The sequence below is a fragment of the Primorskyibacter flagellatus genome (assembly GCF_048268605.1).
GTDB lineage: Bacteria > Pseudomonadota > Alphaproteobacteria > Rhodobacterales > Rhodobacteraceae > Primorskyibacter > Primorskyibacter flagellatus.
In genome coordinates this window covers 57,672-172,190 of record NZ_JBLWVF010000007.1, presented here as the reverse complement: position 1 = coordinate 172,190, position 114,519 = coordinate 57,672, and the positions used below count along the sequence as shown (strand labels likewise).

At 61.7% G+C, this 114,519-nt stretch carries 103 protein-coding genes, 2 tRNA genes, 1 other RNA gene and 1 pseudogene (1 of these 107 cut by a window edge); 59 read left to right on the top strand and 48 right to left on the bottom strand.

Annotated features, from left to right (window positions below):
* Positions 1–489 precede the first annotated feature (489 nt).
* The 8 genes from nagA to ACN0WV_RS10395 form a co-directional block, all read right to left on the bottom strand.
* Positions 490–1,662, bottom strand: coding sequence for an N-acetylglucosamine-6-phosphate deacetylase (gene nagA / locus ACN0WV_RS10430; RefSeq protein WP_417605565.1), 1,173 nt, complete (start codon positions 1,660–1,662; stop codon positions 490–492).
* Positions 1,649–2,431, bottom strand: coding sequence for a glucosamine-6-phosphate deaminase (gene nagB / locus ACN0WV_RS10425; protein ID WP_417605563.1), 783 nt, complete (start codon positions 2,429–2,431; stop codon positions 1,649–1,651). The genes nagA and nagB overlap by 14 nt, the downstream gene beginning before the upstream one ends.
* Positions 2,428–3,336 carry an ROK family protein gene (locus ACN0WV_RS10420; protein WP_417605561.1) on the bottom strand — a complete coding sequence of 303 codons (909 nt, stop codon included), beginning with the start codon at positions 3,334–3,336 and terminating at the stop codon, positions 2,428–2,430. The genes nagB and ACN0WV_RS10420 overlap by 4 nt, the downstream gene beginning before the upstream one ends.
* Positions 3,336–4,031 carry an N-acetylmannosamine-6-phosphate 2-epimerase gene (locus ACN0WV_RS10415; protein WP_417605559.1) on the bottom strand — a complete coding sequence of 232 codons (696 nt, stop codon included), beginning with the start codon at positions 4,029–4,031 and terminating at the stop codon, positions 3,336–3,338. Before ACN0WV_RS10415 ends, ACN0WV_RS10420 begins: the two co-directional genes overlap by 1 nt.
* A 5-nt stretch (positions 4,032–4,036) precedes the next feature.
* Positions 4,037–5,311 (bottom strand): TRAP transporter large permease, encoded by a 1,275-nt coding sequence (locus tag ACN0WV_RS10410; RefSeq protein WP_417605557.1) that lies wholly within the window; start codon positions 5,309–5,311, stop codon positions 4,037–4,039.
* Positions 5,308–5,787 (bottom strand): TRAP transporter small permease, encoded by a 480-nt coding sequence (locus tag ACN0WV_RS10405; protein WP_417605555.1) that lies wholly within the window; start codon positions 5,785–5,787, stop codon positions 5,308–5,310. The genes ACN0WV_RS10410 and ACN0WV_RS10405 overlap by 4 nt, the downstream gene beginning before the upstream one ends.
* Positions 5,788–5,849: 62 nt before the next feature.
* Entirely contained in the window at positions 5,850–6,812 is a 963-nt protein-coding gene (locus ACN0WV_RS10400; protein ID WP_417605553.1) for a DctP family TRAP transporter solute-binding subunit, read from the bottom strand.
* A gap of 47 nt (positions 6,813–6,859) precedes the next feature.
* Positions 6,860–7,603 carry an FCD domain-containing protein gene (locus ACN0WV_RS10395; protein WP_417605551.1) on the bottom strand — a complete coding sequence of 248 codons (744 nt, stop codon included), beginning with the start codon at positions 7,601–7,603 and terminating at the stop codon, positions 6,860–6,862.
* A gap of 162 nt (positions 7,604–7,765) precedes the next feature.
* Here ACN0WV_RS10395 and ACN0WV_RS10390 point away from each other — a divergent pair, with 162 nt between their 5' ends.
* The 5 genes from ACN0WV_RS10390 (at position 7,766) to ACN0WV_RS10370 (ending at position 13,285) form a co-directional block, all read left to right on the top strand.
* Positions 7,766–8,668: a dihydrodipicolinate synthase family protein gene (locus tag ACN0WV_RS10390; protein WP_417605549.1), complete on the top strand. Its 903-nt coding sequence runs from the start codon at positions 7,766–7,768 to the stop codon at positions 8,666–8,668.
* 70 nt (positions 8,669–8,738) lie between these two features.
* Positions 8,739–9,902, top strand: coding sequence for an N-acetylneuraminate epimerase (locus tag ACN0WV_RS10385; protein ID WP_417605548.1), 1,164 nt, complete (start codon positions 8,739–8,741; stop codon positions 9,900–9,902).
* 536 nt (positions 9,903–10,438) lie between these two features.
* Complete coding sequence (locus ACN0WV_RS10380; RefSeq protein ID WP_417605546.1) at positions 10,439–11,389, top strand: MBL fold metallo-hydrolase; 951 nt, start codon at positions 10,439–10,441, stop codon at positions 11,387–11,389.
* A 91-nt stretch (positions 11,390–11,480) separates the two neighbouring features.
* Positions 11,481–13,100 (top strand): FAD-dependent oxidoreductase, encoded by a 1,620-nt coding sequence (locus ACN0WV_RS10375; RefSeq protein ID WP_417605544.1) that lies wholly within the window; start codon positions 11,481–11,483, stop codon positions 13,098–13,100.
* The gene (locus ACN0WV_RS10370; protein ID WP_116598727.1) at positions 13,097–13,285 is read left to right on the top strand and encodes a DUF2783 domain-containing protein; all 189 of its coding nucleotides are present in this window, start codon (positions 13,097–13,099) and stop codon (positions 13,283–13,285) included. Before ACN0WV_RS10375 ends, ACN0WV_RS10370 begins: the two co-directional genes overlap by 4 nt.
* 216 nt (positions 13,286–13,501) lie before the next feature.
* Here ACN0WV_RS10370 and ACN0WV_RS10365 read toward each other — a convergent pair.
* A tRNA-His gene (locus ACN0WV_RS10365) sits at positions 13,502–13,578 on the bottom strand.
* A gap of 325 nt (positions 13,579–13,903) precedes the next feature.
* Between ACN0WV_RS10365 and ACN0WV_RS10360 the strand changes: the two genes are divergently transcribed.
* Entirely contained in the window at positions 13,904–14,095 is a 192-nt protein-coding gene (locus ACN0WV_RS10360) for a DUF6324 family protein (protein ID WP_084353763.1), read from the top strand.
* Between the two features lie 31 nt (positions 14,096–14,126).
* On the opposite strand, the gene ACN0WV_RS10355 is transcribed toward ACN0WV_RS10360, so the two are convergent.
* Positions 14,127–14,570, bottom strand: a complete 444-nt coding sequence (locus ACN0WV_RS10355; RefSeq protein ID WP_417605542.1) for an MmcB family DNA repair protein — start codon at positions 14,568–14,570, stop codon at positions 14,127–14,129.
* A gap of 151 nt (positions 14,571–14,721) precedes the next feature.
* On the opposite strand from ACN0WV_RS10355, the gene ssrS reads away from it, so the two are divergent.
* Positions 14,722–14,878, top strand: a non-coding RNA gene (gene ssrS, locus ACN0WV_RS19510) — 6S RNA.
* 47 nt (positions 14,879–14,925) lie between these two features.
* Here the strand turns inward: ssrS and ACN0WV_RS10350 are convergent.
* Positions 14,926–15,231: a hypothetical protein gene (locus tag ACN0WV_RS10350; protein ID WP_084353765.1), complete on the bottom strand. Its 306-nt coding sequence runs from the start codon at positions 15,229–15,231 to the stop codon at positions 14,926–14,928.
* A 149-nt stretch (positions 15,232–15,380) separates the two neighbouring features.
* Here ACN0WV_RS10350 and ACN0WV_RS10345 point away from each other — a divergent pair, with 149 nt between their 5' ends.
* From ACN0WV_RS10345 to ACN0WV_RS10335, 3 genes are all read left to right on the top strand, one after another.
* Positions 15,381–16,685 (top strand): hypothetical protein, encoded by a 1,305-nt coding sequence (locus ACN0WV_RS10345; RefSeq protein ID WP_417605540.1) that lies wholly within the window; start codon positions 15,381–15,383, stop codon positions 16,683–16,685.
* Positions 16,685–17,449, top strand: coding sequence for a COG3904 family protein (locus ACN0WV_RS10340; protein ID WP_417605538.1), 765 nt, complete (start codon positions 16,685–16,687; stop codon positions 17,447–17,449). Before ACN0WV_RS10345 ends, ACN0WV_RS10340 begins: the two co-directional genes overlap by 1 nt.
* 156 nt (positions 17,450–17,605) lie before the next feature.
* Positions 17,606–18,610: a formylglycine-generating enzyme family protein gene (locus ACN0WV_RS10335; RefSeq protein ID WP_417605536.1), complete on the top strand. Its 1,005-nt coding sequence runs from the start codon at positions 17,606–17,608 to the stop codon at positions 18,608–18,610.
* 119 nt (positions 18,611–18,729) lie between these two features.
* Here ACN0WV_RS10335 and ACN0WV_RS10330 read toward each other — a convergent pair whose 3' ends face one another.
* Entirely contained in the window at positions 18,730–19,188 is a 459-nt protein-coding gene (locus ACN0WV_RS10330) for an Lrp/AsnC family transcriptional regulator (protein ID WP_438942717.1), read from the bottom strand.
* Between the two features lie 351 nt (positions 19,189–19,539).
* Between ACN0WV_RS10330 and cobA the strand changes: the two are divergent.
* The 6 genes and pseudogenes from cobA to ACN0WV_RS10300 all read left to right on the top strand — a co-directional run.
* A pseudogene (cobA, locus tag ACN0WV_RS10325) lies at positions 19,540–20,298 on the top strand (uroporphyrinogen-III C-methyltransferase); the annotation flags it as partial.
* A gap of 1 nt (position 20,299) precedes the next feature.
* Complete coding sequence (locus tag ACN0WV_RS10320; RefSeq protein WP_084353770.1) at positions 20,300–20,599, top strand: DUF2849 domain-containing protein; 300 nt, start codon at positions 20,300–20,302, stop codon at positions 20,597–20,599.
* A 79-nt stretch (positions 20,600–20,678) separates the two neighbouring features.
* Positions 20,679–22,352, top strand: a complete 1,674-nt coding sequence (locus ACN0WV_RS10315; protein WP_417605534.1) for a nitrite/sulfite reductase — start codon at positions 20,679–20,681, stop codon at positions 22,350–22,352.
* The gene (locus ACN0WV_RS10310; RefSeq protein WP_417605532.1) at positions 22,342–23,124 is read left to right on the top strand and encodes a phosphoadenylyl-sulfate reductase; all 783 of its coding nucleotides are present in this window, start codon (positions 22,342–22,344) and stop codon (positions 23,122–23,124) included. Before ACN0WV_RS10315 ends, ACN0WV_RS10310 begins: the two co-directional genes overlap by 11 nt.
* Positions 23,121–23,528: a DUF934 domain-containing protein gene (locus ACN0WV_RS10305; RefSeq protein WP_084353773.1), complete on the top strand. Its 408-nt coding sequence runs from the start codon at positions 23,121–23,123 to the stop codon at positions 23,526–23,528. Before ACN0WV_RS10310 ends, ACN0WV_RS10305 begins: the two co-directional genes overlap by 4 nt.
* 116 nt (positions 23,529–23,644) lie before the next feature.
* Complete coding sequence (locus ACN0WV_RS10300; RefSeq protein ID WP_417605531.1) at positions 23,645–24,496, top strand: ferredoxin--NADP reductase; 852 nt, start codon at positions 23,645–23,647, stop codon at positions 24,494–24,496.
* A 221-nt stretch (positions 24,497–24,717) separates the two neighbouring features.
* Here the strand turns inward: ACN0WV_RS10300 and ACN0WV_RS10295 are convergent, their stop codons facing one another.
* Positions 24,718–25,599 carry a hypothetical protein gene (locus tag ACN0WV_RS10295; RefSeq protein ID WP_417605529.1) on the bottom strand — a complete coding sequence of 294 codons (882 nt, stop codon included), beginning with the start codon at positions 25,597–25,599 and terminating at the stop codon, positions 24,718–24,720.
* Positions 25,600–25,849: 250 nt separating this feature from the next.
* On the opposite strand from ACN0WV_RS10295, the gene infC reads away from it, so the two are divergent.
* Entirely contained in the window at positions 25,850–26,344 is a 495-nt protein-coding gene (gene infC, locus ACN0WV_RS10290) for a translation initiation factor IF-3 (protein ID WP_235866644.1), read from the top strand.
* Between the two features lie 106 nt (positions 26,345–26,450).
* On the opposite strand, the gene ACN0WV_RS10285 is transcribed toward infC, so the two are convergent.
* From ACN0WV_RS10285 to ACN0WV_RS10265, 5 genes are all read right to left on the bottom strand, one after another.
* A complete protein-coding gene (locus tag ACN0WV_RS10285; protein ID WP_417605528.1) occupies positions 26,451–27,440 on the bottom strand; it encodes a molybdopterin-binding protein in 990 nt (329 codons plus the stop codon).
* Positions 27,437–28,408 carry an XdhC family protein gene (locus tag ACN0WV_RS10280; protein ID WP_417605526.1) on the bottom strand — a complete coding sequence of 324 codons (972 nt, stop codon included), beginning with the start codon at positions 28,406–28,408 and terminating at the stop codon, positions 27,437–27,439. Before ACN0WV_RS10280 ends, ACN0WV_RS10285 begins: the two co-directional genes overlap by 4 nt.
* Before the next feature lie 149 nt (positions 28,409–28,557).
* The gene (locus ACN0WV_RS10275; protein WP_417605525.1) at positions 28,558–30,654 is read right to left on the bottom strand and encodes an OmpA family protein; all 2,097 of its coding nucleotides are present in this window, start codon (positions 30,652–30,654) and stop codon (positions 28,558–28,560) included.
* 106 nt (positions 30,655–30,760) lie between these two features.
* Positions 30,761–32,020, bottom strand: coding sequence for a vWA domain-containing protein (locus tag ACN0WV_RS10270; protein WP_417605523.1), 1,260 nt, complete (start codon positions 32,018–32,020; stop codon positions 30,761–30,763).
* A gap of 105 nt (positions 32,021–32,125) precedes the next feature.
* Positions 32,126–33,034: an AAA family ATPase gene (locus tag ACN0WV_RS10265; RefSeq protein WP_417605521.1), complete on the bottom strand. Its 909-nt coding sequence runs from the start codon at positions 33,032–33,034 to the stop codon at positions 32,126–32,128.
* Positions 33,035–33,264: 230 nt separating this feature from the next.
* Between ACN0WV_RS10265 and ACN0WV_RS10260 the strand changes: the two genes are divergently transcribed.
* From ACN0WV_RS10260 to ACN0WV_RS10225, 8 genes are all read left to right on the top strand, one after another.
* Entirely contained in the window at positions 33,265–34,296 is a 1,032-nt protein-coding gene (locus ACN0WV_RS10260) for a glycosyltransferase family 2 protein (protein ID WP_417605519.1), read from the top strand.
* The gene (locus ACN0WV_RS10255; RefSeq protein WP_417605517.1) at positions 34,293–34,931 is read left to right on the top strand and encodes a sulfotransferase family protein; all 639 of its coding nucleotides are present in this window, start codon (positions 34,293–34,295) and stop codon (positions 34,929–34,931) included. The genes ACN0WV_RS10260 and ACN0WV_RS10255 overlap by 4 nt, the downstream gene beginning before the upstream one ends.
* Positions 34,931–37,291 carry a glycosyltransferase family 2 protein gene (locus tag ACN0WV_RS10250; RefSeq protein WP_417605515.1) on the top strand — a complete coding sequence of 787 codons (2,361 nt, stop codon included), beginning with the start codon at positions 34,931–34,933 and terminating at the stop codon, positions 37,289–37,291. The genes ACN0WV_RS10255 and ACN0WV_RS10250 overlap by 1 nt, the downstream gene beginning before the upstream one ends.
* Before the next feature lies 1 nt (position 37,292).
* Complete coding sequence (locus tag ACN0WV_RS10245; RefSeq protein ID WP_417605514.1) at positions 37,293–37,988, top strand: FkbM family methyltransferase; 696 nt, start codon at positions 37,293–37,295, stop codon at positions 37,986–37,988.
* Between the two features lie 52 nt (positions 37,989–38,040).
* On the top strand, positions 38,041–39,102 hold the full coding sequence (locus tag ACN0WV_RS10240; protein WP_417605512.1) for a glycosyltransferase family 2 protein: 1,062 nt from the start codon (positions 38,041–38,043) through the stop codon (positions 39,100–39,102).
* Between the two features lie 131 nt (positions 39,103–39,233).
* Complete coding sequence (gene pyrC, locus ACN0WV_RS10235) at positions 39,234–40,274, top strand: dihydroorotase (RefSeq protein WP_417605511.1); 1,041 nt, start codon at positions 39,234–39,236, stop codon at positions 40,272–40,274.
* A gap of 26 nt (positions 40,275–40,300) precedes the next feature.
* Complete coding sequence (locus ACN0WV_RS10230; protein WP_417605509.1) at positions 40,301–40,987, top strand: orotate phosphoribosyltransferase; 687 nt, start codon at positions 40,301–40,303, stop codon at positions 40,985–40,987.
* Between the two features lie 205 nt (positions 40,988–41,192).
* Positions 41,193–42,689 carry a replicative DNA helicase gene (locus tag ACN0WV_RS10225; RefSeq protein ID WP_417605507.1) on the top strand — a complete coding sequence of 499 codons (1,497 nt, stop codon included), beginning with the start codon at positions 41,193–41,195 and terminating at the stop codon, positions 42,687–42,689.
* A 224-nt stretch (positions 42,690–42,913) separates the two neighbouring features.
* Here the strand turns inward: ACN0WV_RS10225 and ACN0WV_RS10220 are convergent.
* Positions 42,914–42,989 (bottom strand) — tRNA-Val (locus ACN0WV_RS10220).
* A gap of 126 nt (positions 42,990–43,115) precedes the next feature.
* On the opposite strand from ACN0WV_RS10220, the gene ACN0WV_RS10215 reads away from it, so the two are divergent.
* Entirely contained in the window at positions 43,116–44,294 is a 1,179-nt protein-coding gene (locus ACN0WV_RS10215; RefSeq protein WP_417605505.1) for a cytochrome P450, read from the top strand.
* A gap of 17 nt (positions 44,295–44,311) precedes the next feature.
* Here ACN0WV_RS10215 and ACN0WV_RS10210 read toward each other — a convergent pair whose 3' ends face one another.
* The 8 genes from ACN0WV_RS10210 to ACN0WV_RS10175 all read right to left on the bottom strand — a co-directional run bounded on the left by ACN0WV_RS10210 (position 44,312) and on the right by ACN0WV_RS10175 (position 54,442).
* A complete protein-coding gene (locus ACN0WV_RS10210; protein ID WP_417605503.1) occupies positions 44,312–45,283 on the bottom strand; it encodes an ABC transporter ATP-binding protein in 972 nt (323 codons plus the stop codon).
* Entirely contained in the window at positions 45,280–46,260 is a 981-nt protein-coding gene (locus tag ACN0WV_RS10205; RefSeq protein ID WP_417605501.1) for an ABC transporter ATP-binding protein, read from the bottom strand. Before ACN0WV_RS10205 ends, ACN0WV_RS10210 begins: the two co-directional genes overlap by 4 nt.
* A gap of 4 nt (positions 46,261–46,264) precedes the next feature.
* A complete protein-coding gene (locus ACN0WV_RS10200; RefSeq protein ID WP_084353793.1) occupies positions 46,265–47,167 on the bottom strand; it encodes an ABC transporter permease subunit in 903 nt (300 codons plus the stop codon).
* Entirely contained in the window at positions 47,164–48,174 is a 1,011-nt protein-coding gene (locus ACN0WV_RS10195; RefSeq protein ID WP_084353794.1) for an ABC transporter permease subunit, read from the bottom strand. The genes ACN0WV_RS10200 and ACN0WV_RS10195 overlap by 4 nt, the downstream gene beginning before the upstream one ends.
* Positions 48,174–49,265 carry a M24 family metallopeptidase gene (locus tag ACN0WV_RS10190; protein WP_417605499.1) on the bottom strand — a complete coding sequence of 364 codons (1,092 nt, stop codon included), beginning with the start codon at positions 49,263–49,265 and terminating at the stop codon, positions 48,174–48,176. Before ACN0WV_RS10190 ends, ACN0WV_RS10195 begins: the two co-directional genes overlap by 1 nt.
* Before the next feature lie 67 nt (positions 49,266–49,332).
* On the bottom strand, positions 49,333–50,928 hold the full coding sequence (locus ACN0WV_RS10185) for an ABC transporter substrate-binding protein (protein WP_084353796.1): 1,596 nt from the start codon (positions 50,926–50,928) through the stop codon (positions 49,333–49,335).
* A 388-nt stretch (positions 50,929–51,316) separates the two neighbouring features.
* On the bottom strand, positions 51,317–52,249 hold the full coding sequence (locus tag ACN0WV_RS10180) for an aminotransferase class IV (protein ID WP_417605496.1): 933 nt from the start codon (positions 52,247–52,249) through the stop codon (positions 51,317–51,319).
* Positions 52,250–52,516: 267 nt separating this feature from the next.
* On the bottom strand, positions 52,517–54,442 hold the full coding sequence (locus ACN0WV_RS10175; RefSeq protein ID WP_417605495.1) for a phosphotransferase: 1,926 nt from the start codon (positions 54,440–54,442) through the stop codon (positions 52,517–52,519).
* 197 nt (positions 54,443–54,639) lie between these two features.
* Here ACN0WV_RS10175 and ACN0WV_RS10170 point away from each other — a divergent pair, with 197 nt between their 5' ends.
* Positions 54,640–55,221 (top strand): VOC family protein, encoded by a 582-nt coding sequence (locus ACN0WV_RS10170; RefSeq protein WP_084353799.1) that lies wholly within the window; start codon positions 54,640–54,642, stop codon positions 55,219–55,221.
* A gap of 371 nt (positions 55,222–55,592) precedes the next feature.
* Positions 55,593–56,198: a VPLPA-CTERM sorting domain-containing protein gene (locus tag ACN0WV_RS10165; protein ID WP_084353800.1), complete on the top strand. Its 606-nt coding sequence runs from the start codon at positions 55,593–55,595 to the stop codon at positions 56,196–56,198.
* Positions 56,199–56,505: 307 nt separating this feature from the next.
* Here the strand turns inward: ACN0WV_RS10165 and ACN0WV_RS10160 are convergent, their stop codons facing one another.
* The 3 genes from ACN0WV_RS10160 to ACN0WV_RS10150 form a co-directional block, all read right to left on the bottom strand.
* Positions 56,506–60,798 carry a translocation/assembly module TamB domain-containing protein gene (locus ACN0WV_RS10160; RefSeq protein ID WP_417605493.1) on the bottom strand — a complete coding sequence of 1,431 codons (4,293 nt, stop codon included), beginning with the start codon at positions 60,796–60,798 and terminating at the stop codon, positions 56,506–56,508.
* Positions 60,795–62,594 (bottom strand): autotransporter assembly complex protein TamA, encoded by a 1,800-nt coding sequence (locus tag ACN0WV_RS10155; RefSeq protein ID WP_417605491.1) that lies wholly within the window; start codon positions 62,592–62,594, stop codon positions 60,795–60,797. The genes ACN0WV_RS10160 and ACN0WV_RS10155 overlap by 4 nt, the downstream gene beginning before the upstream one ends.
* 393 nt (positions 62,595–62,987) lie before the next feature.
* Positions 62,988–63,416 carry an FKBP-type peptidyl-prolyl cis-trans isomerase gene (locus ACN0WV_RS10150; protein ID WP_417605490.1) on the bottom strand — a complete coding sequence of 143 codons (429 nt, stop codon included), beginning with the start codon at positions 63,414–63,416 and terminating at the stop codon, positions 62,988–62,990.
* A 200-nt stretch (positions 63,417–63,616) separates the two neighbouring features.
* Between ACN0WV_RS10150 and ACN0WV_RS10145 the strand changes: the two genes are divergently transcribed.
* From ACN0WV_RS10145 to ACN0WV_RS10100, 10 genes are all read left to right on the top strand, one after another.
* Entirely contained in the window at positions 63,617–64,300 is a 684-nt protein-coding gene (locus ACN0WV_RS10145; RefSeq protein ID WP_417605488.1) for a haloacid dehalogenase type II, read from the top strand.
* The gene (locus ACN0WV_RS10140; protein WP_417605487.1) at positions 64,300–65,121 is read left to right on the top strand and encodes an alpha/beta fold hydrolase; all 822 of its coding nucleotides are present in this window, start codon (positions 64,300–64,302) and stop codon (positions 65,119–65,121) included. The genes ACN0WV_RS10145 and ACN0WV_RS10140 overlap by 1 nt, the downstream gene beginning before the upstream one ends.
* The gene (locus tag ACN0WV_RS10135) at positions 65,100–66,095 is read left to right on the top strand and encodes a threonine ammonia-lyase (RefSeq protein WP_417605485.1); all 996 of its coding nucleotides are present in this window, start codon (positions 65,100–65,102) and stop codon (positions 66,093–66,095) included. The genes ACN0WV_RS10140 and ACN0WV_RS10135 overlap by 22 nt, the downstream gene beginning before the upstream one ends.
* A gap of 59 nt (positions 66,096–66,154) precedes the next feature.
* Positions 66,155–66,943, top strand: coding sequence for a 3-oxoadipate enol-lactonase (gene pcaD / locus ACN0WV_RS10130; protein WP_417605483.1), 789 nt, complete (start codon positions 66,155–66,157; stop codon positions 66,941–66,943).
* Positions 66,936–67,652, top strand: a complete 717-nt coding sequence (locus tag ACN0WV_RS10125; protein WP_417605481.1) for an alpha/beta fold hydrolase — start codon at positions 66,936–66,938, stop codon at positions 67,650–67,652. Before pcaD ends, ACN0WV_RS10125 begins: the two co-directional genes overlap by 8 nt.
* Positions 67,649–68,989: a lyase family protein gene (locus tag ACN0WV_RS10120; RefSeq protein ID WP_417605480.1), complete on the top strand. Its 1,341-nt coding sequence runs from the start codon at positions 67,649–67,651 to the stop codon at positions 68,987–68,989. Before ACN0WV_RS10125 ends, ACN0WV_RS10120 begins: the two co-directional genes overlap by 4 nt.
* A gap of 161 nt (positions 68,990–69,150) precedes the next feature.
* Positions 69,151–70,239, top strand: a complete 1,089-nt coding sequence (locus tag ACN0WV_RS10115; protein WP_417605478.1) for a zinc-binding dehydrogenase — start codon at positions 69,151–69,153, stop codon at positions 70,237–70,239.
* A gap of 93 nt (positions 70,240–70,332) precedes the next feature.
* On the top strand, positions 70,333–71,565 hold the full coding sequence (locus ACN0WV_RS10110; RefSeq protein WP_417605477.1) for a mandelate racemase/muconate lactonizing enzyme family protein: 1,233 nt from the start codon (positions 70,333–70,335) through the stop codon (positions 71,563–71,565).
* 108 nt (positions 71,566–71,673) lie between these two features.
* The gene (locus ACN0WV_RS10105) at positions 71,674–71,958 is read left to right on the top strand and encodes an ArsR/SmtB family transcription factor (RefSeq protein ID WP_084353811.1); all 285 of its coding nucleotides are present in this window, start codon (positions 71,674–71,676) and stop codon (positions 71,956–71,958) included.
* Positions 71,959–72,003: 45 nt separating this feature from the next.
* Complete coding sequence (locus ACN0WV_RS10100) at positions 72,004–73,437, top strand: amidase (RefSeq protein WP_417605476.1); 1,434 nt, start codon at positions 72,004–72,006, stop codon at positions 73,435–73,437.
* A 117-nt stretch (positions 73,438–73,554) separates the two neighbouring features.
* Here ACN0WV_RS10100 and ACN0WV_RS10095 read toward each other — a convergent pair whose 3' ends face one another.
* From ACN0WV_RS10095 to ACN0WV_RS10080, 4 genes are all read right to left on the bottom strand, one after another.
* Entirely contained in the window at positions 73,555–75,453 is a 1,899-nt protein-coding gene (locus ACN0WV_RS10095) for an acyl-CoA synthetase (protein WP_417605474.1), read from the bottom strand.
* Positions 75,454–75,676: 223 nt separating this feature from the next.
* Entirely contained in the window at positions 75,677–77,476 is a 1,800-nt protein-coding gene (locus tag ACN0WV_RS10090; RefSeq protein WP_417605473.1) for an ABC transporter transmembrane domain-containing protein, read from the bottom strand.
* 128 nt (positions 77,477–77,604) lie between these two features.
* Positions 77,605–77,841, bottom strand: coding sequence for a DUF2842 domain-containing protein (locus tag ACN0WV_RS10085; RefSeq protein ID WP_417605472.1), 237 nt, complete (start codon positions 77,839–77,841; stop codon positions 77,605–77,607).
* On the bottom strand, positions 77,841–79,154 hold the full coding sequence (locus ACN0WV_RS10080) for an adenylosuccinate synthase (protein WP_417605471.1): 1,314 nt from the start codon (positions 79,152–79,154) through the stop codon (positions 77,841–77,843). Before ACN0WV_RS10080 ends, ACN0WV_RS10085 begins: the two co-directional genes overlap by 1 nt.
* Before the next feature lie 15 nt (positions 79,155–79,169).
* Here ACN0WV_RS10080 and ACN0WV_RS10075 point away from each other — a divergent pair, with 15 nt between their 5' ends.
* The 15 genes from ACN0WV_RS10075 to ACN0WV_RS10005 all read left to right on the top strand — a co-directional run bounded on the left by ACN0WV_RS10075 (position 79,170) and on the right by ACN0WV_RS10005 (position 94,364).
* The gene (locus ACN0WV_RS10075) at positions 79,170–79,688 is read left to right on the top strand and encodes a DUF6524 family protein (protein ID WP_417605470.1); all 519 of its coding nucleotides are present in this window, start codon (positions 79,170–79,172) and stop codon (positions 79,686–79,688) included.
* Between the two features lie 135 nt (positions 79,689–79,823).
* Positions 79,824–80,198, top strand: coding sequence for a preprotein translocase subunit SecG (secG, locus tag ACN0WV_RS10070; protein WP_084353817.1), 375 nt, complete (start codon positions 79,824–79,826; stop codon positions 80,196–80,198).
* A gap of 159 nt (positions 80,199–80,357) precedes the next feature.
* Positions 80,358–82,001, top strand: coding sequence for a CTP synthase (locus ACN0WV_RS10065; protein WP_417605468.1), 1,644 nt, complete (start codon positions 80,358–80,360; stop codon positions 81,999–82,001).
* 11 nt (positions 82,002–82,012) lie between these two features.
* Complete coding sequence (locus ACN0WV_RS10060) at positions 82,013–82,804, top strand: hypothetical protein (protein ID WP_417605466.1); 792 nt, start codon at positions 82,013–82,015, stop codon at positions 82,802–82,804.
* Positions 82,805–83,152: 348 nt separating this feature from the next.
* A complete protein-coding gene (rlmJ, locus tag ACN0WV_RS10055) occupies positions 83,153–83,929 on the top strand; it encodes a 23S rRNA (adenine(2030)-N(6))-methyltransferase RlmJ (protein ID WP_417605465.1) in 777 nt (258 codons plus the stop codon).
* A 109-nt stretch (positions 83,930–84,038) separates the two neighbouring features.
* Complete coding sequence (locus ACN0WV_RS10050) at positions 84,039–84,476, top strand: tellurite resistance TerB family protein (RefSeq protein ID WP_417605464.1); 438 nt, start codon at positions 84,039–84,041, stop codon at positions 84,474–84,476.
* A gap of 260 nt (positions 84,477–84,736) precedes the next feature.
* On the top strand, positions 84,737–85,513 hold the full coding sequence (locus ACN0WV_RS10045; protein ID WP_084354808.1) for an ABC transporter ATP-binding protein: 777 nt from the start codon (positions 84,737–84,739) through the stop codon (positions 85,511–85,513).
* Between the two features lie 21 nt (positions 85,514–85,534).
* A complete protein-coding gene (locus tag ACN0WV_RS10040; RefSeq protein WP_084354805.1) occupies positions 85,535–86,266 on the top strand; it encodes a transporter substrate-binding domain-containing protein in 732 nt (243 codons plus the stop codon).
* Positions 86,267–86,335: 69 nt separating this feature from the next.
* Positions 86,336–87,220: an ABC transporter permease gene (locus tag ACN0WV_RS10035; RefSeq protein ID WP_084354802.1), complete on the top strand. Its 885-nt coding sequence runs from the start codon at positions 86,336–86,338 to the stop codon at positions 87,218–87,220.
* 97 nt (positions 87,221–87,317) lie between these two features.
* Positions 87,318–88,124, top strand: a complete 807-nt coding sequence (locus ACN0WV_RS10030) for an ABC transporter permease (protein ID WP_417605462.1) — start codon at positions 87,318–87,320, stop codon at positions 88,122–88,124.
* A gap of 95 nt (positions 88,125–88,219) precedes the next feature.
* On the top strand, positions 88,220–89,554 hold the full coding sequence (locus ACN0WV_RS10025; RefSeq protein ID WP_417605596.1) for a glutamine synthetase family protein: 1,335 nt from the start codon (positions 88,220–88,222) through the stop codon (positions 89,552–89,554).
* 75 nt (positions 89,555–89,629) lie between these two features.
* Complete coding sequence (locus tag ACN0WV_RS10020) at positions 89,630–90,313, top strand: type 1 glutamine amidotransferase (protein ID WP_417605461.1); 684 nt, start codon at positions 89,630–89,632, stop codon at positions 90,311–90,313.
* Positions 90,310–91,677, top strand: a complete 1,368-nt coding sequence (locus ACN0WV_RS10015) for a glutamine synthetase family protein (RefSeq protein ID WP_417605459.1) — start codon at positions 90,310–90,312, stop codon at positions 91,675–91,677. Before ACN0WV_RS10020 ends, ACN0WV_RS10015 begins: the two co-directional genes overlap by 4 nt.
* A gap of 75 nt (positions 91,678–91,752) precedes the next feature.
* The gene (locus ACN0WV_RS10010) at positions 91,753–93,057 is read left to right on the top strand and encodes an NAD(P)/FAD-dependent oxidoreductase (RefSeq protein ID WP_417605458.1); all 1,305 of its coding nucleotides are present in this window, start codon (positions 91,753–91,755) and stop codon (positions 93,055–93,057) included.
* A 113-nt stretch (positions 93,058–93,170) separates the two neighbouring features.
* Positions 93,171–94,364 (top strand): DegT/DnrJ/EryC1/StrS family aminotransferase, encoded by a 1,194-nt coding sequence (locus ACN0WV_RS10005; protein ID WP_417605456.1) that lies wholly within the window; start codon positions 93,171–93,173, stop codon positions 94,362–94,364.
* A gap of 73 nt (positions 94,365–94,437) precedes the next feature.
* On the opposite strand, the gene phaR is transcribed toward ACN0WV_RS10005, so the two are convergent.
* From phaR to ACN0WV_RS09990, 3 genes are all read right to left on the bottom strand, one after another.
* The gene (phaR, locus tag ACN0WV_RS10000) at positions 94,438–94,992 is read right to left on the bottom strand and encodes a polyhydroxyalkanoate synthesis repressor PhaR (protein ID WP_084354781.1); all 555 of its coding nucleotides are present in this window, start codon (positions 94,990–94,992) and stop codon (positions 94,438–94,440) included.
* A gap of 132 nt (positions 94,993–95,124) precedes the next feature.
* Positions 95,125–95,580 carry a phasin, PhaP gene (locus ACN0WV_RS09995; protein WP_417605594.1) on the bottom strand — a complete coding sequence of 152 codons (456 nt, stop codon included), beginning with the start codon at positions 95,578–95,580 and terminating at the stop codon, positions 95,125–95,127.
* A gap of 132 nt (positions 95,581–95,712) precedes the next feature.
* Positions 95,713–97,506 (bottom strand): PHA/PHB synthase family protein, encoded by a 1,794-nt coding sequence (locus ACN0WV_RS09990; RefSeq protein WP_417605454.1) that lies wholly within the window; start codon positions 97,504–97,506, stop codon positions 95,713–95,715.
* Between the two features lie 117 nt (positions 97,507–97,623).
* Between ACN0WV_RS09990 and phaZ the strand changes: the two genes are divergently transcribed.
* Positions 97,624–98,910, top strand: coding sequence for a polyhydroxyalkanoate depolymerase (gene phaZ / locus ACN0WV_RS09985; RefSeq protein WP_084354819.1), 1,287 nt, complete (start codon positions 97,624–97,626; stop codon positions 98,908–98,910).
* 118 nt (positions 98,911–99,028) lie between these two features.
* Here the strand turns inward: phaZ and ACN0WV_RS09980 are convergent, their stop codons facing one another.
* The 3 genes from ACN0WV_RS09980 to ACN0WV_RS09970 all read right to left on the bottom strand — a co-directional run bounded on the left by ACN0WV_RS09980 (position 99,029) and on the right by ACN0WV_RS09970 (position 102,211).
* Positions 99,029–100,003 (bottom strand): Gfo/Idh/MocA family protein, encoded by a 975-nt coding sequence (locus tag ACN0WV_RS09980; protein ID WP_417605452.1) that lies wholly within the window; start codon positions 100,001–100,003, stop codon positions 99,029–99,031.
* A 117-nt stretch (positions 100,004–100,120) separates the two neighbouring features.
* The gene (gene rpoH, locus ACN0WV_RS09975; protein WP_417605450.1) at positions 100,121–101,017 is read right to left on the bottom strand and encodes an RNA polymerase sigma factor RpoH; all 897 of its coding nucleotides are present in this window, start codon (positions 101,015–101,017) and stop codon (positions 100,121–100,123) included.
* Between the two features lie 168 nt (positions 101,018–101,185).
* Positions 101,186–102,211, bottom strand: coding sequence for an RluA family pseudouridine synthase (locus ACN0WV_RS09970; protein WP_417605448.1), 1,026 nt, complete (start codon positions 102,209–102,211; stop codon positions 101,186–101,188).
* Here ACN0WV_RS09970 and ACN0WV_RS09965 point away from each other — a divergent pair.
* Positions 102,210–102,524 carry a DUF6476 family protein gene (locus ACN0WV_RS09965; RefSeq protein ID WP_084354763.1) on the top strand — a complete coding sequence of 105 codons (315 nt, stop codon included), beginning with the start codon at positions 102,210–102,212 and terminating at the stop codon, positions 102,522–102,524. The two genes, ACN0WV_RS09970 and ACN0WV_RS09965, sit on opposite strands and share 2 nt — an antisense overlap.
* A gap of 8 nt (positions 102,525–102,532) precedes the next feature.
* On the opposite strand, the gene ACN0WV_RS09960 is transcribed toward ACN0WV_RS09965, so the two are convergent.
* Positions 102,533–103,189 carry a sulfotransferase family 2 domain-containing protein gene (locus tag ACN0WV_RS09960; protein WP_417605446.1) on the bottom strand — a complete coding sequence of 219 codons (657 nt, stop codon included), beginning with the start codon at positions 103,187–103,189 and terminating at the stop codon, positions 102,533–102,535.
* A gap of 105 nt (positions 103,190–103,294) precedes the next feature.
* On the opposite strand from ACN0WV_RS09960, the gene ACN0WV_RS09955 reads away from it, so the two are divergent.
* Together ACN0WV_RS09955 and ACN0WV_RS09950 are read left to right on the top strand one after the other, a co-directional pair.
* Positions 103,295–104,920: an AMP-binding protein gene (locus tag ACN0WV_RS09955; protein WP_417605444.1), complete on the top strand. Its 1,626-nt coding sequence runs from the start codon at positions 103,295–103,297 to the stop codon at positions 104,918–104,920.
* Positions 104,921–105,007: 87 nt separating this feature from the next.
* A complete protein-coding gene (locus ACN0WV_RS09950) occupies positions 105,008–106,027 on the top strand; it encodes a M48 family metalloprotease (protein WP_417605442.1) in 1,020 nt (339 codons plus the stop codon).
* Between the two features lie 51 nt (positions 106,028–106,078).
* Here ACN0WV_RS09950 and ACN0WV_RS09945 read toward each other — a convergent pair whose 3' ends face one another.
* The 6 genes from ACN0WV_RS09945 to ACN0WV_RS09920 form a co-directional block, all read right to left on the bottom strand.
* On the bottom strand, positions 106,079–106,732 hold the full coding sequence (locus tag ACN0WV_RS09945; protein ID WP_417605440.1) for an SPOR domain-containing protein: 654 nt from the start codon (positions 106,730–106,732) through the stop codon (positions 106,079–106,081).
* Positions 106,733–106,800: 68 nt separating this feature from the next.
* Positions 106,801–107,433 carry a uracil phosphoribosyltransferase gene (gene upp / locus ACN0WV_RS09940; RefSeq protein WP_084354751.1) on the bottom strand — a complete coding sequence of 211 codons (633 nt, stop codon included), beginning with the start codon at positions 107,431–107,433 and terminating at the stop codon, positions 106,801–106,803.
* The gene (locus ACN0WV_RS09935; RefSeq protein WP_417605438.1) at positions 107,430–108,416 is read right to left on the bottom strand and encodes an adenosine deaminase; all 987 of its coding nucleotides are present in this window, start codon (positions 108,414–108,416) and stop codon (positions 107,430–107,432) included. Before ACN0WV_RS09935 ends, upp begins: the two co-directional genes overlap by 4 nt.
* Positions 108,413–109,621, bottom strand: coding sequence for a phosphopentomutase (locus ACN0WV_RS09930; protein ID WP_417605437.1), 1,209 nt, complete (start codon positions 109,619–109,621; stop codon positions 108,413–108,415). Before ACN0WV_RS09930 ends, ACN0WV_RS09935 begins: the two co-directional genes overlap by 4 nt.
* On the bottom strand, positions 109,618–110,925 hold the full coding sequence (locus ACN0WV_RS09925) for a thymidine phosphorylase (protein ID WP_417605435.1): 1,308 nt from the start codon (positions 110,923–110,925) through the stop codon (positions 109,618–109,620). Before ACN0WV_RS09925 ends, ACN0WV_RS09930 begins: the two co-directional genes overlap by 4 nt.
* A gap of 2 nt (positions 110,926–110,927) precedes the next feature.
* Positions 110,928–111,335, bottom strand: coding sequence for a cytidine deaminase (locus ACN0WV_RS09920; protein WP_417605434.1), 408 nt, complete (start codon positions 111,333–111,335; stop codon positions 110,928–110,930).
* Positions 111,336–111,528: 193 nt separating this feature from the next.
* Between ACN0WV_RS09920 and ACN0WV_RS09915 the strand changes: the two genes are divergently transcribed.
* Entirely contained in the window at positions 111,529–113,808 is a 2,280-nt protein-coding gene (locus tag ACN0WV_RS09915; protein ID WP_417605433.1) for an NADP-dependent malic enzyme, read from the top strand.
* Between the two features lie 192 nt (positions 113,809–114,000).
* Here ACN0WV_RS09915 and ACN0WV_RS09910 read toward each other — a convergent pair whose 3' ends face one another.
* Entirely contained in the window at positions 114,001–114,144 is a 144-nt protein-coding gene (locus ACN0WV_RS09910) for a hypothetical protein (RefSeq protein ID WP_417605432.1), read from the bottom strand.
* 157 nt (positions 114,145–114,301) lie between these two features.
* On the opposite strand from ACN0WV_RS09910, the gene prpE reads away from it, so the two are divergent.
* Positions 114,302–114,519: the start of a propionate-CoA ligase PrpE gene (gene prpE, locus ACN0WV_RS09905; protein WP_084354733.1), read on the top strand. The gene runs 1,672 nt beyond the window's last position; only the first 218 of its 1,890 coding nucleotides appear in the window; its start codon is at positions 114,302–114,304; its stop codon lies beyond the right edge, outside the window.

The window sequence follows — 114,519 nt, the reverse complement described above, 5'->3', positions numbered from 1 at the left end:
GATTGATAGTGCCTGCTTCAGGCCACGACCTCCAACCGCCGTCCCGTTTGATCCGAGGTTCGACACCAGAGGGCACCGGTTCATGTAGCCTGTATCATGCGCTTAATTCCGGCTAGCGATAGAGCGCACCGACACCGGTGCATTTCCATGCAGGTCGCGACACGCAGACGTCCGGCTGTGAAGCTTTTTGCTGAAAGCAGACGGTTCATCATTCCGCGGTGCGCTGACGGAGCTTCTATGTGCGGTTGGTCAATCCACCGCATCAGCGTCAAGTCATGTCCACGGAGCGGGCACGGTCTGCAAGACAGATTATCGCGGTCAATACCAAGCAGATCAGCTTGCCCCGGGGACGCTCTGCCGATGATTGCACCATGCCATTGACGCGCCTCCGGAAACAAACCTGTTTTGCCGGGCGCGCCGCCCAAAAGATCGCGTTCCGGCACCGGTTTGTCAATCCGCGCGCATAGACATTTGGCGTCAACCTCGGGATCAGCCGTTGTCGAAATCCAGCAACAGACCATCGGTCATACCCGCGGCCACGTCCAAGCTTTGTGTCAGGCAGGTGAGTGTCGCACGCGCGCCCGGTTGCACTGTCCCGATCTCCCCGGCCCTGCCCAATGCGCGGGCTGGGTTGGCTGTCGCCATCCTCAAAGCATCGAGCAGGCTAAGCCCCGCGTGATCCATCATGTTCCGCACGCTGTCGATCATGCTGACATGCGCGCCGGCCAAACGGCCGGTTTTGTTTGTCAATCGCGTGCCGCGCAATTCGATTTCTTCGCCGTGAAGTTCGAACCCGGTCAACTGGCCGGCCAGGGTCAACATCGCGTCGGTCACCAGGCACAGCCGGTCCGGCATCAACCGCGCTGCGGTCGCGACGTTGCGCCAGTCGACATGATGCCCATCCGCGATGATCCCGGCAAACAAACCTTGCGAGGCCAGCGTGGCCCCCACCACCCCCGGTTCGCGCCCGGTCATCTGCGACATTGCGTTGAACAGATGCGTGACGCCGACAAGTCCTTGGGCCTCGGCCTGCGCGATCTGGTCGGCACTGGCCTCGCTATGCCCGGCAAAGACGCGGATACCGGCTGCGGTCAGGCGCGACAAGGCGCCCGAGGGCAGGTTTTCGGGCGCAACGGTCAACAGCAGCGTGCCGTTTTGCGCGGCGGTCAGCCGGTCAAGATCCTCGGCATCCATGGCGCGGATCGCGCGCGGATCGTGGATACCGGGGCGCGCATGTGACAGGAACGGACCTTCAAGATGCAGCCCGATTATGCCGGGCACGCCCTGGGCGATGGCCTCCTGCACGGCGCTGATCGCGCGGGCATAATCGCGCCCCGCTGCGGTTATAAACGTGGGCAGGATATAGGCGGTGCCGCCCTGCCGTGCCCCGGCCGCGATCCGCCGTAGAGCCTCGGGGCTTGGGTCAAAGTTGAACTGCGTGTCCCCTGCCCCGTTGATCTGAAGGTCGATGAAGCCGGGTGCGACCAGATCGAACTCGACGGCGGTCCGGTCCTGCGCATCGCGTGCGGTCGCGGCCCGGACAGCGGTGATCCGCCCGTTGGCCATCTCGATGATCTGGTCGGGGCGCAGATCGGCGCAGATCCCGTCATAAAGCTGATGCGCGAAGACGCGTTGCGGATGTTCCGGCTCAGTCGAAGGCACTGTCGCGTCCTCCCGGATGCACATTTTCATAATAATCCGTGAAGGTCAGCGCCCCTGCCGCCGCTTTGTCGAGTATGACCGTCGCGGAGGCGTGAAGCTGCAACGCCGAGGCCGGGCAAGCGGCGCTCAGCGGCCCCTCGACCATGCGCATGACGGCGTCGGCCTTGGCATCTCCGGTGGCGAGCAGCACACAGGCCCTGGAGGCGAGGATGGTGGCGACGCCCATGGTTATGGCGTAGCGCGGCGTGTCTTCGAAGGATGCAAAATAGCGCTGGTTGGCGCGACGGGTGCTTGTCGTCAGGGTCTTGACCCGCGTGCGCGATCCAAGGCTGGCGGTCGGCTCGTTAAAGCCGATATGTCCGTTTTGCCCGATCCCCAGAAGTTGCAGATCAATGCCGCCCGCAGCCGCGATCAACGCCTCGTATTCAAGCGAGGCCGCCTGCGGATCGGGGGCATCGCCTTTCGGCAGATGGGCGCGCGCCGGGTCGATATCGACATGGCGGAAGAACGCCTCCTGCATATAGCTGTGATAAGAGCAGGGATGATCCGGTGCCAGACCGATATATTCGTCGAGGTTGAAGCTGGTCGTTTTTGTAAACGAAAGCCCGTCCTCGCGGTGGCGCTGCGCAAGCGCCTCGTAGAGCGGCAGCATGGTGCCGCCGGTTGCCAGCCCCAGAACGGCATCGGGTGTCGCGGTCACGGTGCGTGCCACAATATCTGCGGCACGCTGCATGGCCGCCTGTTCGTCGGGAAGGATCAGGACCTTCATGGGTTTTCCTTTCTCAGATGTGCCGCCAACGCGCCGATCAGCGGCGCGTCATGGCCAAGCGTTGCGGGCACAAGGCGCGGGCGGAACAGCGCAGGTTCTTCGGCCAGCGCGGCACGGGCGCGGTCGATATATCCCGGTGCCAGCCCGATGCTGCCGCCCATCGACACGGTGTCGAGTCCCAGAATGGCTGTAAGATCGCCGATCAGGGTCGCCACGGCGCTGGCCGAGGTTGCGATGATCCGGTCGGCCCAGTCCTGCCCGTTGGCCGCGGCGGCAAACACCGCGCGCGCGTCCCTATCGGCGTGACCGGCAGCCGCAGCGGCAGCGGCGATACCGCGCCCGCCCGCGATGCTTTCAACGGTTGCCATGCGACCGCTGCCGCAGGGCCCGCTGGCGTGACGGCTGGAGACAAAGCCGACATGCCCGGCCAACCCGTTCTCACTGGCAATCAGACGGTTCGCGATGACCAGCCCGCCGCCGACACCGGTGGACACGGTGAGATAGGCAAAGCTGTCGCTGCTGCTTCCCGCGCCGAACAGGCCTTCGGCCAGGGCGGCGGCGGCGGCGTCGTTCAGGCATGTCGCTGCCCCCAGATCACGCACCAGCGTCTGTTCCAGCCCAAAGCCGAGGATGGCAGGCAGCGTGCCGCGATTGACGGCGTGCCACGCCCCCGCCCTGTCGACCCGCCCGGCAACGGCGACGCCCAGAGGCGCGCCGCTTGCGTGGCCAAGCCTGTCCAGCAGGGTCCGGATCGCCGCGATCTGCGCATCGGGATCGGCGGCGGCATCGGTCGGCGCGATCAGGCGTTCGGCCACGACGCCTTGCTCGATCCGCGCGGCGGCGATCTTTGTGCCGCCCAGATCGGCGGCAAATCCTGTCAGGGTGTTGCGCGGCATGTTCTGCATTACTGCGTCTCGACAGTCCGTGCGACAGCCTGTGCAACCGCATCATGGAACCAGCCGGTGACATGTTCCAGCCGCGTCAGGGCCGTGCCGACCGTGACCGCATCCGCCCCCGCAGCCATCGCGCTGCCCGCAAGCTCGGGCGTGTTGACCCGGCCCTCGGCCATGACGAAAGCGCCCAGATCGTGAAAGGCGCGGATCAGGTCATAGTCCACGCCCTCGCTTCGGCCAGCGGTCTGCTCGGTGTAGCCCGACAGTGTGGTGCCGAGGATCGCGGCACCTTCCTTCAGCGCCCGCTTGCCATCTTCAAGGTTGGAGCAATCGGCCATCGCCAGCTTTCCCGCCGCATGGATCGCGGCAAGGATCGCAGCCGTCGTTTCCGGGCGGGGCCGGTCGGTGGCGTCATAGGCGATGATGTCGGCCCCGGCCTCTGCCAGCGCTTGCACATCGGCTAAATAAGGCGTGATCCGCACCGGGCTGTCGTCAAGGTCGCGCTTGAGGATCCCGATGACCGGCACCGACACGCGCGGGCGCACCGCAGCAAGGTTTTCCGCGCCCTCGATCCGCAGACCGGCCGCGCCCCCCGCCACGGCCGCGGCGGCCATCGCGGCGACAATCTCGGGGTGATCCAGCGGCCCGTCATCGACCGGCTGACAGGACACGACAAGACCGCCGCGCAAGGTTTCAAGTACAGTCATGTTCATCAGTCCATCAGGCTCGGAAGGCCGGTTGACAGGATCGGGAAGGCGCAGACCAGGATCAGCACCACGAAGGGCGGGATCAGCCAGGGCAGGATCGCCTTTGCCAACCGCTGATAGGGAATGCCCCCGACCTGGGCCACCACGAACAGCGCCATACCCATCGGCGGCGTCAGGATCGAGATCATCAGGTTCAGCACGGTGATGATGCCGAAATGCACAGGATCGATGCCAAAGCCCATGGCAACCGGCACCAGAATGGGCACGACCACCAGCAGGATCACCAGCGCCTCGATGAAACAGCCCAGAAAGAAGATCATCAGGTTGACCGCGATCAGGAAGGTGACCGGACTGTCTGCAATGGACAGAAAGAAGGTGGCGATCTGCTGCGGCGCCTGCTCGCGTGCCATGATGAAGCTGAGCAATCCGACACCCGCCACGATCGTCGCAATCGAGGCCGACGTGACCGTGGTGTCGTAGATCGAGTCCCACAGCTTGCGGAAGGTCAGTTCGCGGTAAAAAATCAGGTCGATCATGACCGCGTAAAGCACGGTGATCGCCGCCGCTTCGGTCGGCGAGAACAGCCCCGAGAAGATGCCACCGACGATGACCACCGGGGTCATCAGCGCAGGCAGCGATTTCACGAACAGCGTGCCGATTTGCCCCGCAGAGCTGCGCGGATCGCGCGGGTAGTCGCGCTTGCGGGCGATGAACCAGACCATGACCATCAGCGCCACGGCGCACATGACCCCCGGAACGATGCCGCCCAGAAACAGCTTGCCGATAGAGACGTTGGCGATGACGCCGTACAAAACCATGGTGATAGACGGCGGCACCAGCGGGCCGATCATCGACGAGGCGGCGGTCACGGCACCGGCAAAGTCATCGTCATAGCCCGCGTCGCGCATCGCCTCGATCTCCATCTTGCCCAGACCGCCGGCGTCAGCCAAGGCCGAGCCAGACATGCCGGAGAAGAACAGCGACGCCAAAACGTTGACATGCCCCAGCCCCCCGGTGACATGGCCGACAAGGCTGCGCGCGAAACCAAACAGGTGATTGGTGATCCCGGCAGAGTTCAGCACACCCGCCGCCAGAATGAACAGCGGCACGGCAAGCAGCGGAAAGCTGTTGAGCCCATCCGTCATCCGCTGCATGGCAAAGCTGATGCCCATGCCGGTGTAATAGAAATATCCCATCGACACGAAGATCATGGCGATCCCGATGGGCACACCGATCAGCACGAAGATCAGCCAAAGAATACCGACGGTGGCAAGGATCATAGCGTGGGCTCCCGCGTGACAGAAACATCGCGGCGGCCCAGCAGGCGGCGCACGATCCGGTGGAATATCAGGATGGCGGCGACAAGGCCGGAAGCGTAAAGCACCGCGTCGGTTGTCGGCAGGGTGACGGTGACGTTGTCCCAGGTCCGCAGAACGGTCTTGTAGCCGATCCAGGTCAGATGCCCGACAATACCCAGATAAACGAGGTCGATCACGGTATAGAGAATGCGGCGCGCACCGGCGGGCAGCAGTTCCGCCAGAAAGGCCATCTTGAGCTGACCGTCCTGACGCTCGACCTCGGCAATGCCGATGAAGGCCATCCAGACCCAAAGCCATCGCGCGGCCTCCTCCGTCCAGACCGGGCCGCGAAACAGCGGCGTGCGGCCAAAGACCTGGATCAGCACGACACCGATCAGAACGATGAAGATCACCGATGCGACGATGCCCTCGATGCTGTATTTGCGCGGATATTTCAACGGCCTAGCCCCCTCCGGACAGATGATTTCTGCGGGCGCCGCAACGCCCGCAGAAAGATTGCTTATTCGCCGCGTACGCGGGCGATGGCACCTTCACCGAACTGCTCTTCGAGCGTGTCGTAGTAGGGCTGCATCGCATTGCGGAACGGAGCCAGATCGGGGCGGGTGATGGTCAAGCCGCGCTCTTCAAAGGTGGCGATCAAGTCTTCCTCGGCCTGCTGTGTCAGGCTGTTGTTCAACTCGCCACCGGCCGCAACGGCTTCGGTGATCCAGCCCTTTTCGTCATCGCTCAGACTGTCCCACAGATCATCGGAGATCTGCACCGCCGCCGAGGCGACGAAGTGGTTGGTCATCGCGACATGGCTTTGAACCTCGTAGAATTTCATCGCCTCGATTGTGGGCAGCGGGTTCTCTTCGGCATCGACCTGATTGGTCTGAAGCGCCAGGTAAACCTCGGCGAACGCGACCGGAGCAGGCGTTGCGCCGACATTTTCCGCGTAGGCGATCAGGAAGGGCACGTTGGGCGTGCGCAGACGCAGACCCGCCATATCGTCGATGGATTCGATGGCGCGGTTCGATGTGGTCTGGCGGGTGCCGTAATACCAGACATCCAGAAGATGGACGCCCTTTTCCTCGAACTTCGCCGACATTTCCTGACCCCAGTCACCGGCGATGATGTCTTTGAGATGGGCAAAATCGTCGGCAACATAAGGCGCGCCGATCAGGTTCAGCTCGGGGATGATATAGCTCATGTCGGGATAGCCGGTGATGACCATATCCAGCTCGCCCGCCTGAAGCTGCGCGACCATCGCCTTGAAGTCGCCAAGCGTCGAGGACGGGAACAGGTTCACGGTCAGCTCACCGCCCGAGACTTCCTCCAGATTGGACGCGAATTCCTGCGCCCCCTTGTAGACGTTCGAGGCTTCGTTGTCTTGCAGACCAAAGGTCAGCTCACGTTCAGCCATGGCCGGAGCGGCCAGCGCCAGGGTCGCCGCACAGGCGAGAAGAGTGGTCTTGAGTTTCATCATATCCTCCTTGATGTTCGATGAATGGCGAACAGGTCCGCCGGTTGTCAGTGTGTGGTGCGTCCGCCGGCTTCCGGCGACAGCTGCGGTGCCTTGAGGCGCGCCCGATAGGACCGGGTCAGATGTCGATCCATCACATCGGTCGCGGTGACGACATCGCCATCCAGAACCGCCTGATAGATCTCGCGATGTTCGTCATAGGCAATCCGATCATAGCGCAATGGATTAGGCGTCGGCGGGCGATGCGCGATCATCGTGCTGACGAACATGTCGTGCAGCGTCAGGATCACCGGGTTGCCGACAACCGAGACAAGGGCACGATGGAACGCGATGTCGGTCGGTGCAAAATCGGCCGTGCCGACAGCTTCGAAGTTCTTCTCAAGCGCGGCCTGCAACTTGGCCAGCTGGATATTATCGGCGCGCTTTGCAGCCTCGCGTGCGGCACCGGTTTCGATGAACTGGCGCATCTGCTCAAGATGCGCGCCGCTTTCGGCATCGCCCAGCACCTCACGGATCAGATCGCCGGTTCCCCGCAGCACCGTCGCGATGGAGGGAAGTGTCGCGCGGGGCCGCTTGCCCGCCCCGGCGGTGAGATAGCCGCGCATCTGCATCTGGGCCAGCGCCTCGCGCACCGTGGGCCGCGAGGCAGAGAACCGCTCGCACAGGTCGCGCTCTGTCGGCAGAGGTGCCTCGGGCGCGAACACCCCGCCCCGGATCTCGCCGATCAGCGTATCGGCGATCAGGTCCGGCGTGCGTCGGGGCGCATGGATATCATCAGCATCAGTGTCCACTGGTCTCTCCTCTTGCTTCATCTGGTATTACCAGAATATTATCTTGTCAAACTAAAATTCATTCGTATATTGCCAGAAATGAATTAACGCCGTGATTTTGTCAGTCCAGCCGGGTCCCGGCTTGTCACAATGGCGCGGCATGACAAAAGGTAGACCCCAACGATGACCGAACGACTGACTGGCATGTATGCCGCGCTGATGACTGGCCTTGCCGATGACGGGGCCTTCGACGAGACGCGCCAGCGCGGCCTGACCGACTATGTCCTCAGGCAGGGGCTGGCCGGACTATATGTCGGTGGCAGCAGCGGCGAATCGGGCCTTCTGGGGGTTGATGAACTGGCCGAGCAGCAGGGGGTCGTCGCCGATTGCGCCAAGGAGAGCGGCGCAAAACTGATCGCCCATGTCGGCATGCCCAACCTGCGCGATTCTGTCCGTCTGGCAAAGCGCGCCTCGGATCTGGGGTATCATGCACTGTCGGCCCTGCCGCCGCATTCCTACCCGTTCAGCGATGCCGAGATCGAAGGTTATTACACGGATCTGGCCGCCGCCACCGACCTGCCGCTGATTGTCTACGAGGTGCCGGTGCGCACCGGCCGCCCGATCGCGCTGGACTCGCTGGAGCGTATCCTCGACCTGCCCAACGTCGCCGGGATCAAGTTCACCTCCACCGATCTGTTCAAGTTCTCGATGCTGCGCCGCCGTCGCCCCGACAGCAGCTATTTCTTCGGCTTCGACGAGATTTACATGACCGGCGGCGTGCTGGGCGCGGATGGCGGCATCGGAACGACCTACAACATCCTCGGCAAGCTATATGTCGCGCTGGATGCAGCGCTGCGCGATGGCGACCTGCCCCGCGCACAGCAATTGCAGGACGCGTCCCAGATCTTTGTCGAGGCGCTTCTGGATACTGGCGTTCTGCCGGGCATGAAGGCCGCCTTCCGCGTCCTTGGCATTGATTGTGGCCAGACGCGCGCGCCCATGTCCCTGCGCATGTCCGAAGACAAAGCCGAAGCGCATATGCGCGCTGTTCTTGAGCGCCCCGAAATCAAGCCCTGGCTGGTTTGAAGGCGTCCCTGCCCGAACAAAAAAACCGCCCGCGGGCGCCGGGAACATCACAACAGGAGGAAACTATACAATGACACTACGTACCCAAATTCTTGGTGGAGCAGGCGCGCTTGCCCTTCTCGCCGCGACGGCCGGAACTGCACTGGCCGAGGATTGGCCTGATCTGCCCGTCGGCGTGAAGAACGGAATCGCCGAACGCATTGGCGACCAACTGATCGTCGGTCTGGGCAGTGCCGGCACGCAGGTTTTTGCGCTGGACCTGAATGACACCGCCGCCGGCTGGCAAGCACTTGCCGAATTCGACGGCCCTGCCCCATCGCAACCCGCGACAGCGGTATCGAACGGTGCGCTTTATGTCTTCAGCGGATCCGGCAACGCAACGGCCGATGCGGCATCCCCGATCATCTTCGAAACGGTCACCCGTTATGATCCCGAAGCCGACAGCTGGGAAACGCTCGACACCACCACGCCGGTCGGCCTGCTGGGTGCCAGTGCGGTCACGCTGTCGGATGGTCGCATCGCCATTCTCGGCGGTTACAACAAAGAGCTTTTCGACAAGTATCTTTCCGAGGTTCTGGCCATCGACAAGGAAACCGACCCCGACGCCTGGAATGAGGTGGTCGATTCCTACATGGGGATGGAGCCGAAGGACTACCGCTGGAACGACATGGTCTTGACTTATGACACCGCCGCAAACGCGTGGGGCGATCTAGGTGCCAATCCCGAACTGCCGAATACCGGCTCTGCCGTGGTTGGAACCGCGCCCGGAACCTTCCTGATCGTCAACGGCGAGATCAAGCCGGGGCTGCGCACTGATGCGGTCAAATCCGTCACCTTTGGTGTGGATGCGGCAGAATGGTCGGAAGTGGCCCCGGTTCCGGCACCCGATGGCAGCGATGTGCAGGAAGGCCTTGCCGGAGCCTACAGCGCTCTGACCGACAATGGCGTTCTGGTTGCCGGCGGTGCCAACTTCCTTGGCGCGCAGGCCGCAGCCGAAGCCGGTAACTGGTATGCCCACAATGGGCTTGATAAACACTGGGCCGCCGAGGTTTTCGCGCTGCAAGACGACGCGTGGACTCAGGTCGGTGAATTGCCTGAAGGGCTGGCCTATGGCGGGTCTTTCCCGGTCGATGGCGGGCTTCTTGTTGTTGGCGGCGAAGACAGTGAAAGAGCGGCACGCACCGACGTCTTCCTGGTTCAGTGGGATGGCGAAGAGCTTGCGATTGTAGACTGACACCAATCGGCAGTCGGCGCAGCCACCCGCGCCGACTGCCAAATCGTCGCATCAAAATGATGATGCTTAGCGGATCTTTGCGCGAAGGAACGCTTTGCCAAAGTCAGAAGTCGCGTTTCAGGATGGTCGTTGGACATGACATCTGGTCCGCACCGTCTCGCCTGTCGGGCCTTGGCGTGACAAAGGCGGGGACGGTTGCATTGTTCCGGCGACTGCACGTCAAGAGCGCTGTCGCCCAAGGTTCAAACGGCCAGAGCAAAGATCGCGTGACTAAACTCGCAATATTGACCGAGCTTTGGTCACTCACCAAGTCCATGCCGCGCAAGCAGACCGCTGGCGCGAGATCCCGACTGCCTTGCGCTGGCCGATCCTCGCCAATAGCATGGCATCGCCGGGGTCGGCGCGCAATGCCGCAGCGACCAACGCAACACGAACCGTTTGCTAAGCACCTGATCCGCCTGACGCTTCGGGCGGGACTATAACATTTGGCATGTCCGACGAATTCCTGCGTTCCGACGTGCAAGAGAGGATCACTGATGGCCAAGGCATTCGCGTCCCAGGGCGACATGGGCGAAAAGAAGATCAGCTTCACCGAGGTAGGCGACGGGTTGTGGGCCTTCACCGCAGAGGGCGATCCCAATAGCGGCGTCATCATCGGCGATGACAGCGTGATGATCGTCGAGGCCCAGGCAACGCCGCGCCTGGCGAATATGGTCATTGGGAAAGTGCGCGAGGTCACCGACAAGCCGATCAGCCATGTCGTGATGACCCATTATCACGCGGTGCGCGTACTGGGCGCGTCAGCTTATGGTGCCGATCAGGTCATCATGGGCGAGCAGGCCCGCGCCATGGTCGTCGAACGCGGACAGGAAGACTGGGACAGTGAATTCCAGCGTTTCCCGCGCCTTTTCGAAGGACATGAGAGCATTCCCGGTCTGACCTGGCCCACCACCACGTTCAACGATGCCATGACCGTCTACCTTGGCAACCGCCGGGTTGATCTGACGCATCTGGGCCGCGCGCATACGGCGGGGGACATCGTTGTGCATGTGCCGGATCAGAACGTCATGTTTACCGGCGACATCGTGGAATATCACAGCGCCTGCTATTGCGGCGACGGGCATTTCGGCGACTGGGGCGATACGCTCGACAATATCGCGTCATTCGATCTGGACGCCATTGCGCCGGGGCGCGGTGATGCCCTGCTGGGCCGCGACATGGTCAATGCCGCGTTGGAAAACACCCGTGATTTTGTCGAAAGCACCTATATCCCTGCCGCCCGCGTCGCCGCGCGGGGTGGCAGCCTGAAAGAGGCATGGAACGCCGTGCGCGCCGAATGCGACCCGAAATTCGCCGATTACGCGATCTATGAACATTGTCTGCCCTTCAACGTCGCCCGCGCCTATGACGAGGCACGCGGCATCGACACCCCCCGCATCTGGACGGCGCAGCGAGACATCGAGATGTGGGAGGCTTTGCAAGGCTGACCTTGTCGGCACGGCCCGATTTGGGCCGGCCCAAAGCACGGGAGACTTCATTCTTGGGCCTCCCACCTTCCGAAGAAACGGGAGCAACGCGATGACCAAGATCTGCGATACGGCGCTTTACCCTTACGCGCGCAGCGCCGACCAGAACGCGGCAACGCCTTTGCGTCATTCGGTCATCATCATCGGTGCGGGGCCAGTCGGGCTTGCCACCGCGATTGATCTCGCGCAACAGGGCGTGCCGGTTGTCGTGCTGGACGACAATGACCGGGTCAGTTCCGGCTCGCGCGCCATATGCTTTGCCAAACGCCCCTTGGAAATCCTTGATCGGTTGGGCTGCGGCCAGCCCATGGTCGACAAGGGTGTGATCTGGAGCAAGGGCAAGGTGTTTTTCGGCGATCGGCGCATCTATGACTTCAACCTGCTGCCCGAGGATGGTCACAAGCGCCCGGCATTCATCAACCTTCAACAATACTATTTCGAGCTTCACCTGCTGGAACGCGTCCGTGCGCTTCAGGCCGAAGGCAAGCAGATCGAGCTGCGCGGCAAGAACCGCGTCACCGCCATCGACCCCCAGCCCGACCATGTCACTCTTGAGGTGGACACCCCCGAAGGCCCCTACAATGTCGAGGCCGATTGGCTGATCGCCTGCGATGGCGCAGGCTCGCCCAGCCGGACAATGCTGGGGCTGGATTTCGTCGGCCGCGTGTTCGAGGATAATTTCCTGATTGCCGACGTGGTCATGCAGGCGGATTTCCCGACCGAGCGTTGGTTCTGGTTTGACCCCCATTTCAACAAGGGGCAGTCGGCGCTGCTGCACAAACAACCCGATGGTGTCTGGCGAATTGACCTGCAATTGGGCTGGGGTATCGACAAGGCCGAGGAAAAGAAGCCCAAGAACGTCATCCCCCGACTGAAAGCGATGCTGGGCGAGGACACGCAGTTCGAACTGGAATGGGTCAGCATCTACACCTTCCAATGCCGCAGGATGGAACGGTTCCGGCATGGCCGCGTGCTGTTTGCCGGAGATTCCGCCCATCAGGTCAGCCCGTTCGGCGCGCGCGGCGCGAATTCAGGCGTGCAGGACGCCGACAACCTCGCGTGGAAACTGGCACTGGTGATTGACGGCAAAGCACCCGAAAGCCTGATGGACAGCTATGACATGGAACGCTTGCATGGCGCGGACGAGAACATCCTGAACTCGACCCGTTCGACCGATTTCATCACGCCCAAATCGGAGATCAGCCGTATTTTCCGCGACGCCGTGCTGGATCTTAGCGAGAATTACGCATTTGCCCGCCCCATGGTGAATTCCGGCCGCCTGTCCGTGCCTTGCACCTATGATGGCTCTCCGTTGAATTCGCCCGACGCATTGAACGGGCCAGAGCGTACCCGCCCCGGATCGCCCTGCCCCGATGCGCCGCTCGGCGATGGGTTTCTTTTGTCCCGGCTGGGCGGCGCGTTTGTCCTGTTGACGATAAATACAGACGCCCCCGAAGTTTTGGATATTGACGGTTTGCCCCTCACGCGCGTCGCAATCTCAACCGGGGACGACCCAACGGAACACATCAAAACCCGCTATCTGGGTGAAAGCGAAACTGCGGTCTACCTGATCCGACCGGATCAGCATGTCGCGGCGCGCTACCCCGGCTATGATGCGGAGCAGATCACCGCAGCCATGCGCCGCGCCACCGGAATGGAGAGCCAGCAATGAGCGCCTTGATCCTGAAACCGAATATCGACAGCCCGGATGATGTCTATGCCGACCTTCTGGCCGCGCATGACGGGCTGACCAAGGCCCAAAGCGATGCGCTCAACGCGCGTCTGATCCTGATCCTTGCAAACCATATCGGGGACCGCGACGTGCTGCGACAGGCGCTTGCCGCCGCCGTAAAATAGCTGATTGCGATTGCCAGGCGCAGCCAGTGTTTTTAGCGTTTGGCCATTTGAACAGCGGAGACGCGAACGGATCGTCTGCACATGTTCGTGTTTTTGCCTCGCGCGGAACAGGAGTCTTCAAGTGGGCTGGCGCGGGCAAAGGATCTGGCAATCAACAGTCGACGGCCCCTCGCCGTGGCCCAAGCGTACAAATCGTAGTATCGTAGCGAAGGTTGTTGGTACCGCCTCCCCGGCTTGAACGGGGGACCTCTGGATCCACAATCCAGCGCTCTAACCAACTGAGCTAAGGCGGCACTGGCGGGCGGAATAGCGCCAAGCGGATGTGATTGCAAGCCCTTTAGGTCAGGAATTCGTACGCTCGCAGATCAATCCAGACCCACGATACGACAACGCCGGCATCAAAGATATGCCGGGCTTGCGACCGCGCCTTGTGCCGCCCGTTGACACCGCAAAATATGCAGACCATGCGGCGGTTGCCTTGCGTTCAACGCGCCATCCGATATGGCGCTGGGGCAGATTGCGATATTGTGCTTCTCCCAGATCCACGATGCGCAACGAGTCCGGCTTGCAAATCAACGGGCAAAGCGCTAGCTCCGCGCCATCACTGGGAGAAAACCGATGGGCATCAACACCGAAAAAGACATCGAGGCGAACCTTCAGATCGGTCCGACGGATCAGGGCATGGTGCGTCTGTTCATCTACGCGGGCGACAAGGAAATCCCGATGGATTTCGACCCCGAAGAAGCCGAAGAAATCGCCGAGGAAATCCGCGCCGCTGCACAAGCCGCAAAGCGCATCGGCAAGCGCTGAGCGTCAGACGCGGACGGCCTGACCGGCCCCCCTATCCCCAGATCGCGGCATCCGGATCGCGAAGCCCTTGCAGACGCCTTGCCGCATGTTGTGCGATCTTGCGGGTCAGCACCGTTCGGCGCGCACCTGCCAGCCTGTCTTCCGGGGCCATACGCAGAATCTCTGCATCATAGGCATCGGCGATAATCAGTCCGGTTTCCTCAGGCAGCAGGTCTGTCGGAAAATCCTGATCGACCGCCCAGAAGAACCTGTCGCACCATTGCAGATAGCCCTGCCACTTGGCATCGCACATGAAATCCGCCCGGCTGGACTTGCACTCGATCACCCAAAGCTCGCCCCTTGGTCCAAGAGCGGCCACATCGACGCGCAGGCCGCGATCGGGCACAAACTCCTCGACCGAGACAAATCCAAGCGCAAGCAGGTGCCGCGCCACGCCACGCGCCAAAAGCTGTCCGGGTTGCAGATCATCTTTCATCGCCAAACTGTGAACAAAAGATGAACGAAATTCAAGCCTTTTGAGCAATTTTCACTGACGACAGCCCTCGCGCCGACAGAACGCGACAGCGGCACGATATTTCGTGACACCCCTTGTCGGAACAGTGCGGGCGTATTACCTCTGCGATTGGCGGGTACTGCCCTTCTCGTAATACGGTTGCATTCCAGTGGCCTTAAGCAATTCCGAGGGAGCTGGCTCTGTCCGGACCCTGGTTCGGTTACCTGGCGCCCACCTGTATAAACAGGTCCTCCGGAATGAGATAACCATACGGAAGGTGCGGTCCCGCCACTTTGCGCCCTCGATACGTCGGGGCGCAATCTCCTGAAAATGGCTGTTAAAGCAGACGCTTGCGGGGTTCCACCCGGACAGGTACCGTTGCGTATTCACGCATACCGCGACCACCGTTGGGGCCTTCGTCGTCTTCTTGCATCCGCATGATCGCGATGCCGAACTGGACGCCCGCAAAAACGATGCCGTTGAACACCCACAGCATCACGACCGCAAGCAGACCCATATCGCTATGCGCCACCAGATAGCCCAGATTTGCCACGTCAAACCACAACAGTCCGGCCACGAACGCTGCGGAAATACCGAAACCGATGGCGACCTGAGTGATATACAGTCGGATGAGCGCTGGCATGATCTGAAACTCCTGTTCACATATCTTTAAGATAGGCTTCTGTGGCGCACAAGCAAGGTGCCGCCTATGGTACTGCGCGAAACTTGGCCCATATTGCATCAACGCACGGGCTGGTGCCGACTGCGCCACGATCAAAGGAAATGCGAGAGATGACAGACGACACCACGGCACAGACCCAGCGAATGCGGGACGCGCGCGAGATCGAGGGCCATCTGAGCTGGCTCGACACGATCACCGGCACGTCGCTGGGGGTACTGGCAACGGCGTCGGGCATCTACACCTATCTCGGTGTCTCCTCGCTGCTGGACAATACCGGCGCGCTTAGCTTCTTTGCCGCAGCGGCCTATTCGATTGCGGTATCGGTCGGAATTTTCGTCTTCTGGTCCTACCTGATGCGGCTTTTGCCCGCGATGCAAACGGCGGCCAGCCGGATCGGGCTGGTGCTGTGCATGTTGCTGGGCTCCGGCGCGATCGTGGCCATGTCCAGCTGGCTGAACGCCGCCGCCCTGGCCGGGTCCGCCGCCGTGGAACAGCATCTGGCGCGCACCGTTCAGGATTATCAGGGCGCTCTGGAGCAATCCCATTCCGTGGCCGTGGCCGCGCAGGGGCTGGAACGTGACGTGGCCCGCGTGCGCACCACGCTGGATGACCTGTCCCAGCAAGAGGCAGAGGGCAACCTGTCGGGTCTTGCCGGGCGCGGTGCGGTGTTTCGCATTCTGCGCCAGAAATCGGCGGAACTGGCCGGGTTGGAAACCCAGATCGCCAGCCAGTCCGGCCTTGTCGCTTCGGCCTTTTCCGAGGGCAACGCGATCCTGAAACGGATGCGCGAGTTGACGGTAGAGACCGGCCCGGTCGAGGCGCGATCGGTCATCTTCTCGGAAGAGGCCGTGCGGCTGGCGGGCATCATCACCACTCTGCGGCAGCTCTCGGTGGCCCCCTTGGTGGAACGCGCCGCCGCGGATCTGGCCGCGGCCGTCGTCTTGCCGGAACTGGACGGGCGCAGCGCCGATGCGCGCAACAATCAGCAGGCCACCATAACCTCTGTCATGGATGTGCTGGGCCAGCGCGCCCAGACGCTGCAACAGGCCGCGCGCGAGGTCATGGACCTGCCAGCGCCCGAGGAAACCGCCTATACGCCGATCTCCGCCGCTGACGCGGTGATCCGCTATGCGGGCGATTTTGTGCCCTCCTGGGCCGGCGCCATCGCGATTGATCTGCTGCCCGCCGTGCTGGTCCTGATCATCGCCGTGGCACAGGGTGCCATCCGGACAGGGCGCAGGAACGTGCCCGTCGAGGACCGCATGACCCTGTCGGAACTGCGGGCCGCCGTCATCGCGCTGCGCGATGTCGAGACCGTCGCGGGCCCGCCCCCCTCTGCCACACCGACACCCACCAATGACGACCGCAAAGGCCCGCATGCGGTGCCGCTTGACCCTGAAAGGTCGCGGTCGTGATGTCGGCCCGGTTTTCGGCCCCCTCCGCGAAAGGCGCGTTGAAACTGATTCTGGCGCTTCAGGTCGGCATCGCGGTGCTGCTGATCGCAGGCGATATGGGCGCGGCTCTGCCAAACCTGTTCAACCCGTCGCAGCAGCCGGAATTTGACACGCCCGTGGCCCCCGGCGACCAGACCCGCAAATTCAACCCGTCACCGCGCCTGACCCAGCCGGGAACGCTGCCTTACGGCATTCCGTCCGACATGCCCTCGCGCCTGCTGTTCGAACCGACGGATATAGACGGCACGCCCGGCCTTGTTGTGACCGGCACGGTCCTTGCAGGCGATGCCGCGCGATTTTCCGACGCACTCAAGGCAAACCCCGACATAGAGCGTATCGCGCTGCATTCACCGGGCGGCTCCGTGGACGACGCGCTCCAGATCGGCAGAGCGATCCGCGAGGCCGGTCTGGACACCTCCATGGCAGGGCGCACCGTCTGCCTGTCCGCCTGCCCCTATATCCTGATGGGGGGCGTCACCCGGACGGTGGCGGCAGAGGCCTCAGTCGGCGTGCATCAACACTATTTCGGCGAGAACACCATTCTGCCGGCCTTTCTCGCTGTCGAATCGATCCAGCGCGGTCAGGGCGAAGTCATGGCCTTTCTGCAAGAAATGAACATCGAACTCAGCGTCATGCAGCCTGCCTTGTTGACCCCCCCGGACGAAATTTACGTTTTTGTGCCTGATGAACTGCAAGACTATCGTATTGTGACGCAAGCCGACTGACGGGGATTTCCATTCCCTCGGCCCGAAAACCCTCCACGCATCGCGATTCATCCTTCGGTCAGATTTATCCCCGATACGGACAAATCTGACAGGGTTTTTGCAAAGCGTTACAGGCCGTTTCACCGACGACGACTTTCCGAACCCCAAGAGGCCTACTTGACTGAAAATCGCGTCAACGCACCAACCAAGAACGCTTGCCAAGCCGAGCAAGGCGACACCTGTTGCACCCCAAGCGCCGCAAACCTCGCGCAACGCGACTGGATGACCCATGCGAACGCGGTTCCTGTCGCGCCGGCCGCCGTGCAGGACGAATTGCGGGCGCGCCTGATTGAGATCCCCGGCGGCTTCTTCGAAATGGGTGCCCGCAAGAGCACATATCCGGCCGATCTTGACGCGCCGCGCCGCAAGGTCCGTGTCTCGCCTTTCCGGATCTCGGCCACCACCGTGACGAATGCCGACTATGCGCGCTTTGTCGAAGCGACGGGCTATCGCACCGTCGCCGAGATCTGGGGCTGGAGTTTTGTGTTTCATTTGTTGCTGGACGACCCGGCGCGCTGGCCCAACGCGCCGCCCGGCCTGCCGTGGTGGCGGCAAGTGGAAGGGGCTTCCTGGGCGGCACCGACGGGTCCGGGGTCGTCCTGGGAGGACAAGCCAAATCATCCCGCCGTCCACATCGCGTGGTATGACGCGGCCGCCTATTGCCGGTGGGCTGGCTTGCGGCTGCCGCAAGAGGCGGAATGGGAACGTGCCGCACGCGGCGGACTGGAGCGGATGAAATTCCCCTGGGGCAATGCGATGATGCCCGAAGGTCAGCATGCCGTGAATATCTGGCAGGGCGTGTTTCCACACACAAACACCGCCGAAGACGGTTATCTGGGCACCGCCCCCGTCGATGCTTTCGCGCCAAATGGTTACGGGCTTTATAATTGTTCAGGGAATGTCTGGGAATGGGTGCAGGACTGGTTCGGCGACACCCGTCCTATTGGCCCCGCCCGTGACCCGCGCGGCCCCGGCTCAGGCACCGGTCGGGTGCAGCGCGGCGGCTCTTACCTCTGCCACGACAGCTATTGCGACCGTTACCACGCCCATTCACGCACCCGCAACGACCCGGACAGTTCGACCGGCAATTGCGGATTCCGCGTTGCCGCGTCGCATCGGTAAGACTGTCGGACCGCGGCACTTGATCCCCTGCCCCGCATCGATCGATGCGTTTGAAATGGCCCGTCACGCCACCACAATCTGAAAAAGAGCGCGCGGAAGCGCCCAATTCGGTCAAGCCATCACAGTGGCAACGCGGTGGTGGATTTGATTTCCTCCATCGACAGCAAGGCCGTGACGTTATGCACGCGCACTTCCGAGATCAGCGCCTGATAAAAGCTGTCATAGGCGCGGGCGTTCTTGACCCGGACTTTCAGGATATAGTCGATATCCCCCGCCAGACGATGCGCCTCCTGCACTTCGGGCCGTTCTTTCAATGCCTTGAGGAAGGCTTGCTGCCAGGCCGCCTCGTGTTCGCTGGTGCGGATCAGGACAAAGAAACACGCTTCGAATCCCAATGCTTCGGCATCCAGCACGACGGTCTGTTTGCCGATCACGCCAGCTTCGCGCATTTTGCGGATTCGGTTCCATACCGGCGTCTTGGAAGACCCCACTTCCTTCGCGATATCGTCCAGCGACTGGCTGGCATCCCTCTGCAATGCCCTGAGGATGTTCCGGTCTGTTTCGTCCATGCGCGCCATGATTTCACCTTTCGGCTATAAATCGGGAAAAATTCTCTCCCCGCCCCTCAAGTTAGAACAACTCGTCCTTATTGGGCCAGGTGTCTAGGCAAAATCGGGAAAATTTTCCTATATAGGGGGCAAGAAACGTACCCGAACGAGGACTGCGCCATGATGCATCTTTCGACTATTCCAAACCGCGCAAGCCTTCCGCTGGTGCAGCGCGCCTTGTCGCGCCTCGCCACTGCCCTGCGAAAGGTGGCGGACACGCTCGCGGCAGAAAGTGCTCAGTCGGCGCGCATTGAATCTAAAGACCGCCTTGGGACCTCGCAAGCTGAAGGCTCTGTAACTGACCTGACAGCCATCCTCGATACGCGCCTCGGTCATGTGGCCTTTGTGGGGGCCGGCCCCGGCGATCCCGACCTGCTGACGCTCGAGGCCCGCCGCGCGCTGGATGAGGCAGAGGTCGTGATCCACGACCGCCTGATCAGCCCGGCGATCCTTGCGCTTGTGAATCCCTCCGCGCGGCTGGTCGATGCGGGCAAGGAAGGCTTTGGCCCGTCGATGACACAGGAAGACATCAATGCGCTGATCGTTGCGCATAGCCGGACGGGTGCGCGCGTCGTGCGCCTGAAATCCGGCGATGCCACGGTGTTCGGGCGTCTTGACGAAGAGATCGACGCTTGCGATGCCGCAGATGTCAGCTGGCACATCGTGCCCGGTATCACTGCGGCCTCTGCTGCTGTGGCCTCTATCGGGCAAAGTCTGACAAAGCGCGGCCGCAACAGCTCCGTCCGTTTTCTGACCGGCCATGACACAAAGGGCTTTGCCGATCACGACTGGCGGGCACTGGCACAGCCGGGCGAGGTTGCCGCCATCTATATGGGCAAGAAATCGGCCCGTTTCATCCAGGGTCGTCTGATCATGCACGGCGCGGATCCGGCAACTCCCGTGACCGTGGTCGAGAACGCCAGCCGCCACGATCAGCGCGTTCTGTCCTCGACCCTCGCCACCCTGCCCGCCGATCTTGCAGGTGGCGGCATGACCGGTCCGGCCCTTACCTTTTATGGCTTGGCACCTCGTGCCGCGGCCGAAGCGCAAAACGACATTCCCCAACAGGAGCTTGCCTGACATGCCCCGCATCTACACCCCAAAGGTCGTCACAGCCAACGCATTGATCGAAGGCGACGTCATTTACCTGACCGCCAATGACAGCTGGACCCGCGATCTTTCGTCAGCCGAGATCCTGACCGACGAAGCACATGCGCAATTGCGCCTGCTGGAGGCCGACAGCCGCCAGGACGAGGCGGTGGGCGCGTATCTTGCGGATGTCAAACCCGGCAAGACCGGACCGGAGCCCACCCATTTCCGTGAGGATTTCAGGCGCACCGGCCCCTCCAACTATTTCCACGGCAAGCAGGCACAGCGCTGAACGCGAACAGGCCTGAGAACAGGCTTTTCCGGATCTTCTGAACGAAGGTTTGACGGCGCTCACCCGAAAGGATGACACCATGTATCAATATTCCGATTTCGACGCCGCATTTGTGGCGTCCCGCAACAGCCAGTTCCGTCAGCAGGTCGAGCGCCGCATCGACGGCAGCCTGACCGAGGATGAATTCCGCCCGCTGCGCCTGATGAACGGGCTGTATCTGCAATTGCACGCCTACATGCTGCGCGTGGCGATCCCCTATGGCACGCTCAGTAGCACACAGCTGCGACAGTTGGCATATGTGGCGCAGAAATGGGATCGTGGCTACGGCCACTTCACCACGCGCCAGAACATGCAGTTCAACTGGCCAAAGCTGTCGGACGTGCCCGATATTCTGGACGCGCTGGCCAAAGTGCAGTTGCATGCGATCCAGACCTCCGGCAACACTATCCGCAACGTGACTGCGGACCATTTTGCAGGTGCCGCGGCCGACGAGATCGCCGATCCCCGCCCCGTGGCAGAGCTGATCCGGCAATGGTCCACCGACCATCCGGAATTCCAGTTCCTGCCCCGCAAGTTCAAGATCGCCATCACCGGATCCCCGAATGATCGCGCCGTCACCAAAGCGCATGACATCGGTCTTCGCATGGTCGAGCAGAACGGCGAGCCGGGCTTTGAGGTGATCGTGGGGGGTGGTCTCGGCCGCACGCCGATGATCGGCAAGGTGGTGCGTGATTTTCTGCCCCGCGCCGATCTGCTGCCCTATCTGGAGGCGATCGTCAGCGTCTGGAACCTGCTGGGCCGCCGCGACAACAAGTTCAAGTCGCGCATCAAGATCACCGTGCACGAGCATGGCATCGACGACATTCGCGCCCGGGTCGAAGAGCGTTTCGAGACGCTGAAACCCGCTTTCAACGGCGTTGATCAGGACATCCTCGCCGGTATCGAGGCACAATTCGCGCCGCCCGAATTTCGTGTGGGCCCAACCGATCTCTATGACGCCGCCTATGCGAATGACCCGGTGTTCCGTAGCTGGGCCGACACGAACCTCGCCGCGCACAGGGCCGAAGGCTACGCCATCGTGCAGGTCAGCCTGAAAAAGCAGGGCGAAACACCGGGCGATGCCAGCACCGAACAGATGCGGCTTCTGGCTGATCTGGCAGAGCGCTACGGCCATGACGAATTGCGTATCAGCCATGAGCAGAACGTGATCCTGCCGCATGTCCACAAATCCGACCTGCCCGCGATTCATGCCGAATTGAAAGCGCAGCGGCTGGCGACCGCCAATATCGGGTTGATCTCGGACATCATCGCCTGCCCCGGCATGGATTACTGCACGCTGGCCACGGCGCGTTCCATCCCGATCGCGCAAGAGATCGCGACACGCTTTGACGAATTGAAGCTGGAGCATGACATCGGCGCGCTCAAGATCAAGATCTCGGGCTGCATCAACGCCTGCGGGCATCATCATGTCGGCCATATCGGCATTCTGGGCCTCGACCGTGCAGGCGTAGAAAACTACCAGATCACGCTGGGCGGAGACCACACGGAAACCGCGGCCTTGGGCGACCGCACGGGCCGTGGCTTTGCCGCCGACGAGGTTATTCCGGCCATCGAACGTCTGATCCATGCCTATCTCGACCTGCGCGACGACCGGTCCGAAACCTTCCTTGACGCCTATCGCCGCCTTGGTGCCGATCCGTTCAAGGCCGCGCTTTACCCCGAGAAACAGGAAAGCCGGGCAAATGCCGCGTGATACACCCGTTCACGCGGGCGCGCACGCCCCCGAGCGGGAATCGCTGACGGATCTGCGCGCCCGCGTCGCTGAACTGAACATGCGCTACCGGCATCACGGGGCGACAACTGTTCTGCGCGCGGCGCTGGATGACCCGTTGGCGGGCGACCTTGCGCTGGTGTCCAGCTTTGGTGCGGAATCGGTGGTGCTGCTGCATTTGCTTGCGGTGACGGACCGCAGCACGCCCGTGTTGTTCATTGACACGCAGTTGCTGTTTGCCGAGACGCTGGTCTATCAGCAAGAGCTGAGCGAGCGGTTGGGTCTGACCGATGTGCGCATCATTCGCGCCAGCGACGAAGATCTGGCGCAGCGCGACCCTTATGGCGCATTGCGGTTCAGCGATACGGATGCCTGCTGCGATCTGCGCAAGACCGTGCCACTGAACCGCGCGCTGTCCGGATTTGACGGTTGGATCACCGGACGCAAGCGGTTCCAGTCCGGCACCCGCGCGGCGATGGATTTCTTCGAGGCCGAGGAAGACACGGGCCGGGTCAAGGTCAATCCGCTGGCGCATTGGGCACCTGACGACGTGCGCGCCTATATGGAAGAAAACCGCCTGCCCCGGCACCCGCTGGTGGCGCAGGGCTACCCGTCTATCGGCTGCGCCCCCTGCACCAGCAAGGTGGCACCGGGCGAAGATCCGCGCGCCGGACGGTGGCGCGGACAGCACAAGACAGAATGTGGCATCCACCTGGTCGATGGCCGGATGGTGCAAAAAGGAGAGACAGCATGAGCGTGATCGTCACTGATACAGGTTTTGCCAAAGACGACTGGACCTGCGGCTATACAGAGATGGCCGATGCCGCCAATGACGTGGTGGCGCTGGACCTGCCCAGCGATGCCGACATCGACAGCGCGGTGGACAAGCTGGCAACGCTGCGCATGATACGCATCGACTTTCCCAGCTTTGCCGACGGGCGCGGCTTTACATTGGCGCGTCTGTTGCGGCTTCGCGGCTACAAGGGCCGTCTGCGCGCCCGTGGTCATGTGATCGCCGATCAGTATACGATGGCCCGCCGCTCGGGTTTTGACGAGATCGAGATCAGCGATGATCTGGCCACCCGCCAACCCGCCAGCCAATGGCAGTTCCGGGCCGGCTGGACGCAGAACGATTATCAGTCGCGGCTGCGTGGATAGCAGCCCGTCGCACCGCGTTTCGGCAACACGGACGTTTGAGACCATTCGCCGCCGTTGCTCTGACATGCATCAACGCTTAATAGGAGATACCGGTTGATCGACCGGACAGGAAACACATGACCGAGTTGAAGCCCGTGAACCAAACCAGCGCCGTCAAGGCCACCCCGACCCTTCCCGACGCCCAGACCGTCACAGACGTGAAACACTGGACCGACCGTCTGTTCTCGTTCCGCGTGACGCGTCCTGCATCGCTGCGGTTCCGTTCGGGCGAGTTCGTGATGATCGGCCTGATGAACGACCCGGACCCCAGGACCGGCAAGCAGAAACCGTTGCTGCGCGCCTATTCCATCGCCTCGCCCGCCTGGGATGAAGAGTTGGAGTTCTATTCGATCAAGGTGCAGGACGGCCCGTTGACTTCGCGTCTGCAACATATCAAGCCCGGCGATCAGATCATCCTGCGGCCCAAGCCCGTCGGCACGCTGGTGCATGACGCGCTGCTGCCCGGCAAACGCCTTTGGTTCTTTGCCACCGGTACCGGCCTTGCCCCTTTCGCGTCCCTTATCCGCGAACCGCAGACCTATGAGGATTACGACCAGATCATCCTGACCCACACCTGCCGCGACGTGGCAGAGCTGGAATACGGCCGCAAACTGGTTGAAGACGTGCGCAACGACGCATTGCTGGCTGAACTGATGGGCGAAGGCTTTGCCGACAAGCTGGTCTACTATCCGACCACCACCCGCGAACAAAGCCCCAGAATGGGCCGCGTGACCGACCTGCTGAAGGATGGCACGCTGTTCCGCGATCTCGGGATCGAGGGCATGTCGGCCAAGGATGACCGCGCGATGGTCTGCGGGTCAATCGGGTTGAACAAGGATCTCAAAGACATCCTTGAAAGCTTCGGCCTGCGCGAAGGTGCCAATTCCGATCCTGCCGAGTATGTGGTTGAAAAGGCGTTTGTCGGCTAGAACGGCAAGCTCTTTTGTGTAGCGTGACGCGTGAATAGCGCGCTTTTTCAGCCACAGGCGTCAGGCCAAGGACATCGAATCCAAGCAACGCCCGCAGGACAGCCCGTCTTGCGGGTGTTTTCATGTTTTTCGCAGCGGTGAGCGGTGCCAGACAGCCCTGCAAGCAAACGGGCCGCGCGTTTCCATTCGCACGGCCCGTCATGGGATCTGTTCAGATTGACTTAGAGGTTCAGCGCTTCACGCAGTTTTGCCAACATATCCTTGAGCATGGCAGGATCGTCCTTCACCTGCCCCAGGCCAGTTTTCAGCGCACCTTTCTCAAGCGCCCCCAGGTCAGAGTCGTCGAGCATCTGGAGCACTTTGTCGTAGTCGAAGCCATCCACGGTCAACAGCTCTTCGGCTGCCTCGGGGTCGGCGACCTCGGCAGAGGATGTCGCATCGGACGCGCCTTGCGTGGTTTCTTCAACCGCTTCGCCAACATTGTCCGCCGCAGCGGTTGCCGTGTCGGCGACTGACGCCGCAGCATCGTCAACGGCCTCTCCGGCAGCTGTGGTCGCATCGCTGGCCGCGTCCATCGCTTCGCCAACGGCAGACTCGACAACGTCTGCTGCGTCCTCAGCGACACCGGCGGCAGCTTCGCCCGCGCCCTCAGCCATGGCGGCGGCATCATTCACGGCCTCCCCAACAGCATCGGCGGCACCTGAAGCGGCTTCTCCGGCAGCAGCGGCAACATTTTCGGCAGCCTCGGCGGCCTCTTCTGCGGTTCCGCCAGCGGCTTCGACGGCGTCACTTGCCAGTTCGCCCGCATTCTCGACGGCGCTGCCTACCGCGGCAGCCGCCCCATCGACAGCATCGGCCACTTCTTCAGCGGCGGTTTCTGCGCCTTCGGTGATCGCATCAGCGCCCTCGTCAACGGCTGCTTCAATCGCGTCGCCGGTTTCTTCGGCCGCTTCGCCAACTTCTGCATCCAGCGGTTCGGGTGCCGCGACGGTTTCTGTCTGCTCGGCAATCTCGGCCTGCTCCGGCTGCTGTGTGCCGTTGAACCAAAGGTATCCGGCGACGACAATGACAGCGGCCACCACGACCCAAATCAAGTTTCTCATGGCAAAATCTCTCCTGGTTCCTCTGACCCCTGCTTGCCGGGGTCCGATTTCTCGTGCAGGTGTCCCCCACAGCCATGTAGTTCGCAAGGGGTAAATCCCCAACTTTAACCCTAAAACCCCTGATTTGCCGCTTGAATACGCAAGGCGCCAAGTTTACCTTGCGCATTCGAGCACGCAACCTACCGAAAGGACAACGACCATAGCCCGCAGACCTCATAATGCGCCACCGACACGCGAAACCGGACCCAAGGTGAACGAACGGATTCGCGCCCCTGAAATCCGCCTGATCGGTGCCGAAGGCGAAAATGTCGGCGTGGTAACCCCCGCCCGCGCAATGGAAATGGCAGCCGATGTCGGTCTTGATCTTGTCGAGATTTCGCCGAATGCCAATCCGCCCGTATGCAAGATCATGGATTTCGGCAAGTTCAAATATGAACAGCAGAAACGCGAATCCGAGGCACGCAAGAAACAGAAGACGATCGATGTGAAGGAGGTGAAATTCCGCCCCAACACCGATACGCATGACTATGACGTCAAGATGCGCAACGTGTTCCGGTTTCTGGAAGGTGGCGACAAGGTGAAGGTGACTCTGCGTTTCCGGGGCCGTGAAATGGCGCACCAGAATCTTGGTCGCGGACTGCTGGAGCGGATTGCCGAGGACGCCAAGGAAGTCGGCAAGGTCGAAAACATGCCCAAGATGGAAGGTCGTCAGATGATCATGATGATCGGCCCGCTTACCAAATAAATCCGGGTTTTCCCTGATTTTCCGACAGGCGGCCCTTCGGGGCCGCTTTTTCGTTTTACGGATTGTTTCTCCGCACGAGGAACCTGTCGCAGGATCGGCGTTCGGCTCAGCCCTCGCGCGGGCGTGGGCGTGTGGGAATTTCCATCAGCAAGCCGCCAACGCCCATGCCCGCGATATCGGCGGGGGTGACAGGGATGCCACAGAGGATACGCTCCATCACCCAATCCGCTCCGTTCAATGCGGGCGAACGGGCGCAGCCGGGCAACCCGATGACAGGGCGCTGATCAAGCGAGCCGTAAAACAACAGATTCCCCGGATCAACGGGCATTCCGAAATGGCTGACCGTGCCGCCTGCCCGCCGCACGGCTTCGGGTGCGATGTCATACATGTCCGAGGTCGCAGAGCCGGTCAGAATGAAGATAACCTCAGCATCGGTCGCGTCCAGTTGCGCCGTCAATGCGTCAATGTCATGCGCACAGTCACGACTGTCGGCAAGCTCGACACCAAGCCGGTCAAGCCGGGTGCGCAGCGCCTTTTCGCCCTTCGCGCCGCTGAGTTTTCCCAGGCCGGTTTGAATCAGCGCCGCCGTCTTTTCGACAGGGACGTGCACGCGCAGCGCATCGCGGCCGACGGCACAGGCCTCGTCCACTGCCGATTGCGGCACCGCATAGGAGATGATCTTGACCGTTGCGATCATTGTTCCGTCCACGACCCGTTTCCATTCGGGAAGGGTGGCAACCGTTATCATCGGGTGGATCGCGTTCGCAGCGTTGATACGCGCGGCGTCCACCTCCAGCACGCCCGCGCCAAGCGCGTGCAGATTGACACGCCCCGTGGCCGCCGGTCCCAAGCGCAGTCCGGCCCCTGCCGGGTCCGGTGCAAGGGCGGCGGCAATCTGCGCGGCGGCCTCGTCTTCGGGCAGATCGCCGGGTTCCAATCGCGCCACCGTGACCTCTTGCAGCCCGGCGTCCTTCAGCGCGGCAAGGTCGTCGGCATCCAGCAGCTTTCCCTTGCGCAGCCGACCGTCAGGCAAGGCGATCGAGTGCGCCAGCACCGTGCCCGCCGCCTGATCCAGAGAAACGGGACCGAATTTCATGCGCCTCTCCTCAACACGCGGGTCATCTGCGCAAGCGTCGCCACAGCAATCTCGGCCGGCCCTGCCGCGCCGATATCCAGACCTATGGGTCCGTGGATGCGCGCGATTTTTTCTGCGCTGAACCCGGCCGCCTCCAGCCGCGCCACGCGCTTGGCATGGGTCCGGGTCGAACCCAACGCACCTATATAGAAGCAATTGCCGCGCAGTCCTTGCTCGATCGCAGGATCGTCCAGCTTTGGATCATGCGTCAACAGCACCAGCGCCGTGCGGGCATCCAGACCCAATGCCTGCACCGCCTCGTCAGGCCAGTCATGCATCAGCGTGGTCTCGGGAAAGCGGGACTGTGAGGCAAACGTTTCTCTTGGGTCGATCACCACCGGATCATAACCCGCCAGACGCGCCATCGGCACCAAGGCTTGCGCAATATGCACCGCCCCCACGACGATCAGCCGCAGAGGTGGGTTGTGAACGCCAATGAAAACGCGCGGTGCAGTGTCGTCAAAGCCAGAGCGATCCATCCGCAGACGCTCGTCATGGCCGGTTGCCATCAACGACCGGCTGCCGGTTTCAAGATCGGCCACATAGCAGATCGCGCGTCGGTCGGCGCGCGCTTGCGCCAGTTCTGCCAGCAAGGCTTCGCTCAGCGCCCCGCCGACCGGTTCCACCAGCACGCGGATGGTGCCACCACAGGCCAGCCCCACCGCAAAGGCATCATCATCGCTGACGCCGAATTCCAGTTCTCGCGGGGTGCCATCCTCCAGCGCCTCCAGCGCCTCGACGACCACGGCCCCCTCTACACAACCGCCCGAGACAGAGCCTGCGATCTCTCCCTTGCCGCTGATCGCCAGTTGCGCCCCGGTGCGGCGGGGCGCGCTGCCCCATGTCTCGATCACCGTGGCCAGCGCCGCCCGGTCGCCCGCGCGGTGCCAGGCAAGCGCCTGTTCGGGAATGTTGTCGAAACGGTCCATGATCCGCCCTCCATCGTTGCCCCGTTCTAACACGCTGAAACGGGGTGTCGCCTCCCCTTCCTTGGTCGCGGGGATAAAACGCAAATACCGCCCCATGCGCGTGGCACGGGGCGGCATTGTCAAGACTGTGCCTTCGAGGCGAAGCTCCCTTAGTTGCTGGCCAGAAGCGGCGTGATCCGGCGGACGGCGGCACGCCTGTTGGCCCGTTCGGCAGCGGCCGTGCGGATTACCAGGTCGGATTCGCCGTAACCCTGCACCACCATATTCTCGGGCGGCACGTCGAAATATTCTGTCAGCGCCAGCGCCACGGTTTCCGCGCGCCTGTCTGACAGGGCGAGGTTGTAATTCGCCGCACCGGTCGCATCCGTATGCCCTTCGATCAGAAACACCTCACGCGGGTTCTTCTCGATCATGTCGCGCATCGCGTTGCCAAGTGCTGCCAACTCCTCGGCCTCATCGGGGCGGATCACCGCCGAATTGGTCTCAAAGTTGATGGTGTTCACCGTGATCTCGGGCACCAAGTCGCGCACCGCGTCGATATTGCGGATCTGCGCCAGCGAAAATGTCCGGTTCACGCCCTCGTTCTGGGCCTGGGCAAGCGCGCGGGCCAGATCATCGGCCTGCACCTCTCCGGCATTGAATGTGCGACGTTCCGTGACTTGCGGCAACTCGCTGATTTGGACCTGCTCGCTTTGTTGCGTATCATCGAACAACACCACTTCGGTTCCGTCCTGAAGCGTCCGGGTCCGGCGCAGCACACGCCCGTCAGCGGCACGGACGGTTTCCACCGTCGCGCCATTTTCGCGCGTGACGACATTGCGGGTTGAGCCGTCGGAATAGCGATAGGTTTTCACATCCGACCCCGGACGGCGCAGCAGGGCATCGTCATTCTTGATGATGCGATACTGGCCTTGATCCTCGACCACCAACCGGTCGCCAGAGTTGCTGACGACCTTTTCACCGTCACCCAGCAAACTGCCGATCGCCACAGCACCCAGCCCAAGAAGTGCTGCACGCTCGAAGTTGCTCAGCCCCGAATCGTCGTCATCATCCTCGTCGCGCGCCTCTTCATCACCCGCTACGTCGGTTTCAAACTCTTCGGAAGAACTGCGGGCGGTTTCCTCGGTCACGGTCTCTTCGGTGACTTCGGCTTCGCCATCATCCTGCCCGGCAGCGGCGGCCATCGACTCGGTTCCTTGCGCCAGATCTTCGGCCAAGGCGTCGGCCTGTTGCTGGCTGTCCATCGGTTCAGGATCTTCGGCTTGCGCGGCCTGCTCTTCAGCCGCCTGTTCTTCCGTGACCTGGTCTTCCGCCGGCTGCTCTTCAGTGGCCGTCTGATCGGCAGATGCTGCATCGGAGGTGTCTGCATCCGTCGCGGCATCATCCGTCACAGCTGCCGCATCACCGGCGGGTTGTTCATCCGAGTTACCGTCGGTGCCGCCATCCTCGTCGGCCGGGGCTTCTGTCTGTTCATTGGTCGCCGCCTGACCGGCAGCTTCCTGATCAGCCAGAGCCTTGGCCAGATCGTCCGCCTGACTTGCCTCGTCTCCGGCAGGCTGCGTCTCGGCCGCCTGCGCCTGACCTGCGGCCTCTGCTTCGGCAGTCGCCGCGTCTGAAGTCGGATCCTGCGCGGCATTTTCGGCGTCTGACGGCACGTCTTGCGCTGGTGCATCTGGAGTTGGCTCGGCACCCTCGGCGGATGTCTCACCCTCGCTCTCCACCGGCGTCACAGCCTCTGCTGTCGGCTCGGCATCTGCCGTTTCCTCTGCCTCGGGAGACGGGGCTGCCTCGGCGTCGGCTTGCGGTTCTGCGTCGGTCTCGGCCTGCGCTTGCGACTCTGCCTCGTCGGGCGCCTCAGCCTGTGCCTGCTCGGTCTGCGCCTGATCGGCTGCGGCACCGTCTTCGGCTGATGCCGAAGCCGCGTCGCCGTCTGCAAATAGCTGCGCATCCACGTCAGCGCCCAGTTGCTGCGCGGTCACTTCGCGCGCAGCGGCGTCAAACTCGGCAAACTGTTCGCCGATCTGTTGCGCAACAGAGCCGTCTTCGTAGGCCACACAAAACGGATCTTCAGTCGCGCCCTGTCCGGCCCGCGCCGCTTCCTCCAGTCGGCAACGAATAATTTCTTGCGTGATGTCAGAGGAAGACATCGACGCAAGATCTGGCGTTTGCGCGAGAATCGGAGCGGGTGTTGCAAGGCTGGCCACGACTGCCAGCGCCGTCGTCGATCTGAAAATCCCATGTCTCATATGCGTGTCCTTTCAACTGTTGCCCGGTGAAGGCGTCATGGGACAATGCAGAAACAGGCGATAGGGTTGCATGAAGGTCCGACCGCACCAGCAGAAATCCGCCGGGTCAGCCTTCGAGAAGCGCCATCAGGCGGGCTTTCTCGCCAACATCATCGGTGCGCGAAATCGCGTTGGCCAAGTCTTCCAGCGACTGAATGGAATGGCCCGCGCGGAAGCTGTCGACGTGCGGCAACATGGCCCGAATGCCGGTTGCCTTGGGCGCGAAGCCATCCCAACGCAACAAGGGGTTGAGCCAGATCAGACGGCGGGATGACAGGTGCAGCCGCTCCATCTCGCGTTCCAGCGCGCCGGCATCGTCACGGTCCAGCCCGTCAGTGATCAGCAGGACAACTGCGCCCTGCCCCATCACCCGGCGCGACCAGTCGCGGTTGAAAGCGTGCAGACTGGCACCGATCCGTGTGCCACCTTCCCAGTCCTGCGCCTCGGCTCCTGCGGCTTTCAGCGCCTGATCCACATCGCGGGTGGCCAGATGGCGGGTGATGTTGGTCAGCCGCGTGCCGAACGTGAAGGCGTGGACCTTTGCCCAGCCCGCGCCTTTCTCATTCGCCACTGCATGCAGAAAATGCAGAACCATGCGGGAATATTGCGACATGGAGCCGGAAATATCGCACAGCACCACAAGGTTGGGCCAGCGCGGACGAGGTTTCGTGTGCGCCAGGCTGCGGATCTCGCCACCGTTGCGCATTGCCGCGCGAATGGTGCGCCGCCAGTCGGTGTGCTTGCCATGCAATGACGCCATCCCGCGGCGCGAGGCGATCGGCTTCACCGGCAGTTTCAGCCGCGCCAGCATGCGCTTGGCCTCTGCAACCTCGGCGGTGGACATCTGTTCGAAATCGAGCGTGCGCAGCTTTTCCTCGGCGGACATGGTCTGCGAGGCGTCGATCTCGATCTGCGTTTCCTCTTTCTCGGAGTCTGGCTTTTCGGGCGCGTCGGGTTGTTTGCCGTCCAGCAGCGCCTCTGCCGCGCGTTTCTCGGCAGATTGGGCAAGCTTTTCCTCTTGCACGCCGCGCACGGCAGGCAGCATCATCGACATCATGTGTTCGAGGTAACGCGGATCGCGCCAATACAGCCGGAAGATCTGGGCAAAGACGATGCGATGTTCGGGCCGGTTCACGAAACAGGCATGCAGCGTCCAGTAAAAGTCGCGTTTGTTGGTAAAGCCCGCAGCCTCTACTGCGCGAACAGCATCAATCACCCGGCCGGGTCCGACCGGCAGCCCGGCACGGCGCAATGCGCGGGCAAAATGGGTGATGTTATTGCCAAGCCGCGGGTTGTCGGGAATGTCCAGCGGAAGATATTCAGGCATCTGCCCGGAACCTGCGATCCGCCTGCGGTAATGGTGTGCAGCGGGGGGCTGTCTGCCCCCCGCACCCCCCGAGAGTATTTTTGCCAAGAAGAAGACAGGCGTGGCTCATGCAGGATCCAGCGTGGCTTTGGCCTCGTCCAGAAGACGCTTGGCTTCGGAGCCTTGCAGTTTCTGGATGTCGTCCTGGTATTTCAGGATCGCGCCCAGCGTGTCGCTGATGACCTCTGGGGAAAGGTCGATCACATCCAGCGCCAACAGGCATTTCGCCCAGTCGATGGTTTCCGCCACGCCGGGTTTCTTGAACAGATCCTCGGTGCGCAGGCGCTGGACGAAAGCTACGATCTCGCGGCTGAGGGTTTCGGCAGCTTCGGGGGCGCGGGCATGCAGAATCTCGATCTCGCGGTCGAAAGTCGGGTAGTCGACCCAGTGGTAGAGACAGCGGCGTTTGAGCGCGTCATGCACCTCGCGCGTGCGATTGGAGGTCAGGATGACGATGGGCGGTTCGGGTGCCTTGATGGTGCCGATCTCGGGGATGGTCACCTGAAAGTCGGACAGCGCTTCCAGCAGAAAAGCCTCGAACGGTTCATCGGTGCGGTCCAGTTCGTCGATCAATAGCACAGGTGCACCGTTTTCATCGGGGCGCATGGCTTGCAACAATGGGCGTTCGATCAGGAAATCCGGCCCGAAGAGTTCACGGGTCAGAACATCCTTGTCGGCGTTGCCTTGCGCCTCGGCGCTGCGGATGGCAATCATCTGCGCGGGAAAGTTCCATTCATAGACAGCAGAGGAGGCGTCCAGCCCCTCGTAGCATTGCAGCCGGATCAGGCGGCGGCCAAGTGAGGCGGCGATCGCCTTGGCAACCTCTGTCTTGCCGACACCTGCCTCGCCCTCCAGAAACAGTGGCCGACCCAGGCGCAGCGACAGAAACACTACCGTGGCGAGCGCCCGCCCACAGACATAGCCTTGCCTGGCCAGCATTTCCTGCACGGCATCGATTGTATCTGGCTGAGACATTCACGGTCCTCCTGCCCCCTTGGGTGCAATGGCACGCCGCCGGGGTCAATAGCGCCAAGGTCGCAGACGGGCGGGCCAACCTATTGCCGACATGGCTGAAACAGGCAGGTTTCTTGACCGCCCCCCGCCAAGCTGCAATGTTTCGCTGAATCAAATCATGCTACGGAAGGTGAAATCTTCGGGCAAGGCGACGGGCAGATCATGGACATATTGCGGGTGGGAATGCGGACATGCGCATAACTGCCGTCACATGCGTCAAGAATGAGGGGCCGTTCCTGTTGGAATGGATCGTCTTCAACCGTCTGCTGGGCGTCACGGATTTCCTGTTCTATTCCAATGATTGCAGCGACGGGTCAGATGCGCTGCTGGACGCTTTGGCGGCGCGCGGCATCGTGCGGCACTTGCCCAATCCCGCCAAGGGGCGGAACTATCAGATGGAGGCGCTGAAAGACGCCACGCGGCAGGATGTGGTGTCCGACGCGGATTGGACCTGGATCGCGGATGTGGATGAGTTCCTGAACATCCATGCGGGCAACCATACGATCCCCGCGCTGATCGAGGCCAGCGGCGATCCGCAGGCGATTTCGACAACCTTCCAGTTTTTCGCCAATGGCGGGGTCGAAGGATACGTTGACCGCCCGGTGATCGCGCAGTTTTCCCAGTGCCACAATCCGGATCTATGGTGCGGGGACTCTGCCATTGAGGTCAAGACGTTGGTGCGGAGGGATTTTCCGCTGCAATATTACGGCGCGCATCGGCCGTTCTTTCGCAACGATCTGGCCGAGGAAAAGCGGCCGCATTGGACGGATGGATCGGGACGTGCCGTGCCGCACAAGTTTCTTGTCGCGGCCAATCCGCGCCGCATTCGCAAATTCCCGGCGGCAGGCGCGCGGGTGCACGCAACACTCAATCACTATGCCTTGCGTTCGCTGGACAGCTATCTGGTTAAGAATGACCGGGGCGATGTGAACCGCGACAACCGCAATTTCGACGACACCTATTGGCGAGAGCGCAATGACAGCGCATGGGAGGACCGCTCGATCCTGCGCTATCTGCCGGATCTGGACGCGGCTTTGGCCGAGATGAAAGCCGACCCGGAAATCGGCGCGTTGCATGACGCGGCGGTGCGCCTGCATATCGAGAAACGCGATGCCCTGATGGAACAAGAGGCCTATCGGAAAATGCATGAGCAGTTGCGGCTGGCCCCGACGATTCCGCCCGAGGAACTGGCCTTGATGCGCGCGTTGGGGATTACGGCATGAGTCGTTTGCGCGTCATCAACCTTGGTCTGCCGAAATCCGGCACGACGACGCTGGCCACCGCATTGCGCGCCGCCGGCCTAATCGTCGCCGACCATCGCATCCGCCGCAGCCAGACAGACGATCCGCATCTGGCAGGGACATTTGTCGGGCGCCAGCTTTACGAGGGGCTTTTCCGGTCCGGCGACCCGCTGGAGTTTCTGGGCGATTTCGACGCGCTGACAGAGATCAGTGTCATCACCCCCACACTGTCCCTGTGGCCGCAGACCGATTGGGGCGTCATCGACGCGATCCGCCAGCGTCATCCCGATGTGCGCTTCGTGTGTTCGCGACGCGACGCGCGCACCTTGTCCGGCTCGATGCTGCGATGGGCCGATCTGGGCATGTCGCGCTTGCCGGGTGGCGCCATCCCCGGCCTGCCGTCGGGCTTCGGGGAAACCACGTTGCAACGTGTCACCTGGATCGAGGGGCATTACGCGCATATGCGACAGCTCTTCCGGGGCGCGCGCGATTTTCTGGAATATCATGTCGAGGATACTGACGCGCCCGCGCAAATCGGGGCATTTCTGGGCATCGACCTGCCATGGTGGGGCAAGGCCAATGTCAACGCATCACTGCCGTCACCGGGCGCAGTATAATGCGCATTCACCTGCATATCGGGCTGGATGCGGCAGCGACTGGGCGTCTGCAAAAGATTCTCGATGCAAAGCGCAACCAACTGACCGAAAAAGGCATTCGCTACGCCCGAACCCCCGGTGCGCACAATCATACGCGATTGTTCATGGCGGTGACCGATCCTGAAAATATCGACAGTCTTCGGTTCAACCGCGGCTATGGGGCCGCCGAAAAACAGGCGCAATTGCGCGAACAGGTGGCCGAAGGGCTGCGCCGCGAGGTGGATCAGCACACCCCGGAGGTGTTGATTCTGTCGGCGCATCAACTCGGGACCGCCTTGGTGTCACGCTCGGAACTGGAACGCCTGCGCGCGATGCTTGCGCCGCTGTCTGATGACATCCGCATTGTCGCCCATGTCGAAGAGCAGTCCCGCATGCTGGCGCGGCGCTATGCCCAACAGGTCTGGGACGGTCGCAGACGGTCTCTCGCCATTGAGATCGGCCTGACGGGCTTCGCCGACTGGTGGCAGGCAGCCTTGGACGATGCGCCTGCGTCAAACCCGCAGGCAAGCCTATTCGCCGACGCACAGGCTGCGCCGTTCTGGCTGGACTATGCCCGGCTGGTGCAGGAATGGGATGCGGTCTTTGGCAAAGGCGCGACATCTTTGCGTGCGCTGGATGCCGCTGTGGTCGGGTCTGACAAGTTGCTGGACGAGGTCGCGCAGACGTTTGCCATCAGGAAGGCCTTTGGCAAATATGAGGCGCAACCCCTGCCAGCAGAACCCGCTGCGGCATGGCTGACACGCGGCCGCCAGTTCAACGACGTCTTGCTGAGGTATCTTGACCACGAAAATGCGATTCTTCCGCGCCAGACCTGGCGACGCCTGTTGGGAGAGCTAAAGGTCGAAGGCTCGCCCATTGCGCCGGGCAGTCTGGCAATCGTGTCCAACCGGTTCGCCGCTGCCAATGCTGAGCTTCTGAAGCGCCACCCAGCCTTGACCCCACAGTCGATGACGCCTGACGCCGCTGCACCAGCCTGGCGAGAAGCCGATCCACAGTTCGGCTTTCGTGCGACGCAATATCTTCTGGCCTTCCGTCCCCGGATTCGTCAGGCCGCGAAGCAGGAAATGCAGGACCGCGCCGCCGATCTGGCCGCCCTGAACGGCGAGGCGCCTGCCCAGGATGAATCGCTTGATGGGCTGACTGACGTCGCTCAGGCCATCATGCCGCCGCTCGCCCGTCAGAACTTTGCCAAGCTGCAAGGGTCGTACCTCGCGCCGCATAACCGTCTGGGCCTTGTGAACGAGGAAGATCTGGCCGCCGCTTATACGCCAGCGCCCCCGCGCGACCTGCCCCAAGGAACAAGCGGCAATGTCATCGTCGGGTGCATGAAGAACGAGGCACCCTATATCGTCGAATGGATCGCCTATCACCGCGCCATCGGTGTCGACAATTTCCTGATCTATACCAATGGGTGCGAGGACGGGACGGCGAAAATTCTAGACCGTCTGCAAGACATGGGCGTGGTCCAGCACCGCAACAACGATGGCTGGAGGGGCAAGTCCCCGCAGCAATACGCGCTCAATCAGGCGCTGAAGGAACCACTGATCCGCAAGGCCGACTGGATCATCCATATCGACGTCGACGAGTTTATGAACGTGCGCTGCGACAATGGCACCTTGCAGGACTTTCTGGCGCGCGTTCCGGATGTCACCAACGTGGCCATGACGTGGCGGCTGTTCGGTCACAACGGCATTCAACGGCTGGAAGATCGGTTTGTGATCGACCAGTTTGACGGATGCGCGCCGAAATATTGCCCCAAACCGCACACCGTCTGGGGCTTCAAGACAATGTTCCGCAATATCGGGGCCTATGCCAAAATCTCTTGCCACAGGCCGAACAAGCTGGACGAGGCGTTTCGCGAAAAGGTGCGATGGGTCAACGGTTCCGGTGCCGACATGACCGACGAAGTTGTCCAGAACGGCTGGCGCAACTCGCGCAAATCCATCGGCTACGATCTGCTGCAACTGAACCATTACGCGCTGCGGTCGGCAGAGAGTTTCCTGATCAAGCGGCAACGCGGCCGCGCCCTGCATGTCAACCGGTCAATCGGGCTGAACTACTGGATCCGGATGGACTGGTCGGACTTCACTGACGTGACCATCAAGCGCAACATACCCCGTATGCAACTGGAATATGACCGGCTGATGGAGGATGACAGATTGCGCGCCTTGCACAAAAACGGGCTGGGCTGGCACCGTGCCAAGGCCGACGAGTTGCACGCGAACCCCGAATTTGCAGAGCTTTACCGCAAGGCGCTGGCCATGCGATTGACAGAAACGGAACGTGTCGCCTATGCGCTGGCACTCGATATGGAGAGCTGACATGGACGCCCCGACCCAGCCGCGGCAATTTCTAAGATCACGCGGCATGAAGATCCCCAAACATCCCGAAATCACCACCGGTCGGGTGCGCGGCGCATTGCGCGAAGGTCTGTATGAGCGCAAGGAATGCGACGCGGTGATGAAGGTCGTGCAGCAAGGCGATGTGGTGTTGGAACTGGGTGCGGGAATCGGGTATATATCAACGCTGATTGCCACGAAGAAGCTGGTCGAACATGTCCATGCGTTCGAGGCAAATCCTGGCCTTATCCCCTATATCCGCTCGGTCCACGAAGCGAACAATGTCACCAACGTCACGGTGCATAATGCCCTGCTGGCCCCCGAAGACGGCGCGCCTGCGGATTTCTTCGTGCGCAAGAATTTCCTCGCCTCCTCGCTGGATCGCGAAAGCGACCCGGACAACATTGTCTCTGTCGAAAAAGTTGAGATGCGCAGCCTGCCCAAAACCTTGGCAGAGCTTCGACCCACCGTCCTTGTCTGCGACATCGAGGGCGCAGAGGCCGGGTTGCTGGAATCGGCCGACTGGTCCGGACTGCGCGCCGCCGTGATTGAGTTACACCCGCAATGGATTGGTCAGGCGGGCGTGCAATCGGTGTTCGACACCATGCACAAGGCTGGCTTGACCTATTTCCCCAAGGCGTCCGAGGCCAAGGTCGTCACGTTCCGCAAGGGTTGGTGATGGTGGACGGGCCTTCAATCGGCTCATGGCTGCAAGACTTGCGGGCGGCCGCATGAGGATCTGCGCTGTTCTGACGGTGCGGAACGAGGCCGCCTTTCTGCTTGATTGGCTGGCCCATCACCGCGCCTGCGGGGTCACGGATTTTGTCGTGCTCTCAAATGATTGTCAGGACGGCACCGATGCGATGCTGGACCGGTTGCAGGACATGGGCGGCCTGAGCCATATCCGCAACGATGGCCCGCACGGGCGCAATGGCATCCAGTTCGCGGGCCTCAAGTTGGCCGACAAGTCCGAACCTGTGAAAGCCGCCGATTGGCTGCTGGCGCTGGATATCGACGAGTTCGTGAACGTCCATGTCGGCAACCACACCCTGCCCGCGCTGATCGAGGCCCTTCCGGACGCGACCGCGATCACCCTGACATGGCGTCTGTTCGGCAATGCGGGGATTGAGCGATACCATGATCGGCCTGTGCCGCAGCAATTCACCCGCGCCGCGCCCGAGATCATGTATTGGCCGTGGCGCGCGGCGATGTTCAAGACGCTTTACCGCAATGATCGCACCTACCGGAACCTCGGCATTCACCGACCCCGCAACCCCCGCGACAGCCGCTTGGGCGATGCGCGATGGTTTGACGGCCACGGACGTCTTCTTGATGAAGGCTTCACCACAAAGCGTATTTTCAGCAATTACGGGCGGCCCAATTACGGCTTGGCGCAGCTTAATCACTATGCGCTCGGCGCGATGGAAAGCTTCGTGCTGAAAGCGGCGCGCGGCAGGGCCGTGCATTCCGATCACATGCTGGGGCTTGACTACTGGGTGGAGCGGAATTTCAACACCGATGAGGATCTCTCGATCCAGGCACTGGCTGTGCAGACCGCACAGATCCGGGCCGAACTGTCTGCCGATCCTCTTCTTGCCACGCTTCACGACAAGGCCGTGCAGTGGCGCATCGCCCAGTTCGACATGCTACTGGCCGAAGAACCCTACCGCGCCCTGTTCGGGCGTCTGTTGATGACGCCGCCGTCGCAGCCGGTGCCGCTCGACAAGGCGCGATTTCTTGCCCATCACGGCACGCTTGCGCGACAGGCCGCGGCGCTGAAGTCCCGCACTTGACTCTTGCCCGCGCCGTCAACGCCGAAGCATCAGATAGCGCGCGTGAAACTTCCGAAAATCGGTCCCGGAGGCTTTGATTTGCGTCCCCACCCTCTGGTGCGCGTCGGTCCGCCCGTGCTATCGGACGCCGCATGACCCAGACACTGACCATACGCCGTCCCGACGATTGGCATCTGCATTTGCGCGACGGTGCCATGTTGACCGCCGTCGCCCCTGAAACCGCGCGTCATTTTGGCCGTGCGATCATCATGCCGAATCTTGTGCCACCGGTCGTCACCGGCGCACAGGCCGCCGCCTATCGTGACCGCATCATGGCCGCCCTGCCCGAGGGCGCGGATTTCAAACCGCTGATGACGCTCTACCTGACCGAAGACACGGACCCGGACGATCTGGCTGCGGCCCATGCATCGGGCCTGATCACCGCCGTCAAACTATACCCGGCGGGTGCCACAACCAATTCCAATTCCGGCGTGCGCGATTTCGACAAGGTGCGTCCGGTGCTGGAACGCATGGCCGAGATCGGCTGTCCGCTTTGTGTCCACGGAGAGGTGACAGCAGCCGAGATCGACATTTTCGATCGCGAGACTGTGTTCATCGACACCGTGCTGGACCCGATCCGCCGCGCAACCCCCGGCCTGCGCGTCGTGATGGAACATATCACCACGAAACAGGGCGTCGACTATGCCCGTGCCGGCGGTGCCGATCTGGGTGCCACGATCACCACGCATCACCTGATCATCAACCGCAACCATATCCTCGTGGGCGGAATCAAACCGCATTACTACTGCCTGCCCGTCGCCAAGCGCGAAGAGCATCGGCTGGCCCTGCGTGAGGCGGCAACCAGCGGCGACGCCACCTTCTTTCTGGGCACAGACAGCGCGCCGCATACCGATGCGCTGAAGGAACAGGCCTGCGGCTGCGCCGGGTGTTTCACCGCCACGAACACGATGTCGCTTTTGGCGCATGTGTTTGACGAGGATGGCGCGCTGGACCGGTTGGAAGGTTTCGCCTCGCTGAACGGCCCAGCCTTCTACGGGTTGCCCGGCAATGAGGCCACGTTGACCCTGACCCGTGAGGCAAACCCCGTCACCTATCCGTCAAAGATCGACACTGCCGATGGCCCCGTCACCGTCTTTGACCCCGGCTTTCCGGTCCATTGGGCCGTCACCTGATCCCGCCTTAGCCAAAGGACATCGCCATGATCCCTTCTGCCTACCCTGACCACCAGGAAATCGCCCGGCTCACCGCCCGGATGCTGCTGGAGATCGGCGCTGTGAACTTCAATGCCGAAACGCCCTATACGTTGTCCTCGGGATTGCCGTCGCCCAGCTATGTCGACTGCCGCAAGCTGATCTCCTACCCCCGTATCCGCGCCACGCTGATGGATTTCCTGACTGCGACCATCATGCGCAACGCCGGGTTTGAGGCGTTCGACAATATCGCCGGCGGTGAAACCGCGGGCATTCCATTCGCAGCACTGGTGGCCGAACGCATGGCCCTGCCGATGACCTATGTGCGCAAGAAACCCAAGGGCTACGGCCGCAATGCGCGGATCGAGGGCACGATGACCGAAGGCCAGCGCGTGCTGCTGGTCGAGGATCTGACCACCGATGGCGGATCGAAGCTGTCCTTCGTCGATGCGATTCGCGAAACCGGGGCCTCCTGCGGCCATACGGCGGTGATTTTCTACTACGACATTTTCCCCGAAACAGTCAAAACCCTTGGCGACCACGGGGTTGCGCTGCATCACCTGTGCACTTGGTGGGACGTCTTGGCAGAGGCCCGCGCGCAACAGGCTTTTGACGAGGCGACCCTGACGGAAGTTGAGGCGTTCCTGAAGGCACCCCGCGACTGGCAAGAGGCCCGGATGGCTGCCAAGAGCTGACGCAACGTCCGCTTGGTTCAATAATCGCCAACATTGCAACTCGGTCGAAGTGGCAGGATTTTGCCACAATATGTTGACGTGCGGGCCACATATCTGTCAAGATAATGTAATAAAAATTACCCACAGACTGTCCACAGGTTATACAATTTGCCTCGGCCGCAGGCGATGGTTTATGTGGGCGGTCTGACGGGCAGAGGGGCGCAAGATGAACGAGATCACCGCATTCAATCCAACAGGCGCAGAGATCCAGCAGCCCGAAACGATGCCCCATTCCATCGAGGCAGAACAGCAGCTTTTGGGCGCAATCCTGACCAATAATGACGTCTATGACCGCGTCGCCAGCATCATCGGGCCGCAACATTTCTACGAGCCCGTCCATGCCCGCATCTTCGAGGTCGCAGCAGCCCGAATCGCGAAGAACAATCTTGCCTCTCCGGTGACGCTCAAGGCGTTTCTGGAAGATGACGAAGGACTGAAGGAACTAGGCGGGCCGCGCTATCTGGCAACGCTGGCCGGATCTGCCGTCGCCTCCTTTGCGATCCGTGACTATGCGCAGATGATCTATGATCTGGCTGTGCGCCGCGATCTGATCCTGCTGGGCCGCGACATCAGCGCCAAGGCCACAAAGGTCGAGATCGGGTCGGAACCCAAGGAACAGATCGTCGAGGCCGAACAGGCGCTGTACAAGCTGGCCGAACAGGGCCAGAGCGAAAGCGGCTTCCAGTCTTTCCTGAAAGCCGTGACAGAGGCGGTGAACGTCGCCAACGCCGCCTATCAGCGCGACGGCGGTCTGGCGGGGATCTCTACGGGCCTGACCGATCTGGACAGCAAACTGGGCGGCCTGCACAAATCCGACCTTCTGATCCTTGCCGGACGTCCGTCCATGGGGAAAACCTCGCTGGCCACCAACATCGCCTTCAACGTCGCCAAGGCCTATAAGCGCGGCATCCTGCCCGACGGCACCGAAGGGGCGGTCGAGGGTGGCGTCGTGGGGTTTTACAGCCTTGAGATGAGCGCCGAACAACTTGCTGGTCGTATCCTTGCCGAAGCCTCTGAAATCAGCTCTCACAAGATCCGTCAGGGTGACATGGACGAGGTCGAATTCCGCCGTTTTGTCGAGGCCGCGAAAGCTCTGGAAGCTTGTCCGCTGTTCATAGACGACACGCCAGCCCTGCCGATCTCGCAGCTTGCGGCGCGCGCCCGACGGCTGAAGCGGACGCATGGGCTGGACGTGTTGATCATCGACTACCTGCAACTGGTGCGCGGCACCGGCCGGTCGGAAAACCGGGTCAACGAAATCTCGGAAATCACCATGGGCCTGAAGGCCATCGCCAAGGAACTCAATATCCCGGTGATTGCCCTGTCACAGCTGTCGCGGCAGGTCGAAAACCGCGAGGACAAGCGCCCGCAACTGTCGGACCTGCGGGAATCAGGCTCTATCGAACAGGATGCCGACGCCGTGATGTTCGTGTTCCGCGAAGAATATTACAAGGAACGCGAGAAGCCCGGCGATCACGATCTGGACGCAATGGCGCGCTGGCAGGATGAGATGTCCCATCTGCATGGCAAGGCAGAGGTCGTTATCGGCAAGCAGCGCCACGGTCCGATCGGCACGGTCGCACTTAGCTTTGAGGCCCAGTTCACCCGCTTCGGCAACCTTGTGAAACCCTGGCAAAGCAATAACAGCAGCGAAGAATACTGACAGGATGCGGTCCTCGTCCGGCCGCACCCTTTATCGTCCCGCCACCCTTCATTGCATGAGCCCAGAGCCGAGCGAACTGCTTGGCCATTGGTTACGCTTGGACCAGTTTCAACGAAGAACGGTTTCGGGCAGGCGCGGGCAGGATTTTTCAAATCACCGCTCAAACACATAATCTGATCGCCGCGTTTCCCGCCGCGCCATTTTCTGAGTCTCTGTGAAAAATATGGTGGGTGATGAGAGGCTCGAACTCCCGACATCTTCGGTGTAAACGAAGCGCTCTACCAACTGAGCTAATCACCCGTGCAGCGGGGTTTAGCCAAGCAGATCACCGGTGGCAAGCAACTTTTCTACAGAAATCTGCATGATCCGGCGGCAACCCGCATATCCCGCTTGCAACCGGGGCGCGATAGGGCATGAAGTGCCGCCATGTACAGCTTTGATCAATCCCCGACCGACGCCGCCTTTGTGCAAGATCCCTACCCTGCTTATGACCGCGCCCGCGAAAATGGGCCGTTGGTTTGGTGGGACGCCTACGGCATGCCCGCCGCGATGGACCACGCCACGGTTCACGCAATTCTGCGCGATCGCCGCTTTGGCCGCGAATGCCCGGCGGAACTCGCGGGGGACATTCCCGAACACCTGCGGGCCTTCTACGCCGTCGAAGCGCATTCCATGCTGGAGCTTGACCCGCCCCGTCACACCCGGTTGCGGGGGCTGGTTCTGCGTGGCTTTACGTCAAGGCGGATCAAGGAACTTGCGCCAGAGATCGAGGCACTGGCGCTGGAGCTTGCACAGGCCCTGCCGGACGATCCGTTCGATCTGATCACGGCCTATGCCACACCGCTGCCGGTGATCGTCATTGCCCGGCTTCTGGGGGTGCCGGACAGTATGGCACCACAACTGCTGAACTGGTCCAACGCCATGGTCGCGATGTACCAAGCCCGCCGGAACCGGGCCATCGAGGACGCCGCCGCCAGCGCCGCACAGGAATTTTCGGACTTTCTGCGTGGCTATGTCGAGGAGCGTCGGGCGAAACCTGCCGACGACCTTATCACCCATCTGATCGCAGCAGAAGAAGAAGGCGAAAAGCTGTCAACAGACGAGCTGATCACCACCTGTATCCTGCTGCTTAACGCCGGACACGAGGCTACGGTGCACACGCTGGGCAACGGGGTGAAAACGCTGTTGGAAACCGGAATGCTGTCCGAAGCCCAGGCCGACATGGAACGCACTGTCGAAGAAATCCTACGCTACGATCCTCCGCTGCATATGTTTACCCGCTACGCGAAAGAGCCTGTCACAATACACGATCACATGTTCCAGCGCGGCGATCAGGTTGCCCTGATGTTGGGTGCCGCCAATCGCGACCCGGCGAATTGGACAGATCCAGACAAGTTTGATCCGACGCGCGCACCCAAACCCAATGCCAGCTTTGGTGCCGGTCTGCATTTCTGCGTCGGTGCGCCGCTGGCCCGGTTGGAACTGCGGATCGGCCTGGCAACTCTGCTGAAACAACACCCGCATTTGAGGCTGACGCACGCGCCGGAATATGCCAACCTGTATCATTTTCACGGGCTGACGCGCCTGATGGTCCGCACGAGCTGACCCCGTCGGCGGACGCTTTAACCGTTGTCGTCCGAGCTTTCAGGGTAGAAGCAGGCCGCCGCGTGATCGGCATCGTCCAGCAACGGGCGTTCCTTGCGGCACCGATCCTGCGCCTTCCAGCAGCGCGGCGCAAACGGGCAGCCATCGGGTATCGCCAGCGGTGAGGGCAACTCTCCTTCCAGCTTGATCCGCTTGCGCACGCGGGCCGGATCAGCCGAGGGTGTCGCTGACAGCAACGCCACGGTGTAGGGATGGCGCGGTGCCGAAAAGACCGCCTCTTTCGACCCGCGTTCAACCGGACGGCCCAGATACATCACCACCACATCATCGGCAACATGACGCACCACCGACAGGTCATGCGAGATGAACAGATAGGCGAGGTCCATCCGCTCTTGCAGGTCAAGAAGCAGGTTCAGCACCTGGCTTTGGATCGACAGGTCAAGCGCCGAGACAGGCTCGTCCAGCACCAGCAGTTTCGGCTCCAGTATCAGGGCGCGCGCAATGGCGATACGCTGGCGCTGCCCGCCGGAGAACATATGCGGAAAGCGGTCGTAATGTTCGGGCCGAAGGCCCACCATCGCCATCATCTCGCGCGCCTTGTCGGCACGGTCGGCGGCAGAAATGTCCGGACGCTTGATCTTCAGCGGTTCTTCGATGATCGCGCCGACGCGGTGGCGCAGGTTGAGCGAGCCATAAGGATCCTGAAACACGATCTGCACCTGGGACCGCAGGCTGTCCCAGTTCTCGGGCACGGCCTCGACCCCGTTGATGGTGAAGTCGCCCGCGGTCGGCTCCTCGATCAGGGTGATCAGCCGCGCGAGCGTGGACTTGCCGCAGCCGCTTTCGCCCACAACCGCAAGCGTCTTGCCGGGCTGGATCGAAAAACTGGCTTCTGACAGGGCGCGCACGACTTGCCGTTCTTTGAACATCCCGCCGCCGCTTTCGTAATGGCGCGACAGGTTGCGGGCGGTGACGACAGGGCCGCTCATTGCACCTCCTCCTTGGCTGGGACCGACAGGGGGTAGTGGCACTTCGCGCGGCCCAGTTCCGGCGATTGCAAAGGCGGTACGGTAGAGCGGCAAAGATCGTCCGCATGGGCGCAGCGCGGCGAGAACAGGCAGCCCTGAGGTCGGTCGAACTGGCCGGGCACGACACCGGGAATGGTCGGCAGACGGCGTTCGGTGGCCCGTTCCGGCAGGGCTGCCAGAAGCGCGGCGGTATAGGGGTGATGCGGCGTGTCGAACAGGGTCTCAACCGGCTGATCCTCGACCTTCCAGCCGGCATATTGCACGGCGACCCGGTGCGCGGTCTCGGCCACGACGCCCATGTCATGCGTGATCAGGATCAGCCCCATGCCGGTATCGCGTTGCAGCCCGGTCAACAGGTCCAGGATCTGCGCCTGAATGGTGACATCCAGCGCCGTCGTCGGTTCGTCCGCGATCAGCAGCTTGGGTCCACAGGCGATGGCCATGGCGATCATCACCCGCTGGTTCATCCCGCCCGACAACTGATGCGGAAAGGCAGTCAGGCGTTTTTCCGGTGCCGGAATGCCCACCATCTCCATCAGTTCCAAAGCGCGTTTCTTGCGGGCCGAACTGTCCAGCTTCAGGTGTTGTTTCAACGCCTCGCGAATCTGGAAACCAACAGTAAAGCACGGATTCAACGACGACATCGGTTCCTGAAAGATCATCGAGATTTCGCGCCCGATCACCTTGCGGCGGGCCGAGGCCGACAGGTCGCGCAGGTCCCTGCCGTCAAAGCTCAGCTCGTCCGCGGTCACGGTCGCCGTCCATGGCAAAAGGCCCATCGCCGCCAGCATCGACACGGATTTGCCCGATCCGGATTCGCCGACGATCGCCAGCACCTCGCCACCCTCGACGGTGACATCGACCCCGTCCACGGCGCGGAATGACCCGCCGCCGGTGGCGAATTCGACAGAGAGATTGCGGATGTTCAGCAGCGCCATGATCTCAGCTCCGCTTCAGTTTGGGGTCAAGGGCATCACGCAGCCCGTCGCCCATCAGGTTGATCGACAGCACGGTGATCAGGATCGCCAGTCCCGGCAGGGTCACAACCCACCACGCGCGCAGAATGAACTCTCGCGCCTCGGCCAGCATCGTGCCCCATTCCGGCGTCGGTGGTTGCGCGCCCATGCCGAGAAAGCCCAATGCGGCTACATCGAGGATCGCATTGGAGAAGGACAAGGCCGCCTGCACGATGATCGGCGCAAGGCAGTTGGGCAGCACAGTGACGAACATCAGTCGCGGCAGTTTCGCGCCCGCCACGCGCGCCGAAACGACATAGTCGCGCGTGCGCTCGTTGATCACGGCCGCACGGGTCAGGCGGACGTAATGCGGCTGCAACACGATGGAGATGGCGATCATCGCGTTCAAAAGGGACGGCCCAAGGATTGCCACCAGCACCAGCGCCAGCAGCAGCGACGGAAAGGACAGGATGATGTCCATCAGGCGCATGATGACCGTGTCCAGCCATTTCGGAGCAAAGCCCGCCACAAGGCCCAGCAGGATACCGCCCGTGGCCGCGATCACCACCACGACCATGCCGACGAAGAACGAGAACCGCGCACCATATAGCAGCCGTGACAGCATGTCCCGTCCCAGCGGATCGGTGCCCAATGGGAAGGTCCAGCTTCCGCCCTCTTGCCAGACGGGTGGTTGCAGCGTCGCCTCGCGGAACTGTTCGGTCGCACTGTGAGGGGCGATGAAATCGGCCAGCAGCGCCAGCAGCACCAGAATGGCAAATGTCCACATCCCGATCACCGCGCCACGGTTTTCGCTGAAATACTGCCAGAACTCGGCCAGGCGGCCGGGGCGTTTCGGGGCGGTTATCGCGACTTCGGTCATATCGGTCATTTGCGCGTCCGTATCCTTGGGTTGATAAGCCCGTAGAGCATGTCCACGATCAGGTTCACGATCATCACGACCACGGCGACAAGCAGCAGCCCGCCCTGGACCACCGGGTAGTCACGGCGGAAAATGCTGTCGACCATCCATTTGCCGATGCCGGGCCAGGAAAAGATCGTCTCTGTCAGGATGGCGCCGGCCAGAAGCGTGCCGACCGACAGGCCGATCACCGTGATGACCGGGATCATCGCATTGCGCAGCGCGTGCAGACCGTTGATCCGCCAGGGCTTCAGCCCCTTGGCGCGGGCGGTGCGGATGTAGTCCTCGGACAGAACTTCCAGCATGGCGGATCGGGTCTGCCGCGCGATCACCGCAAGCGGAATGGTCGCCAGCACAATCGTGGGAAGGATCAGATGCTGCACCGCCGAGACAAACGCGCCGCTTTGCCCCGACAGCAGACTGTCGATCAGCATGAAACCCGTGGGCGTCGGGAAGTAATATAACAGGCCCATCCGGCCCGAGACCGGCGTCCAGCCCAGATTGCCCGAGAACACGATGATCAGCAGCAGCGCCCACCAGAAGATCGGCATGGAATATCCCACCAATGCCGAGGACATCAGCGCCCGGTCAAAGAACTTGCCCCGGTTCACCGCCGCGATCACACCCGCCGGTATGCCAAGAGCGATGGCCAGGATGATGGCGCAAAGCGACAATTCCAACGTCGCGGGAAACAGCGCGAAGAATTCGTCCCAGACTGGTTTCTTGGTCACAAAGCTTTGGCCCAGATCGCCTTGCAGCACGCCGGTCAGATAGTCCCAGAATTGCGTCAGCACCGGTTGATCGAACCCGTATTGGCGGCTCAGCTCTTCATAGCGTTCCTGTGACATGCCGCGTTCGCCCGCCATGACGATGATCGGATCGCCGGGAATGACGCGGATGAAGGCGAAGGAAATCAGCGTGACGCCGACGAAAGTTACGAAGAACGTCGAGAGCCGGGATATGAAGAAGCGTAACATCAGCCAATCACCGTCAGGTCTTTGGGGAAAGTTGTCAGCGACCGGCAACCGGTTGCCGTGACCAGAATGTCATCCTCGATCCGGACGCCAAAACCGCCCAACCGGTACAGACCCGGTTCGTTGGTAAAGACGGTGCCCGCCTCCAGAACCTCGGGGTTGCCGCGCATGATATAGGGCGCTTCATGCACCTCCCGGCCCAGCCCGTGACCTGTCTTGGTGCGAATGCGGTCCGCGTAGGAGGACGCTTCGAGCACACCCGTCACGGCGTCATCTATCTGATGAGCGGTGACACCCGCCTTGGTGACGGCATGTCCCTTTTCATTGGCGGCAAGGACGGTGGCATAAACGTCCTGCGCCTCGTCCGTCGCGTGTCCGACAAAGAAGGTGCGGGTGATGTCGGCGCAAAACCCGTCGGCGGTGCCGCCGAAGTCGATCAACAGCGCGTCGCCGGACTGGATCTGGTAGTCGCTGCGCGCATGGGCATGGGGACGGGCGGAATTATCCGCCGCCGCAACAATAGGCGGGAAAGCCAAGCCGTCGGCGCCGTGGGTAAACAGCGCGCGGACAAGAAGGCTCTCGACCTGCTTTTCGGTCATGCCTGCGCGGACCTGTGCAACCGTGTCGGCAAGGGCGGCCTCGGAAATCCGGATCGCCTTTTCAAGCGCGGCAATATCGGCATCCGTCTTGACCGTTCGCAGACCGGAAATTTCGCGCTCTGCGTCCACGATACGCAACCCCGGATAGGCCGACGCCAGCGCGTGATGAACAAAGACGCGCATCACCTGCCCTTCCACGGCAAGGCTGGTCAGCGGCAAATGTCGGGCGAGGGCGACGAAGGCATCATCATAGCCGGTCTGGTCCATCCAGTCGAAGGTTTCGCCCGGAAAATTGACCTGCTCCCACGAGCCAAGTTCAAGGTTGGGCATCACTGCGGCCGGATCACCCTCGGCGGGTACAATCACCAGTTTGGGACGCTCGTTGGTTCCGAAAGCCTGCCCTAATGCGCGGGTGAAATTCGGGCCAGGAACAAGACCCACCGCATCGACGCCCAGTTGGCGCGCGACACCGCGATACTCTGCGAAACGATCCATAAAGCTGCCTTTTCAGGTGGCGGAAAGGGCCGCGCACGGCCCCCTCCCTTTCATTGGAAACAGGGCCTTACTCGGCGAGGCTCACATCGGTGAAGATGTGGCCGCCCAGAGGATGAACCTTGTAGCCTTCAACTTCGGGACGCATCGGCATGAAGACGACCGAATGCGCGATCGTCGCCCATGGGGCCTGTTCCTTGAAGACAACCTGCGCCTCTTCATACAGGCGCGTACGCTCTGCCGGGTCGGTCACGGTTTTGGCTTCCTGAATCAGATCCTCGAAGGGCTGATGGCACCATTGCGCCCGGTTGGACGCTTCAACCGCGTCGCAACCCAGAAGGACCGCAAGGAAGTTGTCGGGGTCGCCATTGTCGCCGGTCCAGCCCAGCAAAACCGCGCCGTCGCGATCCTTGGCGCGCGAACGCTCAAGATATTCGCCCCATTCGTAGGACACGATTTCCACATCCACACCGATCTTGCCAAAATCGGCCTGCATCAGTTCGGCCATGCGGCGGGCGTTCGGGTTGTAGGGGCGCTGCACCGGCATCGCCCAGATCTTCATCGACAGATCGGACACGCCTTCGGCTTCCAGCATCTCCTTGGCGGCCTCGGGATCGAAGGCGTCATCCTCGACCGCGTCATTATAGGACCACATGGTCGGCGGGATCGGGTTCTTGGCGATCTGACCGGACCCTTGGAACACCACGTCGATGATCGCCTGCTTGTCGATCGCCATGTTCAGCGCCTTGCGGACCTTCGGATTGTCAAAAGGCGCAACGGTGGTGTTATAGGCCAGATAGCCAACGTTCAGGCCTTCCTGCTGTGCGACGGTGACGGCTTCGTCATCCTGCATCGCCTGAATGTCAGCCGGGTTCGGATAGGGCATGATGTGGCATTCGCCCGCTTGAAGCTTCTGGTAGCGAACCGAAGCATCGGGGGTGATGGCGAAGACCAGATTGTCGACCTTGGGCAGACCGTCGGCCCAGTAGTCGGGGTTCTTGGCGTAGCGGATCACCGCATCTTTCTGATAGGCGACAAAGCTGAACGGGCCGGTGCCGACAGGTGCCTGGTTCAGCATTTCGGGCGTTCCCGCCTCCATCATCGCATCGGCATATTCCGCCGACAGGATCGAGGCGAAATCCATTGCCAGATTCGCGATGAACGGCGCTTCGGGGCGCGACAGCACGAACTTGACCGTCATGTCATCGACTTTTTCGACCGAGGTGATCAGGTCAGGCATGGACATGGATTGGAAATATTCCCACGAACCACCCGAGGCACTGTGGAACGGATGATCCTCCAGACGCTGACGCTCGAACGAGAAGATCACGTCATCGGCGTTGAAATCGCGCGACGGCGTGAAGTTGTCATTTGAATGGAACTTGACGCCGGACCGCAGATGGAAGGTGTATTCCAGACCGTCCTCGGACGCTTCCCAGCTTTCGGCAAGGCCCGGTACAACTTCGGTCGTGCCCGTCTTGAACTCTGCCAGGCGGTTATAGACCGGATGCGACGAGGCATCGAATGTCGTGCCCGAAGTGAAGAGCGCCGGGTCAAAACCCTCGGGCGAACCTTCGGAGCAATAGACCAGCGTTTGCTGGGCCGCGGCGGACCCGGCCAGCATGGCCGCAATCCCTGCCGAAACCATAAGTCGTTTGAGTGTCATTTTCAGTCTCCCAGTTTTAGTCTCTTTGGTGTCTCCGCACGAAGGGGTGGAATTTTCAATCCGCCCTCCCCGGCGACAACTTTTGTCAGACGTCCAATCCGCCGCCGGTGATTTGCGCGAACGCACCCGTGGTCACGTCCCTTTCACCATATCAGCGGATCGCCGATCCCCTTTTCGCAGATGCGACCGGGTGGATCGAACGCCCTCTGATGCAACATGAAATACATTTGTCCTTGGCGCCGCAAGCTTTGCGGTGCGTCAATCTGCAAAGAATCCCTTCAGCATCCGCCTTGCATTCAAATTTGCCATCGTTTCAGCGCCCGGTATCCGGAAAACCGGGCATGCCGGTGAACCCACGCTCGATGCGCAAATTGACAAGGCTCAGGTCCTACTGCGTCGTCTCCGCCACCAACGTCTTGTATAGCGCGCGGATACGGGCAAAGACCGGTCCGCGTCCCCCATCCGTTCCGATGCTACGCCCGTCAATTTCCGCCACAGGCGTCTGCGCGCCGAATGTGCCGGTCAGAAACGCCTCGTCCGCGCCATATGCATCGACCAGCGAGTAATTGCGCTCGAACACCGGAATGCCGTCCTGGCGACACAGCTCGATCACCTTGCGGCGCGTCACCCCGTTCATGCAATAGTCGCCGGTCGAGGTCCAAACCTCGCCCCTGCGAACGATGAAGAAGTTGCAGGCATTGGTGGTGTTCACGAAACCATGCGGGTCCAGCATCAACCCTTCATCCGCGCCCGCCTGTTCGGCCTGAAGGCAGGCAATCACGCAGTTCAGCTTGGAATGGGAATTGTACTTCGCGTCCTGGCTCATCGGCAATCCGCGCACCTGCGGGACCGTGGCCAGCCGGATACCTTTGGACTGCAATGTATCGACCGGTTTGGAATGCTCCATGATGATGACGATGGTCGGCCCGCTGCGCGACAGCGACGGATGCTGGAAGGGGCGCACCTTGACGCCGCGCGTGACCATCAGACGGCAATGCACATCATGGGTCATCTTGTTGGCAACGCGTGTCTTTTCCAGTGCTGCGACCAGTTCTGTTCGGCTTAGCCCGATGTCCAACGCAACGGCTTTGCAGGACTCGTAAAGCCGGTCCATGTGATCGTCCAGAAACGCCCATTTGCCATTATACAGCCGCAGCCCTTCCCACATCCCGTCACCCAGCATGAAGCCGCTGTCATAGACCGAGACCTTGGCCTCGTCGCGATGTTTCAACGCACCGTCGACATAAATCAGGATGTCACGATTGCGCGGATCATCTTCGGCGGAATGCGTGGTTTCGGGCTGTGTATCGTCGGATGTCATGCGGCCTCCTGCACCTTCGGTTCAGACATGGGGACCATGCCGCGCGGTGCACGAAAAGCCAAGTTCCAGAAGACGCGCGGAGTTTCGGGCCTGAAACTGTGGGGTGGTCAAATCCGGGCAACACGCCGCACACCGATGCGGCCAGCGTATCGCGGTGTGCGCGTCGGCAGGTCTTGCGTCTGAGATCCATCGAATGATCCCGGCAGAGGCCGGCCGTGCGTAGTTTCAATAACAGGTCGTGTCTCGGGCGTCTGCCGTCCGTGCGGGTCAAACTTTCCAACCCAGAGCGTTCAGCCGGGAAATCAGCCTTTCGATTGACGCGTTGTCCTCCAGATCAATCGCGTTCAACTTCCAGAACCAGTAGATGTATTTTGCAAATTCCGGCTGCGCCACCTTCGCCTGCGCGAACGCTTCGGACACGCCGAGCTTCGGCACGTTGGCGCAGATATGATGGAAGTCGACCCCGGCAAACAAGACCGACGGCTTGCCGAAGAACATCGCATGAAAGGCCGCACTGGAATTCTGCGTCACGACAAGATCGCAGGTCGCCAGGGCCTCTTCCATGCCTATATTTTCTACCCTGAAACGCGGATATTGTGCCTGAAGGGCATCAAGCGCCTTTTGCTCTGCGTCAGAGTAGCTCTCGTTCGGATGCAGGGTTGCGACAATGGGTAAATCACTGTTTTGCAACGCCTCTTCGATCATCTTGATCGGAGAGCTGCTTTGAAAGGATCGGTGTTGCATCAACCTTCCCTGCAAGGGCATGTAGATGAAACCGTCGCGCGACGCCTGCTTTGCACGTCGCCCGTATAGTCTTTCCCGCCAGTCGTCAAAAAACGTCGCCGCCGCAGCGGCATCAATCTTGCCGGGGTCGAACAGTGCCTTTGCGCTTTGCCATTGCCAGCGCGCCGCGCATCGTTCGAACTGCCAGAACGAGCCTGCATAAAGCCGCCGAAAGACCAGCCCGTTGCGGCCAATCGGTTCGGACATATGAACGAGGCTCATCTCGGCCGAGGCCTCCGATTGCCGATGCTTCGGGGCATTTCGCGACAGGGTCACTTCTGTCCCGGTCTGTCGGCCGACCTCCTGGATCGCGTTATACACTTCGTGTTCGCCATGACGGGCGCGCTCAAGGCTCTTGCTTGTCAGATACAGGCGAATGCCAGGTCTGGCGCGCGTGGTTCGGCCCGACATGCCGGGGCTAAAGGCCTTTTGGGCGATGGGGCGCAATCTGACCAAGGTGCGTTGCTTGGCGTCAGTCCGGTCACTTTGCTTTTGCGGAACGTGAACAAGCGTCGCCAATATCCGGGCGTAAAGCAGGAATTCGACGCTGGGATCATTGCGGCCCACCAGCGTATAGCCCCGGAAAAATGCCTCCATCGCGTCATCGGGAATGACCTGACCGGGCCGCAAATCCGCTTCGCTTCGCAGGATCGACGTGTAATCCAGAAGGATCTTGCCAATGTCGAACCCGACCGGCGCGCGCTGATCCTTTGAAAAGTCGATACCGGCCATCCGGTGCCCGTCAAAGATCAGGTTGCGCATGTGGAAATCGCCGTGTTGAACGGCCGACACGGTTTCGCGCCCCTGAAAGGCGGGCTCCAGCTCCACCAGCTTGGCGATCCCTTTCAGAAACAGGGGCTTGGCCGCGACCTTGATCTCGCCAGTCGTGATCTGGTCGCGCAGCTTTTCGTAATACCCGACCGTATGTCGCGGCCGAAACCCGCGCCTTTCAGGACCCGCGGCGCGATGATACGCATCCAGCCAGCGACCGGCATGTTCGAGCAATACCAGTTGGGCGGCACGATCGAAACTCGCCTCTCGCATGAACTCCGAAAGCGGACGGCCTTCGATATAGGTCATCAGGCTCGCCTGCTGTCTGGCATCCAGATAAACCGGTTCGGGCACCGTCAGATGATCCGAATGCGGAAACAGATCGAACGCCGTGGACTGCATCCGGTATTCTGTCGTAAATCCGTGCGGCTCCAGCGGGCGCAATTGGAATTTATAGGTAAAGCGCCCGCAATCGCCATGCTCTGCCAGATAGCTGATCCGAGATATTGCGGGATCGTCGCGTTTTGACAGACGCGTCAATGTCCAGCCGGTGCGCGGCAGACCCGCACCACTGGCGACATCCCCAAACGCCTGTTCGGACCGGATTTCAAGTTCGGAAAGCTGCCTGCCAGGCCTCATGTGGTTCCTGTTGCCTCTGCGCTGATGCGATGCCCCGCAACCCATGCTGCAAGTATAGCGCGCATTTGGCAAACGGCACGATCCCGGCGGCCTCTGTACGGGGCCGCACAATGCCGGTTCATCCAGCAGGTGCTCTTCGCTCTTGATCCGCGCCAGCCGGACCTACAGTCTTGTCAAAGCAAAGAAGGAACGTGCAGATGCGGAAATTACAGAGCCAGGGCGTGCATCACATCACCCTTGTGGGGGCCGACCGGCAAACCTCGATTGATTTCTGGGAAGGGCTGCTGGGAATGCCGTTTGTCTTCGATCAGCCCAATCTGGATGACCCGGATGAAGGGCATGTCTACTTCGACCCCGGTGACGGTCGGCTGATCACGGTCTTTACCAATGAAAGCCGCAAACCCCAGCCCAACCGCACCCCGACGGATCCCGGCTGCGTGCATCACCTGGCCTTTTCGGTCAGTCAGGCGACGTTCTGGCAAGCGGTAGAGCGGCTGGACGAGCGCGGCATTCGCCATTCCGGCCCGAAGGATCGCGGCTTTATGGATTCGATCTATTTCAAGGATCCGATGGGCCTGCTGATCGAATTGGCCTCTTACCGGTTCGAGCCGCCGGAAGGGTGCCGCCATGCCGATGTGATGATCGAGGCGCACCGGATCCGCGTGGCCCGCGGCGATCACCATATCGACCGCATTCACCTTGCCGACGCGATCGAGGCACTGACCACGCGCAGACACAGCTCTCTGTCCGAGGACCGATCGCCGAAAAACCCGTATTAGGTCGAAAGGCGTTTGCGTGTAAGGAAGCGGCCGGAATCGTCGCAGTTATATCGACAAATCAGCGGGATGAGAGGTCCACGCCGACGGTATTGCTTTCGATGTTTGGGGGATGCCGCAACACATGTCAAAAGCGGCAATCCCCATCCGGATGTGTCAAAATCAGGCCGGCCCAAGATACGATTGCCGGTGCTCATATGCGTTAACCATCTGTAAAAACCGCATCACGCAGAATTGAGTATAACTTGACTGAATTGATCTTATCGAATAATTAACATGCACGATCGTTTGGCTAGAAATGGCCTAGGGTTGGGGTGCGCCGCATTTGGGGAAAATGTATGTGGCGCTTATTGTTGTAATAGGAGATTGAGTTTATGGGAAAATTTCTAGCGGCTGCGGCCGTTTCGGCATTGATGACGACTGGTGCATACGCCGCGACTTTCTCCGGTAGCTTTGCGCTTTCGGGTGACGCGTTTTCAGATCCGGGCCTTGTTGTGAACGCCGATCCGATGTCGCACACCGGCAGCTTTGACCTTGACGTTGGTGACAGCATCACGTTCGACCTGTTCGACATCTGGACAGACGAAAACTCCGTTGGTAGCGATGACACCGTCGCGCAATCCATCATCGCGGATTTCAACTTCACATCGCCAGTCGTCAGCGGCACCCTTGGCGGCTCTTCCATCGGCAATCGTTCGTTCACTGGTTTTTACCAGAGCGGCTCGGTTAGCTGGGGTGGCCCGGTCAGCCTGGCGTTCGGCAATGGCGGACAGCTGGATCTGGAACTGAGCGATGCGACGTTCAACCGCGGCAACTGGTGGAGCACAACTCCCGGTGACGAGAATGGTGCCACCATTCGGTTGACAGCAACTTATGTATCGGAATCGGTTTCGGCAGTTCCGCTGCCAGCCAGCGGCCTTCTTCTGGTTGCCGGTCTGGGTGGTCTTGCTGCGGCGCGTCGTCGTAAGAAAGCCAGCTAAATCCAAGCTCTGTCAATCTGAGCGAAGACTTCAAAACGGGCCGCATCATCGGCCCGTTTTGCTTTTTGGCACCAAGCAACAAAATTGTGCCGCTCACATGCCAAGCCCCATTTACCGCTTGAACGGACAATACAGATCATCAGCCAGGCATCGTAGCGCGAAGAACCGTCTTAGCGCGCGACGATGACAACGGATGAGGGTGCACGCCCAGGCGGGCTGCCTTGCTCTGCAATCTCTCTTCCGATCAATTGCACCCAAGTTGCCGCCAAGAGCAGCGCGGCTGCCGCGACCGGACTGACGCTGAACGTCAGTAATCCCGCTCGAAATAGATGCCCAACCCGGTATCGCCATCCGACGACACGCTGCCCCGCGCAGTGATTGACGGGGTGATGGTGAGGTTCAGGTTCACCTCGCTATCACCCGACGCATCGACCGTCACATCCGTGTAGATGTTTTCCGAGATATACTTGCCCAATCGCAGCCCGGCATTGCCCTCTTCGTCGGTGGTCACGTCCAGATCATCAACGCCAAAGCCCATTCGCAGCCGATCCATGATGCCATCCCCGCCGCGCCCGACAAGCGTGTTGATCGCTGATGCAATCTGCAAGGCTTGAAACGCCGAAATCTCGGACATGTCACGCCCGAACAGAAGCTGGGCAAGGATGTCCTCTTCGGGCAGCTCCGGCGTCGAGGTAATCGTAACTTCGGGCTCAGAGGCCAGCCCCTCGATGATGAACCGCACGGTCACATCGCCTGAGTCAGTCTCGGCCACGACCCGCAGATACGGATCGAAATCGCCCAGAAGCTGCGCTGATGCTTCGGTTATGTCCAACCGTTTTCCCAAGATATTGAACCGGCCCCGCACGAGGTCAAATTCGCCCTGCGGCACGACATTCGTGGTGGTTCCCGTCAGGCGCAACTCTCCGCCCAGTTCGGCATCCAACCCGCGCCCACGCACGAAAATCCTTGCAGGCGCACGGATCAGCAGGTCCAGCGGATAAGACGCACCCGCAGAGGCTGTGCCGGAAGACGACCCACCAGCCCCGGCATCCTCTTTGCCCGCGCGATTGAGCGTGGCACGCACATCTCGGGGCGCATTGACGTGGTGCAGACCGAACACGCTGCCCGATGGTCCCATGCCCGTATCGGCCACGCGCAGCTCCACCGAATTCAGTATCAGTTCACCTGCGATCAAGGCACCGCCCGTCAGTGGCCCGCGCATGGTGATGTTGCCATCGGCCTTGGCCTCATAGAGGCCCGGCTTGACCAGATCCAGCCCGTTCAGCGCCAGCGCCAGATCGGCGGGATAGGACGGCGTCAGCGTGATTGCCCCGCCCAGCCGCAGCCGTCCGCCCGAAGACAGATTGCCGTTGAAATCAAGGTTGGCACGCCCGCCGCCCAGATTTACCGCGCCAGAGATGCCAGTGATCGACAGCCCGGCACTTGGCACCACCACCTGAGCGCTGCTCAGCGACGCGCGCCCAGACAGCGATTGCAACGCCAGTGGCCCGTTGATGCCGATGTCGAAATCCACCGCGCCGGAAATCAGGTTCGGGGCGGCGAGGCTGCTGACCAGCCCCAGCGGTGCATTGCCGCGCACCGTCAAGTTGGCGCGCGCATTGGCGACGTCATATTGCCCGTCAATATCGGCGGCGATGCCCCCCGGCCCGGTCGCGCTGACATCCACCGTATAAGGCCCGCCCGATGCGCTGATCAAACCGCTGGCCGTCGCCCGGCCCGAGAAATCCGCCGCGTATAGCCCGATATCGCGCAAGGCTGCGGAAAACCGCAGACGGCTGCGCTCTGACGACAGCGATCCGGTCAGATCTGCCGTCAGTTCCGGTGTGGCGATTTCCAGTTGATCGAAGACAAAGGTGCCGCTTTCGCGTCGCAGCGTGGTTTCAAACGTGCTGCGGCCGACAAGCAGTTTGTCAGCCTCGGCAATTCCTGTGCGCAGGGACTGACCAACGACGCTGGCCGTCGCGTTCAGATCGCCCGACGCCAGATATGTGCCCGATCCTTCCAGTTGCACGCCGCCGCCGATGGGACGTCCGGCGATCTGTGCATAGGCCGACAGGTCCTGCACCTGCGCGCTGCCCTCTGCGGTGACAGAGACCAATGCCAACTCGTCGGTGACGGCCGTTCCGCGCGCGCTAAGCTGCGCGGCACCCGGCCCCTCGCCGTTTACATCGAACACCCAGTCGTCACCGGTTTGCGTGACCGTGCCGCTAATCCGGGCAGCGCCGCTAAGCTGGCCGTCAAGGCGGCTTGCATCCGGTGCGATCAGCGTGAACCGCCCTGCGCTGTTGCCATCGATCAGCGTGCCGTCGGCGTCAAGCCGCAGCCCGTCGGCGTCGATCTTCGCACTTTCCAGCGTCAGGCCCGTTTCATCCTGGCGCGCAACCACGGCAAGCGTCGCAGGCCCCGCGAACAGCCGGTCGAAATTCTGCTGCCCGATGGCCAGATCGCGCGTTGTGCCATTGGCCTCGACGTTGAAATGCTGCGTTTCAGGCTCAAAGCGGCCATCGACGGTCAGGGTCGCGGCCCCCGCCAATGGGCGACCCGCGATCTCGGCAAAGGCGGCCAGATCACCGGCTTGCAATTCGCCATTTCCGGACAGTGCCACCAGCGCCCCGTTCACGGTTTCTGCCCGACCTTTGGCCGCGATTGTGGCATCGCCCGGCCCCGCGCCATCAACGTCGAAATCCCAATTGTCTTCGGTCTGCTTGAACGTCCCCGACAGGCGCGCTGGCCCTTGCAGGCGCGGCTCTATCAGCCCGGAATTTGCAGTGACCAACGAGAATTGACCGGCGCTGTCGCCAGTGGCAAGGGTGCCGCTGGCCTCCAGCTTTGTGCCGTTCGCGTCGATGACAAAATTGTTCAGGGTGACCCCGCCCTCATCGCGCAGGGCAGATAGCGACAGCGCCGCCTCACCGGCAAACAGCCGGTCGAAATTGTCCTGCCCCAGCGCCAGATCGGTGGTCGTGCCGTTTGCCGTCAGGTTGAATCCGCGCGAAATCGCCGAGACCCGCCCCGCGATCTGCAATTGCGCGGACCCATCCAGCGGTTGACCGGCAAGCGGTGCAAACCGGCCAAGATCGTTCGCCGACAGCGCGATATTGCCCGATATATCCGTCTCGACCGCGCCCTCGACCGAGGCAACCGTCGCGTCGCCGTTCAGCATGTAATCGGCACCGTTCAGACGGATCGCGCTGAGATTCAGCGGATTGCCTTCGGTATAATCAAAACTCACATCACCGCTCAGGTCCGCCCCCACCGCAGCGGCCAGCGCCTCGTCAGAGAAACCCAAGCCGCCGATCTTGAGGTTCAGATCGCCCAGCACTTGGCCCAAGACGGACCCTTCACCGCGCCGCAGCGTCCCGTCCCCGGCCAGCACCAATGCCTCAGCCGTCAGATCCGGGCGCGCGAAACGATCGGCAGAAATCCGCGCCTGCCAGACATCGCTTTGTGCGCTGTCGAATTGCAGCCGCATCTGCGCAGAACCAACCTCTGTCCGGTCGCCCGGAATTGCCAGCAGCACGGGTGCGCCGTCTTCCGACCGGATACGCGCCTCAAGATCAAACCGCTCTGGCCATTGGTCCGGGCCCAACGCAGCGCTGCCCTGGACAGAGATCGTCTGCGCCTGCACATCCAGTTCCGTCAGTTCAAGCCGACCGTCCTCATAGCTGACACCAGAGGCATCAAGCGACAGGTCCGCGCCGACAAAATCGCGATAGTCCGGTTGCAGCAGCGGTCGAATGTCGCCGCCAAGCTGTGCGGCAAAACGGTGGCCGGTCTCGGATGGCGTGTCGCCTTCGACCCGCGACAGCGTGACGGTGCCCACAAGACGGGGTTCATTATCTGTCTCCAGCGCGATTTCCGCCCCGAAGGCGTCCAGCGGTCCGTCGCCCTGCACGGTCAGCGACAACGCAGGCGTTTGGGGCAGGCCAATCAGCGTGGCAACCAATCCGTCCGCGCCCTCTTCGACGCTTAGATCCAGTGTCAGGCTGCGGGTCTCGTTGGCGTAGCGGCCCGCAAGGTTCAGCGCGATGTCGGTGCCTTCTGTGCCTTGCGCGATCAGCGCGGCCTCACCCTCGCCGCCGGACAGTTGGGCAGAGCCTTCCAGCGTCACCACCACTTCGCGGCCCAGAACGGTCGGTCCCAGGCGGACACGCTCTGCGGCGATCTTGCCGATATTGATGGACACGGGCAGATCTGGCAGCACGAAAGGCGTCGCCTCGGGGGCGGGTGTGTCCGGCCCGGTGGAGACCGGCAAACGGTCCAGATCAATCTCTGTCGCGGAAAACTCCTCGACCACGACAGCGCCGCGCAGCAAGGCAGAACGTTTCCAGTCCAGCACGATGCCGCGCACGGTGATCCAGACGCCCTGATCGTCTGCGATGGTCATCTCCTCGATCGTCGCCGTCGAACTTAGCGCGCCCTCGAACCCGACAATCCGCACCGACCGTCCGGCCGAGGACAGGTTGTCCTCCAGCAGGCCCTGAAGGTAGCCGCGGTCTTCCTCCTGCGTTTGTGCAGTGGCCGCCATCGGCAGCATGAGGCTGGCAAGAATGACAAGGATGCAGGTCAGATGTTTCAAAATGCTTGCCCTATCCCGATGTAAAATTGCACGCCGTCGCCGGTATCGCCCGACACCGGGGCCGCGACGTCAAGGCGAATGGGGCCAATGCCCGTCTGGTATCGCAAGCCCAGTCCCGCGCCCGCATGCCAGTCGCCGGTATCACCAAAGCTGCTATCGGCGCTGACATAACCGGCATCGGCAAACCCCACCACACCGATGCTTTGCGTGACTGCCACCCGCAGTTCCGTCGACAGGCCCACAAAGCCACGCCCACCGCTGCTGTCCCCGCTACCCAGATCGACGTCAAGCGATTGGTAAGGCTGGCCGCGCACGGTGCCGGGACCACCCGAATAAAACAGGTATTCCGGCCGCGTCTTTTCCAGCCCCGCGCCAAGCACAGCCCCGAATTGCAGCCGCCCCGCGACCACCACGCCGTCCTCTTCGCCAAATCCCTGATAGGCGCGGATGTCAGTATAGACCCGCGCCCCGCTGTCAGAGCCTTGCAGCCCAGCGAATGGCGTCAGTTCCAGCTTTGCATAGGTGCCCTTCGTCGCGTTCAGCACATCGTCGCGCTTGTCGCGCGTGATGGATGTGGGAAAGGCCACAACCTGAAAGGTCCGGTCACCGAAACTGTCGCTGATTTCCGAATAGCTGTAGGAAATCCCCGCCTCGGCGCTGATATCGTCGGTCAGACGCCAGGTGACACCGCCGCCGACCGTAACCGCTTCGGAAAAATAGGATGGCTCGTCCTGAAGCTCGTATTCGGCCATGACAAAGGCCGTGGTATCGGCCCCCAAAGCGGCCGGAATCTCCAGCTTCACACCCGCGAAATAGTCAATGCCGCTGCTGCCGCCGATATTCGAGACCCGCGCATCGAAACGCAGCCGCTCTGCCCCGCCAAGCAGGTTCCGGTGCAGCCAGAAGCCACTTAGCGTCAGCCCTTCAAGCGACGAAAGCTCGGCACCAAAGCCGAAGCGGCGCGGTTTTTCATCAACCAGCGCGGCTTCGACATCCATGCTGCCATCCGGCCCGACCAGATCAGCCTCCGTCAGGCTGACAGAGGCAAAGGCCCCGGTGCGGCGCAGCCGTTCGGCGGCGCGGCGCAGCTCGTCAGGCGAATAGACTTCGCCGGTCGGCAATCCTGCAATGCGTTGAATGCGCGCCGCGCGAACGGCGCTGGGGTCGGTGATGACAAGATCGCCAAAGCGCACTTTTGGGCCGGGCGCAATGCGCACATCCACCGACAGAGTGCTATCGCCGTGCTGGGCCGTGACGGTTTGCGCGCCGACATCGGCCTTGGCATAGCCGACTTCCCGCCACCCATCAACCGCGACGTTGACGGTGCTGCGAATAACCGGGCTGCGGGCTTTCTTGCCTGGCCCGAAACCGTCAGGCAATTCGGTCCCCCGCGCAAGCGGGGCCACACTCAGCCGCCCGAACCGAAACTGCGGGCCGCGATCCACGACAATGGCAACGGTGTCGATCCTGGTCGGCACATCCAAAAGCGGAATGGCGCTCGCCTCGCGCCCGTCCACCAGAATATTGACCGTGCCGCCGTAATAGCCATGCGCATACAGCGTTTCCACGATGCGGGCATAATCGGCCAGGGCCGCGGCAAGGACGGTCCGTGGCCCGGTGCGCCCCTCGTCTTTCGCAGCCGCGACAAGCGAGACGTCCTGAATGTCTTCGGCAAGCTCTGACTCGCCATTGGCAAAGCGGAAATCAACGGAGTCGAGCGCCCAGAGTGCCGACGGCGCACCGCTTATGCCAATGACCACACTCGCCGCAACCCCAGCCCAACTTCCAACACGCATATGAAACCGCACCTTTTTCTCCTGCCCTCGCTTTGCAGACTAGATAGGACCGAGCCGAGACTCCACCAGTTTGAAACTTTGCAACGGCAAACAGTATCACTTCGACGTGAGGCTACCGACAAAACCCCCCGCTTGCCAAGAAGATCGTGCACAGCATTCAAGAACAGTCACAACGTCGGGGTCTCCGCCCAGCCTGCTGCGGAAAAGCTGTGCGGTCCTGACCAGACCGTCCCCCCGGTATCGGCTTCCCCCGCAAACTCTCCAGCAAACTTGCCACTGGTTTCGGCAGGACCACATTCGCCACACGCAAAACGCGGCCCCGATGGGGGCCGCGTTTTTAGAAAAAGCCTGTGTGCCGAAGGCACTCATTCAGGTCAAACCTGCAAAGCCAGCTCAGGCGATCTCGACAAGCTCGATATCAAAGGTCAGGTCCTTGCCCGCCAGCGGGTGATTGGCGTCAAGCGTCACCTGCGCGTCGGTCACTTCGGCAACGGTCACGGCCATCGTCTGGCCATCGGGCGTCTGCACCTGCAATTGCGTGCCAAGGTCCAGCGGAACATCGTCCGGGATCTCGGTGCGCGGCACGGCCTGGCGCGCGGCGGGGTCGGGCTGGCCATAGGCCTCGTCCGCGACCACGTCGATTTTCTTGGAATCGCCGACGGTCATGCCGGGCATCGCCTTGTCGAGGCCGGGAATGATCTGCCCGGACCCCACGGTGAATTCCAGCGGATCACGGCCCGCGCTGGAATCGAACGTGCTGCCATCGGCAAGCGTGCCGGTATAGTGGATGCGAACGGTGTCTCCCGTTTTGACTTCGGTCATGCTAAATCCAGTACTGTCTTGGGATGAGTTTGAAAGGCCGTGCGCTGCCTGCGCAAGCGACCTGGATGAATGGCGCAAGACCCTAACCGCCCTGTCAGCGGATTGCAAACCGACATTCCCGATGGCGATGAACAGGCGAATTTCGCCCCTTTTCCCCGCCGGTCCAGCATGCGACTGTAATCGGATTCACGGAGGACAGCATGCCCATCACCACCTGTGTCTTCGACGCTTACGGAACCCTGTTCGACGTCACCGCCGCCGCACGGCAGGCGGCAGAGCAGCCGGGACGCGAGAAACTCGCCGCCTCGTGGCAGGCGCTCGCCGCCGACTGGCGCGCCAAACAGCTGCAATACACCTGGCTGCGGGCAATCACTGGTGAACATACACCATTCTGGAACGTCACGATGGACGGGCTGGACTGGGCGATGCAAAAGCACGGGCTGGAGGAGGACGCAGAGCTTCGCGAAATCCTGCTGGCATTGTACTGGGAACTTGCCGCCTACCCTGAAGTGCCCGCCATGCTGGCAAAGCTCAAGGCAGCGGGCAAATCCTGCGCCATCCTGTCCAATGGCAGCCCCGACATGCTGGACGGCGCGGTGGAATTTTCCGGCATCGGCACCTATCTCGACGCGGTCCTGTCGGTCGAGGAGGTCGGCATCTTCAAGCCCGCCAGCAAAGTCTATGACATGGTCGGCGCACGCTTCGGTTGCGCCCGCGACGAGGTGCTTTTCGTGTCGTCCAACGGCTGGGACGTGGCAGGGGCGTCAGGTTACGGATTTACCACCGTCTGGGCCAACCGCGCGGGCGACCCTGTCGACCGTCTGCCACACCGGCCCCACCACATCCTGTCCGACCTGACGACATTGCCGGAGATTGCCATCTGATGCCCTATTTCCAGTCCTCCGACGACATTCGCCTGCATTACACCGATGAGGGCGAAGGCCTGCCCGTGCTGGCGCTTTCCGGCCTCACCCGCAATGGTCGGGATTTCGACTATGTCGCCCCCCATCTGAAGGGCGTGCGCCTGATCCGGCTGGATTATCGCGGGCGCGGCAAATCCGATTGGCCGGGACCAGAAACCTACACCATCCCCATCGAGGCGCGCGACGCCGTCGAATTGCTGGACCATCTGAAGCTGTCCAAGGCCGCAGTGCTGGGCACGTCGCGCGGCGGGCTGATCGCCATGGGGCTGGGGGCCGGCGCCCGCGACCGTGTGCTGGGTGTTGCGCTCAACGACATCGGCCCGGACATTGCCACTGACGGGCTGGAGGCGATCATGGGCTATCTCGGGCGAAAACCGCGCTGGAAAACATTTGAAGAAGCCACCGCCGCCCGTGCCGGGGCGATGAAAGGCTTTGCCAATGTCCCGGCAGAGCGGTGGCGCGCCGAGGTCGAGAAGCTGTATATCGAAACTCCCGAAGGGCTTGACCTGCCCTATGACGCGCGGTTGCGCGACGCGGTCGAGGCCGCTGGCGCGCAACCTGCCCCCGATCTCTGGCCGTTCTTCGACGCAATGGCGGGCCTGCCGCTGGCGGCGATCCGTGGCACCAATTCCGATCTGCTGACCCCTGCCACCTTTGCGGAAATGCAACGCCGCCGCCCGGACATGATCACCGCCGAAGTGCCCGACCGCGCCCATATCCCCTTTCTGGACGAACCCGAGGCGCTGGCCGCGCTGGATGAATGGCTGGAGAGCATGCGTTGAACATCACCATGATCGAGGCCGCCGCACAGCGGCTAAGCGGTCACGCAAGACGCACGCCGCTGCTGTCCTCGCCATTTCTGGACGAAATCGCCGGGCGGCGCGTGCTGGTCAAACCCGAATGCCTGCAACATACCGGCAGCTTCAAATATCGCGGCGGCTATGCGGCGATCTCTGCGCTTGCCCCGGATGTGCGGGCGCGGGGCGTGCTGGCCTATTCGTCGGGCAATCACGCGCAGGGCGTGGCGCTGGCCGCCCGCCAGCACGGCATTCCCGCCGTTATCATCATGCCAGAAGACGCCCCCGCGCTGAAAATCGCCAATACCCGCGCTCTGGGTGCCGAGGTGGTGCTGTATGATCGTGCCGGGGCGCAAACCCGCGAGGCCTTGGGCGGAGAATTGACGCAGACGCGCGACCTCACCCTGATCCGGCCTTACGACGAACCGCAGGTGATCGCAGGCCAAGGCACTTGCGGGCTGGAGATTGCGAGCCAAGCACGCGACGCAGGCGTGGAGACCGCCGATGTGCTGGTCTGCTGCGGCGGCGGCGGGCTGACATCGGGCATCGCGTTGGCGCTGGAGGCACATGCCCCCGGCCTGCGTGCCCGTCCCGTCGAACCCGAAGGCTTCGACGACACCGCCCGCTCGCTTGTCGCCGGTCAGATCCTGCGCAATGATCGGCTGTCGGGCGGGCTGTGCGACGCGATCCTGACGCCCGCGCCCGGTGATCTGACCTTTCCGATCATGCAGCGCCTGTGCGGCCCCGGACTTGTCGTCACCGACACACAGGCGCTGGACGCGATGGCGCAAGCGTTCCTGCGGCTGAAACTGGTGGCCGAACCGGGCGGTGCCGTGGCGCTGGCCGCAGCACTCTACCACGCCGACCAGATTGACGGCGATGCGGTGATCTGTGTCATTTCGGGCGGCAATGTCGATGCAGACGTCTTTGCCCGCGTCTCTCGCCTTGGTAACGCCTGACAGCACCTGCGCCCGGATCCGTCAAACCCGCGCGTCGTGCCGCCACTGAAGGAACAGACATGAAAATCGCAACGCTAGGAGAGATCGGCCTGCATTACCGGATTGATGGCAATCCGGATGGCGCGCCGGTGGTCTTTGCAAACTCGCTGGGCACCGACCTGCGGCTTTGGGATCAGGTGATCCCGCTCTTGCCGAAGGGGTTGAAATATATCCGTTATGACAAGCGCGGGCATGGCCTGTCCTCCTGTCCGCCGGCACCCTATTCGATGGGCGCGCTGATCACGGATGCCGAACGTCTTCTGGATCATCTGGGCGTGCGCGATTGCGTCTTTGTCGGCCTGTCCATCGGCGGGATGATCGCGCAGGGACTGGCAGCCAAGCGGCTGGATCTGGTCCGCGCGCTGGTCCTGTCCAATACCGGAGCCAAGATCGGCACGAAAGACATGTGGGAAGATCGTGTCGCGACCCTGCGCAAAGGCGGCATTGCCGCGCTGTCCGATGCGATCCTCGAACGCTGGTTCTCGGAGGGGTTCCGCCAGACGGACGCGTTTCTTGGGTGGGAAAACATGCTGCTTCGGCAACCGCTGGAAGGCTATATCGGCTGCTCGCAGGCCATTGCGGGTACTGATTTCTACACGCCCACAGCCGCGCTGACCCTGCCCGCGCTCGGCATCGCGGGATCGGTTGATGGCTCCACCCCGCCCGATCTGGTGCGCGAGACGATCGACCTGATCAAAGGCTCCGACTTCCGCTTGATAAAGGGCGCGGGCCACCTGCCTTGCGTCGAAAAGCCCGAAGAATATGCCGCCATCCTGACCGACTTTCTGACCGCGCAGGGCCATGTCTGATTTTCTGCTGGTCCACGGATCCTGCCACGGCGCATGGTGCTGGCGCGACGTGATCCCGGCGCTTGAGGCGCAGGGCCACAGCGCCCATGCCATCGACTTGCCGGGTCAGGGAGCCGACAAGACCCCTGTGGAAGACATCACGCTGGAGCTTTATGCACAGGCGATCCTGAACGCGCTGGACGGTCCCAAGGTGGTGGTTGGCCACTCGATGGCGGGCTATCCGATCAGCCTTGCCGCAGAGCGCGCACCCGACAGGATCACCCGTCTGATCTATCTTTGCGCCTATGTCCCGACCGACGGACTGTCACTCGCCCAGCGCCGCCGTCAGGCGCCGTATCAGCCCTTGTTGCCTGCCATTGAAAAGACCGCCGATGGCCTTGCTTTCACGGTGCGGCCCGAATTGGCGCAGCAGGTCTTCTACCACGACTGCCCCCCGGACACTGTGGCCTATGCCAAAACGCGGCTTGGCCCGCAGGCGATCCGGCCGCAGGAAACGCCCGTCAGCCTTGGTGCCAATTACGCAAGCGTGCCGCGCAACTATATCCGCTGCACCGATGACCGCACCGTTCCGCCGGAGTTTCAGCGCTCCATGACCGTCGACTGGCCATCCCCGGATGTCACCGAGATGCCCACCGGCCATTCACCGTTTTTCGCGGCACCCGATGACCTCGCGCGCCGCCTGTCCGATATTGCAAGGACCTCACCATGACCGCCACACCCTTTGACAGCAGCCATCTGGGCGGCCTGTTCGACACCGGCGAGACCGCCCGCCTGTTCAGCGACACCGCCGAGGTGCGCGCCATGCTGCTGGTCGAGCGGGCGCTGGCGCAGGCACAGGGTCAGGCAGGCATCATCCCCGAGATCAGCGCCGCCGCCATCCAACGCGCCGCGATGGAGGTGCTGATCGACCCCGCGCAACTGCGCGAGGCCACAGCGCAGAACGGCGTCAGCGTCCCGGCCCTTGTCGCGGCCTTCCGCCACGAAATGAGCGCGCCGGAACATGCGCAATATGTCCATTGGGGCGCGACCTCTCAGGATATTCTGGACACCGCGCAGATGCTGCGGCTGAAACAGGTTCTGGCACAGTACGAGGCAAACCTGACCGCGCTGATCGGCGCGCTGGCCACGCAGGCCGAGGACCATGCCGATCTGCCAATGGCCGCGCGCACCTATGGCCAGCACGCCACGCCCACCAGCTTTGGCGCGCTGGCGGCGCAATGGGGCGCACCCCTGCTGGATCTGCTGGCAGAGCTTCGGGCGCTGCGCGCAACCGGCCTTTGGGTGTCGCTGTCAGGCGCGGCGGGCACCGCCTCGGCCTTGGGGGCAAAGGCACCTGCCTTGCGGCGCGAGATTGCCGAAAAGCTGGGCCTGACCGATCCGGGCCGCAGTTGGCATACCGACCGCGCCCCGATTCTGCGCATCGCGCAATGGATCACCCGGTTGCTGGCCGCACTTGGCAAGCTGGGCACCGATCTGGTGCTGCTGACCCAATCGGGCATTTCAGAGGTCCGTCTGGCGGCGTCCGGCGGGTCCTCGACCATGCCACAAAAGCAAAACCCTGTGGGGCCGTCGGTGCTGATCGCATTGTGGCATCACGGAACAGGCCTTGCCTTTACGTTAAGCGGCACGGCGGGGCACGCCTTGCAACGCGACGGGGCCGCTTGGTTCACCGAATGGCTGACCCTGCCGCAGCTGTGCCTGTCGGCGGCGTCCGCCCTCGGACATGCCGAAGCCTTGGCCGCGTCGCTTGCCCCCGACGCGGCACAGATGCAGGCGACGCTGGACAGCGCGCAAGGTCTGCTGAATGCTGAGGCGCTCAGCTTTGCCCTGACCGCCCGGATGCCGCGCCCCGACGCACAGGCCGCCGTCAAGGCGCTGTGCCAGAGGGTTGTCGCAGAGGGCGGCGACCTGATGCAGATGGCCCGCGCGGAATGGCCCGATCTGCCTGCCGAGGCGTTCGACAAGGCCGCAATGTTGGGCCAGGCCCCGGCCGAGGCACGCGGATTTGCGGCCGCCGCCCGCACCCTCCTGACCCAAAGCGTCTGAGGCGCGAGGCGCCGCATGGGCTGCGGCGCGGGCATCCTGTCTGGCCGGCGTCTTGCTGCCTGCGCGACGTCCTGGACCTGTGGGGTCTGCCGGAATTTCTTCTTGCGTCCGGGCAGGTTCCGCGCAACCGTCGCGCTAGGACCGTGACGCCCGGAGGACATATGCCACGTATCAAGGCCGCCATCTGCCGCGCATTCGGCGCACCGCTCAGCATCGAAGAGCTTGACCTGCGCGCGCCTCTGGCTGGCGAGGTCGAGGTCACGCTGGAGGCCGTCGCGATCTGCCATTCCGACATTTCCTATGCCGAGGGCGCGTGGGGCGGCACGCTTCCCGCCGTTTACGGCCACGAGGCGGCAGGCCGGATCAGCGCGCTTGGCGCAGGTGTCACCGGGTTTGCCGTCGGCGATCCCGTGGTGGTCACCCTGATCCGTAGCTGTGGCACCTGTCCCAACTGCGCCACCGGCCGCCCGACGATCTGCGAGGACCAGACCGGCCCGCATGGCTCTGCATTGACCGCGCCCGATGGCACAGAGGTGGTGCAGGCGATGAATTGCGGTGCCTTTGCCGAACGCGTGGTCATCGACACCAGCCAGATTGCGAAACTGCCCGAAGGCATGGCCATGGATGCAGCCAGCCTGCTGTCCTGCGGGGTGATCACGGGCGTCGGTGCCGTGGTCAACGCCGCCGGTTTGCGCGCCGGGCAGGACGTGGTGGTGATCGGCGCGGGCGGCGTCGGGCTCAACGCCATTCAGGGCGCGCGGATCGCAGGTGCCCGCCGCATCACCGCCGTCGACATGACCGAAGAGAAACTGGCCATCGCGCGTGATTTCGGTGCCACGGATGGGCTGCTTGCCACCTCGGATAAACCGTGGAAAGCCTTGCGCAAGGCCACGGGGCGCGGTGCCGACGCCGTGATCGTCACCGTGGGCGCGATCCCGGCCTATGACAGCGCGCCGCTCTACCTCGCGGCGGGGGGCCGGGTCGTCATGGTCGGCATGCCACCCTCGGGCGCACAGGCCAGCTACGAACCTGTCGTGTCGGCCTTCATGGGGCAGGGCATGATCGGCTCGAAAATGGGCGACGTGGTGATCTCGCGCGATATTCCGTGGATGGTCGACCTCTACCAGCAAGGCCGCCTGAAACTCGACGAGCTTATCTCGGCCCGCTGGCGGCTTGATCAGATAAACGAGGCCATCGCCGACACCAAATCCGGCGGCGCGCGGCGCAATGTGATCATGCTGACCCGCTGACCTGCCGCCTTGCTTTTGGGGGGTGTGGGGGGCTTGCCCCCACCCGGTCGGATCGCGCAAGCGATCCGAAACCCCCGCCAAAGGAGACACGCCATGAAATTGCAAGACCTCGACGTGATCGTCACCGCGCCACCAGCCCCCGGCTGGGGCGGGCGCTACTGGATACTGGTGAAGCTGACCACCGCCTGCGGCATCACCGGCTGGGGCGAATGCTATGCCGCCTCGGTCGGACCGGACGCGATGCGCGGCGTCATCGCAGATGTGTTTGAACGCCACATGGCGGGCGAAAGCCCCGAAAATATCGAACGCATGTTCCGCCGCGCCTATTCGTCGGGCTTCACCCAGCGGCCCGATCTCACCGTCATGGGGGCCTTCTCGGGGCTGGAGATCGCCTGCTGGGACATCCTTGGCAAGGCGCGCGACCGGCCCGTCTGGGTGCTTCTGGGCGGGCTGATGAACGACCGCATCCGCGCCTATACCTACCTCTACCCCCTGCCACAGCACCGCATGGCAGATTTCTGGACCTCGCCCGACATGGCCGCCGAGTCTGCGCTGGACTGCATCGAACGTGGCTATACGGCGGTGAAATTCGATCCCGCAGGCCCCTATACGATGCGCGGCGGCCACCAGCCCGCGATGCGCGACATCACCCAATCCGTGGCCTTCTGCAAGGCGATCCGCGACGCCGTGGGCGACCGCGCCGACCTGCTGTTCGGCACACATGGGCAATTCACCACCGCAGGCGCGATCCGGCTGGGACAGGCGCTGGAACCCTACGCGCCCCTGTGGTTCGAGGAACCGATCCCGCCCGACAACCTGACCGAGTTTGCCGAGGTTGCCCGCGCTGTGCGCGTCCCTCTATCCACCGGGGAACGCCTGACCACCAAGGCCGAGTTTGCCGCGCTTCTGCGCTTGGGCGGCGTGCGCATCCTGCAACCCGCCCTGGGCCGCGCCGGTGGCATCTGGGAGGCGCGCAAGATCGCCGCCATGGCCGAAGGCTTCAACGCCGAGATCGCCCCGCATCTTTATGCAGGTCCAGTGGAATGGGCGGCGAACCTGCATCTTGCCGCCACCATCCCCAACCTGCTGATGGCCGAAACCATCGAAACCCCGTTCCACGATGCGTTGATCCGTGGGGCGATCCGGGTCGAGAACGGCTTTGTCGCCGCCCCACAAGGCCCCGGCCTTGGCATCGACGTGGACGAGGATCTGGCCCGCGCGCATCCCTATACCGGCAATGATCTGCATCTCCAGATGCAAGAGGCCCCCTGCGACTATCACGGTCAGAACGCCTTTCAGGGCGGTGCACCGCCGCCTGCCGATTGACGAAGGCTTGAAATTCACCCGCCCCATGCCGCATGTTGGTCAAAAGAGAACAGCAGTCCGGGAACCGTTGAATTGAGCGTCGCAGATCCAATCGCACCACCTCAGGAGATGGCGCAAAGTGCCAGCCGTGCCGCCGCCTATCTCAAGACGCTGGCGCATGAGGGCCGGTTGATGATCCTGTGCCATCTCGGCCCCGGCGAGAAATCCGTGAGAGAACTGGAAACCTTGCTGGACATGCGTCAGGCGGCGGTCAGCCAGATGCTGGCCCGCCTGCGCGAAGAGGATCTGGTCAGCACAAGACGCGAGGGCAAGACAATCTATTACAGCCTCGCCAACGCGGACACGCGCCGCGTCATTGGTCTGCTCCACGATCTGTTCTGTCAGACAGACTAGGTGCCCCACAGGCCCCCTCCCCCCAATCATTGAGCAGGAGCCGAAATGCGTCCCGATACAAGTTTCAGCGGCCCAGACCTGTGCGCCCTGTCCGCCACCGAAGCGGTCGGGCTGCTCCGCAGAGGCGAGGTTTCGGCAGCGGAATTGGTCGAGGCCAGCCTGTCGCGCATCGCGCAGGTGGAACCGTCGGTCAACGCCACCGTCACGGTCTGCGCCGACCGCGCCCGCGAGGCCGCTTTGACGGCAAAGGGCACCGATCTGGGCGGCTTGCCCATCGGCATCAAGGATCTGACCCCGGTCGCGGGCGTGCTGACCACGATGGGCACGAAAGCGTTGAAACGCAATTACCCGCTGGCCTCCGATCCGCTGGTGCTGCGTCTGGAAGAACGCGGTGCCATCGTGATGGGCAAGACCAACACGCCCGAAATGGGCGCCGGTGGCAACACCTTCAACGCGGTTTTCGGCATGACCCGCAATCCGTGGGATACGGCGCGCAATGCGGGCGGATCATCCGGCGGGGCCGCCGTGTCGCTGGCCACCGGAGAGGTCTGGCTCAGCCACGGCTCTGACCTTGCGGGCAGCCTGCGCACCCCTGGCAGCTTTTGCGGCGTGGTGGGCTTTCGTCCCTCGCCGGGCGTGGCGGGCGGCGGCTCTGCGGCGATGGGCTTTGCCAATGAGGGGTTGCAAGGCCCGATGGCCCGTAACGTGGCCGATTGCGCGCTGTTTCTGGACGCGATGGCCGGGTTCGATCCGGTCTGGCCGCTATCCATGCCCGCGCCTACAACCCCCTATGCCACGGTCGCGGCGCAGGATCCCGGCCAGATCCGCATCGCCTTTGCCCCCGATCTGGGCGGCTTTGCCCCGGTGGAACCCGTCATCGCGCAGGCGCTCTCGGACGCCATGACGCAGGCGCAAGGCCCCGATTGCGCCGTCGAGGATGCCTGCCCCGCCCTGCCCGATCTGGAAAAAACCTACCGCGCGTTGCGCGCCTTTTACTGGGCGGCGCTGCCGGGCCGCGCGCCGGATTTCGTGCAGGATTTCTACAAGCCGACGCTGGCACAGAACATCGCCGAGGGCCGCGCGCTCAGCGCCGAGGACATCGTGAACGCACAGCTAAGCCGCTCTGCGCTTTACGACAGGATGCGGCACTTCCTGACAGATTTCGACGTGTTGGCCTGCCCCGTGACTGGCATCGGTCCCGGCCCGGTGGAAGAGGAGTTTCCGCGCAGCGTCGCCGGCATCGCGACCGGGGATTATATCGACTGGCTGCGCTTTTCCTTCCTGGCCACCACGACGACCCTGCCCAGCATGTCCCTGCCGGTGGGCTTTACACCCGACGGGCTGCCCGTCGGTCTGCAACTGATCGGACGCCCGCGCGGCGAAGCCCGTCTTTTGCAGGTCGCCCAGCATATCGAGACCGCGCTGGCGCTGCCAACAACCCCCATCGACCCGATCACGCGCAGCAGCGCGGGCCACTGACCCCGTACAAGGCCGCGCCCCATGCCGGATCGGCCCAGATCATTCCCCGGCGCGAGCTTCGCCTGATAAGAACCGGCGCTGCTTTAAGCAGCCTCCGGTCCGTGACCGGAGAAGGCCTCAGCCCGCAGACCCGTCAGACTCCGCCCAATCCCAGGGGCGCGTGAAATTGCCCAGCACATCGCCGACCGCAACCTCGTCGGCCCCGTTCGCCTCCAGCTTGGCAACCAGCCCGCGTTTCTTGTCGTCGATCACGGCAACCACACGCGCCTTGATGCCCGCCTCTTCCAGCGCCGCGTTATACACCCGCGTGATCGCCATCTTGCGCAGATCGGGCTTGAACACCTTGCCAACGGCGGTCTTGGGCAGTTCCGGCAATATCGTCATATGCTTGGGCCATGCCGCGCGTTCGTGGACATGCGTCTTGCAATGCGCGATCAGCTCTTCCTCTGTGACCTCGGTCCCGCCGACCAGTTCGACAAAGGCGCAAGGCAGTTCGCCCGCGCGGGCATCCGGCTGACCAATCGCCCCGGCAAAGGCCACGGCGGGATGCGACAGCAGCGCCTCTTCAATCTCGGCCGGGTCGATATTGTGCCCGCCGCGAATGATCAGATCCTTGGCCCGCCCGGTGATCCACAGATAGCCATCCGCGTCGATCCGGCCCAGATCGCCGGAGCGCAGGAACCGGTCGTGATAGAACAGATCCTTGTTTTTCACTTCTTCGGTATAGGTGCTGCCCGCGAAGACGCCCGGATTGGCGATGCAGATCTCGCCGACCTCGTCCACGTCGCATTGCATCAGCCCGTCCGGCCCGGACTTGAGGATTCGGACCTCGGTATGCGGGAACGGAATGCCGACCGATCCGACCTTCTTGGCCCCTTCGGGCGGGTTGCAGGACACAAGACAGGTCGCCTCGGTCAACCCGTAGCCCTCGACGATGGTCACGCCAGAGGCTTCCTCGAACCGCCGGAACAGTTCCAATGGCAGCGGGGCAGAGCCGGAAAACGCGGTCTTTACCGAAGAAATATCGGCATCCACGGGCCGCTGCATCAGCGCCGAAAGCGCCGTTGGCACGGTGATGATGAAACTGATCTGCCAGCGCTCGATCAGTTTCCAGAAATTGTCGAACACGCCCTCGCCGCGATAGCCCTGCGGGGTGGGAAACACCACATGCGCGCCAGAGGCCAGCGCCGCCATTAGGATCACATGGCAGGCAAAGACGTGGAACAGCGGCAAGGGACACATGATATTGTCGTGTTCGGAAAACAGCAGGCGGTGTCCCAGCCAGCCATTGTAAATCATCCCGGAATACTGGTGCTGCGCGACCTTGGGCATTCCGGTGGTGCCGCCGGTGTGGAAATAGGCACCCACCCGGTCGCCCTGGCTGTCGGCAAAATCAAGCTTGCGGTTCTGTCGGGCGATTTCCTTGTGAAAGGATTTGACATCGGCATGATGATTTTGGGGCGCTTTCGGCCGGATCAGCGGCACGATCCACGACTTCGGCGGTGTCAGATAGCGGTTGAGGTCGATCTCAAGCACCGTGTGCACATGCGGGGCATGACGGACGGCCTCTGCCATCTTCTGCGCCAGATCGGTCTTGGGAAAGGCCCGCAGCGTGACCACGACCTTTGCATCCGTCTCGCGCAGGATGGCGCCGATCTGCTCCGGCTCCAGCAAGGGATTGATCGGATTGGCAATGCCCGCGACCATGCCGCCCAGAAGCGTCACGATGGTCTCGGTGCAGTTGGGCAGCACATAGGCCACCACATCATTTTCACCGATCCCGAGCGAGCGGAAAAGATTGGCCGCCTGCACCACCTGTTCGCGCAACAGCGCCCAGCTCAGCGTCTCTGCCTTGTCGGCCGGGCCAGAGGTCAGCTGATAGCTGACAGCGGGTCGGTCCGGAAAGGCCGTCGCCGTCCTGTCGAGCAGACCAAAAATGGTCTTGGGCAGATCCCGGTCCTCCCAGGACATTTCGTCCTCGATGGCATTCCGATCCGCCATGGATGCAAAACTCATTAGCGCTCCTCCCAGTCGCGTCCCCGCCCACCTTGCAGGACAAGCATGTTCTCACGCAAGCCTGCCACAGCAAACAAGACGCTGCGGAAACATGCGCACTGACGCAACGTCCAAACAGCAATGCCTGCGATACCATCCGGCAATCAGCCTTGTCACATGCACAGCGCGTCTGACCAAGGCAACGCCCGCCGAGCAAGACGTTCAAGGAAACCCCGCCCAGCGCTTATTCCGCGGCCACGCCATCGGTGAACTGAAGCCGGGCCAGCCGCGCATACAGACCGCCCTGCGCCACCAGCGCATCATGCGGACCAGAGGCGACGATGCGGCCATGATCCATCACGATGATCCGGTCGGCCTTCTTCACCGTGGCAAGCCGGTGCGCGACAATGATCGTCGTGCGTCCGCGCGCCAGCTTGTCGACGGCGGCCTGCACCAGACGTTCGCTTTCGGCATCCAGCGCGCTTGTCGCCTCGTCCAGCAGCAGCACCGGCGCATCGCGCAGCAAGGCCCGTGCAATGGCGATCCGTTGCTTCTGCCCGCCCGACAGCATCACGCCGCGTTCGCCAAGATAGGTGTCATAGCCATCCGGCAGCGCCGAGATGAAGTCATCGGCGGCGGCGGTGCGCGCGGCCTGCTTGATCTCTGCATCACTGGCATCGGGCCGGCCAAAGCGGATATTGTCGCGGGCCGAAGCGGCAAAGATCACCGGATCCTGCGAAACCAGCGCAATGGAGCGTCGGAAATCGTCGCGCCGCGTCGTCGCCAGATCAATCCCGTCCAGCGTGACCCGCCCGCTATCGGGATCGTAGAACCGCTGGATCAGCTGGATCACGGTCGTCTTGCCCGCGCCGGACGGCCCGACCAACGCCACCGTCTCGCCCGGATTGATCGTCAGATCAACGCCTTCCAGCGCCCGCGTATCGGGCCGTGCGGGATAGTTGAAATGCACATCCTCGAACCGGATCTCACCGCGCACCTTCGCGGGCATTTGTATCGGGCTGGCGGGGTCATTGACGCTGTCAACGGTCTCCAGCAATTCGACCAGACGTTCGGTCGCACCCGCGGCACGCTGCAATTCCCCGAAAATCTCGGACAGGGCTGCGACAGAGCCTGCCACCATCACCGAATAGATCACGAACTGCACCAGCGCGCCCGCGCTCATGTCGCCTGCGCGCACATCCCATGCGCCGATCCACAGCACGCCGACAACACCGCTGAACACCAGGAAGATCACGATCATGGTCATCTGCGCACGGGTAAAGATCCGCTTGCGCGCCGCATCGAAACTTTTCTCCGTCACCTCGGCAAAGGCGGCGCGGTTGATGTCCTCATGCGTGAACGCCTGCACCGTCTGGACCGACAACAGCGCCTCTGACGCATTGCCGGACGAGGCCGCGATCCAGTCCTGATTCTCGCGGCTGAGAACCCGCATCTTGCGGCCCAGCGTCAGGATCGGCACCACCACCAGCGGCACGATCAGCAACACCAGCCCGGTCAGCTTCGGCGAGGTGAACAGCATCAGCACCATCCCGCCCGCAAAGATCAACGCGTTGCGCAGCGCGATCGAGATCGACGAGCCGATCACCGACAGAATCAGCGTGGTGTCGGTGGTGATCCGGCTGAGAACCTCGCCGGTCATCACCTTCTCGAAAAACGCAGGGCTCATGCCGATGACACGATCAAACACCGCCTTGCGAATATCCGCGACAACCCGTTCGCCCAGCCGCGTCACCAACGCATAGCGCAGCGCGGTCCCCACGGCCAGAAGCGCGGCAATCCCCAGCGCCGCGCCGAAATAAAGGTCCAGCAGCGCGCCGTCCTCGGTGTTGAAATTGTCCACCACCCGGCGCACCGCCATCGGCAGGGCCAGAGACACCGCAGAGGTCAGGATCAGCGCCAGCACCGCGGCGACCAGCAACAGCTTGTAGGGCGAAAGGAACGGCCACAGCCGGGACAGCACGCCAAGCCGCTTGGACTTCTCGCGTTCGGCCTCTCCTGGGGCAAGAACGGGGGCTCTGGCCATGGGTGCTCCTTGTGGCAATGTTGCGGGCTTTCTTGCCGCCCGGTCCGGCAGGGTCAAGTGCCGCATTGTCACGCGGCACCGCCCGCATCGCGGGCAATCAGGGCAGAACCGCCCCGAACGTCACGGCGTCACCCCTCGCCGTCGCGGTCCTGTTTGTCTGGATCAGCCTGCCCGACGCCCAGAAAGACAAACCGCAAAGGCACCATCCAAATCACGCCCAACACGACATAGATCGCCAGCTCGACCAGCGCCGAAGGCCGGTCGAGCATGTTCACCAGCGTCACCGCCAAGACGATATACAGCGGCAACCCGATCAGCAGAACGATCAGCGACCACCGCCTGCGCGCTTTGTAGGACAGGGCCATCAGTCGGCAAACGGGTCGGTGACAAGGATCGAATCTTCACGCTCCGGCGAGGTGGACAGCATCGCAACCGGACAATCGATCAGCTCTTCGACCCGGCGCACATATTTGATCGCATTGGCGGGCAGTTCGGCCCAGCTGCGCGCGCCCTCGGTCGATTCGGACCAGCCCGGCACTTCTTCGTATATCGGCTTGCAGCGTGCCTGCTGATCGGCGGCAGTGGGCAGATAGTCCAGAACCGTACCGTCCAGATCATAGCCGGTGCAGATTTTCAGCGTCTCGAACCCGTCTAGCACATCCAGCTTGGTCAGCGCGATGCCCTTGACGCCCGAGGTGGCGCAGGTCTGGCGCACAAGGGCTGCGTCAAACCAGCCACAGCGCCGCTGACGGCCGGTGGTGGTGCCAAATTCGTGGCCGCGCTCGCCCAGACGCTGGCCATCGGCATCCGGCGTGCCATCGGCATTCAGCAATTCGGACGGGAACGGACCTTCGCCCACCCGCGTGGTATAGGCCTTGACGATGCCCAGCACATAATCAATCGCACCCGGTCCGACGCCAACACCCGTGGCGGCCTGACCTGCAATCACATTGGACGAGGTCACAAACGGATAGGTGCCGAAATCAATATCCAGCAACGCGCCCTGCGCGCCTTCGAACAGGATGCGTTTGCCGGCCTTGCGCTTGTCGTTCAGCACCTTCCAGACGGGGGCAGCATATTGCAGGATCTGCGGCGCGATCTCACGCAGTTGCGCAACCAGCCCGTCGCGGTCCACCGCCTCGATACCCAAGCCCTTGCGCAGCGGATCGTGATGCTGCAATGCGCGGTCCACCCGCGCCTCCAGCGTCGCCGCATCGGCCAGATCCGCCACCCGGACAGACCGGCGCCCGACCTTGTCCTCATAGGCCGGACCGATACCCCGCCCGGTTGTGCCGATCTTGGTGCCCTTGCTGGCGGCCTCTTCGCGGGCGCGGTCCAACTCTCCGTGGATGGGGAGAATCAGCGGTGTGTTCTCGGCGATCATCAGCGTTTCGGGGGTGATCTCGACACCCTGCTCGCGGATCTTTGCGATCTCCGCGAGCAGATGCCAGGGGTCCAGCACCACGCCATTGCCGATCACGCTCAGCTTGCCACCGCGCACCACGCCGGACGGCAGCGCGTGCAGCTTGTAGACAGTCCCGTCGATCACCAGCGTGTGGCCGGCATTATGGCCGCCCTGAAAGCGCGCGATCACATCGGCCCGCTCTGAAAGCCAGTCGACGATCTTGCCCTTGCCTTCGTCCCCCCATTGCGCACCGACGACGACTACATTGGCCATGCTGAACCCTTCCGATTGAGATTTCAAACCCGCGTCGATATAGCCATTGCCGAGGCCGAGGGGAACCGTGAATTTGCACCGCAGGGCGCGGCGGATCGGCACGACACGCAAGCAGGCGCTGTAACAGAAGGGCACAAGATGGGTTTTGTCATACGCTGGGTCGCCGCTTTCGCGCTGCTGGCCGCGACGTTCAACCCGACGCCGTGGAACTATGTTCGTTGGGTCCGCGCCGAATATTCCGCGCAACTGCCGCTGGTGGTTCTGCTTGGGCTGATCCTGCTGGTGGGCTACATCATCTACCTGCGCGCCACGCTGCGATCCATCGGTGGCTTGGGCATGACGCTGGTGCTGGCCCTTGTCGCGGCGTTGCTCTGGGTGCTGTATGACTACGGCATCCTAGACCTGTCGAACCGCGATTTCACCGTCTGGCTCGGCCTTCTGGCGCTGTCCTTCGTGCTGGGCATCGGCCTTAGCTGGAGCCTCGTGCGCCGCGAACTGTCGGGTCAGGCAGATGTGGACGATGTCGAGGACTGACACCCCCTGCGGACCGTAAGGCGGGGTTAACCTCGCCTTATCACGCGCCACGCCGGTTCGGTGCAGAAGGCGGGTTGCGGCAGCGCGTGGTTTTGCATAGATACCCCCGGAACAAGAGAACAGGTCATCCCGCCCATGGAAAACGTCGTCCTCATCATTCACCTCCTCCTGGCGCTGTCGCTGATCGGGGTCGTGCTTTTGCAACGCTCCGAAGGGGGCGGGCTTGGCATGGGCGGTGGCGGCGGCGGTGCCATGTCGGGCCGTGCTGCGGCCACGGCGATGGGCAAGGTGACCTGGATCCTCGCAATCGCCTTCATCATCACCTCGATCACCCTGACCGTGATCGCGGCCGAGAAATCGGCAGGGGCGTCGGTGATCGACCGTCTGGGCGGCTCCTCTGCCCCGGCGGATGGCGCAGAGGATACCACAGTGCCGGGCCTTGGCGATCTGGACACGCTTCTGCCGCCAGCGGCAGATGATGATGCCCCGCTGACCCCACGCGCCGACTAACCACAATCGGTTGAGTAAGGAGAGGATACCGCAACAGCATCTTGCGGTATCCATTGCCAAGCGCATACGAATCCTTGTAGTATAAAGTCCCGTGATGCTGCGGCAGATTTCTGCTGCCGTGGGCACCTGAAATGCAATAAATCACGGGGTTCACGGTCCATGGCACGCTTCATCTTCATCACCGGCGGCGTTGTCTCCTCGCTTGGCAAGGGGCTGGCCTCGGCCGCACTTGGTGCCTTGCTGCAAGCCCGCGGATTTTCCGTGCGTCTGCGCAAGCTTGACCCCTATCTCAACGTCGATCCCGGCACCATGTCGCCCTTTGAACATGGCGAGGTGTTCGTCACCGATGACGGCGCCGAAACCGATCTCGACCTTGGCCATTATGAACGTTTCACCGGTGTCCCCGCCCGCAAGACCGATTCCATCTCCTCGGGCCGGATCTACACCAACGTGCTGGAAAAAGAGCGGCGCGGCGATTATCTGGGCAAAACCATTCAGGTCATCCCCCACGTCACCAACGAGATCAAGGATTTCATCTCCATCGGCGAGGATGAGGTCGATTTCATGCTCTGCGAAATCGGCGGCACCGTCGGCGACATCGAGGGCCTGCCCTTCTTTGAAGCGATCCGCCAGTTCAGCCAGGACAAACCGCGCGGCCAGTGCATCTTCATGCACCTGACGCTGCTGCCCTGGCTCAAGGCCAGCGGAGAGCTCAAGACCAAGCCCACGCAACACTCCGTCAAGGAACTGCGCTCCATCGGGCTTGCGCCGGATATCCTCGTCTGCCGCTCCGAAGGGCCGATCCCCGTCAAGGAACGCGAAAAGCTGGCGCTGTTCTGCAATGTCCGCTCCGATGCCGTGATCGCCGCGCAGGACCTCAAATCCATCTACGAGGCACCGCTGGCCTATCACCGCGAAGGTCTGGATCAGGCCGTGCTGGACGCCTTCCAGATCACCCCCGCCCCCAGACCCAACCTTGACCGCTGGGACGATGTGGCCGACCGGATCTACAACCCCGAGGGCGAGGTCAATGTCGCCATCGTCGGCAAATACACCCAGCTTGAGGACGCCTATAAATCCATCGCCGAGGCGCTGACCCATGGCGGCATGGCCAATCGCGTCAAGGTCAACATCAAATGGGTCGATGCCGAGATTTTCGACCGCGAAGACGCCGGCCCCTACCTCGAAGGCTTCCATGCCATCGTTGTGCCCGGCGGCTTTGGCGAGCGTGGCACCGAAGGCAAGATCAAGGCCGCGCAATATGCCCGCGAACACAAGGTGCCCTACCTGGGCATCTGTCTGGGCATGCAAATGGCCGTGATCGAGGCCGCCCGCAACGTCGCGGGCCTGACCACCGCCGGGTCCGAGGAATTTGACCACGAGGCCGGCAAGAAACGCTTTGAACCCGTCGTCTATCACCTCAAGGAATGGGTGCAGGGCAATGAGCGCGTCAACCGTTCGGTCGCTGACGACAAGGGCGGCACCATGCGTCTGGGTGCCTATGATGCCGTGCTGACCGAAGGGTCGCGCGTCGCCGAGATCTACGGCACCACCACCATCGACGAACGCCACCGCCACCGCTACGAGGTCGACATCCAGTACAAGGACCAGCTTGAAAAGGTCGGCCTGAAGTTTTCCGGGATGAGCCCCGACGGCAAGCTGCCCGAGATCATCGAATGGCCCGACCACCCGTGGTTCATCGGCGTGCAATTCCACCCCGAACTGAAATCAAAACCCTTCGACCCGCATCCGCTTTTCAAAGACTTTGTACGAGCGGCGAAGGATGTGTCGAGGCTGGTGTAAATGTGTGCCGTATGAAAAACGGAAAGTTCGTCTCCCTTGCTAAATTTCAACTCACCAAAGAAGAAATTTCGGGTCTTCCCAGCGAATATGCCTCACTTCTCGCGCTCCTGTGCTACACAATAAATGAAATCAACATCTATTCTCATCTTTTTCTAGCGACGACGAAAAAGAAACCGCTAAACCCCCACATAAAAGCGAAGTGGGAAATTCAACAAAATTCGATCACTCGCACATTGAACGCGAAGATCTTCGAAGCTCTGAAAGGGATTACAGATTATAGGCGGAAGCTCCAAAAAAATTGCAGAACTAATGAAAGAGTATTGAATATTCTGAGCGCGCACCTCGATCAACTTCAATCTTTGAGGGATCGCCAAGGCTACTCGATTGCGGCGTTTTTTCGTAACAAAACCTCGAATCACTTGATTCCATCAATGGCGGCAGAATTCTTGCCGTTTCTTTCGGACACCGCATCTCGCACAATGTATCTTCACGAATTAAGTGGCGAGAGCTTCTATCCTTTCGGAGAAGACGTGATGTTTCATGCCGCGCTTGACTACTATGCGAACAAGAACGATATGCCTCCTAAGGATGTTTTTCGTGAATGGCTTGTTTGGACTGGCGAAGCAAGCAACGCCGTTGTGGATGTTTTTAATGCGATTGGAGTCCACATGATTGAAGAGGTTTTTCCAACAAAAACTGCCCAGGAAGTCGAGCCTTTTGTCGAAAAGGATTTTGTCGATGGATACAACAAGAGGCCACTTGCCTTATTCGCCAACGAGATTCAGGGCAAACGGACCTCTTAGTTGTGGCTAACTAAGTGTCAAATTAACTTTCAACCGCTCTTCCATTTACAATGGGCCAGCGCCTGCCCGTGGGGTGACGCTTCCAACGGCTAAGCCGCGCACTTTATGCCAGCCAAATCCGTCAACGCCCAACGCGATGCTCTGACCCCACCAAAGCGCCAGCCCGCCGGAACGGGCAGGCGCTGGCCCGGTGCGCTGCGCGCTTGATTCCGGGCGCGGTTCTGCCGCTCAAACGACGCTATTTCCGGGCCGACGGGCATTTGTACATATTCACCGTACAAAACGCACAAAAGGCCCCAAACGTCAGCCGCTCTTGCGCGGACAGGCGTGCGGGGCTAAGCCAGTCCGATGCTGTCTTACCAACATATTTATCACGCCGGGAATCTGGCCGATGTCCACAAGCACAGCCTGCTTGCATGGATGCTTAACCATTTGATCCAGAAAGCTAAACCACTCACCTATCTGGAAACCCATGCGGGCCGGGCGCTCTACCGGCTGGACGCTGCCGAGGCGCTGAAAACCGGCGAGGCCGCGCAGGGCATTGCCCGTGCAGCCGCCCTGAACTGGTTTCCCGACAGCCACCCATTTGCAAAAACGATCCGCGCAACCCATTCAGATCATGGGGAAAATTCCTATCCCGGCTCGCCTCTGATCGCGTCACAGATCCTGCGCCCGATGGACAGTCTGCACCTTGCCGAACTGCACCCGCAGGAATTTGCAGCACTCGACTATGCCGTGCCAAAAGCCAAGTGTTATCAACAGGATGGCTTTGAAATGGCACAGTCCATCTGCCCCCCCACCCCGCGCCGCGGCCTGTTGTTGATCGACCCAAGTTACGAGGTCAAAACCGACTATGATCTGATCCCCACGCAGATCGCCGCCCTGAATCGCAAGTGGAATGTCGGCATCATCATGTTGTGGTATCCGATCCTTTCGGACGCGCCGCACCGCAAGATGTTGAGCGCCCTCAGCAAGGCACATCCCGACGCGCTGCGCCACGAAGTCAGCTTTCCGCCCGCCCGTCAGGGCCACCGGATGGTCGGCTCCGGCCTCTTCATCCTCAACCCGCCCTACCGGATCGAGGACGAAACCGCCCGCCTGAGCAAACTCTTCGCGACGCTCTGACGCGCAACGCGTTGACAGCGCACATAAATCCAGAACAGCGACGCCCTTTCGCGCAAGCCCGAAACGATCAGGCTTGGCGCGCCCGGACAGGCGGCATATATCATCACCTATGTTCGCAGACTTCCTCAAACGGCTGACCCAGCCAGAGCCCGCCCCGCTGGACGACGGTGATGCCCGCCTCGCCCTGACCGCCCTGCTTGTCCGGGTGGCCCGGTCCGATGGCGACTATTCCGACCGCGAGATCTCGCGCATCGACCGTATCGCTGCGGCGCGCTACGGCCTGTCGCCCTTCGAGGCTACAGCCCTGCGACGCGATGCCGAAACGCTGGAATCCGAGGCGCCGGACACGGTACGCTTTACCCGCGCGATCAAGGATGCGGTGCCCTACGACCACCGCATTGGCGTGATCGAGGCGCTTTGGCAGGTGGTTCTGGCGGATGGCGAACGTGACGAGGCAGAGGACGCGTTGCTGCGGCTCGTATCCAACCTGCTGGGCGTCAGCGATGTCGACAGCGCATTGGCACGGCAACGGATGGAAAAAGGCTGATCGCGCAGCTTGGAATGCCTAACCGACGCGCCGCCTTCAAAGCAAATGGCCAGCCTTATCACCGGTTCCGCTGGAAGAGATGCAAGGGAGCAACTCGGCGGCGCTGGGACCGCCTGCAAGCCGGGGAAGGGTCGGAAAAGCTACCTTCCGTGTCGTCAATTTGGCATTCCCGATGTGTTCCGGGCACTTTGAATGTTGCAATGAGGCAAAAAAGCAGCCCATGCTACGCGGTGTAGGATTGCTATCAGCATGGGTTTACTTTGGCAGACACCAGTTCCGTTATCGAGATCCACGACCTGCACAAGCGCTACGGGTCACTTGAGGTTCTCAAAGGGGTAGACATCTCTGCTCCGGTTGGGGGTGTGGTGTCGCTGATCGGATCATCCGGATCGGGCAAGTCGACGTTGCTGCGCTGCTGCAATCTTCTTGAGGACAGCCAGCAGGGCGAGATTCTGTTCAAAGGGGAACCCGTGCAATGGCACGGCGATGGCCTGTCGCGTCGGCCAGCCGATCCCAAACAGGTTTTGCGGATCAGGACCAACCTGTCGATGGTGTTTCAGCAATTCAACCTGTGGTCCCATATGACCATCCTTCAGAATGTGATGGAGGCTCCTGTGACGGTGCTGGGCCGTGACCGGGCAGAGGTTGAACAATCCGCGCATGCCTATCTTGTCAAGGTCGGGATCGGCGACAAGGCCAATGCCTTTCCGGCACAGCTGTCAGGCGGTCAGCAACAGCGCGCCGCCATTGCACGGGCCTTGTGCATGGAACCCGAGGCACTTCTGTTCGACGAGCCAACCTCGGCGCTGGATCCGGAACTGGAACAGGAAGTGGTGCGTGTCATCAAGGATCTGGCCCGCGAAGGCCGGACGATGCTGATCGTCACGCATGACATGAAACTGGCCGCTGATGTGTCGGACCACGTCGTTTTTCTGCATCAGGGCCTGATCGAGGAAGAAGGCGCGCCGGACCGGTTGTTCGGTGCGCCCAAATCGGAACGTCTGCGAGGCTTTCTAAGTGCCACGCAGACGGCGTAAAACTCAATAAGGGAGTGTATCATGAAAAGTTTGATCCTTGGCACCGCCGCGCTGGCCCTCAGTGCGTCAGTGGCTTTTGCCGCCAGCCATTCGGTTGTGCGTCTGGGCACAGAGGGTGCCTATCCTCCGTATAATTTCATCAACGATGCCGGTGAGGTCGACGGGTTCGAGCGTGTTCTGGGCGACGAGCTGTGCAAACGCGCCGAACTGACCTGCGAATGGGTGACCAACGACTGGGATTCGATCATCCCCAACCTGGTATCCGGCAACTATGACGCCATCATCGCCGGCATGTCGATCACGCCAGAGCGTGAGGAAGTTGTCGCATTTACCCAGAACTACACGCCGCCATCGCCGTCCTCCTATGTTGGTGCGACTGCGGATGTGGATATTGAAAACGGGGTGATCGCGGCCCAGACCGGCACGATTCAGGCCGCTCATATCGCCCAGACCGGGGCCACCTTGCTGGAGTTTCCCAACCCTGATGAAGTCGTCGCCGCCGTTGTAAGCGGCGAAGCGGATGCTGGGCTTGCCGACAAGGACTTTCTGATCCCTGCGGTCGAGGAATCCGGTGGTGCGATGGTGTTCGTGGGAGACGACATTCCTCTGGGCGGTGGCATCGGCATGGCCTTCCGCCAGTCCGACCCCGAGCTTCGCGACAAGTTCGACGCCGCGATCCAGTCGATGAAGGATGATGGCACGCTGAACACGATGATCGCTGAGTATCTGGGCGAGGATTCGCCCGCCTTCTGATGATCCGATCCGGGGGCGGCTGCGGCTGCCCCTGATTTCCGCCCGTCCGCCTGCCCAGGGAGGTCTGCCATTTTCAGCTATTGCACAGATCCCACGGCTCTGGACGGATTGCAGTGGTTTGCCTGCTACCTGACGACCGGCAAGCATATGGGATTTTACGTCTCGTTCGGCACGGTGCTGCTGCTGCTGGCAATCACGGCCCCCACGGCCTTGGCCTTTGGATTTGCCGCCGCCGGTGCTGCGCGATCCGCCGTTGCGCCGCTGCGCTGGATCGGCAAGGCCTATATCGCAATCGTGCGCGGCGTGCCCGACATCGCGTTCTTTCTGTTTTTTGTGATCGCACTGGATCAGGCGTTCGAATGGATGCGGCACAAGGTGAAATGTGCTGACTGGGACCAGCCGATCCGTCAAGGCAACGATTTCGTGGTCTGCGCCGCAGCCAAGCTGCCCTTGGGCAATTCGCCGCAATGGATGCACGAAACCTACGGCTTTTTTCTCGCCGTGCTGACCTTTTCCATCGTCTTCGGGGCCTTCGCGGGCAATGTCCTGTTCGGCGCTATGCGGGCCGTACCGCATGCCCAACTGGAAACCGCCGCGGCTTACGGCATGTCACGCAGGCAGGTGTTCTGGCGCATCCTGGTGCCGCAGATGTGGGTCTTTGCCCTGCCCGGCCTGTCGAACCTGTGGATGGTTCTGATCAAGGCCACGCCGCTGCTGTTCCTGCTGGGGGTCGAGGATATCGTCTACTGGGCGCGCGAGCTTGGCGGTGCCAAGACGCCGCGTTTCACCGACTATCCACATGGCGACTGGCGAATGTGGTATTTTCTGGCCCTGCTGATTTTCTATCTGGCGTTCACCCGCGTGTCAGAGGTTGTCCTTGGGCGGCTGATGGCCCGCCTCACACATGGTCAGGCCACCACCGGCGGCGAAGCGCAACGCAAGGCGGCGACATGATGGCAAGAGACACAGAGACACGCGTCCCGGACTTGATCCGGGACCTCTGCCCCGCCTGCCGCAAGGCCCCGGGTCAAGCCCGGGGCAGGACAGCGCCATGAGTTGTTGGGAAACGATTGCCGATTACGGTTTGCGTTCGCTCGGGATTGGCGAACGGCTTTTGCCCCGAGAGGGTTTCACGCTGTGCCAACAGGTCACCCTGATCGGCTCTGGGATGCTTTGGAACATCTATTTCGGCATATGCGCGCTGACCAGCGGCTTCTGCCTGGCCACCGCCGTGGCGATGGGAAAGGCCTCGAACAATCGCGTCCTGCGCAAACTGTCGGAGTGGTTCATTTTCATCTTCCGAGGCTCGCCGCTGTTCATCCAATTCTTCTTCGCCTACTTCCTGTTTCTCAGCCTCAAACAGGCAACCGGTATGTTCACCGCCTTTTCCTCTGCCTGGGCGGGCGCGTTGGTGGTGCTGTTTCTGAACACCGCCGCCTATAGCGGTGAGATCTTCTATGGCGCGCTTTTGTCGGTCCCCAAGGGCGATGTCGAAGCCGCAGATGCTTACGGCATGTCCGGCTGGCCACGGTTTCGCCGGATCGTCTGGCCCACGATGCTGCGGCTGGCATGGCCTGCCTATACGAACGAGGCGATCTTTCTGTTCCACGCCACGACGCTGGTCTTCTTCTCTGGGTTTCCGGCGCTGCAACAGAAAGGCGATGCGCTGTATTACGCCAGCTACTTCGCTGACAAGACGTTCAACCCGTTTGTCCCCTACCCGATCCTCGCCGGCTATTTCATTCTGCTGACGCTGGTGATCGTGGGAATTTTCGGGCTGATCAACCGGCATCTCAATCGGCATCTGCCGCAGGACGCGCGACCAAAGCTGAGGGTGCGCCCGAACCTGCTGCGTTAAGGCGCGTGTTGACATGGCCCTTGCCAAGCCCGCCCCTGCCCAGCTATCGATGATTTGATCATATTCTAAACCGGTGTCCTATGTCCAAGCTGACAATGAAAAACTACCTGCGCAAACATCCCGAAGTGCGTACCATTCGTGTGGCTGCGGCAGATCTGAACGGCCAGCCGCGCGGAAAGCGCGTGCCGTCGCGCTTTGCCGACAAGGTGGTTGAGGACGGCACCCGCTTTCCGATGTCCGTCCTCAACCTTGATATATGGGGCGAGGATATCGACGACAGCCCGCTGGTCTTTGAAAGCGGCGACGAAGACGGCATCCTGAAGCCGACAGAGCGCGGCTTCATGCCGATGCCCTGGCTGGAGGCACCGACCGCGCTGCTGCCGATCTGGATGTATCGTGACGGTGGTAAACCCTATGACGGCGACCCCCGCCATGCGCTGCGTGCGGTGGTCGAACGCTACAAGAAGCTCGGCCTGACCCCGGTTGTCGCGATGGAGATGGAGTTTTTCCTGATCGACGATTCAGGCCGCAACCTTCAGGTGCCGATCAGTCCGCGTTCCGGCAAGCGCCGCAAGGCCGCCGAGACGCTGTCCATTCGCGCGCTGGACCAGTTCGATACATTCTTCACCGATCTCTACGATGGGTGCGAGGCGATGGACATACCTGCCGACACCGCCATTTCCGAAGCCGGGCTGGGCCAGTTCGAGATCAACCTGATGCATTGCGACGACGCGCTGCGCGCCGCCGATGACGCATGGCTGTTCAAGATCCTCGTAAAAGGGCTGGCACGGCGCTACGGCTTTGCCGCGTCCTTCATGGCGAAACCCTATGAGGATTACGCGGGTTCCGGCCTGCACACGCATTTCTCGGTTCTGGATGGAAACGGCGACAACATCTTCGACGATGGCGGCCCCAAGGGCACGGACATGCTGCGTCATGCCGTGGGTGGTTGTCTTGCGGGCATGCATGACAGCGCGCTGATCTTCGCACCGCATGCCAACAGCTATGACCGGCTGGTGCCCGGCGCACATGCGCCCTCGGCGATCTGCTGGGCTTATGAAAACCGCACCTCGGCGATCCGTATCCCATCGGGCGCACCCGTGGCGCGGCGGATCGAACATCGCGTGGCGGGCGGGGACGTGAACCCCTATCTGCTTTTGACAGCGATCCTTGGCGCAGCGCTGGTGGGCATCGAAGACAAGATCGAGCCTTGCGAACCGATCACCGGCAACGCCTATACACAGGACCTTCCGCATATCCCGTCCGACTGGGGCAGCGCCATTGAGGCCTTCGAGGCCAGCAGCTTCATCCCGCGCATCTTCTCGGCAGAATTGATCCGCAACCTTGTCCTGACCAAGAAGCAAGAGAAGTTCTACATGGCCGAGCTTAGCCCGACCGAACAGGTAGAAATCTACCTCGACACTGTGTGACACGCCAACGGGCCGCCCCTTGTGGACGGCCCGTTGCATCTTTAGGTTTGAGCAGAACCCCAACATTGGTGCCCCATGCTTATTGGCATTTTACAAACCGGTCATGTCGCGCAAGAGCTTGTCGCGGAGAACGGTGATTATCCGGAAATCTTTGCGCAATTTCTGGCAGGCCGTGACCTGACCTTCCGCAACTACGCGGTCGTGGACGGCGAGTTTCCGAACGGCCCGGAAGATGCCGAAGGCTGGCTGATCACCGGCTCGCGTTTTGGCGCGTATGAGGATCATCCGTGGATCCCGCCGCTGGAGGAATTGATCCGCGACATCTACGGCTCGGGACGACCCATGATCGGCGTGTGTTTCGGCCATCAGATCATCGCGCAAGCGCTTGGTGGCAAGGTCGAGAAATTTGCGGGCGGCTGGTCTGTCGGGCGCACCAGCTATGACATATTGGGCGAGACCGTGAACCTGAACGCCTGGCATCAGGATCAGGTCGTGGTGGCGCCCGACGATGCCGAAATTGTTTCTTCCACCGATTTCTGCGAAAATGCGGCACTGCTATATGGTGATCGCGCCTTCACCATCCAGCCGCACCCCGAGATTGACCGGACCTATCTCAAGGGGCTGCTGGACAAACGGGCGCAAGGCGTCGTGCCCGATCCGCTGCGGCAGGAGGCGCTATCCCGCCTTGACGCCGACACGGACAGCGCGCGGCTGGCCGAGATGTTTGCGCTGTTCTTCAAGGAAAAGAGGATCACATGAGCGACACTGACTGGCAGGATGGCTTGCCCGACCCGGCCCGCGCCTATCTGGAAGGTCGCCGCCTTGACGAGGTCGAATGCATCATTTCGGATCTGCCCGGCATCGCGCGTGGCAAGGCCGTGCCCGCCAGCAAATTTGCCCGGCAGAAGCATTTTCACCTCCCCGACAGCATCTTCTTTCAGACGATCACCGGCGACTGGGGAGAGGCTGCCGACGAGCGCGAAGGCTTTATCGAGCGTGACATGATCCTGCGCCCGGACATGGCCACCGCCACGGCAGCCCCCTGGACCGGCGACTGGACGTTGCAGGTGATCCACGACGCTTATGATCGCAAGGACCGGCCCATACCCTACGCGCCGCGCAATGTGCTGCGCCGTGTCCTGCAGCTTTATCACGATCAGGGTTGGCAGCCCGTGGTGGCGCCCGAGATGGAATTCTACCTCGTGGCGCGCAATCTGGACCCGGCCAAGGACATCATGCCGATGATGGGCCGGTCAGGCCGCCCCGCCGCCGCACGGCAAGCCTATTCCATGACCGCCGTGGATGAGTTTGGCCCGGTGATCGACGACATCTACGACTTTGCCGAGGCACAGGGGTTTGAGATTGACGGCATCACGCAGGAAGGCGGTGCCGGACAGTTGGAGATCAACCTGCAACACGGCGATCCTCTGAAGCTGGCCGATGAGGTGTTCTACTTCAAACGCCTGATCCGCGAGGCCGCGTTGCGCCACGATTGTTTCGCGACCTTCATGGCCAAACCCATCGCGGACGAGCCGGGCAGTGCCATGCATATCCACCATTCGGTGCTGGATGTTGAAACCGGGCTGAACGCCTTTTCCGGACCGCAGGGCGGTGAAACCGACGCGTTCTTCCATTTCATCGGCGGGTTGCAGACCTATATGCCCGCAGCCATTGCCGTGATGGCCCCTTATGTGAACAGCTATCGCCGCTATGTGAAGGATCAGGCCGCACCGATCAATCTGGAATGGGGCCGCGACAACCGCACGACGGGCATTCGCATTCCGCTCTCCAGCCCCGACGGACGGCGCGTAGAAAACCGCTTGGCGGGGATGGACTGCAATCCCTATCTGGGCATCGCCGCGTCGCTGGCCTGCGGCTATCTGGGCATGATGGAGGAAATCCGCCCGCAAAAGCAGTTCCGTGGTGACGCCTATGAGGGCGAGGGCGATATTCCGCGCGTGCTGGGACAGGCTCTGGATGTGTTCGACGGCGCAGAAGCGCTGCACAAAGTGCTTGGTCCGGAATTTGCGCGGGTATATTCCATCGTGAAACGCACCGAATACGAAGAGTTCCTGCAAGTGATCAGCCCGTGGGAACGCGAACATCTGCTGTTGAACGTCTAGTCGTTCGATTACCGGAAAGGGAACGGGCCCTTCCTTTCCTGATCTGAGTTGAGACAACGAACAGGAACTTGCGTCGTGGATTTGCTGTTTTCCAATGACAGACGAGGCACCTACCCGGCGTCGTGGTATGCCGCGACGGCCACGCCTCTCGCGCCGTTTGCGCCCCTGCGCGGCGAGGTTCGCGCGGATGTCTGCGTGGTGGGCGGCGGCTATACCGGGCTGTCGGCTGCGCTGCATCTGGCGCAGGCGGGCCGGTCGGTGGTGCTGATCGAGGCGCATCGGGTAGGCTTTGGCGCATCTGGGCGCAATGGCGGGCAGTTGGGATCCGGGCAGCGACTGACGCAGGACGGGCTGGAAAAGCTGATGGGCGACGGCCCCGCGCACGCGCTGTGGGATCTGGCCGAGGATGCCAAGGCGCTGGTAAAGGATCTGATCGCGCGTCACGGTATCGCCTGCGATCTGACGCCAGGCGTGGGCTGGGCCGGCACTTCGCAACGATCAGTGGACGGGCTGCACCGCTATGCCGAACATCTGGCGGCGCGCTACGGCTACGAAGAGATAGACGCGCTGCGAACCAACGACTGGCAGGCGATCTGCCGCGCGCCACAGCATCTGGGGGCCATTCTTGACCACGGTGCCGCGCATCTGCACCCTTTGAAACTGGCGCTTGGGCTGGCGCAGGCAGCGCACGACGCGGGCGTGCAGATCCATGAAACGAGCCATGTACATCACCTGATCCAAGGCACCCCGGCGACCGTACAGACCGAGAGCGGGCGCGTGATTGCCGAGCAGGTCATCCTTGCCTGCAACGGCTATCTGGGCGGGTTGAACCGCAAGGTCGCGGCACGGGTCATGCCGATCAACAACTTCATTGCCGCAACAGAACCCCTTGGCGACGGTGCCGCCGAAGTTTTAGCAAGGAATGTCGCGGTGGCTGACGACCGGTTCGTGGTCAATTATTTTCGGATGAGCCACGATGGCCGTCTACTGTTCGGCGGCGGAGAAAGCTATGGCTACAAGTTTCCGGCGGACATTGCGGCTCTGGTCCGCAAACCTATGGAGCAGAGCTTTCCGCAGTTGAAAGGCGTGCGCATCGACCACGCCTGGGGTGGAACGCTGGCGATCACCATGCGGCGAATGCCCTATCTCGCACGGGTTGCACCAAACATCCTGTCGGCCTCGGGCTATTCCGGGCATGGTGTGGGCACGGCCGTACATGCCGGTCAGCTTATGGCACGCGCCATCGAAGGCCAGACCGACGGGTTCGATACGATGGCGGCGGTCCCGGCGCAGCCTTTTCCCGGCGGCGCAATGATGCGCAATCCCCTACTGGCACTGGCGATGAGCTGGTACGCGCTGCGGGACAGGCTGGGCGTCTGACCGCATTTCCATGTGACAATTCGATGAAAACCCCGTGACGCGGGCATTTTTCGCTTTGCGGTTTCGCGCCATAAGTTTACAAAATCAGAAAGGTCTATTTGGGAAATTGAAATATGGTCACCGCACCCAAGATGCATGACGCCGAGCCGATCCCCGCAGCCGCCTTGAAAGCGGTCGAGGAGCTGCTGCAATCGGGCGATCTATTTCGCTATCACGCGGCCCAAGACGCACCGGTGTCCCTGCTGGAGCGCGAGTTTGCCGAGATGATGGGCGTGAAATACGCGCTGGCGGTGTCAAGCTGCTCTGCCGCGCTGTTCCTTTCGCTCAAGGCGTTGGGTCTGCCGCGTGGCGCGCGAGTGCTGATCCCGGCCTTCACCTTCGCCGCCGTGCCCTCTGCCGTTCTCCACGCGGATTGCCATCCGGTCCTGTGCGAGGTCGGCACGAATTATCGTATTGATCTGGAAGATTTCGAAGCAAAGCTGGATGATGTGCAGGCGGTGCTGATCAGCCATATGCGCGGCCATACCTCTGATATGGACCGCATCATGGAACTGGCCGATGCCCGTGACATCCCGGTGATCGAGGATGCCGCGCATTCTCTTGGCACGGTCTGGGACGGTCGCAAGATCGGTACGATCGGCAAAATCGGCTGTTTCAGTTTCCAAAGCTACAAGCTGATCAACGCGGGCGAAGGCGGCATTCTGATCACGGATGATGCGGAAATCTTTGCCCAGGCGGTCATCATGTCCGGCGCCTATGAGCATAACTGGAAAAAGCATGACGGGCTGGCGGCTGCGTTCCAGCGCTGGCAGAATCTGCTGCCGCTTTACAATCTGCGCATGGGCAACCTCAGCGCGGCGGTCATTCGCCCGCAATTGGAAGAACTTGCGCGCAGGGTGCGTGACGGACGGGCAAACCACGATTTCGTTGCGGAGCGGCTGAACCAGTCGCCTTGGCTGGACGTTCCTGCCCCGCTGTCGCCCGAAGAACGTGCGCCGGATTCGATTCAGTTCAACCTTGTCGGCATGGACAGTTCCGATGCGGCGCGCTTTGCCGACGCCGCCGCAGCAGCCGGGGTCAAGGTACAGATTTTCGGCCTGTCCACGGACAATGCACGCGCGTTCTGGAATTGGAAGTTTCTTCCGGGCGGAATACCGGATCTGCCCAAGACACGCGCCATGCTGAAACAGGCCTGCGATGTACGTCTTCCGGCACGACTGACGGTGCCGGAACTGAAATTCGTGGCAGATGCCTTGACCGGTGCGGCTGCGGCAGTGATGACTCCCCTGCCTGCCTACGGCACCTGAAAGACGGCGATCAGACAAACAAGAAACGGGATATGTAACCGGGCTTTTACTGCGTCTCCGGTCACAGGCTTTGTCACTTGGAGAGTTTGGACAGCTTTGCCTGCAACTCCGCGAGCTGCTTTTTGATGTCGTCAAGATCCTCATCGCCGCTCTCGGCGTTGGGGTCCTTGCCGGGGCCGGTCCAGGTGTTGCCAATTCCGCTGGTCATCGCCTTAACAAACGCTTCTTGCTGCGCCTGCACTGCCTCAAACCCCGGAACCTTGGAAATCGGGTTCATCGAGTTCATATTCTCGACCCATTTCGACTGGCTGTCGCGGAACATATCGAAGGAGGCCGCAAGGAATTGAGGCACGACAGAGGTTGCCTGCGTCGTATAGCTGCGCACAAGATCGGTGAGCACATTGATCGGCAGGACACTTTCGCCCTTGCTTTCATGCTCGGCCACGATTTGCAGCAAATATTGACGGGTCAGATCATCGCCGGATTTCAGATCGACGATCTGAACCTCGCGGCCCGCACGAATGAAGCCTGCAATATCTTCAAGTGTGACGTAATCACTGGTCTCGGTATTGTAGAGTCGTCTGCTTGCATAGCGCTTGATCAGCAGCGGTTTATCGGTGTCAGCCAAGAAGGTTCTCCCCAAGAATGCAGCAATGCAGAAAAGCTTATGCGAGTGCAGAACAAAAAGAAAGGGCGGGCATAAAGCCCGCCCCTACCTCTGCGCCGCGTTGGGAGGAGTTGGCGCAGTCGTTATTATAACTTACTTCGAAGTTGCAGCAGCAGTTGCCTTCTTGGCAGCGGCTGTCGCGTCGTTGGTTGCCTTTTTGACAGCCGCGGATGCGTCTTCGGAGATGTCCTTGCCGGCAGCCATCATCAGCTCAACCGTGTCCATCTGAACCTTTTTCGCGATTTCAGCGAAAGCGGCCATGTTCTCGGAAGCAACTTCAGCCTGAGCGGAAGCGAAATCTGTCATCGCTTTGGCGTAATCGGCAGGCTCTGCTTTGGCTTTGGACATGTCTGCCAGTTTGGTCAGAGTGTCCTTGGCCCACTTGGCAGAGATTTCTGTCGACTTTTCAGCAGCTTCCAGAGCAACGCCCGAGAGCTTCTCGTTCAGAGTCGCTGTGGTCTTGAACGCGTCTTCCATTGCTTTCGTGTCAACCGGGAACGCGCCCATGATGTCTTTCATCATTGCGGTCGGATCTTGTGTCTTAGCCATTGTTAAATTCCTTTCAAAGCTGAACTCGGGCCCACCCCGTTTCCTGCGTCTGTCAGGAATATGCATGCTGCGGCGCGGCATTTCAAGAATTTAATGCTGCGCCGCAGAAAATTGTTTATTTGACCAATACTTTCAGCGGATTGCCTTGATCGTCACATAGGTTCCGGGGGCTGGCCCAAGCGTCGGATGGTCCGAATCACCCGGTTTTCGCGCGTCCACCTTCTTGCCAGAACGCTTTCGCAGCCATTCCTCCCACCGCGGCCACCACGACCCGGCGGTGAAGGTAGCCCCCTCCATCCAGCCTTCTGCGTCCTGCTTCAGATCGGTGTTGGTGTAGTGCCCGTATTTCTTCTTGGACGGCGGATTGACGATCCCTGCGATGTGGCCGGATTCCGACACGATGAAGGTCTTGGACCGCGCTCCCATCTTTTGAACACCCCGGTAGCAGTCTTTCCAAGCAGCAATGTGATCGGTCTCGCAGGTGACTGAACAGAGCGGCACATCAACGTCGGACAGTTTCAGCGTGTGGCCCATAAGTTCGAACGTGCCCTCGGAAAATTCGTTCCGCTGGCACAGGCCGCGCAGATACTGCATGGCCATCTTGGCCGGCAGATTGGCACCGTCACCGTTCCAGTACAGCAGGTCGAAAGCAGGCGGCGTTTCCCCCATCATATAGCTTTTGATCGCCGGACCGTAGATAAGATCCGTCGACCGCAGAAAGCTGAAGGTTCGCGCCATGACAAAGGATGGCAGCATCCCCTTGGCCTCGACCTCCTGTTCGATCCCGTCGATAAAATCGTTTTGCAGGAAAGGGGTGAATTCACCCTGATCGCTGAAATCTGTCAGCGTGGTAAAGAACGTGGCCGATTTTACCGTCTTGTCGCCGCGCTGCTTCATCAGCGACAGCGTCAGCGACAGCGTGGTCCCGGCAATGCAATAGCCCACCGCGTTTACTTCAGATTGTCCGGTGATCTCTTTCACTTCCCGAAAAGCAGTCAGGTAGCCATCCTCTATGTAATCCTCCAGCCCCACGTCGCGATAGCTGGGATCGGGGTTGATCCAACTGACGACGAACAGCGTGTAGCCCTGCTCTGTCACCCATTTGATAAAGCTGTTCTGCTCTTTCAGGTCGAGAATGTAGAATTTGTTGATCCACGGCGGAAACAGCACGATCGGCGTGGCATAGACCTGATCGGTGTCCGGTGTGTACTGGATCAGTTCCATCATCTTGTTGCGATAGACGACCTCGCCCGGTGTGGTGGCGATATTCTCGCCCAGCACAAAGGCGCGCTCATCCGCCAGCCGCACCACCAACTCGCCATTGTTGGCCTCTAGGTCAGACACCAGATTTTCGAGACCTTTGACCAGGGACTCGCCATCCGTCTCAACCGCCTTCTGCAATGCATCCGGGTTGGTGCCGAAAAAATTGGTCGGTGCCATCATATCAAGGATCTGCCGCGAGAAATACGTCAACCGGCGCTTTTCGGTATCGTCGAGATGCTCGATGTCCTCGACGGCACGAGAAATCGTATCCGCATTGATCAGATACTGCTTCTTGATGAAATTGAAATAAGGGTGCGAATCCCACAGCGGGTTGGAAAACCGCCGGTCTTTCGGGCCGGGATCTTCGGGTGCCTCCAGTTTTCCGCGCGCAAGCGTCTGTTGTACTTCGACAAAATGCTTCAGAGAGCTGCCCCAGAATCCGATCTGGTGTTCAAGAAGCTTCGACGGGTTCTGAACGGCCTCCGTCCAATAGGTCTGCATTGCCTTGGTATACAGCTCTTGATTCGGGCCGCTGAGTGCCGGATTTACCGGCTGTTTTTGCGACATCGCGGCCATCAAGCGTTGCGACAACTCCTCAACACGCGCCAAATTTTCCTTCAGCCGATCCAAATTCTGCCCTGCGGCAACGTCTTTAGTTGTCATTGGAAAATTTCCCCCTTACTTTTGCTGCTACGCAGAATAAAATATCCTGTCGCCTCTTGTTGGGGGGCAAAGCGACGAAATGAACCGGCTTGCCTGCCCGGACTTATGGAGACGCACATGCGCTACATGGCGACGTACGACCTTATGGAGACCCTTCGCAACACCAACCAGTGGTTGGGAGCGACGGCCAAGGCTGCTGCATCCTACCCTGCGTTTGCCCTGATTCCCAACCCTGCGTTGCAGTGGATGGCGGCTTGGGGCGAGGTGACGGAACGATCCTTCGAGCGAATGACTGTAAAACCGGGATGGGGCATCCGCTCTATCACTTGCGAAGACGGAAAAGATCACGTTGTGGTCAAGCAGACCGTCGTTCAGCGCGCCTTCGGTGACCTGATCCACTTTAAAGTACAGGGGCGCGACCCGAAACCCCGGCAAGTGCTTTTGGTCGCGCCGATGTCGGGGCATTATGCCACGCTGCTGCGCTCGACGGTGATTTCGTTGCTGCCCGATTGCGAGGTTTATGTGACCGACTGGCACAATGCCCGCGACATCCCGGTGAGCGAAGGCAAGTTCGATGTCGAGGATTACACTCTCTACCTTGTCGAATTCATGCGCCATCTCGGCCCCGACACCCATGTGATCGCCGTCTGCCAGCCCGCACCACTGACGCTGGCCGCCACCGCCTATCTGGCCGAAGAAGATCCCGATGCGCAACCGCGTTCGCTGACCTTGATCGGCGGACCGATTGATCCGGATGCTGCACCGACGGATGTGACCGATTTCGGCGCACGCGTAACAATGGGTCAGCTTGAAGAAACCATGATCCAACGTGTGGGATTCAAGTATAATGGCGTCGGTCGGATGGTCTATCCTGGCCTGCTGCAACTGTCCTCGTTCATCTCGATGAACGCCGAACGGCACTCCAAGGCGTTCAGCGACCAGATCATGCGTGTCAGCCGCGGCGAAGCGTCTGACCATGACGCCCATAACCGATTCTACGATGAATATCTTGCGGTGATGGACATGCCTGCGGAATTCTACCTGTCCACGGTGGAGCGGGTGTTCAAGAATTGCGAGATTGCCAAGAACGAATTCACCGTCAAAGGAAAGCTGGTCGATATTGGCAAGATCACCAGCGTTGCCGTCAAGACGGTCGAAGGCGCCAAGGACGACATCTCGGCCCCCGGTCAATGCGTCGCGGCGCTGGCGCTGTGCACCGGCCTGCCCGAATCCAAGAAGGCCAGCCATCTGGAACCGGGTGCCGGCCATTACGGCATCTTCGCGGGCAAGAGCTGGCGGCAGAACATTCGTCCGTTGGTGTTGGAATTCATCGACGCCAATTCGGACGCGCCGGAACCTGCCGCCAAAACCACCAAGACAGCGAACAAGAACGCCGCCGCCTGATCGGCAATCTCCGGGGCGTTGCATTGGACCAATCATAATGGGGCCGCACCAGCAATGGTTCGGCCCCGTCTTATGCAAGATGACCGTGCGGGGAACGGTCCAACCGCGGGGCGTCGGCTCAACCCCGGTCCTTGTCGAACACCATGTCGATCATCGCCTGCGTCCCGCGAGAAAACTCCAGCGGACAGGCATATGCGGCACCGCTCGTCGCGGACCGATTGAACGCCTCGACCTGAAGCACATAGTGATTGTCGCCGGGAAACCGGTAAACGGCGATCTCGCCACTGGCGCGATGAAGATCAATGCGCGCCTCGCCGTAGACCATCGGATTGAACGGCGCTGTCAGTCGCATCACCCCTTCGGATCCGTGGAACGTCATATCCTGCCACGGGCTCATCCGCATGGAATTGACGGCCGTATAGTGGAATGACGGAAATTTTGCCGTGATATGCGACCACACATCCACGTCGTTTTCATAACGGATAGCGGTGGATAGGATTTCCTGCGGTTCTTGCCCTGTCACGAAGCGGGTCGATCCGTAGGTATAGACGCCAATATCGGGTATTGCGCCGCCACCGGTTTCGGGCCTGTTGCGGATATTTCCACCATCGGCGCTGTTATCGTAGGAAAACGCGCCGGAGACGCGGATCAGCTCCCCAATTGCACCGGCTTCGTATAGCGCCTTGGCCTTCTGCCATTGCGGGTGATGCACGATCATATAGGCCTCTGCCGCGAGCAACCCGGTTTCATTGCGCAAGGTAATGATCTCGTCGATCTGATCGGCCCGCATGGCAATCGGCTTTTCACACAGAACATGCTTGCCGGCACGCAAGGCCTTCAGTGTCCATTCGACATGCAGATGGTTCGGAAGCGGTACATAAATGGCATCAATCTGGTCGTCGGCCAGCAGAGCGTCGTAATCCTCAAATACCGTCAGGCCGGGCACCTTCTCGACAAAAGGCTTTGCATTTTCAGCGTCAGAGGTTGCAAGCGCGGAGAACATGCCGCCACGCGCAGAGTGAATCGCGGGTGCCATGTGGTTCAACGCGAAATTCGAGGCACCCAGGATGCCCCAGCGAATGTGTTTGGCCATTGCGTTTTCTCCCTGTTGTGAACACCTTACCTTTGCCGTCCCTTACGTCAACAGCCCATCATAAATGCAAACAGGCCCCGCGATGGGGGCCTGTCAAATATTGGCATATGGGCAGGTTTACTGCGTCGGTGTCATCCCGGCGTCGCTTGCCAGATCGCGCATCTTCTTCTGTAGCTTCTCAAAGGCGCGCACCTCGATCTGCCGGATACGTTCGCGGCTGACATCATATTGGCCGGACAGTTCTTCCAGCGTAACGGCCTGATCGGTCAGGCGGCGTTGGGTCAGAATGTCCTTTTCGCGATCGTTGAGCACCGACATTGCTTCCGCGAGCAGCGCCCGACGCGTTTCCAACTCGTCACGCTCTTCATAGTCGCCGGCCTGGTCGGCGTCTTCATCCTCCAGCCAGTCCTGCCACTGCATAGAGCCTTCGCCCTCTTGACCGACAGTGGCGTTCAGCGACGCATCACCGCCCGACAGACGACGGTTCATGGAGATGACTTCGGTCTCTGTCACGCCAAGATCGTTTGCGATCCGTTGTACATGCTCGGGCCGCAAATCGCCATCTTCCAGCGCGCCGATGCGGGATTTCGCCTTGCGAAGGTTGAAGAACAGCTTTTTCTGGGCAGAGGTCGTGCCGAGTTTCACCAGCGACCACGAGCGCAGGATATATTCCTGGATCGAGGCGCGGATCCACCACATCGCATAGGTCGCAAGGCGGAAGCCGCGCTCTGGATCAAAGCGTTTGACCGCTTGCATCAGACCGACATTCGCCTCGGAAATCACCTCGGCCTGCGGCAGTCCGTAGCCGCGATAACCCATGGCGATCTTGGCCGCGAGACGCAGGTGAGATGTCACCATCTTGTGGGCGGCTTCGGTGTCCTGCTCTTCGACCCAGCGTTTGGCCAGCATGTATTCTTCTTCCGGCTCCAACAGCGGGAACTTCCGGATTTCCTGCATATAGCGGTTCAGGCCGCCCTCTGGCGTCGGTGCCGGCAGGTTTTTGTAGTTACTCATGGATATGTCCCTCCCCATGTTTAAGGGCTTAACATTTACTTAGGCATCTCGGTACGGGCTTTCAACTCCCGTAGCGTGCAAAACTATAACGTTTAGTTAAGACAATTCCGTCGGGAAGAAATCAATATGTCAGTGCGTTCACGCGCATGTGCTGTGCATTTGACCGCGTCATGCGCGCAATCGCGCCAAAAGCAGCGCCATATCAGCGGGAAGCTGCGACTCGAACCGCATCACCTCACCGCTCGCGGGATGTTTGAATCCCAGCACGGCGGCATGCAGCGCTTGTCGCGGAAACGCCGATACAGCGTCTCGTGTCGCGTCGTTCAGGGCCTTTACCGCGATCTTCCGGCGCCCGCCATAGGTCTGATCCCCAACAAGCCCGTGACCGGCATGGGCCATATGCACTCGGATTTGATGCGTTCGCCCGGTTTCCAGCCTGCATTCGACAAGCGCCACCGCAGGCGGTGTTCCAAACCCTTCCAGCACCCGCGTCCGCGTCACCGCATGTCGTCCACCATTGAACACCACGGCCTGCTTTTGCCGGTCCGTCTTGTGGCGCGTCAGTTGCGTGGTGATGCGGATCACCGCGCCCGGTTCCGCCGAGACACCGCGAATGCCGCGCAGACGCGGATCACCCGTGTCGGGCATGCCGTGGACAATCGCCAGATAGGCGCGTTCGGCGGTATGTGCCTCAAACTGTGCTGCCAGCCCGTGATGCGCCCGGTCCGTCTTGGCCACAACCAGCAATCCGGTCGTATCCTTGTCGATCCGGTGCACAACGCCGGGACGTTTTTCGCCGCCGACACCTGACAGCGTGTCGCCACAGTGGTGCAAAAGAGCGTTGACCAGTGTACCCGTCGGTGTGCCCGGCGCGGGATGCACCACCATCCCCGCAGGCTTGTCCACCACGATAAGGTCGTCATCCTCATAAACGATCTCAAGCGGAATCGGTTCCGGGCCAATATGGCTTTCGGTCGCCAGCGGCACGGTGATCTCCAGCACATCGCCTTCTGACACCTTCGCCTTGGCGTCTGTCACCACCGCGCCGTTCAACACGACGCAGCCTTCAGCGATCAGCCGCGCCAGCCGTGTACGCGACAGCGATGCCTCGTCTGGCACATCCCGCGAAAGCGCCTTATCAAGGCGGGGCGGCGGGGCCAGCCCGATCGTGACGCTAATCACGGTGGTATCCATGGATGACGCTCCTCAGCCGGACGAGAGTTTCGAAGAACCGGCAAACTTGAAATTTCTGCGGATGCTGGTCACGATCCTGACCGGCACGATGATCGCGGGACTTCTAATCATCATTGCGCTGGTTGTCATCCGCTACTCTGACCAACGCGCACCTTTGCCGGACACGATCACCCTGCCGGACGGGACCACGGCCACCGCCTTTACCCAAGGATCGGACTGGTACGCGGTGGTCACGGCCGATGACCGTATCCTGATTTTCGACCGCGCCAACGGCAAACTTGTCAACACCATAGAGGTCCGCCCGGCACCCTGACGTCCTGCCTAATCCTGCCCGTCGAAGTGATAGTCAAAGCGGGCGATATCCTCGGCGCAAACCTCTGCCAGATGCTCGGCCAGCGCGTCGTCGTAGTGCTGACGATAGTCATTCGCCCGCTCCGACCGGTTTACATGCGGCAAATCGGGCGTAAACCCCAGATGCCCAGAGAGCAACGGCATGTCCTCTTCGATATGTTCCAGCCGCAGGTAGGCCGATGCACGCTCAACCCCCGTCGCATCCGTCATGTAGTGCCGCGCAGGCGCGCCATGCAGGCTGAGCACGATCTGCGGATCACGCAGAAACGTCGCGAAATCAGCCTGTTGCGCCAGTGTCACGGCCGGATGCCTAAAGCTCTGCGCGCGCAGCCAGTGATAATAGCTGACCGCCCGGTCCCAGGGATTGCGCACGATGGTGAAGGTGAACATCGCGGCGATCTGCGCAGGCGTCAGCACGCCCTCAATATCCGCCAGCGTGCTGTGTTTCCAAAGCCGCCCGCGTGGCTGCAAACGCTTCAGCCGCCTGCGCCTGCGCAGCGCCTTCGGGGTATCGCCAACCAGAATATCCCCGGCCATCGCCCGCGCTTCCAGCGCCAGTGCCATCGAGGTGCCGCCGGTCTTGGGGATATGCACGAAGATATAGGCGCGGCCTTCGGAAATAATCATGCGCGGCAGTTTAGCGCGACAGCAGCCGGGGAAAAGCGCAAAGGGGTTTTCACTCTCGGCAAAGCGCCGCATAGTCAGCCAACACAGCAAATTGCGGAGGTTCCGATGGGGTGGCTTGCAGATGAAACCGGGTTGGATAAATGCGCCGCGAACTATACGCCGCTGACACCGCTTTCCGGGCTGATCCGCGCGGCAGACGTGTTCGCGGACGAGCCAGCAATGGTCTACGGCACGCACCGCGTGACCTATGCCGAATACTATAAGCGGTGCACGCGGCTGGCATCCGGGCTGACCGCGCTTGGCGTGACGCCGGGCGATGTGGTGGCGACGATCATCCCCAACCTGCCCACGCAGGCAGAGGCGCATTTCGGCGCACCCGCCTGTGGCGCGGTTCTCAATACGATCAACACCCGGCTGGACGTTGCCACGGTCAGCTACATTCTGGATCACGGCGGTGCCAAGGTGCTGCTGGTCGACAGCCAGTTCATCGAATTGGCGGAAAACGCCATCGCCGCGCTGGACGGCCCCAAACCAACGCTGATCGAATGCCCCGATCCGCAGGCAGGGTTCAAAGCCAGCGGACGGCACCGGACCTATGAGGATCTGCTGACCTCGGCGGACCCGGATTTCGAATGGATTCTGCCGCAGGACGAGTGGGAAAGCATCGCGCTCAATTATACCTCGGGCACCACGGGGCATCCGAAAGGCGTGGTCTGTCACCATCGCGGCGCGTATCTTAGCGCCATGGGGCAGGTTATCAGTTGGCGCATCACGTTGCAGCCTGTCTATCTGACCATCGTGCCGCTGTTTCATTGCAATGGCTGGTGCCACACTTGGATGATGCCGATGGTCGGCGGCACCGTAGTGTGCTGCCGCGACATCACCGCCAAGGCAATTTTCGACGCCATCGCGGATGAGGGCGTCACGCATTTCGGTGGCGCGCCCATCGTGCTGAACGCGCTGATCAACGCGTCCGAAGGCGACCGCCGCGAATTTTCCCAAACGGTCGAGGTTTTCACCGCAGGCGCGCCGCCTGCCCCGTCCACCCTGTCACAGATCGAACCCATGGGGTTCAACGTCACGCAGGTCTACGGCCTGACGGAAACCTATGGCCCCGGCACCGAAAGCCTTTGGCTGCCGCAATGGGACCGCCTTGAAGGAGATGAGCGCGCCGCCGTCAAGGCCCGGCAAGGCGTGGCGATGCCGTTTCTTGACCGTGTGACCGTGATGGATGACGCAATGGCCGACGTGCCGCGGGACGCCGCCAGCCGGGGCGAGATCATGTTCCGCGGCAACGGCGTGATGAAAGGGTATTTCAAGAACCCCGAGGCCACCGCCGAGGCCTTCTCGGGTGGGTATTTCCATTCCGGCGACATTGCCGTGATGCACCCTGACGGCCATGTCCAGATCGCCGACCGCGCAAAGGACATCATCATCTCGGGGGGCGAAAATATCTCTTCGGTCGAGGTGGAAAACGCACTGATGGCGCATGAGGCGGTCAGCCTGTGTGCGGTGGTGGCCAAACCCGACGACAAGTGGGGCGAAGTGCCCTGCGCCTTTGTCGAGCTGAAACAGGGCCGTTCGGTGACAGAAGCGGATCTGATCGCCTTTGTCCGTTCGCGTCTGGCCGGGTTCAAGACGCCCAAACAGATCGTCTTCGAAGAACTGCCCAAAACCTCCACGGGCAAGATCCAGAAATTCGAGTTGCGCAAGCGGGTGGCCGATCTGTAGATGCCAGGTCTCGGGCGGTGCTGCATTGCCGGGCATGTCGTCGGCGTGCTAGCTTCCGCGCAATAATAAGCCAGAGCAGCCCGGATAATGACAGCGCTGAAGCAATACGACAGATTGGAGGCAAGCGGCCTCTGGCGGGCCACTGCCGACGATCAACGCCGCGAAGTCGTCGTGTCGCTGGGCGATGCCACGCTGACCATTTCTGACTTGCGGGACGTGGCACTGACGCATTGGTCGCTCGCGGCCTTGGAACGGGCAAATCCCGGTCAGTTTCCGGCCATTTATCACCCTGACGGCGACCCCGGCGAGACGCTGGAACTTAGCGAGGATGCCACTGTAATGCTCGACGCGATCGAGCGTTTGCGCAGGGTCATCGACCGTCGGCGCCCAAAACCCGGACGTTTGCGAATGGTGCTGACATTGTCGGCCGCAGCGGTCGTGGCTGCGCTGGCTTTCGTCTGGCTGCCGGGTGCCTTGTTGCATCACACCGTCACGGTGATCCCGGACGTCAAACGCACCGAGATCGGTGAGGGCCTGCTGTCGCGCATTACCCGCATTTCGGGCCAAGCCTGCGCCGACCGCGCCGCGCAACCGGCGTTGCAGGCGCTGTCACTGCGCCTTCTGGACACGCCTGACAGATTGGTTGTTCTGCCCGACGGCGTGCGGGAAACCGCCCACCTGCCCGGAGGCACGATCCTGATGAACCGCGCTTTGGTCGAGGATTTCGAGGATGCGGACGTGCCTGCCGGTTACATCGTCGCCGAAGCGCTGCGTGCCGACCGTCAAGATCCATTGGAGGCGCTGCTGCGTTCCGCTGGTTTCTGGTCCAGCCTGCGTCTTCTGACGCGCGGCGAACTCACCCCTGAAACACTTGACGCACAGGCCGAACGCATCCTGACCGCGCCGCCCGACCCCCTGCCTGACGCAGAGCTGATTGCCGCCTTTACCAAAGCGAAGCTGCGCACCGCACCCTATGCCTATGCCCGAGACGTATCGGGCGAATCCGTGCTGGGCCTGATCGAGGCCGACCCCTATCCCACAGGGTCCGACACGTCAGTCCTGAGCGATAGCAACTGGATCCGCCTGCAAACCATCTGCGATGGCTGAACGCCAGGCGACGAGCGTTGCCGTATTTCCGCTGCCCGGACGCGAAACGCCTCAGTCTCTTAGATAGGCGTCGCTGAAACCTTCGCCCCGCACGATACGCACGCCGCGCTCCTGCGCGACTGTGCCATGAAGTGGCCCAGCCAAAACGACCTGATAATACACCCTGCCGCGCCGCCAGCGTTTGACTGTCACTGGCAAGCCGGTGCCCGCGATCTTCTGGACGGCTTCCTGCGCCGTCTTTTCACTTCTGAAAGATCCGGCCTGCACGAACCTGCCGGGCAATCCGTTCGGGTCGGGCGTGCCGACAATATTGGGAATTGTCTGCGTCGCATTCCGCGCGGCTGTATCGCTGCCTGCGGCAGAACCCCCGGTGGCCGGTGCACGCCGCGCCATCGGCCTGACCTGCGGTGTCTGTCCGGCAAGGGTCGTCAGGCTTGGAACTGCGCCGCAAATCATCTGCCCGGACCGGGCGATGCGGGGTACCCAATCCTCGCGCCCGTCGTCTATTGAGCGCACGAAGATGCATCCCCGGCTGTCGACATATTGCGCGCCGGGAAATTCTGCGGGTGGCGCTTCGGCCGGGGCATGAAGCAGATCACCGGATGATGCACCAGCCCCCTGCCCGGCCGCTGTTCCGGCCTCCTGCCCGAAAGCACTGGTTCCAATGACCAGCATCGCCGATGCAATCAAACTCGCGATCCGCATATCTGTCCCCGCCAATATCTTGCCATTTTCCACACCGTCCCGAAGGTTCTCGACATCCGGCGATTGCTCTACTTGGTGCCGAACAACCGGTCTCCGGCGTCGCCAAGACCGGGCACGATATAGCCCTTCTCGTCCAACCGTTCATCCAAGGCTGCCGTCACGATTGGCACGTCCGGATGCGCCTCTTTCATCCTGGCAACCCCTTCGGGTGCCGCCAACAGGCACAGAAAGCGAATATTCGTCGCCCCTGCCTTTTTGAGCAGATCAATGGCCGCAACCGACGAATTGCCGGTCGCCAGCATCGGATCCACCGCAATCACCAGCCGGTCTTTCAGGCTGTCCGGCACCTTGAAGTAATACTGCACGGGCTGGAGTGTTTCTTCGTCCCGGTAAAGCCCGACAAAGCCGACGCGGGCCGAGGGGATCAGCTCCAAAACGCCGTCCATCAGCCCGTTGCCTGCCCGCAGGATAGAGATCAGCGCCAGCTTCTTGCCAGCCAGCATCGGCGCTTCCATCTCGGTCATCGGTGTCTCGATGGTCCGTGAGGTCATCGGAAGATTGACGGTGATCTCATAGGCGAGCAACTGACTGATTTCGCGCAGCAACTGCCGAAACACCCCGGTCGACGTGTCCTTCTTGCGCATGAGGGTCAGTTTATGCTGCACCAAGGGGTGCAAAACGACGTTCAGGTGATCGGTCATGCGGGCTCCAGTTTTTTCAGAATGCGGGCGCGGGTGGCGTCATCGCAGAACGCGGCGTTGGCGGCAATACGGTTAAGGTCGAGAAAATCATCCTCGTCCCAGCCAAACACCCGTGCGAGGTTATCATATTCCTGTGTCATCGTGGTGTGAAAGAACGGCGGATCGTCGGTCGAGACTGTCACTTTGACGCCGCGCGCGCGCAGCTTTTCAATCGGATGCGCAGAGAGGCGCGGATAGACCCCAAGCCGCACGTTTGACCCCGGACAAACCTCCAGAACGATGCCGCGTTCGGCAAGGTCATCGACCAGCGCCAGATCCTCTATCGCGCGGACACCGTGCCCGATGCGTTCGACATGCAAATCGTCTATGGCCTCGCGCACCTCTTGCGGGCCGCGCCACTCGCCCGCATGGGTGGTCAGCCGCAGCCCGGCCTCTCGCGCCATGTCGAAGCTGTAGGCAAAATCGGACTGTTTGCCGATATTCTCGTCGCCCCCCATGCCGAATCCTACAATCCAGTCGCCCGCCGTCTCGGCGGCGCAACGCGCCACCGGCTTGGCGCGGTCCGGCCCGAAATGGCGGATGCAGGTGACGATACCCCGCAAGGTAACGCCGGTATCGCGCTCGCCTTCCTCCGCAGCCTCACGAATGGCCTGTAGATATTCGCGCCAGGCCCCGACATCGCCGCCGCCGCAGAAATCGGGGCTCAGGAAGGTTTCGGCATAGATCACGCCGTTTTCGGCGCTTTGTTCCAGGATGGCGCGCGTCAGGCGGGCGTAATCCTCGGGGCTTTGCAAGACCTGTGTCGCCGCCTCGTAGACGCTGAGGAAATGCACGAAATCACGATAGGCATAGCTGCCATCCTCGGCAAAGACGCCCGCCAGGTTCACCGATTTTTCGGCCGCGAGCCGCCGGATGAGCTCCGGCGGGGCGGCACCTTCGTGGTGCAGGTGCAACTCCACCTTGGGCAGGGATCGAAAACTCATAGAAAACTCCTTCCGGGGCCGTGACTGGCCACGCCCAGATGATCCGCGACAGAGGCGGCCACATCAACAAAAGCAACCTGTCCGACCGACCCCGCATCCCGGCCCGCGACCAGAACCGGCACCCGCTCGCGCGTGTGGTCTGTGCCGGTCCATGTGGGGTCGTTGCCGTGGTCGGCGGTTATCAGCAACATGTCGGTGCCGCGAAGCCGCGGCAGCAGCCGCGCCAGCCTTGCATCGAACCATTCCAGCGCGCGGGCATAGCCCGACACGTCGCGGCGATGCCCGTAAAGGCTGTCAAACTCGACAAAATTGGCAAAGGTCAGGCTGCCTTCGGGGGCGTCATCGACCAGATCGGACAGATGTGTCATCAGCGTGGCATCGTCGCCCTTGCGGACCTCGTCAATCCCTTCCATCGAAAAGATGTCTCCGATCTTGCCGATCCCGTAAACCTGACGCCCCGCATCCTGCACCCAGTTGGTCAAGACAGGTTCCGGCGGACGGATTGCGTAGTCGTGCCGGTTCCCGGTGCGTTTGAAATGGCCCGGTTCGCCGACGAAGGGCCGGGCGATGACGCGGCCGACCTTCATGGCGTGCAGCGTCGGGGCCAGTTTTTCACATAGATCCAGCAGCCGATCCAACCCGAAGGTCTCTTCATGCGCGGCGATCTGGAACACGCTGTCGGCAGAGGTGTAGCAGATCGGCCAACCGCTTCGCATATGCTCTGCGCCGAATGCGTCCAGCATCACCGTGCCGGAGCCGTGGCAATTGCCCAGAATGCCATCCGTGCCCGCGATCTTGCAGACCTGCGCCACAAGGTCGTCGGGAAAGGCGGGCGTCTGTTTCGGGAAATAGGTCCAGTCCCAGGGCACCGGCAGGCCCGCCAGTTCCCAATGGCCCGACGGCGTGTCCTTGCCCGGAGAAACCTCCGTCGCGGCCCCCCAAAGGCCCACGGGTTCGGCACCCAGCCCCGGCACATTGTCGCCAGAGGCCAGCCGGACCGCCGCCCCCAAGCCCAACGCGTCGAGCGTAGGCAGGCGCAGCGGACCAGAGCGGCCCTCTTCGGCGCGCCCCTCGGCGCAGGCCTGTGCGATATGGGCGAGCGTATTGGCACCGGTATCCGGCACGCCATCATTGAAAAACGCATCCGCATCCGGTGCGCCGCCAATGCCGACACTGTCGATCACAACCAGAAAAGCGCGGCTCATGAGGTGATCCTTTCATGCACGAGCGGCGGCAGGTCGCGGGCCATATCGCCAAGGCTGATTGCGGCGCGCACCGCCGCCTCTGCCGCATCGGCCTGACCAAGCCGTGCGGCATGGACACGCGCCAGTGGCTGTCCTTTCTCGACACGCACGCCAAGCCGCACGATGTCTGACAGCCCGACCGCAGGGTCAACCACATCGGTTTCCACCTGACGCCCGCCGCCAAGGTCGACCACCGCCAACCCCAAAGCTTCGCCGTCAATGGCCGTGACAATGCCGGACGCAGTGGCGGTGATCTCGCGGATCACCGGCGCTTCGGGCAGAAACCTTTGCCAATCCTCGACGAAATGAACCGGGCCGCCCATGGCATAGACCATCCGGGCGAACCGTTCTGCCGCGGTGCCTGACCGGATCGCCTCGGCGATTTTCGCTCTGCCCTCCTCCGCACTCGCGGCCAACCCGGCCGAGGCGAGCAGCGCGCCGCCAAGCTCTGCGCTCAACTCTCCAAGCGAGCCATCGTCAAGCCCGGTCAGCACGCGCAGGCTGGCATCCACCTCCAACGCATTGCCCAGCGACGATGCCAGCGGCTGGTTCATATCGGTGATCAGCGCCGTGGTCCGGCACCCTGCCGCATTGGCGGTCTTGACCAGCGCCTGCGCCAGCGCGCGCGCGTCCTCGGGCGTCTTCATGAACGCCCCCGTGCCCAACTTGACGTCCAGCACCAACCCGTCCAGCCCCGCCGCCAGTTTTTTGGACAGGATCGAGGCGGTGATCAGATCAAGGCTTTCGACGGTGCCGGTCACATCACGGATCGCATAAAGGCGTTTATCGGCGGGGGCGATATCGGCGCTGGCGCTGACGATGGCGGCGCCCGTGTCACGCACGACCTGTCGAAACCGATCCCCGTCCAGCGCCGTGACCAGCCCCGGAATAGCCTCCATCTTGTCAAGCGTGCCACCGGTGTGGCCCAGACCCCGGCCAGAGATCATCGGGACATACGCGCCACAAGCCGCCAGCGCAGGTGCCAGCACAAGGCTGACGCAATCACCCACCCCACCGGTGGAATGCTTGTCGATCACCGGCGCGTCCAGATCCCAGCGCAGCACATCGCCGCTGTCGCGCATCGCAAGGGTAAGCGCCACGCGATCCTCCTCGCCAAGCCCACGCAGACAGACGGCCATGGCAAAGGCACCGGCCTGCGCGTCCGACACCGCCCCATCGGCCAGACCTTGCGCGAACCACGCCAATTGCTCTGACGACAGCGCCTGTCCCTTGCGCAAAGCGGCATTCACGGCACGGGCATCCATGCTCAGGTGCCGCCCGGCTCTGATCGGCTCATGTGCTCTGCGCCGAAGGCACCGGGCAGCAGATCGGCCAGGGTCATCGCCTGTTCGGTGCCAGAGGTTGTGGCCATGGTCACGCGCACATCCCCCGCGCCGAACTCTGCCAGTTTCTGCCGACAGCCCCCGCATGGCGTCACCGGCATCGGCGCATCGGCCACCACATAGACCTCTGCCAGACGCGCGCCGCCCGCAGCGATCATCGCAGCGATTGCCCCCGCCTCGGCACACGTTCCTTCGGGATAGGCGATGTTTTCAACATTGCAGCCCAAATGGACGGTGCCATCGGTATCGCGGATCGCGGCCCCGACCTTGAACCCCGAATACGGCGCATAGGCCCGGTCCCGCACATCCAACGCTGACTGTCTGAGTGACATCTGTCCTCTCCCCCGCATCCACCAGTCCGGCAATGGTGCGTTAGCGCGCCGGGGGATTGCAAGCCTTCCCTTGCTGCGCCTGTCGAAACAGCGACTGTTCGCATTTATCAAAAGGTGTTTCGCGCTGTCCATGGTTCCGCTTCACCCGACAGTGGTTTAAGCCTGACGTAAAGACACCCGGAGGATGGATCCCATGGCCGACAATCCCAGCGATACAGCACGGCAAGCCGCGCTTGACTATCACGAGTTTCCCAAACCCGGAAAACTCGAAATCCGCGCGACCAAGCCCATGGCCAACGGGCGCGATCTGTCACGGGCCTATTCGCCCGGTGTCGCAGAGGCCTGCCTTGAGATTCAGGCCGACAACAGCACCGCTGCCCGCTACACCGCACGCGGGAACCTTGTCGCCGTCGTGTCCAACGGCACCGCGGTTCTGGGGTTGGGCAATATCGGGGCGATGGCGTCCAAACCGGTGATGGAGGGCAAGGCCGTCCTGTTCAAGAAATTCGCGGGCATCGACTGTTTCGATATAGAACTGGACGAAACCGATCCCGAGAAACTGGCCGATATCGTCTGTGCGCTGGAACCCACTTTCGGTGCGATCAACCTTGAGGACATCAAGGCACCCGATTGCTTCATCGTTGAAAAGCTGTGCCGCGAGCGGATGAATATTCCGGTCTTTCACGATGACCAGCACGGCACGGCCATCGTTGTGGGGGCTGCCGCCACAAACGCGTTGCATGTCGCGGGCAAGGCGTTCGAGGACATCAAGATCGTCTCCACCGGTGGTGGCGCGGCGGGTATTGCCTGCCTCAACATGCTGCTGAAGCTGGGGGTGAAGCGTGAAAACGTCTGGCTGTGCGACGTGAACGGGCTGGTCTATGAGGGCCGGACCGAGGACATGAACCCGCAAAAAGCAGCGTTTGCACAAGCCTCTGACAAGCGGACGCTGGCGGAAGTGATCGAAGGGGCTGACCTGTTTCTGGGCCTGTCCGGTCCCGGCGTATTGAAGCCTGAACTTGTCAGCCAGATGGCCAAACGCCCAATCATCTTTGCCCTTGCCAACCCGACGCCGGAAATCATGCCCAACATCGCGCGCGAGATTGCACCGGATGCAATCATCGCCACCGGGCGCAGCGACTTTCCGAACCAGGTGAACAACGTCTTGTGCTTTCCGTTCATCTTTCGCGGCGCATTGGATGTGGGCGCCACCGAGATCAACGACGAGATGAAAATCGCCTGTATCGAAGGCATCGCGGAACTCGCCCGTGCCACAACCAGCGCCGAAGCCGCTGCCGCTTATCAGGGCGAGCAACTGACATTCGGTGCCGATTATCTGATCCCGAAACCCTTTGACCCGCGCCTGTCGAGCATCGTGTCTTCTGCCGTGGCCCGCGCGGCGATGGAGACCGGCGTGGCAACGCGCCCGCTTGATGACCTGGAGGCCTACCGCCGCAAACTGGATGCCTCGGTCTACAAGTCCGCCCTGCTGATGCGCCCGGTGTTTCAGGCCGCAGCGACGGCCAGCCGCAAGATCGTGTTTGCCGAGGGCGAGGACGAGCGCGTGCTGCGCGCCGCACAGGCCATTCTGGAAGAAACCACGGAACTGCCGATCCTGATCGGTCGCCCCGAGGTGATTGCCGCCCGCTGTGAACGGATGGGACTGGAGATCCTCCCCGATCGCGATTTCAGCATCGTGAACCCGGAAAACGATCCGCGCTATCGCGACTATTGGGGCAGCTACCACGAAATCATGGCGCGCCGCGGCGTCACCCCGGACGTGGCCCGCGCGATCATGCGCACCAATACCACGGCAATCGGGGCCGTCATGGTCCATCGCGGCGAAGCCGATAGTCTGATCTGCGGCACGTTCGGCGAGTTCCGCTGGCATCTGAACTACATTTCCCAGATCCTCGGCACCGAGACGCAAAATCCGCTGGGTGCGCTCTCGATGATAATCCTTGAGGACGGGCCGCTATTCGTTGCGGACACGCATGTCTGGTCACTGCCCACGCCGGAACAATTGGCAAAAACCGCGATTGGCGCTGCACGGCATGTGCGCCGTTTCGGTATTACGCCGAATATCGCGTTCTGCTCTCAGTCGCAATTCGGCAACCAGGCCCAAGGCTCCGGCAAACGTCTGCGCGACGCGATTGCCATACTCGACCGGGAGCCGCGCGATTTCAGCTACGAGGGCGAAATGAACGTCGATGCTGCCCTGAACCCCGAACTGCGCGAGCGTCTTTGCCCGCAAAATCGTTTGGAAGGCACCGCGAATGTGCTGATCTTCGGTCATGCCGACGCCGCCTCGGCAACACGCAATATCCTCAAAGTGAAAGCCGGAGGGCTGGAGGTTGGCCCGATCCTGATGGGCATGGGCAACCGCGCCCACATCGTGACACCTTCGATCACGCCGCGCGGGCTGCTCAACATGGCCGCCGTCGCGGGCACCCCGGTGTCGCATTACGGCTGAGGCCCCGCAGCGCACGCGCAGACCGAAACCTGTGCGGCAGTGGTATCTCTTGTTCAGAACAACCGATCACCGGCTCCTGTGGGGGCCGGTGATTTTTTGTATCCGGTCGTTTGGCTGAAATGGCTCTTGTACTGCCGCTGAACCAAGCCATTTTGCACGAGGCGCGGCCGCTCTTTCTGCCGATCCGGTTACTCAAATCCGTTCGCGCGCCCCTGGGTTCCATCTTGCAACGATGCCGGACAGCCCGGCATGATGACCACTTCCATGGTCAGCACTGATCCGGTCGATGATTTGCACAACAGCCAACGGATTTGCAAACTGGCCAGTAATTTGCATTTAATCGTCAAACATTGAGTGCTTTGCAAAAATTTGCAGTCCTATAATCCCAATTTCTGCAAATATTGCGCGCCATTCTGACGCTGCAACCGCTAACATGCTTGTTTGAATTGCCCGCTTGCCCGTAACACCATTTCAGCTTTTGAGGAGGAATACCATGGCATACAAGGACGTGTACGACAGCTGGAAGGCCGACCCGGAAGCATTCTGGATGCAGGCTGCGGAAGCCATCGACTGGGACCGCGCGCCCAGCAAGGCGTTGTTCGACAAGGGCGATGACCTTTACGAATGGTTCGCGGATGGCATGGTCAACACCTGCTGGAACGCGGTTGATCGCCATGTCGAGGCCGGGCGCGGCGATCAGGCGGCGATTAT

Bases quoted from the DNA above. Each gene is read 5' to 3' on its own strand.
- nagB (WP_417605563.1), bottom strand. From the start codon at position 2,431: ATGAAGGTCCTGATCCTTCCCGACGAACAGGCGGCCATGCAGCGTGCC.
- ACN0WV_RS10420 (WP_417605561.1), bottom strand. From the start codon at position 3,336: ATGCAGAACATGCCGCGCAACACCCTGACAGGATTTGCCGCCGATCTG.
- ACN0WV_RS10415 (WP_417605559.1), bottom strand. From the start codon at position 4,031: ATGACTGTACTTGAAACCTTGCGCGGCGGTCTTGTCGTGTCCTGTCAG.
- ACN0WV_RS10410 (WP_417605557.1), bottom strand. From the start codon at position 5,311: ATGATCCTTGCCACCGTCGGTATTCTTTGGCTGATCTTCGTGCTGATC.
- ACN0WV_RS10400 (WP_417605553.1), bottom strand. From the start codon at position 6,812: ATGAAACTCAAGACCACTCTTCTCGCCTGTGCGGCGACCCTGGCGCTG.
- ACN0WV_RS10390 (WP_417605549.1), top strand. From the start codon at position 7,766: ATGACCGAACGACTGACTGGCATGTATGCCGCGCTGATGACTGGCCTT.
- ACN0WV_RS10385 (WP_417605548.1), top strand. From the start codon at position 8,739: ATGACACTACGTACCCAAATTCTTGGTGGAGCAGGCGCGCTTGCCCTT.
- ACN0WV_RS10380 (WP_417605546.1), top strand. From the start codon at position 10,439: ATGGCCAAGGCATTCGCGTCCCAGGGCGACATGGGCGAAAAGAAGATC.
- ACN0WV_RS10375 (WP_417605544.1), top strand. From the start codon at position 11,481: ATGACCAAGATCTGCGATACGGCGCTTTACCCTTACGCGCGCAGCGCC.
- ACN0WV_RS10370 (WP_116598727.1), top strand. From the start codon at position 13,097: ATGAGCGCCTTGATCCTGAAACCGAATATCGACAGCCCGGATGATGTC.
- ACN0WV_RS10360 (WP_084353763.1), top strand. From the start codon at position 13,904: ATGGGCATCAACACCGAAAAAGACATCGAGGCGAACCTTCAGATCGGT.
- ACN0WV_RS10355 (WP_417605542.1), bottom strand. From the start codon at position 14,570: ATGAAAGATGATCTGCAACCCGGACAGCTTTTGGCGCGTGGCGTGGCG.
- ACN0WV_RS10350 (WP_084353765.1), bottom strand. From the start codon at position 15,231: ATGCCAGCGCTCATCCGACTGTATATCACTCAGGTCGCCATCGGTTTC.
- ACN0WV_RS10345 (WP_417605540.1), top strand. From the start codon at position 15,381: ATGACAGACGACACCACGGCACAGACCCAGCGAATGCGGGACGCGCGC.
- ACN0WV_RS10340 (WP_417605538.1), top strand. From the start codon at position 16,685: ATGTCGGCCCGGTTTTCGGCCCCCTCCGCGAAAGGCGCGTTGAAACTG.
- ACN0WV_RS10330 (WP_438942717.1), bottom strand. From the start codon at position 19,188: ATGGCGCGCATGGACGAAACAGACCGGAACATCCTCAGGGCATTGCAG.
- ACN0WV_RS10320 (WP_084353770.1), top strand. From the start codon at position 20,300: ATGCCCCGCATCTACACCCCAAAGGTCGTCACAGCCAACGCATTGATC.
- ACN0WV_RS10315 (WP_417605534.1), top strand. From the start codon at position 20,679: ATGTATCAATATTCCGATTTCGACGCCGCATTTGTGGCGTCCCGCAAC.
- ACN0WV_RS10310 (WP_417605532.1), top strand. From the start codon at position 22,342: ATGCCGCGTGATACACCCGTTCACGCGGGCGCGCACGCCCCCGAGCGG.
- ACN0WV_RS10305 (WP_084353773.1), top strand. From the start codon at position 23,121: ATGAGCGTGATCGTCACTGATACAGGTTTTGCCAAAGACGACTGGACC.
- ACN0WV_RS10300 (WP_417605531.1), top strand. From the start codon at position 23,645: ATGACCGAGTTGAAGCCCGTGAACCAAACCAGCGCCGTCAAGGCCACC.
- ACN0WV_RS10295 (WP_417605529.1), bottom strand. From the start codon at position 25,599: ATGAGAAACTTGATTTGGGTCGTGGTGGCCGCTGTCATTGTCGTCGCC.
- ACN0WV_RS10285 (WP_417605528.1), bottom strand. From the start codon at position 27,440: ATGAAATTCGGTCCCGTTTCTCTGGATCAGGCGGCGGGCACGGTGCTG.
- ACN0WV_RS10280 (WP_417605526.1), bottom strand. From the start codon at position 28,408: ATGGACCGTTTCGACAACATTCCCGAACAGGCGCTTGCCTGGCACCGC.
- ACN0WV_RS10275 (WP_417605525.1), bottom strand. From the start codon at position 30,654: ATGAGACATGGGATTTTCAGATCGACGACGGCGCTGGCAGTCGTGGCC.
- ACN0WV_RS10270 (WP_417605523.1), bottom strand. From the start codon at position 32,020: ATGCCTGAATATCTTCCGCTGGACATTCCCGACAACCCGCGGCTTGGC.
- ACN0WV_RS10265 (WP_417605521.1), bottom strand. From the start codon at position 33,034: ATGTCTCAGCCAGATACAATCGATGCCGTGCAGGAAATGCTGGCCAGG.
- ACN0WV_RS10260 (WP_417605519.1), top strand. From the start codon at position 33,265: ATGCGCATAACTGCCGTCACATGCGTCAAGAATGAGGGGCCGTTCCTG.
- ACN0WV_RS10255 (WP_417605517.1), top strand. From the start codon at position 34,293: ATGAGTCGTTTGCGCGTCATCAACCTTGGTCTGCCGAAATCCGGCACG.
- ACN0WV_RS10250 (WP_417605515.1), top strand. From the start codon at position 34,931: ATGCGCATTCACCTGCATATCGGGCTGGATGCGGCAGCGACTGGGCGT.
- ACN0WV_RS10245 (WP_417605514.1), top strand. From the start codon at position 37,293: ATGGACGCCCCGACCCAGCCGCGGCAATTTCTAAGATCACGCGGCATG.
- ACN0WV_RS10240 (WP_417605512.1), top strand. From the start codon at position 38,041: ATGAGGATCTGCGCTGTTCTGACGGTGCGGAACGAGGCCGCCTTTCTG.
- pyrC (WP_417605511.1), top strand. From the start codon at position 39,234: ATGACCCAGACACTGACCATACGCCGTCCCGACGATTGGCATCTGCAT.
- ACN0WV_RS10230 (WP_417605509.1), top strand. From the start codon at position 40,301: ATGATCCCTTCTGCCTACCCTGACCACCAGGAAATCGCCCGGCTCACC.
- ACN0WV_RS10225 (WP_417605507.1), top strand. From the start codon at position 41,193: ATGAACGAGATCACCGCATTCAATCCAACAGGCGCAGAGATCCAGCAG.
- ACN0WV_RS10215 (WP_417605505.1), top strand. From the start codon at position 43,116: ATGTACAGCTTTGATCAATCCCCGACCGACGCCGCCTTTGTGCAAGAT.
- ACN0WV_RS10210 (WP_417605503.1), bottom strand. From the start codon at position 45,283: ATGAGCGGCCCTGTCGTCACCGCCCGCAACCTGTCGCGCCATTACGAA.
- ACN0WV_RS10205 (WP_417605501.1), bottom strand. From the start codon at position 46,260: ATGGCGCTGCTGAACATCCGCAATCTCTCTGTCGAATTCGCCACCGGC.
- ACN0WV_RS10200 (WP_084353793.1), bottom strand. From the start codon at position 47,167: ATGACCGATATGACCGAAGTCGCGATAACCGCCCCGAAACGCCCCGGC.
- ACN0WV_RS10195 (WP_084353794.1), bottom strand. From the start codon at position 48,174: ATGTTACGCTTCTTCATATCCCGGCTCTCGACGTTCTTCGTAACTTTC.
- ACN0WV_RS10190 (WP_417605499.1), bottom strand. From the start codon at position 49,265: ATGGATCGTTTCGCAGAGTATCGCGGTGTCGCGCGCCAACTGGGCGTC.
- ACN0WV_RS10185 (WP_084353796.1), bottom strand. From the start codon at position 50,928: ATGACACTCAAACGACTTATGGTTTCGGCAGGGATTGCGGCCATGCTG.
- ACN0WV_RS10180 (WP_417605496.1), bottom strand. From the start codon at position 52,249: ATGACATCCGACGATACACAGCCCGAAACCACGCATTCCGCCGAAGAT.
- ACN0WV_RS10175 (WP_417605495.1), bottom strand. From the start codon at position 54,442: ATGAGGCCTGGCAGGCAGCTTTCCGAACTTGAAATCCGGTCCGAACAG.
- ACN0WV_RS10170 (WP_084353799.1), top strand. From the start codon at position 54,640: ATGCGGAAATTACAGAGCCAGGGCGTGCATCACATCACCCTTGTGGGG.
- ACN0WV_RS10165 (WP_084353800.1), top strand. From the start codon at position 55,593: ATGGGAAAATTTCTAGCGGCTGCGGCCGTTTCGGCATTGATGACGACT.
- ACN0WV_RS10155 (WP_417605491.1), bottom strand. From the start codon at position 62,594: ATGCGTGTTGGAAGTTGGGCTGGGGTTGCGGCGAGTGTGGTCATTGGC.
- ACN0WV_RS10150 (WP_417605490.1), bottom strand. From the start codon at position 63,416: ATGACCGAAGTCAAAACGGGAGACACCGTTCGCATCCACTATACCGGC.
- ACN0WV_RS10145 (WP_417605488.1), top strand. From the start codon at position 63,617: ATGCCCATCACCACCTGTGTCTTCGACGCTTACGGAACCCTGTTCGAC.
- ACN0WV_RS10140 (WP_417605487.1), top strand. From the start codon at position 64,300: ATGCCCTATTTCCAGTCCTCCGACGACATTCGCCTGCATTACACCGAT.
- ACN0WV_RS10135 (WP_417605485.1), top strand. From the start codon at position 65,100: ATGGCTGGAGAGCATGCGTTGAACATCACCATGATCGAGGCCGCCGCA.
- pcaD (WP_417605483.1), top strand. From the start codon at position 66,155: ATGAAAATCGCAACGCTAGGAGAGATCGGCCTGCATTACCGGATTGAT.
- ACN0WV_RS10125 (WP_417605481.1), top strand. From the start codon at position 66,936: ATGTCTGATTTTCTGCTGGTCCACGGATCCTGCCACGGCGCATGGTGC.
- ACN0WV_RS10120 (WP_417605480.1), top strand. From the start codon at position 67,649: ATGACCGCCACACCCTTTGACAGCAGCCATCTGGGCGGCCTGTTCGAC.
- ACN0WV_RS10115 (WP_417605478.1), top strand. From the start codon at position 69,151: ATGCCACGTATCAAGGCCGCCATCTGCCGCGCATTCGGCGCACCGCTC.
- ACN0WV_RS10110 (WP_417605477.1), top strand. From the start codon at position 70,333: ATGAAATTGCAAGACCTCGACGTGATCGTCACCGCGCCACCAGCCCCC.
- ACN0WV_RS10105 (WP_084353811.1), top strand. From the start codon at position 71,674: ATGGCGCAAAGTGCCAGCCGTGCCGCCGCCTATCTCAAGACGCTGGCG.
- ACN0WV_RS10100 (WP_417605476.1), top strand. From the start codon at position 72,004: ATGCGTCCCGATACAAGTTTCAGCGGCCCAGACCTGTGCGCCCTGTCC.
- ACN0WV_RS10095 (WP_417605474.1), bottom strand. From the start codon at position 75,453: ATGAGTTTTGCATCCATGGCGGATCGGAATGCCATCGAGGACGAAATG.
- ACN0WV_RS10090 (WP_417605473.1), bottom strand. From the start codon at position 77,476: ATGGCCAGAGCCCCCGTTCTTGCCCCAGGAGAGGCCGAACGCGAGAAG.
- ACN0WV_RS10085 (WP_417605472.1), bottom strand. From the start codon at position 77,841: ATGGCCCTGTCCTACAAAGCGCGCAGGCGGTGGTCGCTGATCGTTCTG.
- ACN0WV_RS10080 (WP_417605471.1), bottom strand. From the start codon at position 79,154: ATGGCCAATGTAGTCGTCGTCGGTGCGCAATGGGGGGACGAAGGCAAG.
- secG (WP_084353817.1), top strand. From the start codon at position 79,824: ATGGAAAACGTCGTCCTCATCATTCACCTCCTCCTGGCGCTGTCGCTG.
- ACN0WV_RS10065 (WP_417605468.1), top strand. From the start codon at position 80,358: ATGGCACGCTTCATCTTCATCACCGGCGGCGTTGTCTCCTCGCTTGGC.
- ACN0WV_RS10060 (WP_417605466.1), top strand. From the start codon at position 82,013: ATGAAAAACGGAAAGTTCGTCTCCCTTGCTAAATTTCAACTCACCAAA.
- rlmJ (WP_417605465.1), top strand. From the start codon at position 83,153: ATGCTGTCTTACCAACATATTTATCACGCCGGGAATCTGGCCGATGTC.
- ACN0WV_RS10050 (WP_417605464.1), top strand. From the start codon at position 84,039: ATGTTCGCAGACTTCCTCAAACGGCTGACCCAGCCAGAGCCCGCCCCG.
- ACN0WV_RS10040 (WP_084354805.1), top strand. From the start codon at position 85,535: ATGAAAAGTTTGATCCTTGGCACCGCCGCGCTGGCCCTCAGTGCGTCA.
- ACN0WV_RS10030 (WP_417605462.1), top strand. From the start codon at position 87,318: ATGAGTTGTTGGGAAACGATTGCCGATTACGGTTTGCGTTCGCTCGGG.
- ACN0WV_RS10025 (WP_417605596.1), top strand. From the start codon at position 88,220: ATGAAAAACTACCTGCGCAAACATCCCGAAGTGCGTACCATTCGTGTG.
- ACN0WV_RS10020 (WP_417605461.1), top strand. From the start codon at position 89,630: ATGCTTATTGGCATTTTACAAACCGGTCATGTCGCGCAAGAGCTTGTC.
- ACN0WV_RS10015 (WP_417605459.1), top strand. From the start codon at position 90,310: ATGAGCGACACTGACTGGCAGGATGGCTTGCCCGACCCGGCCCGCGCC.
- ACN0WV_RS10005 (WP_417605456.1), top strand. From the start codon at position 93,171: ATGGTCACCGCACCCAAGATGCATGACGCCGAGCCGATCCCCGCAGCC.
- ACN0WV_RS09995 (WP_417605594.1), bottom strand. From the start codon at position 95,580: ATGGCTAAGACACAAGATCCGACCGCAATGATGAAAGACATCATGGGC.
- ACN0WV_RS09990 (WP_417605454.1), bottom strand. From the start codon at position 97,506: ATGACAACTAAAGACGTTGCCGCAGGGCAGAATTTGGATCGGCTGAAG.
- phaZ (WP_084354819.1), top strand. From the start codon at position 97,624: ATGCGCTACATGGCGACGTACGACCTTATGGAGACCCTTCGCAACACC.
- ACN0WV_RS09980 (WP_417605452.1), bottom strand. From the start codon at position 100,003: ATGGCCAAACACATTCGCTGGGGCATCCTGGGTGCCTCGAATTTCGCG.
- rpoH (WP_417605450.1), bottom strand. From the start codon at position 101,017: ATGAGTAACTACAAAAACCTGCCGGCACCGACGCCAGAGGGCGGCCTG.
- ACN0WV_RS09965 (WP_084354763.1), top strand. From the start codon at position 102,210: ATGGATGACGCTCCTCAGCCGGACGAGAGTTTCGAAGAACCGGCAAAC.
- ACN0WV_RS09970 (WP_417605448.1), bottom strand. From the start codon at position 102,211: ATGGATACCACCGTGATTAGCGTCACGATCGGGCTGGCCCCGCCGCCC.
- ACN0WV_RS09960 (WP_417605446.1), bottom strand. From the start codon at position 103,189: ATGATTATTTCCGAAGGCCGCGCCTATATCTTCGTGCATATCCCCAAG.
- ACN0WV_RS09955 (WP_417605444.1), top strand. From the start codon at position 103,295: ATGGGGTGGCTTGCAGATGAAACCGGGTTGGATAAATGCGCCGCGAAC.
- ACN0WV_RS09950 (WP_417605442.1), top strand. From the start codon at position 105,008: ATGACAGCGCTGAAGCAATACGACAGATTGGAGGCAAGCGGCCTCTGG.
- ACN0WV_RS09945 (WP_417605440.1), bottom strand. From the start codon at position 106,732: ATGCGGATCGCGAGTTTGATTGCATCGGCGATGCTGGTCATTGGAACC.
- upp (WP_084354751.1), bottom strand. From the start codon at position 107,433: ATGACCGATCACCTGAACGTCGTTTTGCACCCCTTGGTGCAGCATAAA.
- ACN0WV_RS09935 (WP_417605438.1), bottom strand. From the start codon at position 108,416: ATGAGTTTTCGATCCCTGCCCAAGGTGGAGTTGCACCTGCACCACGAA.
- ACN0WV_RS09930 (WP_417605437.1), bottom strand. From the start codon at position 109,621: ATGAGCCGCGCTTTTCTGGTTGTGATCGACAGTGTCGGCATTGGCGGC.
- ACN0WV_RS09925 (WP_417605435.1), bottom strand. From the start codon at position 110,925: ATGGATGCCCGTGCCGTGAATGCCGCTTTGCGCAAGGGACAGGCGCTG.
- ACN0WV_RS09920 (WP_417605434.1), bottom strand. From the start codon at position 111,335: ATGTCACTCAGACAGTCAGCGTTGGATGTGCGGGACCGGGCCTATGCG.
- ACN0WV_RS09915 (WP_417605433.1), top strand. From the start codon at position 111,529: ATGGCCGACAATCCCAGCGATACAGCACGGCAAGCCGCGCTTGACTAT.
- ACN0WV_RS09910 (WP_417605432.1), bottom strand. From the start codon at position 114,144: ATGCAAATTACTGGCCAGTTTGCAAATCCGTTGGCTGTTGTGCAAATC.